Origin of the sequence: Pseudomonas sp. MPC6, from assembly GCF_006094435.1 — a bacterium.
GTDB lineage: Bacteria > Pseudomonadota > Gammaproteobacteria > Pseudomonadales > Pseudomonadaceae > Aquipseudomonas.
In genome coordinates, this window is sequence record NZ_CP034783.1 from 4,282,457 (window position 1) to 4,395,923 (window position 113,467).

Genomic DNA, 113,467 nt, shown 5'->3' on the forward strand with positions numbered 1-113,467 from the left:
GACTTCTGGTTGATGAACAGGCTTGCGCATGCCCATCAACCAGGCTTGAACAGCTCCGGTTTACAGGCTATGCGCCGATGCGAACCCGCTGTTCTTCGATCTTCGCCCGAATGCAGTCCTGCCACTCCTCTCGCGTCTGGAAACCGGGACGGCGCCTGCACATGGCTTCGGTTTGCGCCAGGATGACCTCGCTCGGCAGCTCGAGATCCAGGGGTTCCTTGCAGGGTTGTGCGGTGTAGAACGGTGCATCGACATACATCTCGATGGGGTTGCCTTCAGGGTCCTTGAAGTACATCGACCAGGCGTTGCCGTGGTCCACCTGGGCGATCCCTTCGATGCCGCTGTTTTTGGCGAATTGGTAGTAAGTCTTCAGGTCATCCAGCGAGTTCAGCAGAAACGACAACTGATTGATCGGGTTGAATGGCAGGTCCACGGGTTTGCCGTCGAAGAGTACGACCTGATGATGCAACTCGGGGTTCTGCGTCATGAAAAACAGCCGATGCCCCGTTGAAGCGACGCCTTTGTCACTGACGATGAAGCCCAGGGTACGGCAGTAGAAATCGACCATGCGATCGAGGTCGGCGCAGAACACGCCGGAGTGGGTGAAATTGATAGTCGGTAATGCGGGCATCTGGAACCTCCAGTTCTTGTGATTGTGCAGAGGACAACGCTCAGGCTTCGTCGATCACGCCATTCGATAGCGTGCCGATCTCGGTAATGACCACTTCGAAAACGTCACCGGGCTTGAGGAAGATCGGTGGATTGCGCTTGAAGCCGATCCCGCTCGGTGTACCGGTGGCCAGAATGTCGCCCGGGTTCCATGCCAGTGCTTTCGATACATAGGAAATCAGATGCGGAATGTCGAAGGCCAGCTCTGAAAGACTGCCCTCCTGCAACTGCTCGCCATTGAGTACCCCTCGTACCACAAGCTTACGGTAATCGGGAATTTCCTCAGCGGGAATGAGCCAAGGGCCCAGCGCCCCGGTTTTCCTGAACGTCTTGCCCATGCCGTACTGGTGCGTATGGAATTGCCAGTCGCGAACGCTGGCGTCGTTGAAGCAGGTATAGCCGGCGACGTGATCCATCGCATCGGCCGGATCGATATGCGCGCCACCCTTGCCGATCACCACCGCCAGTTCGGCTTCGAAATCGAACTGCTCTGATACCTGCGGCCGCACCAGTGGTTCTCCATGGGGCAGCAGGGTTTCGGCGAAGCGCTGGAAAATCACCGGAAATTCCCCGACCTTTCTGCCGGCCTCTTCGGCGTGAGCCACATAGTTGATGCCGACGCAAATCACCTTCCCTGGATTGGGTATGACTGCTTCCAGTTGAACGCTTGAAAAGGGGTAATCGGGTGGCGCGGCTTCTACTATCTGGCGTGCCTGCTGCATCAGGGCCGGTTCGCCAAGAAAGGATGCGAGATCCGCAGCCTGTGCAAAACGACCGGTGAGTTCGACCACCCCGTCGCCGATCACGGCGCCGTAATGCGCCTTCCCCTCTTTGCGGTACGAAATCAGCTTCATGTTCTTCTCCTGTTTTTTGTGCACAAAAACTAATTACTTGCACCATACATCATTAAATGCATAATTCGGAAGACCGGTTCAAAAAAATAACGAGCTGCATGAAGCTCTCGGCTCTGGAGATGAAGGTATGTCGCTGGTGATGGTTCGCAAGATCAAACTGGACGTCGAAGAGGTATTCCACGAAGGCGGGCCGCGCTCGTCGGTCCCCCTCAGGATAGCGGTCGCCACCGCCGTGGTCGTCAACCCTTATGCAGGTCAATATGTCGAGGATCTGCTGCCGTTCATGCAGCAATTAAGAGGGTTGGGCGCGCAATTGTCCGAGCAACTGATCCATGCCCTGGGCGGCGCCCGTCATGTACAGGCCTATGGCAAGGGCGCCATCGTTGGTGAAGACGGCGAACTGGAACACGGTGCGGTCTGGCACGAAGCCGGTGGCTGGGCTATGCGCGAAGCCCTGGGCAACCCGAAGGCGATCGTGCCGGCGGCAAAGACCATCGGCGGCCCCGGTTGCCGGGTGATGATCCCGCTCGGGCACATCCAGGCGGCCTATGTGCGCAGCCACTTCGGCGTGGCTGAAATGACCGTATGGGACGGCCCTCGTCGCGGCGAAATCGCTTTTGGCCTGGCCATGGCCACCGGCGGGCGGATTCATGCGCGACTCGGCGGCCTGGCCGCCACCGAGGTGAAGGGCGAAGACGGCTTGCGTTAATCCCGAAGATTTGAAGCGTGCACCCCCATAAAAATAATATGTATGTTGGAGAACATCATGACTGCAAAAACTATGCGCGCCGCACGTCTGTATGAAGGCGGTAAACCCATGGTCATCGAGCAAGTGGCCGTGCCCGCAATTCGTCCGACCGAAGTATTGGTCAAGGTCAAGGCCTGCGGGATCGTGCCGAACCTGCACAACATCCTCACCAACTGGGTCAAATGGTTCCCGCAGAACCCGTTGCCAAAACTCCCGGCGATTTTCGGGCTGGACCCTGCAGGTATCGTCGAAGCCGTCGGCGCCCAGGTTTACGACTTCAAGGTCGGTGACCGGGTCTACGTCAACCCGGGCCGCCACTGCGGTTCATGCCGGCCCTGCCGCGCGGGCAACACCATTGCCTGCACGGCCTATACCTTCAACGGGTATTTCGGCTTCACCCCGAAAAGCCCGCGCATGTTCGAAGACTATCCCTACGGCGGCCTGTGCGAATACATCCCTGCCCCGCAATACAGCCTGGTCAAACTGCCGGACAACATCAGTTTCGAGACCGCCGCGCGCCTGGGTTACCTGGGCACCGCCTACAAGGCCTTGCTCAAGGCCAAAGCTGGCCCAGGCAGCACGGTGCTAATCAACGGCATCAGTGGCACGCTTGGTTTGGGCGCGGTCGCCCTGGCGCTGGCCATGGGTGTGCGAAAAATCCTCGGCACCGCGAGAAACCAGGAACTGTTCCAGAAAGTAAAAGACCTGGCCGCCCCCGGCCGGATCGAGATTCATACCCTCGGTACGATGCCCACCCACGAATGGGCTTATGAAGTCACCCACGGCGAAGGGGTCGATGTAGTGATTGATGCCCTGGGCCCGGGTGCGCCACACGAAAGCCTGACCCAGGCACTCAAGTCCCTGCACCGCGGCGGGCATCTGGTGAACGTCGGCGCCATCGCCGGCGAAGTCCCGATCGACCTGCACTGGATCATGGACAACGACATCCAGATCAGCGGCTCGGCCTGGTTCACCACCGGACAAGGCCAGGACATGGCGGACATGGTTGAATCCGGGGCGCTTGATCTCTCGTTCTTTGAAAACACCGCCTTCAGCCTGGAGGACGTCAACAGCGCGATCAGCGGTATCGAAAACCGGCATGGCGGTTTCAGCAACTACGTCATCTGCCCTTGATTGAACCCGGCCAGGGGAGTGCTACCCCCTCCCCTGGCTGACTCCTTGACTGCTCGTTGAGTACTCCATATGAAGATAAGAAGAATCGTCACCGGCCACGACGAACAGGGCCACTCCGTGTTCGTTTCCGATGACTTTGCCCCAAGAGCCCAATCCTTTGCCTCGATACCAGGGCACGCCATGGCGCAACTGTGGACCACTACCGCCCTCCCGGCACTGCTCGGACAATCAAGCGACCCAACGCTCGATCGCGCCTCGCTGATCCCTTCTCAAGGAGGCACCAGCATCGCCATGTTCGATTTTCCACCCGACACCGTGATGCACAAACCCTTGGATGGCGTGCAGGCCTTTAACGAGCTGAGTGCCGCCCTGCCCGGCCTGATCGAAAGTTTCGAGCCGTTAAATCCGGGCATGCACACCACTGCCACCATCGACTACGGAATCATTCTGGAAGGTGAGATGTGGCTGGAACTGGATAACGGTCAGTGCCGCCTGGTCAGGGCGGGTGACGTGGTTATTCAAAATGGTACACGGCACGCATGGCGCAACAAAAGCGAGCGGATTGCCCGGGCCATGTTCGTGATGATCGGTGTGTCACCTTCAGAGAAATCGGCTCTGTAGTTTTTGCTTGTCCATGCTCTGACTCAAGGATTCTTATGGCCAGCGTCGCTTATCGGCTGCTCGGTATTTCCGGCAGCCTGCGTTCACAGTCAACCAATACAGCGGTACTCAAGGCTCTCGCCACTCGATTGGGTGATCAAGCGACCATGAGCCTGTTTTCCCTGAACGATATCCCCCTTTACAACGCAGACCTGGAAACAGCGGCATTGCCTGCATCGGTGACGGCCTTGAAAGAGGCGTTATCCCAGGTCGACGGCTTGATCCTCTGCTCGCCGGAATACAACTACGGCACCAGCGGCGTGCTGAAAAACGCGCTGGATTGGGCCTCCCGCCCGGGCTTCAATTCACCGCTGAAAAACAAACCGGTGCTGATCATGACCTCCTCGCCCGGGGTGCTCGGTGGGGTGCGTGCCCAGGCTCAGCTGCGGGAAACACTGTCGGCCACCTTGTCCCGGGTCATTAGCGGTCCGCAGATAGTCATTCCCGGGGTCACTCAGAAGATTCAGGGCGGCAGCTTTGTCGATGAAACGACGATCGAGTTCATGCTGGCAGCTGTCGATCAGTTGGTGGCCGAGATCAGGCTATTGGCTAGCGGTCCAGTCTCATAAAAGTGGCAAGACGACACCCGATGGCTTCCCTCTACAAACCAACGATAAGGTGACATTGCAATGAGCCAATCCATGAGCATCAATCAATTCAAGGCCATTTTCGGCGAGTCGATTGTGGCCTGCCTCGCGGCTACCGTCTGTGCGCTGCTGATTGACGCCCCGGTCTGGGCCATGTTCATTGGATGGATCGCTTTTTTTACCCGCGGCGTCACGGCGCGTGACGGGGCGATCAATCTGGCCTGTGTGCTCATCGGCCTGGCCATTGGCATCGTGGCCGGCGTGGCCGGTGCCGCACTGGCGCCTCACCTCGGCGCCTGGAGCATCACCCTGCTGGTGCTGGTGGTGACGCTGGTCGTGCTGTCCCTGCAAGTGCTGCCCTTGATCAATAATGTGCTGGCTTCCTTCCTGGGCCTGGTCGGCTACTTCGCCTCGCAGCTGCCGCCGACGCTCGAAACCTTTGTCGAGCTGTCAACGGCCTCTACGCTGGGCGTCATTGCCGGGCTATTGGCCAGCCTGGTGAAGAAACGCTGGAGCGGGCAGGAGGTCAATCGGGGCCATATCCATGAGCAGGCATCGACCCCGCCCGCGGCAGTTGAAGGCTGCGATCATGGCTCACCAGATCGAGGCGCCCGCCCTACAGATCGGTGATTTCCTTATGGCGCGGCACCAGCACCTTCATCACGCTCCACGCCACCAGGTAGGCCAGCGCACAGATGGCAAACATGATCATGTAGCCGGTATGGATATCGTTGATCGTTTTGTAATAGTCGAACACCCAACCGCCTAACTTGGTCATCGCAACGCCGCCCAAGCCGCCCGCCATGCCACCGATGCCGACCACCGAAGCAATGGATTTTTGCGGGAACATATCGGACACGGTCGTGAAGATATTGCACGACCACGCCTGGTGCGCCGAGGCGCCCACGCCGATCAGCAGGACCGGCACCCAGAAACTGATGTAGCCCAATGGCTGAGCCAGCAACACCAGCAGCGGGAAGAGTGCGATCACCAGCATGGCTTTCATGCGACCGTCATACGGCGCGTCGCCGCGTGCCATGAAGTAGCTGGGGAACCAGCCACCGCCGATGCTGCCCACCATGGTCATGGTGTACAACACTGCCAGCGGCAACACGATGGCCTGGCCCTTCATGCCGTATTGCGCCGACAGGTAGGTCGGCAGCCAGAACAGGAAGAACCACCACACGCCGTCGGTCATGAATTTGCCGAAGGCAAAGGCCCAGGTCTGGCGGTAGGTCAGCAGCTTGAACCACGATACTTTTTTAGCGGCGGCAGCCGAGTCGGTGCCGGCGAGCGCTTGCGCACCCTGATCGCTGCGGATGTAGGCCAGCTCCGGCGCCGACAGGCGTTTTTGCTGCTCCGGTTTTTCGTACAGCGCGATCCATACCGCCACCCAGACAAAGCCCAACGCACCGATCACGATGAACGCCGCTTCCCAGCCCCACAGGGCGGCAATCAGCGGCACGCAGATCGGCGCCAGGATCGCGCCGACATTGGCCCCGGAATTGAAGATACCGGTGGCGAAGGAGCGCTCCTTCTTCGGGAAGTATTCGGCGGTGGCCTTGATCGCGATCGGGAAGTTGCCCGCCTCACCGATCGCCAGCACGGCGCGCGCCAGCATGAAGCCGGCAATCGAGACCGGGATGACGGCAAGGCCCAACGCGCTGCTCAGGGCGCCGATCCCCTCGCCCATCGGTACCGCAAAGGCGTGCATGATCGCGCCGGTCGACCAGATGCCGATCGCCAGTACATAGGCGGTCTTGGTGCCGATCTTGTCGACCACGCGACCGGCAAACAGCATGGAAATCGCATACACAAACTGAAAGACGGAGGCGATGTTGGCGTAATCGGTATTGCTCCAGCCAAATTGCGTCGACAGATCCGGCGCCAACAGACTCAGGACCTGGCGATCCAGGTAATTGACGGTGGTGGCAAAAAACAACAGCGCGCAAATGGTCCAGCGATAGTTGCCGACAGCCTGGCCGACTCGTTGCGGGATGTGGGGCTCGTTCAGATTCATAGCATCACTTTATTGTTGGATTATGCTGATGATTGCTCGGTTTCAAGCGAGATCAATTGACTCGAGGAGCATCGGCAAAACGCTGCAACAGGCCGGCTGTATGGCGCGGCAAGCAGCCAGGATTCGAACCATTGGAGGGGGCATTGCGGGACGTGGACAAGCGGGCTGAATTCATGAGAGGTCGACACTTTTTATTTTTAGAGATGAACAGCCGAATGATTCGTCTGTCGTCGTACAACTAGGCTTTTTTATATCGAATTTAGTACCTGGCTGTCAATCTGAAACAACCGCCGCTCGTCTCAAAGGGTCCGGTACATATGGCAATTTTGCGCTCACTGAGCGCTGACAATCCTTTGATTTCCAAGTGTAAGGACAAGGGATATGAAGCAACGTTGTACGACAACGCGCCTCGTGTGGATGAAGGCTAGGCTGTAAAAGCGATCCAGGCATGTGCCCCTTGGGCAGCTGCGAATCTCATGGCTGCAACTGAATCCCCTAATCCTGCGTCAACCGCCGCTGCCACACGCTGAAGGGTGAACTGAAATGAAAAAACCGGTATTCATTCTTGCCTCCCCCAACAGCGCCGATGGCGAGCTTTCACCCATGTCCATCGGACGAATTGAGCGAGCGGTCCAATTGCAGCAAATGCAGCCCGATGTCGTGCTCCTGGCGACGGGCGGGTTCGGCGATCATTTCAACATGTCCAACACGCCACACCGCGAGCTGGTGCACCAGTGCTTGTTCATTCGAGGCGCAGCGATTGACAGAGCGACACCCGCCGACCTGCTTAGCGCCAATACGGTGGAAGACGTTTGGATGATCATCGCCTTTGCGCGCAAACGCGGTTGTGCGGACTACGGGGTAGTCACCTCGAGCTCTCATCTGAAGCGTTGCCGCTACATATTTGAATGTCTTGATCCAACTGCCCGAGTTGATTTTTTTGCCGCAGACGACTCGACGAATCCGGACGACGCCATCGGCAAACACGAGGTGGTTGCGATGGAGCGCCTCGTCGCGCAAGGAGGCGTCATGATCGGTGAGGTCCTGCACCCCCATCCCGATGCCCCGGTCCGGCAAGGGCGCTGAGCCTGGTCACTCAAGACCGGGAGGCTGTTGAGCGAGATCGGCCTCTCTCTGCCAGGCCCGCTGCAACAGCGTGACGACCTCTGCATCCGAAGTCTGGGAAAGATCCATGTACCAATGGCCTATCGACATGAACCAATCCGGTACGACGGGACAGATCAGCTCATCCACCTCACGGCGCAACGCCTCCACCGTCTCGATCGGCCCCACCGGCACGGCGACGACGATGCGCGACGGGCTCGGAAGCTTTTACGATGGCGGCCAGGGTTTAAATAGGACGCTTCTGATGGGTGTGTAAGACGTTTCCGTATTTTTTGAAGCCGGTAAGTCAATTAGCCCTGTTTGCGATGCCTCCTACACCAACCGCTCAATTTTCTGATGCTGCCAGACCATCTTGTAATACGCCGTCTGCAACACCAGCATCCCCAGGTACGCCACCGGAAATGCCATCCACACGCCCTGCAATCCGAAGTGCCCGTCCATCACATACGCCACCGGCAACTGCACCCCGACCACGCAGAAAATCGAAATCGCCATCGGCACCAACACCGATCCGCTGGCACGCATGATGCCGCCGATGATCGCCTGGAAGCCGAACACCAACAGGCTCCAGAGCATGATGTGCAACAGATGCTCGGCCTTCGCACGAGTGATGTCATCCGTGAGGAACAACCCCAGCAACCAGTGCGACAACAGATAACCCAACACCACCAACCCGCCAGTCAGGCACACGTTGATCAACAACCCCGTGCGCAGAATCGGCCCGATGCGCTCGATGCGCCCTGCCCCGATCGCCTGGGCACCCAGGATCGACGCCGTGATCGCAATCGACAACGCCGGGAACTGCACATAATTGACGATCTGCGTCACCGCCCCATACGCCGCCGTCGCCTGGGAACCGTGCTGATTCACCAGCGCCAGAATCACCAGCTCCGACATCGACAACACCACCATCTGCAACCCGGTCGGCAACCCGATGCGCAACACCTTGCCGAGAATCACCAGGTCCAGGCGCATCGCCGCAAACATCTGCCGATCCGGCGCCAACGGATGCCCCTTGCTGATCAAGCGCCATGCCAGCCACGCCATCGCCGACAGGTTACCCACCAACCCCGCATACGCCGCACTCTGAATCCCCATCATCGGCAACCCCAGCCAACCGCGAATCAACGCCGGCGTCAGCGCCAGGCCGATGCAGGTCGACACCAGCAACGCGATCAGCGGCGACACCGTATCGCTCACCCCGCGCAACAGTTGGGTGAACAACACGTAGACCAGCAGAGACGGCATGATCCACATCATCACCTGGGCATAGGCCACGGCGTCGTCCAGCACGTCGGCCGGCGTGCCGAGGCCTTGCAGGGCGGGTCTTGCGAAAACGCTGCCCAATATTGCCGCTACCAGACCGATCATTGCGCCCAGGAGCAGCGTGGTGCCGGCGATGGTTTTCACCAGATGTTGTTCACGCGCCCCCCAGGCTTGACCGATGAGTACCCCCGCACCCGCGCCGAGGCCGATGACCTGGGCGATGAAGAAGAACACGATCGGAAACATCCCGGAGACGGCAGCCAGGGCCTGGGTACCGAGCATCTGGCCGATGTAGATGCTGTTGATGGTGCCCGACATGGATTGGAGGAAATTGGAGAGGACCATGGGGGCGAGGAAAAGCAGGTAGGTTTTCCAGAGGGGATGTTGGGTGGTCGGGGTTTGCATTGGGTGGAGGTCCGTCTCGACTGCGGGGTTGGGATTCTAGAGGATAGCGTTAGCGGCGACGAACAAAGTTAAATGGACGCCTCGGGAGGTGACTTCGATCCCGAGCATCGTGGCGTAACGGTCCTAGGACGACCCTAATAGTTCCTACGCAAACCTCGGAATCCCTAACCTTGCCCGCCGATCCGATGAAGCTTATAGTCCGCCCCGTCGCCCACAATGGCGATTCAGGTTTGGCGACCTGACCACAGAGAATGCGAGGGCTCCAGGCTTTATTGCAGGGGTCGTCGCACCCGCAAAGCCGCTGTTATGGCGGCTGTGCGCGGGAGACCTTCGGGTCTGCCGGTGTTCTCTGTGCCGGTTCGCCAACCTGCGCACAGCTGCCACCCAATCGTTTGGCGACGACTGAGTGACGGCCTTGAGCCAATCAAACAGAGATCTTCAAATGAATCGATACATCCCCCTCACCGGAATCGACCTGATCCCGGCCTCCCTGCTCATCGACACCCAAGCCCCCCTCGACGTTCTACAAGCCGCCGCTGATTACCGCATACGGACGGTTACGCAGGTGCTGGAAAACATCGCCTTTCGCGCCGAGCTAGGTTGCGACACGGTGGTGTTGAAGGACTTTTCTAAGCTGTTGGCCATTCCGTTACGCGACGGCTGTGACTTGATGGACGTGATCGGACGACGCTTGCGAGCACAGGCGAAGGAGTAAGTAAAAACGGGCGCCTCAATGGGCGCCTGTTTCTGCAATTGCGATTTGTGTGCAAACGCGTTTGAAGGATCCTTTCGTGAACCCATTGACCGAAGTCATCGCACAAAAAAAATGTGAAATAAAATGTGCAGAAAATTTCGTTTAAATAGCCTTAAAAACCTCTGCAGGCCAGTAAATTAGCGCTTGTTCATCAAGCCAGAATGTGAAATAAAATGTGCAGAATTTTTGCACGGTACAGACCGGTATGCCCCTGATCACATCAAAATCCTGGCTCGACCCGATTCTCCCTGACGCATTGCCGCCGTCAATCATTGCGCTCGCGGACGCGTTGCCCAGAAAGACACAGTTTCTAGCCGGGCGCCTGCCGCCTGAAACCGCTGCACGCCTCGGCCGTCTCCTGCAAATCACCAATACGTACTATTCGAACCTGATCGAAGGGCAATACACCGAGCCCGCCGATATGCAAAGAGCGCAAGCGGCGCCGGTCAAAGACCGCAAACAGCTTAAAAACCTGGCGGTTGAACAGATGGCAGTGCAAGCATTGTTCGAACGGTCATTGCGTCTGCGTGCGCCGTTCGCCTGGGGTGACATGTTTGCACCTGAGCTCGTGAGCACTGCACACAACCGGCTTTTTCGGGGAGCCAGTGACACGGAACGGACGCTGTCAGATGGCTCAATCATGCAGCCCGGCACCCTGCGATCCGGTACAGGCCAGAACGTCGTCGTGGGTAATCATGACGCACCGGACGCTTCAGCTGTAGACGGTATGCTTCAGCACCTTCAGGCAGGCTTCGGCCGGCAGACAGACCCGCGCCGCCAGCTCATTTCTGCGCTTGCCTACCATCATCGCCTCGCCTGGGTTCACCCCTTTGCCGACGGGAATGGTCGGGTTGCTCGGTTGGTCACTCACCTGCAATTAGTGAGTCTGGGGCTTAAGCCAACGCTCTGGTCACTGTCACGTGGCCTTGCAAGGCAGCATCAGAGTTACTACAGCGCTCTGACAATGGCGGACCGCCGAAGAGAGGGTGATCTGGATGGACGAGGCCAGCTGTCTCAGCGACGCTATTTCGAATTCATCGAGTTCATGCTGCAGGTTTGTCACGATCAGGTCGATTACATGACCGCAGCCGTGAACCCATCCCAGCTTCGAGAGCGCGTGATACGCGCGTTTCGCTACAACGAGAAACTTCAACAACAAGGCATTCGCCCGGAAAGTGCGCCAGCAATCGTTGCGCTAATCACCCAAGGAAGCCTGCCGCGCAACGAAATAAAGACCTTTACCGGCCTCTCCTCACGCTTGGCAATCGATGAGCTTTCGCGATTGGTCAAAGTCGGTTTGGTGGAAAGTCGAACGCCTAAATCCCGGATCGTCACACCCGGCCTGCCCGCCTGGTTTGCCCAAGATATTTTTCCGGATTTACATCGACGGTTTCAATAGTCCACACCAGTACACTCGCCCTCGAAGCCGGCCGCTGTGACCTTGGAGAGTAATGTGCGCCTGTTTCGATATTTGGATAAGCGTGAGCGATGCCTGCTTTCGAAACCGACTCACCAAGCGGCATTTTCTGCGGCACATCCCAACGTCCTGCCTACATTCCATATCGGTCCTACAACAACCTCGGAAATCGCTCATATCGCCCATGAAGCGATAACTCTTATAGTCCACACATCGCCCATCCGGCGATCAGGTTTGTAGACCTGCAGTCCCGATCAACCCCCATCATTTGATTCGGCGCTTCACCTATCGAACAACGGGGACGAACAACGGATTATTACTTTGAAACTGGCGGAGCGCTCTCAATTTCCAGCCGTCTCACCGAGCATCATCCGTATTTCAAAAGGTTGTTTATTACACCTGCTGCATCCGCCAGTCTGCCTCAGACTCAACTCGGAAGCCGTCGGTACCACAACAAAACCAAGGACTGCGCATGCCTCTGATATCGCAACGTGTAGCGCTAGCACGCAAAGGAGCTAACGATAAAGTAATTTGCCGAATGAAGTCGGGTTGGGCGGTCATGGGTGACGTGCAATTTCTGCCTGGTTACTGCCTATTATTGCCCGACCCTGTCGTCCCAAGCCTGAACGATCTGGATGCAGAGGCCAGAGCGACATACCTACTGGACATGGCCCGAATCGGCGACGCGGTATTACAAGCAACCGGGGCACTTCGTATGAACTACGAGATTTTAGGGAATTCAGAACCGGAGCTGCATTGCCACATTTTCCCTCGCTACTCTTCAGAGCCGGAAGAAAATCGCAAGATGCCCGTATGGTTCTATGACTGGAAGACAGCTACCCCCTACGCTGAGCAAGCACATGGCGATTTGCGTAACAGGATTGCTCAGTTATTGGCTGCATCGAGCTAAGACGACGATATAAGAGCAACTCGACATGACTTTCTCAATTTCAATCAGAAAAATTTCAATTCGTGCATTGGGCATTTTCGTTATCTTTCCCTGCACGGTTGCACACACCTTTTTCAGTCTGATAGCGCTTGTGAAGTTGCATTCGTTTATTTTCATAGAACATGACACGTCCACGTACAGCGTCATGATTCACTTGAGAATGGCTGTCTACTTGGCATTAGGATGGGTCGGGGTCATAACGGGATTGAAGCTGTACTATCACTTTCTGCTGTCAAACGCGTCTCCAGTCTGGTCAGGCTTTGCGTGGTCAGGGCTGCTCTGCGGGACTGTGGCCTGTGTAGGCTTGATATGTGCATCAGGGGGATCACTTACATCACGCATCTTTACCATGGGATGGCCGCTGGTGGGTGCTGCGGTGCTTGGTTGGCTTTTGCTCAATGCCGACAACGCAAACAAGGCAGACAGGCACTAGAGGATTCACGTAACTCGGTGAGAAGGGGCAGAGCACGATTATCGACTCGTCCTTTTGGTTTAGATGAGTTAATGATTAGCCAATACGAATCGTCCAGACTCTGCGCCTTGGCGGAACCGTCTACTTTGAGTCGATACCCGTCCAACGCGGAAGGCTGCAGCGCGTTATGCCGCCCTGACCATCGTCAAATGGGCAGCAATCTGAAGCCAAAGCGAAGCAAGATCAAAAGATCGCAGCCTCGCTTCGCTCGACAGCTCCTACAGGGGTACGCGTGCGCTGAATGATTGGCGGTTGCGGTACACGCACCGTCGAGAGACTCCGTTCCGGTTCTGCGCAGCGGGCCATAGCGACGGCACATGGCCGCCTTACATCCCCAAATACTTGAATAACCACAACCCCCCCATCCCAACCGCCAGCGTCAGCATCGTATTGCGAGTCTGCCAGGCAACCCACGCCGCAATAATGGCCGCCGGTATCTGCGGGTTACTCAACACGAACTCACCCTGCCCGTTGGGGTACACCACGGCGGGCAGCACCAGGGCCGCCAGCACACTGGCCGGTACGTACAGCAAGGCCCGTCTCAGCACCGACGGGATGCGCAACCGGCCATATAGTTCGACAAAGGACAGACGCATGGCGAAGGTTCCCAGGCCGACCGCCAGGAACAGTCCCCACAAGGCTAGTTCACTCATGGCGTCTCCCTCTCGACGTCAGGGGTCGACGCCCCGCTCAATGGGCGTTTGCGAACACTCTCGATCAGCAGACCCGCGATGACACCGCCGATGGAAGCGGTGACCAGGCCAAGGTTGTACGGCATATCGACCGCAATCGCGGCGAGCAGCCCGCCGACCGTGGCGGCGCCCAGGGTTGCCGCGCTACGCAGGCCGGGCACCAGAAGCGCGAGGAAGGAAAGCGGTATGGCAAAGCCCAATGACCAGGTCTCGGGGATGCTCGCGCCCAGATAAATGCCCGCCAATACCGATAATTGCCAGGACAGCCACATGGCAACGGCGGTGCCGGCATAGTAGTAGTGAGCAAATGGCCCCAGTTCGCCTGAGGCCAGCTTGAGACTGCACAGCGCGTAGGACTGGTCCGAAAGTACGTAGGACAACGGCCACGTCCAGCGTCGGGGCAAGTGGTGCAGAGAGGGGGCCAGTGACGCGCTGTACATGATGAAGCGCAAATTGATGACCAGCGCGGTGACCACAATCGCCAGCGGCATGATGCCCGTATGGAGCAGTTGCAGGGCGACCATCTGCGCGGATCCGGAGTAGAACAGCAGCGTCATGCCCATGGTCGTGCCCGGCGACAGGCCCATGTCGATCGCCATGACCCCTGTCAGCAAGCCGAAAGGCACGACGCCGGGACTCAATGGCATCAGCGCCCGGACACCTTGCATGAACGCTTCCCTTCCTGATCGGTACGGCATTTCGCCTCCTTGTATTTTTGTTCGAGCCGCCGATTCGGTTGACCGTACGCCGACCGCTCTGAAACTGGATACAGGATAAGCTGGAGTTATTGCAAGCCATCTACGCAGACCATTGCCTGGCCCAGGGTCCGCCGCCCATCGTGCGGTAGGGTGTGGGCCCGGAGCCGGATGGGTTCCTGACCACCAAAAAACCTGTGTAGGAGCTGGCTTGCCAGCGAAGGCGTCCTTTCAGCCAACAATTATGTCGGCTGGAAGGGCCTCTTCGCTGGCAAGCCAGCTCCTACAGGGGATCGGGTTGGCGATGCGTGTGTGGCCAACCCTTAAACCGCTTTCGGCGCCTGCTGTGCGCGACGTGCGTCCGCTCCCCCAGGGATGGGGTCGTTTGCCTGAACAAGGCAACCTTATTGTTATTGGGATACGCTGATGGGTAATAACTTAGTTCGTTCGCAACCACTCGAAAAACAGTGCAAACAACTCCGCCTGAGAATTAACTTTCAGCTTCAAATAAAGACCTTTGCGGTGCATGCGCACCGTTTCTGGCGAAATACCGAACTGGCTGGCGGTGGACTTCACGGAGTGCCCGCGGAGCACCATGTGCGCGACCTCGCGCTCGCGCTCGGTCAACAGCTCGCGACCAAAGTTCTCAAAGGCGCCCTGCAAACGTTGTTTGAAATCATCATGCACCGTCGCTTCGACATCGGCCTGTATTGCGCCACTCTTGTGCAGGCCACGCGGGCCAAACTCACTGAGGAATTCCCGCACCAGCGGTTCGACGGCCCGCAGTAAATTGAGTTGCTCCGCCTTGAGCGCCTCGCCACCGAAGCCTTGAAACAGGCTCACTGAAATCTGCGAGTCATTCACCGTATCGACAATATAAAAACTGTCTTCGGAGCTACCCGCTTTCAAGTAGTAAGTTTTGTAGTACTCACTCTCGAAGAAGTTGTCCGGGGCTATTTCCTCCAAGTGATAAAATCCTTCAGCCAATCCCTGCTCTACCGCCAGGCAAAACGGATCAAGCAAGTAGCCACCCGAAAAATAGCGGTCGATGATCGACTCACGATATTTTTCCGGAATGCCACGCTGATACAGCAACTGTGGTGCACGGTCCTTGTGTTCCAGGCTGATCAAAACCGATTCGATGGACACCAGATGCCCAAACGCCGACGCCAGATATTGCAGGGCATCGAGCGTGTCGATATGCGCGAATGCCTCGCGCATGTCGCGATGCCATTTATGTAATGCCCCGAAGGACAAAGCGATCAGTGCAGCGTCGTCTGGTTTGCTCATGCCGCGCAGTCTAGCGGGTGAACCGGCATTTGGTAACCGCAGCCTTGAAGCACTCATTGGCCGAAATACTGGCCGCTTTGCTCTAGCTCAGCCGCCACCTCAAGGATACAAGTGCGCAAAGTCTCGACGATTTCATCAACCTGGGCGCAGGACAGAATCAGCGGCGGCGACATTACGTTGAGGTGCATGATCGGCCGCACCAGCAGGCCTCGGGCCTGCGCTCGAGAGTGAATCATTTCGCCAATGTTGATCTCGTCGGCAAACAACGCCTTGGTGCGTTTGTCGGCCACGAACTCCACGCAAGCCATGAGTTTCTGACAACGCACGTCGCCCACCAATGGCAAGTCCCTGAGCGTCGACAGCCGCTCCTCAAGGTACGCGCCCACCACGTCGACATGTTCCAGCAGTTTTTCCCGCTCGATGATCTCGATATTTTTCAGCGCCGCGGTGCAGCACACCGGATGACCGCTGTAGGTGAAACCGTGGGTGAAGCAGCGGCCCTTGCCCGGCTCGGCAATGACTTTCCAGATGCGGTCGGAAAAAATGCAGGCGCCCAGCGGCAGATAAGCAGACGTCAGCCCCTTGGCCGTGGTGATGATGTCAGGCTGTACATCGAACACGTCATAGGAGGCGAAGAACTTGCCCAACCGACCGAACGACGTCACCACTTCATCGGCGACAAACAGAATGTCGTAGCGCTGGCAGACGTCCCACATGCGTTTCAGATAACCCTGGGGCGGAATGATCACGCCGCCGGAGCCCATGATCGGCTCGGCAAAGAAGCCTGCGACCTTGTCCGCGCCGATGCTCAGAATCTTGTCCTCGAACTCCTTGATCAGAAACTCGAGGAATTGCGCTTCATCCATGCCGTCCGGGGCGCGGTACGGATTGGGGTTGGAGACGTGATGAATGCAGTCGTTGGCGTAATCGAATTCCGGCACGCGGTCGGCGGCCTTGTTGCCGATCGACATCGTCAGCGTAGTCGAGCCGTGATAGGCGTTGAAGCGAGCGATGATGTGCTTCTTGTCCGTTTTGCCACGGCAGTTCTGATAGTACTGAATCAGCCGGTACGCGGTGTCCACGGCCGTGGAGCCGCCGGTGGTCAGGAACACATGATCGAGGTCGCCTGGGGCCAGGCTGGCGAGTTTTTCGCACAGTTCGATGGCGACGTTATTGGACATGTCGGAAAACGGATTCGAATAGGCCAGCTGGCGCACCTGGTCAGCAATCGCCAGCGCCATTTCCTCACGGCCCAGTCCGATGTTCGTGCACCACATGCCACCGACCGCATCCAGGAAGCGGTTGCCCTGAGTGTCGTAAATATAGGCGCCCTCACCCGCCACGATGTTCAGGGAACCTTGTTCGCTGTGCTCATCGAACACGTGATAGCCGTGCATGTAATGGGCTTTGTCGGCTTTGACCAGACGGGATTCATCGGCCGCGGACAATACGTTCTTAGCAGGAGTAGCCATACCAAAACCTCAAACCAAAGGGTTGAATGATCAGATGCCGCTTTTTACCGTGCTCCAGACGCGCGTCATGGCGCGCATGTCTTTCGCGTCCTGGGTTTTTTGCGGAAACAGGCGCTGACGGGTTTCGTCATCGGGATAAATCGCCGGGTTATTGCGCACGTCGGCACTGAGCAATGGCGTCGCCGCCGCGTTGCTGTTGGCGTAGTGGATGTAGTCCGTCACGTCCGCCATGACCTGGGGCTGCATCAAGTAATCGAGAAACTTGTGGGCATTGACGACGTGAGGCGCATCGGCCGGGATGTACATGTTGTCGAACCAGATCAACGAGCCTTCCGCAGGGATGAAATAGGCCAGTTTGATTTTCAGTTTGGCTTCTTCGGCACGGGCCATGGCGGTCGCGTAATCGCCAGACCAGGTCATTGCCATGCACACATCACCATTGGGCAGGCTGGTCAGGTAATTGACCGAGTCGAATTTGCGGATGTACGGCCGCACCGACAACAGCAACTCTTGCGCGGCTTTCAGGTCTTCTGGCGCGGCACTTCGCGGGTCGCGTCCCAGATACTTCAGGGCCAGTGGAATGACTTCGGTGGGCGCATCGACCAGGGTGACGCCGCAATCGGCGAAGCGCGAAACGATTTTCGGATCAAAGATCATCGCCAGCGAACCGATCGGCGCGTCCGGCATGCGTTCCTTTATCTTGTCGACGTTATAAGTGATGCCGTTACTGCCCCAGGTATAGGGTGCGGAGTACACGGTGCCGGCGTCAAATCCCTGCAAGTCCTGCAAGACTTTCGGGTCAAGGTTGGTCCAGCCTGGCAGTAACTTTTTATCCAGGGGCTGGAACACCTTGGCTTTGATCAGTGGCGGAACGAGGGAGGCGTTCAGTACCACCAGGTCGTAACCGGAGTGGCCGGTGAGCAACTTCGCCTGCACCGTTTCATAGGCATCAAACGTGTCGTAAATCACTTTGATGCCGGAAGCCTTCTCAAAATCGGCAATGGTTTTTTCGCCGATGTAATCGGCCCAGTTATAAAGCCGCAGCGTTTTGCTGCCGTCCACGTCGGCGGCGTGAGCGTTCAGTGTCAGCGGTGCAAGCAATAGACTGGTAATCACCATGAGGGCCTTGCGCATAGCAAATTCACCTTAGCAAGCGAAGCCGGTTCTGGATGACCGGTTGAACCTACTATTGAGCGATTGGCCGAACGGCGCCATACCCCGAATGGGTGTGTGCGCCGTTTTACCGTTTCGCCCCTTCCCGCACCCACCGCCGGACCTCGACCTGTACGGCATAGGCCGGGGCCTCCACCGCATTGAAATCCTGGGTATAGCGCTGGGCAAATCCTGCTACCCCCCATTCCTGATACTGCTGCACATGCTTGAGTTCGTGAGCCCAGAGCGCGAGGTCCTGTTCTGCGGCTTGAACGTCCCGGAACAGGATGATGTCGATCAGCGTCACGGCACCGACATCGGGGTTTTGCAGCATGGCCGTGGCGGTGCTGAATTGACCGTTGTCGCTGATTTTGTAGCGCGCGGTATCGAGGACGCCGGGGGCGTACCAGCGCAGCAGTTGCTCGCGGATGTGCGGTGGAACGGGTTGGGTGCCGGCGCTGGCGGCTTCGGCGCGGGCTTGGGTCAGCCACAGCGCCAGGGCCGGAGCCGCGACCTGGAAGATGCCATCAGGCAGGGGGTCGTGCAGCGGCCCCAGGTCTGGCAGGCAGATGCAGCTGTCCAGGCACACTGGTTTCTCGCCAGCCGGACAGACGTTGGGCTGGGCTGGCACTTCAAGGGTCAGGCAAAGAACCGACAGCGCCACCAGGCGCGTGGTGATGGGCGACATTGGGCGCTCCGGGTACAGCGCGATTAGACAGCTAGCTATCTGTTGACGAAAGCCTGAAGTATTCATTTGAGCTTACAGATTCTAGAACGGCAATATCCAACTGGACACCGCACCTGACACCATACGCTGCGATGCCGAAGGACAGCGAGTGCGGCGCTTCATGGGCATCAATACGCTTTCGCCAAACCTGTCTGCCACCGCGGACCCTGCGTAGGCGGGGCGCGTAGCGACGAGGAACGTCGCACCGGGTTCCGCTCACGGCAGTAGACGCTCAGGCCAACCCTGGCAGCTTGATCTGCAGGCGCCGTGCCAGCAAGCCGGCAAAGGCCAACACCGGCAGGATCGCCGTGGCAAAGGCCAGCCATAACAATGGCGAGAACCCGTCGCCGACGAGGGAGCCGGCCAGTGCCGGGCCGGTCATGGAACTCAGGGCGAATGCGGCGGGAATCAGCATGATCGAGCGTCCGCTGGGGTCCAGGCGGGCAATCGCCGCAGTTTGAAAAATGCAGCCCCAGGTGAAACCGACTTCCCAGATCCAGGCACCCAGCGCGTACATCAAAAATCCCTTGGCGCAGCCCAGCAGGATCAGCCCGAGACTGATCACCGCCAACACCAGCAGATGCGGCAGGCGCGCGCCCAGGCGATCACCCATGGCCGCCAGGGTCAGCGCGGCGGCCCCCCCCAGCAGTTTCAACACGGCGAAGACGATGCCCAGCTCGGTGGGTTGCAGCGCCAGGCCATGGCCCAAACGCTCCAGGAACGCCCACAGACCGATCTGTCCGGCGCCGAACAGGAAGAAAGCCGCGAGCGCGAAATACGCCGGCAACGGAAAACTGAAGCGGGCGCAAAGGGAGCGCTCGCCAACGACGTCGACCGCCTTGGCGAAATCGCTGCGCCGCGGTAGTGCCAGGGCGCTCAGGCTCAACAACAGAATGATCGCCGCCAGCACGAGTGCCGCGCCGGCATAGTGAAACCGTGCCACGACCAACGAAGGCAAGGCGAACAGCAAGGCGGCAACCAGGCCCAGTTCAATGCCCTGACGCACCCCCAATGCGCGTTCCTTGTCCGCCATTTCGCTCATGATGCGCAGCCCGAGGCAGGTCATCAGCGAGGCAAAGAAACCAATCAGCGCCCACAGCGGCGCTTGCGCCTGCGCCGGCAAGCGAGCGGACGCCAGCAACGCCAGCGCGGCGCCCACCGCGCAGCCAACGGTCAGATAACGCCAGTTCATCCGGTCGATGAACGCCACCGCCACCAGCGTCCCGACCAGGTAACCGGCAAAACAGATGGAGCCCAGTTGGCCGATTTGTGCGGCATCGAAGCTGAAACTGTCGGCGAGCGCGCCCAGCAGGATGGGTAATGTGTTGAAAGGCAGGCCGCCAATGGTCGAAGCCAGACTGGCGGCCAGCATGAAGGTCAACGTGGTGCGGCGACTGATGCTCATTACCCTCTCCTGTCCCTGGTGCTGTCAGCGCTGGTCGACCGTGATGATCTGACTAGACGCAGGCAGCGGCTTATCGCCAGTCCGCCACAATCCCATGCTCCAGCGCGAAAGGCTGGCAGGCGATGGTGCGACGTTGATGGTCGACGGCCTGTTCAGCGGTGGCCAGCCAGAGCATGACAGCGGCGGGCACCTCGGGGGGCGCCGAGCCGGCACGCAGCGCGATCACACCGCGATCGCCGATGGTGGCCTTGAGCGCATCGGTGGTGACCACCCCCGGATTGACCGTAAAGCCACGAATGCCCGACTCGCCCAGTTCGACCGCGAGAATGCCCGACAGGCGCGACACCGCCGCTTTGCCAGCCCCGTAGGCGTAGCCCCAGCCGCCCTTGCCTGCGGCGACCGGAGGGTCGGTTTCACCCGCGCCGGAGGTCACATTGATGATCACCCCGCCACCCTGTTCGACCATCCCGGCCACCACCGCACGGGTCAGCAGAAAGGGTGACATGACATACCCCTGAAATACCCGCTCCAGGGTGTCGGGCTGCAGTTGCATGAACGGCAGGTTGAGGTCGCTGCCCTGGTAGATGGCGTTGTTGACCAATACATCGACACGACCGAACTCGCTGAACACCGCTGCACTGGCGTCCAGTACCGAAGCGCTGTCGAGCAAGTCCATGCGCACCACCAGGGCCTTGCGGCCCATGGCCCGGATTTGCGCAGCGGTCGCATTGAGGCTGCCGGACAATAGCGAGCCATCGGCATAACGCAAGGCATGGTCGTGGCTTTCGCCCTCGTCCAGGGTGCGCGCACTGATCGCCACATCGAACCCGGCACGGGCGAATGCCAGCGCCGTTTCGCGGCCGATACCGCGACTGGCGCCGGTGACGAATGCCACTTTGTTCGTGGTCGCCAAAGTGGAACCGCTGACGGCTGTAACTGGCATGGGGTTTCTCCTTGAGGATTCAGGCTCAGTATCGACAGGCGGCAGTGTCAACGACTACGTCCGCTTGGACTACTAGCGAATCACGCCACGCAGCGGCCACCGCGTACGGCCACACGGGCGAGGTGCTCTGAGGAGCACCTTGCCCGCACAAAAATCGGTCACGCGGGTACAAAACCGGGCACAAAAGTAACAATTAACACTTCCCAACGCACCGCCTGCGCATCGCAGGTCTGCGTACACCCCTTATAAACCGCAGCTCTCAACCAATTCCAAGAAATGGCATGAATGCCGAACCCCGCCCCCGCGCAGAGGTCAAAGCCAGTGATGACCTCGCCAATGATCATGGGCCGCTTCTGAGCGGCTTCAATCAAGGGCGAAGCCAGGAGCTCACACACTTTAGGGTGCGCCGGATAATTTCAGTAGGCTCGGACTCTGCCGAGGGCAGGCGCTGACTGCTGCTCACATCCAATGCTCCCGTATCGGAGTACGAAAATGACTCAGTCAATGCGCTTCTTCCTATCGATCGTCCTCGCGACAGCCTCACTGGCCTCGGCGAGTTTGCTGAACACTGCAGGTGCGGCAACCGCCGAGGATCTGAATGCCGACTCCCGGCAAGCGTTGCAAACGCTTTACAAGGCCACGCCCTTTGCCGAAACCATTTCGCACAACGCCAAGGCGATACTGGTCTTTCCGAAAATCATCAAGGCCGGCCTGGTGTTTGGCGGCAGCTATGGTGAGGGCACATTGATGAAGGGCAAGCAAGTAGAGGCCTATTACAACTCCGTCACCGGATCATGGGGGCTGCAGGCAGGCGCCCAGTCCTATGGCTATGCGGTGTTCCTGATGACCGATAAAGCCGTGAAGTATGTCCGCGAAACCAAGGGCTGGGAAATCGGCGTAGGGCCGACTGTGGTCGTGGTCGATGAAGGGGTGGCGAAGAATCTGTCCAGCTCCACCTTGAAGGACGACGCCTATGCGTTCATTTTCGACCAGCAGGGGTTAATGGCCGGGGTGAGCATCGAAGGCACCAAGATTTCCCTGATCAAGCGCTAACGCCGGCTGTCTGGCGCAGGGATGCGCCAGATGAAAAAAAGTGCCCGGGCAGTGCGGCCTGAAAGCCGTGTTGATCTCAATAGCGTCCGCCTGAAATCATTTCCCCGCCGCCGTCTTGAACTTGGTCCAGGTTCGCATGCGCGCCCGCATGTCGGACTGGGGGATGTCCTTGCCGGGAATCAGCCGGGCATATGTGGCTTCATCGATGTAAATGTCCGGGTTGTCGCGCATGGTCGAATCGACACTTGGGCGAGCCTTGGCGTTGGAGGTCGGGTAGCCGGTGAAGTTGCTGATGGCGGCCATGTTCTCCGCACGCATGACGAAATTGATGAACGCGTAGGCGTATTCCGGATGCCGGGCGTCGACCGGAATCGCCATGGTGTCCATCCACACCGTGGTGCCTTCACGGGGAATGCGGTACTGGAACGCGGTGTTCTTGCCGGCGGAGTCCGCCGCCCGTTGTGCCTGGGTCATGTCGCCGCTGTAGCCGAGCGACAGGCACAGGTTGCCGTTCACCAGGTCGGTCACCGGCTGCGACTGGAACTTGCGGATGTAAGGTCTCAGCTTCAGCAACAGTTCACTCGCCGCCGCCAGGTCTTGCGGCTTTGCGCTACGAGGTTCGCGACCCAGGTAGTTGAGCACCACCGCCAGCACTTCGTCGGGCGAGTCGATCATGGAGATGCCGCAATCGGCAAATTTTGCGGCCAGTTCCGGTTTGAACAGCATGTCCAGGCTGTTGACCGGGGCATCCGCCAAACGCTGTTTGATTTGCCCGGCATTGTAGGTGAGGCCGATGGTCCCCCAGGTGTAGGGGACGGTGGCCTGGCTCGAATGTTCATACTGCGAACGCAGCTTCTGCAGGCCGGGCTCGATGTCACCCAGGGCGGTGAGTCGCGAGCGGTCCAGCGGTTGCAGGCTGCCGGCGCGCATCAAGCGTTCGGCGACGGTGTCGCCCGGGAAGATCAGGTCATACCCGCTGCCACCGGCGAGCATTTTGGCTTCCAGCGTCTCACTGCCATCCATGACGTCGTAGATTACCTTGATCCCGGTTTCGGCAGTGAACCGGCTGAGGGTGTCCTCGGCGAAATAGTCGGCCCAGTTGTACAGCCTGAGGGTCTTCTCATCCGCGTGCAGCACCGGCAGGGTACAGCCGAGCGCCAGGCCCAGGGCGCCGCTCAACAGCGTGTTGATCCTGTGCATATCAAACCCCTTGAGTAGTCCAACGTGGATTGAGTTGACGACCGTCCTGAGTCAATAACGCGCCGTACATCTCCGGGCGACGGTCGCGGTAGATTCCCCAGCTGCGGCGTTCTTCGCCCATGGCCGCCAGGTCCAGGCTGTGCACCAGCACGCCAGTACTGTCGCGGTCGGTCTCGGCGAGCAACTGGCCCTTGTGATTGCAGATGAAGGACGAGCCATAGAAGCTCATGTGCAGGGCAGGATCAGTGGTGGCCACCTCGCGGCCGACGCGGTTGGCTGCCACTACCGGCAGTAGATTGGCGGCAGCGTGACCGCGCATGGTTATCTGCCAGTGGTCACGGGAATCCAGCGTTGCGCAGCCGGGCTCAGAGCCGATGGCGGTGGGAAACAGCAAGACTTCAGCGCCCATCAACGCCAGGCAGCGAGCGGTCTCGGGGAACCACTGGTCCCAGCAGATCCCCACGCCGAGGCGCCCGAACGCCGTGTCCCAGACACGAAAACCGCTATCGCCAGGGCTGAAGTATTCCTTCTCCTGGTAGCCTATGGCGTTAGGAATGTGGGTCTTGCGATACACACCCAGCAGGCGCCCGTCGGCATCAGCCACGCTCAATGAATTGAAACAGGCATTGCCGGCCTTTTCGAACCAGCTCAGCGGCAGCACCACCCCCAACTCCCTGGCCAGTGCGGCAAAGCGTTTGAGCACCGGGCTGTGCCGATACTCCTCGGCCAAGGCCAGGTGTTTATGGTTTTGCTCAATGCAGAAGTACGGTGTGGCAAACAGTTCCTGCAACAAAATGACCTGGGCGCCCTTCCCGGCCGCCTCTCGCACCAGTTGCTCGGCCTGATCGAGATTGTGTTGCAAGTCCCAGGTGCAGGGCATCTGCGTCGTGGCAATCGTCAGCAAGTTCATGGCTTCAAACCCCCACTGACCAGGCGGGCTGTTGCTGGGTGATGCAATGCACACCGCCACCGCCATGGGCCAGGTGATTGATCCGCACCGGCACCACTTCGCGCCCAGGGAACGCCTGGCTCAATACGCCGGCTGCCACGTTGTCGGCATCAATACCGTAGGCCGGCATGATGATGGCGTCGTTGGCGATGTAGAAATTGGTGTAGGAGGCGCAGAACACTTCAGCCTCGGTGTCCACGGCATCGCTGGCTTCATACAATTCGATCAGTTCGAACGGTCGGCCTCGGGCATCGGTGGCCAGCTCCAGCGCGCGACGATTTTCGCGGGCCACTTCGGCATACACCGACTGCCGGTCATGGGTGGCGTCCACCAGCAAAACCCCTGGACGGGCGAAAGAGCACACGCCATCGACGTGGCCGTCGGTCATGTCGCCAGTCACATAGTCCGGATCCCCGGGCAGCCAGATCGTTTTCTTCACCCCCAGCAGACGCGAGAAGATTTCCTCTATCTGCGCCTTGCTCACGCCCGGATTGCGATTGGGGTTGAGCAATACCGATTCGGTGGTGATCAGCGTGCCTTCGCCGTCGACATGGATGGCCCCGCCTTCATTGCTCAGCGCCGTACCAAAGCACTCCATGCCCAAGTGATTGAGAGCGCGGCGAGCCAGGCTTTCATCCAGATCGTGAGCTGACTTGCCACCCCAGGCGTTGAAGCGCCAGCTCACCCCGGCCACGCCCTGTTGCGGGTGACAGATGAAACTCGGGCCGGAGTCCCGGCACCAGCTGTCGTTCACCGCCAGCTCGATCAATTCGATGTTCGGCCCACACAGCGTTTTGGCGCTGGCGACAGCAGAAGGATCGATCACCAATTTCACCGGTTCGAAACGGGCGATGGCATTGGCCACTCGAGCGAAGTCCTGTTGCACCTGCGTCAATGTCACACCCCAACCGGACTCCCAGAGCGCCGTGTTGTGTGGCCAGACCATCCAGGTGGCAGCGTGCCTGACCCACTCGGCCGGCATCATCCAACCACTGTTTCGAACTTTATCCTGCTGCATGACAAGTACCTTTAAGTTAAGTCATTGTGTTCAATGAAAACTGCTTGGGTGGTCCTGGCATGCATGCTACGGCCGTAAAAACAGGCAAACAAACGATGGATTTTGCCGACAACTGATTAGAGGAACTTATCTATATGCTCAAACACTGGCCGCCTCTGAGCACCCTTCGCGGCTTTGAAGCTGCCGCCCGGCTCGGCAGCTTCCACAAGGCGGCTGACGAGCTGCACCTGACCCAATCGGCGATCAGCCAGCAGATTCGCAGCCTCGAGGCATACCTTGAACAACCCTTGTTCCATCGAAGCGGACGCAGCGTCAGCCTGACCGATGCCGGGCACGATCTGCTCAGCACCACCCAGGCGTTGCTGCAACAACTGGCCGTCGGCATTCGCCGGCTGGGGCAGTACCAGAAACCCAACCAGTTGGTCCTCAACACCACCCCGGCGTTCGCCCGTCATTGGCTGTTGCCGCGCCTGGGGGACTTTCGCCGTGAACATCCGGAAGTAGACCTGTGGATTTTCAGTACCGATGAAGTCCCGGACCTGACCCGCCAGACCATCGACCTCGCGGTGCGCGACGACATCAGTTCCCAGGCCGAGTGCAGCTTCAAGGTGCTGCACGCCGACCGGCTCTACCCGGCTTGTCACCCGGACCTTTTGACGCTGGCGCGGGAACAGCGCACGACCCTTCACGGCGAGCGGGAAATGGACTGGAGTCACTGGGCGGTGGAGGCAGGCATCGATGTCGGCCAGAAAGATCAGGGGCTGAACTTCTCCGATCCCGGCCTGCTGCAGGACGCCGCGTGTGCGGGGCTCGGTATCGCCTTGGTCAGCCGATTGCTGAGCCAGCAGGCGCTCGCCAATGGCCTGTTGCAACCTTTGGTGGAGCAATCCATCCGCGGTCCGAACTGGGCGCTGCTGACCCACCGTGACAGTGAGAACAATGCACTGGCGCGAAGCTTCAGCGAATGGCTGCAGAGTCACCTGGAGGATCGCCCGACGGGTTGAGCCACTGATGTCAGGCAGCCTCGACCCTGACATCGCCCTCCTCGTTCAAGACCGGCGGTAGGTCAAGACGATCTGCACGGCCCGAAAATGCACGGCATAGGCCGCGCGAGACATGTTCGATTCGCTCGCCAGCCCCGCCACCGACCAGGCACGCTGGGGTGCGTTGTGTATTTGCACCAGGGAGCGCGCCAGCCGCACATCCGCCAGTCCAGCCATCATGCCGGTACGCAATTGCCGATGGTCGAGCAGATGCCTGAACAACAAGATGATCAGTAGTTCGAACAAGCGATCCAGCGCTGCCTCCCGGCCACAATGCCCGCCTGCCGCCTCATCCAACATCATTTAAGTGTATCGGCCAGCAGCGGCAGCTCATCCAGGGACAACACCCGGATGTCGGGTAACGACGCCGACAACGGGTTATCGACGCCGCCCGAGGGGGCTCAACTCCTGTGTGCAGCCATGCAGTTCGAGCATATCACTGGCAGCTTTCGATCCCGTTTTGGTGGCAGGCGCTGGATTCCGTTCGTCCACTGGTCGAGATGCCTTGCTCTATAGATTCAATATAACTATATTTGAATCTATAGATTCAACGTGAGGTATTAAACATGGCCGTCGCCTTCCAGGAACAGACATTCACCAAGCACCAGTGCGTAACAGGTCTGCGTGCGGCGGTTGGCATTCTCGAAAAATGGGCCGCGTCCAGCGATCAGGCCTGCCGCATCCTGCGCATTTCCCGCAGCACCTACACCCGCGCCAGGCAGCGCGATCCCGACTGGGCCGTGACGCTGGACTCGGACCAGATGCAGCGCATCAGTTTTGTGCTCAACATCCACGCCGCGCTGCGCCTGGTCTTCGACAACCCGGAAAATGTCTACGGGTTTCCATCGATGGCCAACGATAACGAGTTTTTCAATGGGCGCAGCCCGCTCGAGATCATGTCCCAGGGCGATATGATTTCCCTGTATGAAACCTTTCGGCGCATTGACGTGCTGCGGGGCGCGCAATGGTGAGGCTCGGCGAACTGGCCACGCTTGCCGGCGAGCAGTTACAGGCCTACCGACTGGTCAATTCGAAGTTTCCGCCGATCGCATTGTTTGATGATGTCGCCGATGCGGACGAGTTTGAGGTGCTGTATCAGATCCAGGCGTTGACCAATCCCAGGCTGAAAAACGAAATGGGTCACCTCGAGTTGATTCCACGAGCGCAGATCCCGTTCGGCATTCCTGGCTGTTCTTACGCCACCGCCCCTTTTACCCACGTCAACCCGGCGGGTTCGCGGTTCAGCGATGGCAGTTTTGGCGTGCTGTATCTGGCGGACTCCATGGAAACGGCGCTGGCCGAAGTCCGGCATCATCAGACGCTGTATTGGTCGAATGTGCCAAGCCTCAACTACGAGCGGTTTGTTTTCCGCGGACTGTCCTGTTCCTTTGTCGACGAAGCGATGAAGGATGCCGCGGCTATCCCGATGACCGACCCTGTCTATGCTCCTGACGATTACACCGATTCCCGTCGTCTGGGGCGGTCCGTCAAGGAAGCCGGATGTCCCGGCATTCGCTACAACTCGGTGCGCATGCAGGGCAGTCATTGCTGGGCGCTGATGACGCCACGACCGGTGTTATCAGTGATTCAAACGGCGCATTACGAGATGGTCTGGAATGGACAGGTCACCAGTGTCAGCAAGATCGTAGGAGCTGTCGAGTGAAGCGAGGCTGCGATCTTTTGATCTTGCCGTTGCCTTTGCCTTTGCCTTTGCCTTTGCCTTTGCCTTTGCCTTTGCCTTTGCCGAAGGTCTCAGGGGGCGACGCGTTTATTCAGAAATAAACGCGTTATCGTTGACGTCCATCGCGAGCAAGCTTGCTCCTACAGCGAAGGCGTCCTCATGGGCGATGCAAGTCTTGAGGCAGCCTTCGCCGGCAAGCCGGGCTCCCACAGGATTTGTGTAGGCCTGTCGGTTCCGGGCATCAGTTGCAACAACGCTCCCCCACCCGACAGAAACACGATGCCGTGATCTGCACATCAGCCCGGGCCATCGCCAGGTCGAGTCGCGTCTGTGCAGCGGCCGCTTCCGCATCCCGGCCCAGCCGTTTCAGGCATTCCACATAACCGTGCAGGCTCCACACATTGTCCAGATGCCAGGCCGCGCGGCTGAGGGTGTTGTCCAGCCCCAGATCGGCGCGGTAGGCCTGCAAGGCGTCTTCCACCCTGCCCTGCTCCAGCAACAGTGCGCCCAGCGCATGCCGCACCGGTTGCATCCAGCCCCATGGCTCGTCGTAGGGCAGGTTGTCGTCCAGCGCCAGCGCCTGGCGCAAGTGGGCAAAGGCGCTGTCGTAGTTGCCTTTGCGGTACTCGATTTCCCCGCTGAGCATCGCGCCGGCCACCGCCAGGATGTCGATGCAGGTGTTGTTGAAGACGTAGCGGGTTGCCGGCACCCGGGTCAGGGCATTGCGGAAAAATTGCTGTTCGGTTTCTGCCGCGGCGACATGCCCGCAGGCGGCGTGCGCCACGCCCCTGGCGTAATGCAGCATGGCCGTGGTCACGCAGTACAGCGCCTGGTCGTTCGGCAACGGGATGGCGAGGATGTCCTGCCATTTGCCGAAGCGTATCTGCACATGGACCTTCATCGAAACGAAGCCTTCCAGCCAGTCGGCCATGGGCGGCTGTTCCACGCGCAGCAGTTCTTCGCGGATCGTCGCCTGCAGTTGCTCGGCGGCTTCCAGGGCCGGTCGGTACTGGCCGAGGAACATCGCCGAATAGAGTTTGAAGTGGTAATTGTGGCAACGGTACAGGGTGTAGAAGTTGAGCGGGCCTTCCTGTTCCAGGTATCGGCTGTCGGCCTGGATCGCCCGGCTGTTGGTGATCATCGCGCCACGGTAATCACCGCAGAGCACGTCGATGTGCGACGGCATATGGCGCAGATGCCCGGCGGTGCTGGCTGAGCGGTGGAGCCGACGACAGGCCAGGTACGGTCGAGGACGATGAAACCTGCTCATATCACAGGGGCAACGGACGGTCTTGGATGACGCGTTTCATCACCAGGGTGAAGGTCAGTCGCTGGACGTCGGGTTAGCTGGAACGCACCTTTGCGAGTACAGGGAGTCATAGAAAACATGCCTCGTTCGTAACGACTTCACCACGCTGGCATTGCCAGGTTCTGGAGGTTTCCCAATGGCCAATTCGCAAGCTGTAGCGACTCCCGCACAACCGCTGTTGCTCGAGCGCAACGGCTGGGTCCCCAACAACCCGCGCCTGCCGGTGCTCATTTACCCCAAGGCCATTGCCGTCCAGGGCAGCGACCCGGCCGCACTGTTCGAGAAGATTTTCAACGCCAATGGCTGGCCACCGCAATGGCGCTACGGCGTGTACAACTACCACCACTACCATACCGAAGGCCATGAAGTGCTTGGCATCGGCAGCGGCCACGCCCGCCTGATGTTGGGCGGGCCGCTGGGTCATGTGTTGGAGGTCGGCCCGGGCGATGTGTTGTTGCTGCCAGCGGGCACCGGCCATTGCAACCTGGAATCCAGCGACGACTTTCTGGTGGTCGGCGCGTACCCGCCGGGGCAGCACGCCGATATCTGTCGCGAGGCGCCGACCGCCGCGCAACTGGCGAGCATCGACGCGCTGCCAATTCCCCACCGGGACCCGGTGCAAGGTGTGGACGGTGCGGTAGGCCAGTATTGGGTCAGTCAGCGTCAGCAATGAAAATCCCGGGGGCCGAACGCTCATTGACCGCGCTACTGGCGTCCAGCCTCAATCGGGCCCAAGGCAGTCAATCCGGTTTGACCTAGCCCAGCGAGGCAGCCTTTTCGGGCTGCGGCTGTTCCCGCGAAGTCACCAGCCCGATAAAGGAAATCGCCAACGCCAGGCCGATGGTCGTGCTCACCTCGGTACGGTGCTCCGGGGCGATCATCATGACCGCCAACGCTGCGCAAATGAACACGATCACCAGCCAGGTGAGCCACGGGAATAGCCACATGCGAAAGGTCAGTTCGACATTCTGCCGATGTAGCATCCGGCGCATACGCAGCTGCGACACCGCAATGGCCAGGTACACCAGCAAGGCAATCGCGCCGGAGCTGGCCAGCAGGAACTCAAACAGCCCGGCGGGCATGAAGTAGCTCCATACGGTGATCGCCCCGCCCAGCACGGTGCTGGCGATGACTGCTGCCCGGGGCACGCCTTCGGAGGAGGTCGCCTTCATCGCCTTCGGCGCATCGCCACGACGGCCAAGCGAGTACAGCATGCGCGAGGCAATGTAGATCGAGGAGTTCATGCAGCTGGCCACGGCGATCAACACCACCACGTCCACCATGAACTTGGCGTGGGGAATGTTCATGATTTCCAGTGCCCGCTGGTAGGAACCCACCGACGCCAGCAGCGGATCGTTCCAGGGCACCACGGAGATGACCACGAAAATCGACAACAGGTAGAACACGCCGATGCGCCAAATCACCGAACGCGTGGCTTTGGCAATGTTCTGCGACGGGTTGTCGGATTCGGCGGCGGCGATCGTGACCGCTTCCGTGCCGATGAAGCTGAACATGATGGTGATGAAAGCGCCGACGACCGCCGACAGGCCGTTGGGGGCAAAGCCGCCATGGTCGGCCATCAGTCCGCTCAAGCCGCTGACTTCCCGATCGGGAATCCAGCCCATCAGCACGGCAAAACCCACGCCGATGAAACCGATGATCGCTACCACTTTGGCCATGGCGAACCAGAATTCGAATTCGCCGTACTTGGAGACACTGAACAGATTGGTGATCACCAACGCAATGATCGACACCAGGGCGAACAGCCAGGCATCGATCTGGGGAAACCATTGGTTCAACACATGGCCGGCCGCCAGTGCTTCGATCGGTATGACCAGCACCCAGAACCACCAGTAGAGCCAGCCAATGGTGAAGCCGGCCCAGCGTCCGATGGCCTGGTCGGCATAGGTGGAAAAAGACCCGGTGTCCGGGTTGGCAACCGCCATTTCACCCAGCATGCGCATGACCAGCACGACCAGCAGGCCGGAGAACAGGTACGCCAGCATGACGGCCGGGCCGGCCGCGGCGATGGCATGCCCGGAACCGACGAACAATCCTGCGCCGATGATTCCCGCGATAGACAGCATTGTGACGTGGCGTGGCTTGAAGCCCTGCGCCAATTGGCCATTCGAATCCTTGGAAGTCGGGCTGATCATTGGTTTTGTATTCTCTGGTGATCGACATTTAAGCGTACTGACTGAGGGTCAGGCGATCATCATTCCTTCCTGTAGCCCCTCCTGGAAGCGGCACTCCTCAAACGCTACTGCTCTTTTCAGTCGGTCATCGCGATGTGCCCACCGCGCCTGAAAAGATGCGCCACCTTACCCGCCTTGTCCGCCAAATCGGTTACCTGATCGCGCCACCGCCGTATCTGATCTCGCCACGCGCCCCCCCCTGTAGGAGCTGGCTTGCCAGCGAAAGGGCCGTCACATTCAACATCATTGTTGCCTGACAGTCCGCCTTCGCTGGCAAGCCAGCTCCTACAGGGCAGGGCCGTTTGAATAGAGGGAGACACCGAGCCAGACGGCTCAGCCGTGCAACGCCATCAGCCCGACCGCTCCTGACGCTGATACTGCCGCGGGCACACGCCAAACCGGGCGCGAAATTCGCGGGAGAAATGCGCGCCGTCGGAGAAGCCACAGTCCATGGCAATCTGGGTGATGCTGCTGTGGCTGTTCACCAGCAGCCAGCCGCCGTACTCGACCCGCAGCGAGCGTTGGAACTCCATGGGTGACAGCCCCAGCGACTGCTGGAATGCCCGTGTCAGCTGGCGCCGGCCGAGCCCTACGTAGCGTGCGATGGCATCCAGGGTCGGCAGGCTGTCCATGCGCTGCTCGATATAGTGCGCGGCCTGGCGCACGCGCTCATCCTTGATGTCCGCCAGGTTGGCATAGAAGTGTGCCTGGGGTTGCCGCCCCGGGCGCATGCCCTGCAGCATCATGTGCCGCACCGCCTGCTGGGCTTTTTCCCGGCCGCAATGCCGGGCCACCAGGTACAACCCGAGGTCGATGGCCGCGGTCGAGCCGGCACAAGTGATCAGGTCGCCCTCGTCGATGAACAGGTGATCCACCGCCGCCGGGGTCTTGGGGAAACGTGCGCGGAACGCGTCCAGCACGTTCCAGTGCACACACACCGACCGGCTGCCGACCACCCCCGCCTGTGCCAGGGCAAAGGTGCCGGTGCAGATGCCCAGCAACCGCGTACGACTCTTCGCCGCGCGCTGCAGCCAGTCACGCAAGGGGGTGGGCAGATGGGTATTGAGGTAATCGTTGCCGCCGCAGATGGCCACGTAATCGAAGGCATCAAGATCCTGCGCCAGGCCCCCGGACACCTCCAGCGTGATCCCGGCGCTGGAAGTTCGCGGCAAGCCGTCCACACTCATCACCCGCCAGGCCGTATGGATCTGCCGGCTACCGCCGCCGAGGTCGGCGGACAAGCGCAGCACATCGACAAAGCCGGAAAATGCCGCCAGGGTGAATTGATCCAGCAGGACCAGGCCCACCGACAGCTGCGGACGACTGCCTGCCCCGGGAACGGGGGAGTCAGGTTGCAGGCTTTCTCGATTGAGCTGAGTCATTTTTGTCATGACCTAACTATTCAACTTTAAGACCCCGAAGTGCAAGCGCTCGCAGCACGGATACGAGCAAGATTCAGCCAAGGGGAACAGTCCAACAACGCCCCAAGAGGCCTCACGATGAAACTGAAGACAGGTAAGCAAATCACCGCTGCTCTTTTAGTTACCGGCTGCATCTCCTCATCGGCCGTCATGGCCGAACAGCAAAAGCTGACCGTTGCGTTGTATGGCGGCAACTGGGGCGAGGCGTTCCTCAAATGTGTTGCAGAACCTTTCACGCAAGCGACCGGGATTGCCGTCGCCCAGGAGGTCGGCACCTCGACCACCACCCTGGCCAAACTCCAGCAACAGAAATCCAGCCCAATGATCGATGTGGCCTGGATGGACGGTGGCATCAGTGAATTGGCGTATGCCGCCGGGGTCGTCGCCGATCTCGATCCGGCGGCCATTCCCAACCTGAAGAACGTGCAGGAAAAAGCGGTCTACACCGATGCCGGCCATACCTTCGCCGTCAGCAGCGGTTTCTATTCCCTGGGCCTGACCTACAACACCAAGGAAATCAAGGAAGCGCCCACCAGCTGGAAAGACCTGTGGAAACCCGAGTATGCCGGTGCCATTGCCCTGCCCTCGCCCGCCAACTCTTCCGGGGTGCCCTTCGTGTTTTTCATGGCCGATGTCTGGGGCATCGACCGGGCCGACCTGGCGCCGGTCTACACCAAGCTGGGCGCGCTGGACACCGCACTGTTCTTCGACAGCTCGGGTGCCGCCACCAATGCCTTCCAGAGTGGCGAAGCGATCATCGGCGCGCATTTCAACGTCGGTGCCTGGGACTTGATCGACAAGGGCGCGCCCATCGGTTTCACCATTCCCAAGGAAGGCGCCTGGGCCACCGACGCCCGCCTGCACCTGATCAAGGGGGCGAAGAACAGCAAGGCCGGCGAGCAGTTCATCAATACCGCGCTGACCAAGGAAGCGGCGGCCTGTCTGGCCGGCAAGCTGTACCTGGGGCCGGCGGTGAAAGATGTCGTGGTCACCGATGACGTGGCCCGCAAGCTGCCCTGGGGCGTGGGCGGTTCGATCGACAACCTGCGTTTGTTCGACTGGAGCCAGATCAACGCGCAGCGCGCCGCTGTCACCAACGACTGGAACCGCAAGGTCACCGCCAAAAACTAGCTCAAGAGGTCTGCAATGTCAGTTTTGTTGAGCATCGACAGTGTCTGTAAAAGCTTCGGGCCGTTCCAGGCGCTGGACAACATCCACCTGGACATCGAGCAGGGCGAATTCATCGTGCTGCTCGGCCCCAGCGGTTGTGGCAAGACCACCCTGCTGCGCTCGATCGCCGGCTTCATGCAGCCCGATTCCGGCCGCATCGCCATCGATGGCCAGGATGTGAGTCGCTTGCCGCCCTACCGTCGGCCTCTGAATACCGTGTTCCAGAACTACGCGCTGTTCCCGCACATGACCGTCCTGGAAAACGTCGCCTACGGACCGCGGCGCCAGGGGGTCAATCGCGCCGAGGCCCGGCTCAAGGCGCGAGAAGCCCTGGCGATGGTCGGCCTGGAAGCCCTGGAGGAGCGTTTTCCCCGCGGCTTGTCCGGTGGGCAGCAGCAGCGCGTGGCCCTGGCTCGCGCCATCGTCAATCAACCGAAACTGCTGCTGCTCGACGAGCCGCTCTCGGCCCTGGACATGAAACTGCGCAAGCGCATGCAGCTGGAGCTCAAGCACCTGCAGGCCAAGCTCGGCATCGCCTTCATTTTCGTCACCCACGACCAGGAAGAAGCGATGACCATCGCCGACCGTATCGTGGTGATGAATGCCGGACGCATCGAACAGGTCGGCGCCAGCAGCGAGATTTACAGCGCCCCGGCTTCGCGTTTCGTCGCCGACTTCATCGGCGAGGCCAACCTGATCGGCTATCAGGCCAGCGATAGCGGCGAGATTCGCCTGGGCATCGCGCATACCCCGATTTCGAGCGGCGCCAAGGATCTCCTGCCCCACGGCGTGGCGGTGCTGCGTCCCGAGCATCTGCAGGTCCTGGATGCCTCGAGCCCGGCGAGCGCCAGTTGCTGTGAACTCAAGGGCACAGTGACCGATATTGTCACTGTGGGCAGCCATACCCTGGTGCACTCGCTGATCGACGGGCAATCGATCGTGGCGCGCACCATGGGTTTCCCCCGCGCCGACCTGAGCACCGGAAGCGCGGTGCGCCTGGGCTTCAATCCCGCGCACCTGCACCTGATCGGGGAGCCGGTATGAAACGCCCGGTGCTCGCCCCGTCGTTGATGCTGTTCGGTGCCCTGGCCTTTTTCACCGCGTTCTTTCTCGCGCCGTTCGCCGTGGTGATCTTCGCCAGCCTGACCAAGGGCGCCGATCAGGCGTTCACCCTGGAGCACTACATCAGGGTGCTGGGCGACCAGTACCACTGGGACGTGATTCTGGTGACCTTCCGCATCGCCGCGCTGACCACCCTGATCTCGTTGCTGCTGGGTTATCCGCTGGCCTGGTATCTGGTGCGGATCGTGAAGTGGCGGGCCTGGCGCCGCGCCTGCGTGATTCTGCTGGTGGTGCCGATGTTCACCAGCAACATCGTGCGTTCGTTCGGCTGGATGGTGCTGCTGGGGCGTAAGGGCCTGGTCAACCAGAGCCTGCTGGAAACCGGCCTGATCGATACGCCGGTGCGTTTCCTGGGTACCGAACTCGGGATCCTGATCGGCATGGTGTACATCCTGCTGCCGTTCATTGTGCTCGCGGCCGGCAATGCCCTGGCACAGGTCGACCCGGCCTTCGAACAGGCTTCCGAGGACCTTGGCGCCAGCCCCCGCGCGACCTTTTTCCATGTGGTGCTGCCGCTGACCATGCCCGGCATCATCTCCGGTTCGATCATGGTCTTCACCCTGGCGGCGAGCGCCTACGTCACGCCGGCCCTGCTGTCCGGGGGACGGATCTCGGTGCTGTCGATGCTGATTTTCCAGCAATACAGTTCGGTCTTCGACTTCAACTACGGCGGCGCGCTGAGCGTGGTGCTGCTGATCTTTACCCTGGTCATGGTCGGGCTGGCCGGGCGCGTCGGCAGTATTCGGGGGAGCAACCCATGATCACTAAAATACTGGTCAGGCTGGTGGCCTGGGCCGTGCTGGGCTACATGCTGCTGCCACTGGTGGTCATCCTCGGCGTCTCGGTGACCGCCACGTCATTCCTGGCTTTCCCGCCGCAGGGCTGGACCCTGGACTGGTACGCCAAGATGCTCAGCGATCCAAGCTATGTGGCGTCCTTTGCCACCAGCACCGTCCTGGCCCTGGTCGCCACCTTTGTCGCTGTGCTGCTCAGCGTGCCGGCCGCCCTGGCGATGGCACGCTACGACTTTCCCGGCAAAGCCACGATCCTCGCCGCCCTGACTTCACCGCTGGTGTTTCCGCACATCGTGCTGGGGGCGGCGCTCTTGCAGTTTGGCAGTTACTTCGGCTTGACCCGCAGCTTCCTGGCGTTGTTGATCGGTCACACCATCATCATCTCGCCCTTCGTCCTGCGTTCGGTGCTGTCGATGCTGACGCCCGAGCAGCGCGCCCTGGAAGAAGCCTCGAGCGATCTGGGCGGTACGCCCTGGGCCACCTTTTTCCTGGTGGTGCTGCCGCAGATCCGGCCGGGGATCGTCACCGGGTCGATCTTTGCCTTCATCTCGTCATGGATCAACGTCGAGCTGTCGATCTTCAACACCACGCCGGACCTGAACACCATCCCGGTGAAGCTCTTCAACTACGTGCAGTACACCGTCGACCCGACCATCGCCGCCGCTTCCGGCGCCACCATCATCGTCGTCGTAGTCGCGGTGATCGTGCTGGATCTGTGCATTGGTCTGGACCTGTTGTCAGAACGCAAATAACCCCCCACATACCCCCGTAAGCCAGGAGTTCCGTCATGCGCATGCAAGACACGTTCGATGTCATCTATACCCATACCGAAGGCGAACCATTGTGCATCGTCCACAGCGGCATTCCCTACCCCGCCGGCTCCAGCATCCTGGCCAAGCGCGCCTTTCTCGAGCAGAACTATGACTGGCTGCGCAAGGCACTGATGCAGGAACCGCGCGGCCACAAGGACATGTTCGGGGTGTTTCTCACCCCGCCTTCCAGCAGCGAGTTCGACGCCGGGCTGATCTACATGGACGGCAGCGTGTATTCGCACATGTGCGGCCACGGCACCATTGCCGTGAGCATGGCGATGGTCGCCCTGGGCCTGGTGCCGCGCGGTGCCGATGGCATCACCAAAATCCGTTTTGAAACCACCGCCGGCCTGGTAGTGGCCGAGGTGGCGTCGGAAGGTGACAACGTGCTCTGGACCCGTTTCGAAAACGTGCCGGCCTACGTGGCCGCCCAGGACATCCCGATCAGTCTTCCCGGTTATGGCGACCTCAAGGCCGACCTGGTCTGGGGCGGCAACTACTTCGGCATCGTCGACCTGACCGATTGCGCCCTGCGCATCAGCCCGGACAACGGCAGCGAACTGTCGCGCCTGGGTCTGCTGGCACGCGAGCAGATCAACCGGCAGATGAAGATCCAGCACCCCACCGAGGCGCATATCAACGACCTCAACTTCATCACCTTCTGGCACCCGGCAACCATCGAAGGCGCCTTCTACAAGAACGTGCACGTGTTCAGCGCCGGCCAGCTCGACCGCTCGCCCGGCGGCACCGGCACCAGCGCGATGATGGCCATGTTCGAGGCCCGGGGCAAACTGGGCCTGAACCAACCCATCCTGTCCGAAGGCCTGCTGGGCAGCGGCACCTTCGAAGGCTGCCTGCTGGGCGAAGTCGACCTCAACGGCACCCGCGCGGTGCGCCCCACCGTCAAGGGTACGGCCAGCATCCTGGGGACTTCGCGCTGGGTTATCGAGCGCAATGATCCGGTGGGGGCGGGTTTCGTCGTCAACTGACGGGCTGAACCGGTACTTCCCAAGACCGTTCGCATAGTCGGCATTTACCGGGTACAATTCGGTAAACGCCGACTAAATCGGTAAACGCCGTCCCAGGAGAAGGCCATGCTGGCTGAAATCATGCGTGAACCCGCCTACGGTGCCTACCGCGCTCGGCTGCACGCCTTGCTGCAAATTCCCACCGATGCGTCTGACCTGGAAATCCACGACATCATCCAGATCGGCTTTGCGGCTGGCCGTCTTGTGTCACTCTGCGAACAGGGTGAACTGACGCCGCTGGAGCGCGACCAGATCATCCCCTTGAAAACGCTGAAGACCCGGGTGGCTAAAGACCAGCACCTCACGGTCGACGAGAGTGATCGCCTGTTCCGCGCCGCCCACATCACCGCCATGGCAGACGCTGTATTTGGCAACGATGAAAAAGCCAAACGCTGGCTGTCGAAACCCAAGGACCGGTTTTCGGGCCGTAGCCCAATGGCAATGCTGTCGACGGTACAGGGAACACGCCAGGTTGAGGAAACACTGATCCAGTTGGCCGAAGGCTACGCCTTTTGATCTTTTGGCGAATCAGCGCTTTTGCGGATCTGACCGGACGTGGCGGCATCCTCGCGGGGGGGCGCTGGCACACGGCGGGGAGACCGGTGGTCTATCTGGCGGGGACACCTGCCGGTGCAATGCTCGAGATACTGGTACACCTTGAGATCGATCAGGAAGACCTCCCGGAGACGCTCCAGTTGCTCAAAGTCGAGGTGCCCGACGATATCAGCCTCGCCCCTGCCCCGGCACTCAAGCCGGATTGGGAATTCGAGCCGAACCACACCAAGGGCATTGGCGATGCATTCCTGAAAGGATGCCCTGCCCTGCTGTTGCCGGTACCGAGCGCTATCATGCCGCATTCGCTGAACTACCTGTTCAACCCCATGCACCTCGACTCGGTCAAGGCCATCATTACCGCTGAGCCGTTCAGGCTCGACAACCGACTGATCAGGAAAACGTAAGCCGCACGCCAGCGTGTTCGGACGCCTCCATTGCAGTGCGAAGCGCGGAACATAGGTTCAGTTAACTTCAGTGTTCCGGATCGTGATTCTCATACGCTCAAGGTTGCGGAAAATAATGCTTTGACGCCAAGCCAGGCCGCCAGGTACCAGCCTGATGTCACGACGGGCGAGAGCCGGCATCACATGCTCGAGTTCAAGCCTGGCCAATTCAGCGCCCAGGCAGTAATGCGCACCATGGGAGAAAGCGAGGTGTTGCTTGGCGCCCCGGCCCAGATCCAGGCGGTCAGGGTCAGGAAACATCGCGGGATCACGATTGGCCGCCGCGATCGACATAATGACCGCGTCACCCCGCCTGATGTGTTGCCCACCGATTTCAACATCCTCCAGTGCATAGCGAATTGTACTGCGGGCCGCGCTGTCAAAGCGCAAAAACTCATCGACAGCGACCTTCGCAAGTTCCGGATGTTGATGCAATCTGTCGCGTTGGTCAGGGTTGCGCAGCAACGCCAACGCGCTGTTACCGAGCATGCTCATTGACGTTTCGAAGCCGGCGGTGAAAATGAGCGCGTAGTGGGAGATGAGCTCATCCATGGTGATGCCATTGTCCAGCGCCGCATTCAAGTCCAGTGCACAGCCGTGCTTGGCGGCCCCATCGATCTGCTTGCCCAAATGTTCGCGCAGGTAGGTTGCGAAACTGGTGGCACTGCGATTGGCACGTTGCACAACTTCATGGGAAACCAGTGGATCAAACACCAAGGCGAGATCTCGTGCCCAAGGCACCAGTAAATTGGCATCCCCACGAGGAAATCCGAGAACCTCGGCCATTATTTTTACCGGAAGGGGAAGCGCAAGATCGCGGATCAGATCGGGCGTGGAGCGCAGACACATATCGGCGATGTGCTCGTCGACACAATCGCTGATATAGCGCTCCCAGCCCTGCATCGCTTCGCGAGTGAACAATGGGCCGAAGACCTGCCGCAACAATTGTTGCCGTGGTGGGTCGATGAAGAGCATGAACTCGTTGAACAGAAGCGTCAGGGGCATGCTTTCCCGGCGTTGATACCAGGCACCGAGCAGTGATGGCTGTGTTTGTGCGAGTTCTACCCCAATGGCATTGCGCGAATCCGCGGAGAAGCGCTTGTCGCGCAAGGCGGCGGAGACGTCCTCGAACCGGGTCAGCCACCACTGCCCCCGTGCATCACGGTGAATGGGGTCATGCTTGCGGATCTGATGAAGAATGGGATAGGGATCTTCGATGAAGGTCGGGTGGTAGGGATCAAAGCTCAGGCCAGCAGATGAATAATCAATCGCGCGTCCTGTGGTCCGGCTACCTTTGGCCGCTATCAATCGATCCAGACCGATATCAAAGTGCACATCGGTCTGCGTTTGCTGGGTTATTGCAGCAGCAAGGGTTTGAACATGCGGGCGGGTGATCATGCTGAAGTGGTCTCCGGGAACATCAATCACACGCAATGCCGGACACCACTGATTCCAGCCCAGCGCGTCCGTCCCGAAGCGAAAGCGCACGCGACGAGCGGGATGCATGACACTGGCCGGAAAACCGCCGGTCGCCCTGAACAAAACGACTGGACCAGGATAGGGGCGTGGCCGGTACTGTTCCATTGCCGCGTAGCCGGCGCGATATGTGCGCAGTACGTGGGCAATGGCCGAGCCGTTCAATAGTCCGGCCTGCGCTCCCAGCTCCTGGGTCAACAATTGGCGTTGCTGATTCGGGTCGAGCGAGATGATGGACGCAAGAACGTCGGGCTCATCGCTGGCACCGGAGATACGCCGATACGAGTTGCGCAACTCGAATAACGCCATGAGCTCGTCATCATCGCTCGGACTGCCTTCGTACTGTGCAGCGGAAGAGTCAAGTAATAACAGGGGATCCACACGCTCCCCCCGTTCTGCAAGCTGTTGTGCGATCTCAAAGGCCACCAGGCCACCGAAGGAGTGGCCAGCAATCGTGTAGGGCCCCGAGGGCTGAATGGCGCGAATCTCGTTGATATAGCGCCGAGACATTTCCTCAACCGAACCCAGGGGCGGTTCGGCACCGTTGGTGCCTGGCGCCTGGAGCGCAATGAAAGGTCGTGTGCTGTCGAGCGCGGTGCAAAGATCAACAAGGTAGGAAACGGTGCCACCCAGCCCACCGATGCAAAACAGTGGCGGGGATGACGACAAGTCACGCAAGGCAAATGCGCAGCTCGTGCGAGTGTTACTGAGAGGCACGGCCTCTGCGGCGACGTGAGGCGTTGGCGTGCCGGGCTGGGAACCAGCGGTCTCGTGGCCTGATGCCTCATATTGTTTGATCAGCCGAACAGCCAGTTCATCGAGTGTGGTAGTCCCTACCAGTGTCGTTACCGGGATGGTGATACCGAGACTTCGCTCCAGATAGCTGGTCAAGTCCATCGCGACGAGCGAGTCGAGTCCCAGGTCGTCCAGCCTGGTATCCTCCGAAGGCCGACCACCGCCTGTCAAACGCACTATTTCCTTGGCGATGTGGTCGATCAGGGCGAATCGACTGTCAGCGTCATTGCCCATTAAGGTCAACGTTTCGTCGAAAGCCACAGGACTGAGCTCCCAGGCCTGTTCGACCTCAAGTTGCTGCTTCAGGTAACGTTTCTGGCAGGCTTGGCGTGCCAGCTTACCGCTCGAGGTCTTATCGATGCTGCCCGTTTTGATCAAGACGATGTCCTGCGCTTGCAACTGGTAATGGGCACTCAGAGCACAGCGTATGGCATCCAGCACAGAGGCAAGGGTTTGCTGGCGCTCCGTCTCATCGGGCAGATGACGCGCGTCTACCTCAGCGATGATCGTCAGCCGCTGCTGGGTGTCTCGTTCACAGGAAAAGACGATCACAGCTCCAGGTCGTATCCTGGCATGGCTCTGCTCAATCGCTAATTCAAGGTCTTGGGGGTAGTAGTTACGTCCGCGAAGGATGATCAGATCTTTGATCCGCCCGGTGACATAAAGATGACCATCCTCCAGGCAGCCCAAGTCCCCCGTCCTCAGCCAGGTGCGATTGGGGTCCTGGTCGAGGGTGGCCGCGAATGTGGCTTCGGTATCGGCCGGCTTGTTCCAGTAACCGGTGGCCACATGAGGGCCTCGTACCCATATTTCGCCAATCTCACCCACCTGCACGAGTTGGCGCGAGTCCGGATGCACGATGCTGACCTGAACGTCTTGCAACGGCCTGCCACAGGAGGTGAACGGTATGGCTTGCGGATGGGACGGTTGGACTGGCGTGAAGCGATTATGCTTGAGGGCTTCGCCATCAATGAAAAGGGTTCGCGGTGTCTCAGAGGCAGGACCTGCGGCCACGGCAACCACTGCTTCGGCCAAGCCATACGCTGGCACCATGCAGTTTCTGCTCAAACCTTGTTTGCCAAAGGCCTGAAGAAAGCGTTCAACACTGGCGTGACGCACAGGTTCGGCGCCCACGATGCAGCTTCTGAGACTGCTGAGGTCGAGCGCATCTCGGTCGACCCCGACAATTTTACGTACAGCGATGTCGAGTGCGAAATTCGGAACGAATGTATCGGTGGCGCGGTATCGGCTGATCGTCGACAACCAGACCGCCGGGCGACGCATAAAGTCCAGAGGCGACATAAGTACGGAGCGACCGCCACTGATGACCGGGAGCAGGACCCCACCCATCAGGCCGAGGTCATGATAAAACGGGGTCCAGGAGACCACCGTACGATCAGGTCCTTGTTCGACTTGCGCTTCCATTTCTGCCTGGATCATCCGCATGTTGGCAATGATGTTGCCATGACTCAGGATGACCCCCTTGGGCCTTGATGTAGAGCCTGAAGTATATTGGATAATCGCCGGGTGCCGGGGCGTTAGCCCGAGCGCTTTGAACATAGGGGAAGTCTCGCCCTGGCACAGGGTGTCGACGGCCAGCCATGGCAGTTTCGCTAATTGAGGGGCGAAGGCCAGCATGGGCTTTGCCAGCTCAAGAATCGTGCTGCTGGTGAGTACCACCGCAGGGGCTGCATCGGCGACGATGGTCATGAGGCGTGCCAAGGTACGCTCGATCCGGGAAGGCTCTGGCGGATAGGCGGGAATAGCGGTGGCCCCGGCGTACAGGGCGCCGTGCAGGGCGGCAATAAAATCGAGCCCGGGCCAGAATAGCAATAACACCCTGGTATCTTGCCCAAACTGCTCGTCCAGGGATTGCGCGATGACTCGGGCCCGACGGTCGAGCTCGGCGTAGCTGAAGCCAATCTCGGATTGATTGGCGTTGTCGAGGAAAATATGGACCTGTTTGTCGGGTGATTGTCCAGCACGTTCACGCAGGTAAACGTCCAGCGAGGGATAGGCGTTATCCATGTAGCCTCCGTATTCCATCGTCAGGAGCCCAAGCATTCATCCAGCGTAAAATCAATGACTTGAATGCTTCGCACGCCAAACTTGGTGACTACATGTTGCCGCCGGGCCGGCTCTGGATCTACTGTCATAGTTGACAGTTTTTTATAACCAATTGAAATTCCATCAATAATCAAAGTGTCCAAAGGCCAGTGGCCAAACTGCGAGCACAGTGACTCGCAGCGCCCTTCAGACAGGCGAGTCAAGTCACGCTTCAACTCAAGGGGGCAGCGAACCTGGAATGGACCGGTGCTCCCGGTCCACTCCATTGATCACTGGTGATCAGCCCGCCGCAACCACGGTGATTTCCACCAGCAGGTCCGGCGCGGCCAGGCGCGATTCGACGGTGGCACGGGCAGGCGCGTGGCCTTCGGGTGCCCAGGCGTCCCACACCTCGTTCATGCCGGCGAAGTCGGCCTGGATGTCCGACAGCCAGACCTGGGCGGTGAGGATACGGGTTTTGTCCAGGCCGGCCTGGGCCAGGAAATTGTCGATCTTGGCCAGCACCTGGGCGGTCTGGCCCTTGATGTCCTGGGTGCGGTCGGTGGCGGTCTGGCCGCCGAGAAAGGTGAAGCCGTTGCATTGAACGACGCGGCTCATGCGTTGATTGGTTTCGATGCGTTTGATTTCCAGCATGTGAACTCCTTATGGGTGTGCGATGGTTGAAGCGGATTGAAAAGATCCCGGCGGCGCGCTGGCCGCCGGGTTGAAACGGTCGATGGCGAAGGGTTCCAGTGAAATGTCCGAGTGTTCGCCGAGAATCAGTTGGGCCAGGCGTTTACCAGTGCCGGGGCCCATCTGAAAGCCGCTGCCGCAAAACCCGAATGAATAACTCAGGTTACTGGCCTTGCGACTGGCGCCGATCACCGGCAGGTCATCGGCGGTGAAGGCTTCGACCCCGGCCCAGACGCGGTTGACGCCCAAGTGTCGCAAATGCGGAAACAAGTCGGTGACCGTGCGCGCGCTGCTACCCAGGCGTTCCATCTCGACCTCGCCATGGCGCGCGAGAAAATCCAGGGAGCCGACCAGCTTGCCGCCGATCACTACCGTACCATTGGCGAACTGTTTGAACGACAGTGCGCGTGATGTGGCACCCAGCACCGGGACACAGAACGGCGCAACGCGATGGGTGACCATCAGCATCAGGCCTTCCGGGTGCACGGGCACCGGCTCGCCGATCTGCGCCGCCAGCCCTCCGGCCCAGGCGCCCGCCGTGACCACCAGGTGCTCGGCGCTGAAATGGCCAGCGGCTGTGCTCACCCGCCACTGGGTTCCGGTCTGCTCGATCCGTTGCGCCGGGGTGTTTTCGTGAATCCGCACCCCGCGCTGTTGCGCAGCCAGGCGAAACGCGGTGACGGTCTTGAACGGCACCGCATAACCATCGTCCTTGACCCAGATACCGCCCGTCACATGCCGTGCCACGGTCGGCACTGTGTCGAATACCTGTTGTTGATCGACCAACACTTCATGGCTGAAACCCAGCGCCTGCAGTTGTTCGACCCGCAGCCGGCACTCCTGCAGATCGGCCTGGCTCTCCGCCAGCTTGAGCTGGCCGCTGGGGACAAAACCGCCGTCGTCGCCCAGGGTATTTTTCAGCTCATGCCACAGATCGCGCGAGGCCAGGGCCAAGGGAATTTCCGCAACGTGTCGGCCCAGGGTGCGTACGCCACCGGCATTGACGCCGGAGGCATGGCGCCCGCAATACTCCGCTTCCAGCACGGTCACCTTGACTCCCGCTTGCGCCAGGTACAACGCGGTGCTCAGGCCATGGATGCCACCGCCGATCACCAGCACGTCGGCCTGGCGCTTGCTCGACTCACTCACCGGCCAGTTCCCCCAGGGTGATGGGCTTGATCGGCGGACGAATGCGGTAATAACCCACCTCCGCCGCCGATACGCCGCGGGCCTTGGCAATGACTTCGGTCACGGTCAGCCCGCACAGGCGCCCCTGACACGGCCCCATGCCACAACGACCGAATGACTTGGCCTGATTCGGACCGGCGCAACCCAGGGCGACAAAGCTGCGCAGTTCACCCGCCGTCACTTCTTCGCAGCGGCAGACCATCACTTCATCGGCCGGAATGCGATTGGGTTCCTTTGGTTGATACAGCGCGTCGAGAAACGGCCGAATCCGCAGGTTGGCCTCCAGTTGTACGCGCAACGGTCGGTCCTGGTTATCACGCTCGGCGTTGCTGATGCGCTTGAGCTGCCCGGCAATCCCCAGTGCCGCCAGCTGCCCCTGCACTGCCGCTGCCTGGGCGCCACCGATGCCGGCACCGTCGCCGGCAACGTAGACCCCCGGCACATCGAGTTCGCCCCAGGCATCGGTGACCGGGCGGAAACACAGCTGATCCAGGTCCCACTCATGCCGGGCGCGCAAGGCCTGGCTGAACTGGATATTCGGCACCACGCCCTGGTGCAACAGCACACAACGGGTGTCGATGCGCTGCGCCTTGCCGGAGGCGCTGAAGGTCAGTGCCCGGGCCGCGTCCTCGCCCTCCACCGCCAGGTGTTCGGCACCGGTGTAATGAGCGATCCCGGCACTGCGCAAGCTGCGCATCAGTTCCAGTCCCTTGCGCAAATACGGCCAGGCGCGCAGCGCGGCAAACAGGTGGCGGCGGGCACGCCAGTAATCTTCGGGCCGCGTGGTGTCGACCAGGGCCTTGATTGTCACGCCGGCCCGCAGGTACTGCCAGCCCAGCAAATACAGGAGCGGGCCGCAACCGGCCAGGACCACCGGTTCGCTCGGGGCCAGGCCGGCGCTTTTCAGCAGGATCTGCGCCGCGCCGGCGCTCATCACCCCGGGCAGGGTCCAGCCGGCAATCGGAAACGGCCGTTCCATGGCGCCGGTCGCCAGCAGCACGGCCTTGGCGTCCAGGGTATACAGCCGACCTTCGCGCAGGTAGCTGACCTGATGCTCCCGGGTCACTTGCCACACCGACGCGCCTTTTTCATAACGCACGCTCGAGGAGGCCAGGGCCTGGGCCAGCTGATTGCCGTGGGCGTAATCCGGCCCCAGCAGGTCCCGGCGGGACAGCGGCGCCAGGGTGATACCCCGGTAAATCTGGCCACCCGGGCTGCCCTGCTCATCCAGCAACACCACCTGCAAGCCCAGCCCGGCCATCCGCGTCGCGGCCGCCATGCCGGCCGCGCCGGCGCCAATCACCACCACCTCCACGCTTTCACGGTTCATGACTGCACCTCCACGGCCTGGACATTCAGCGGTTGATAGATCAAATCCCGAGCCCCTTCCTGGGAACGGATACGCATGCCGTCAACCGCTTCGATCAGGCAGCTCTGGCGGTTGGGAACACCGTCGATCTCCACCAGGCATTCGAAGCACACGCCCATCATGCAGTACGGCGCCCGGGGCGACTCGCTGACCGGCGTGGCGCGAAAGCGGCTGATGCCGGACATCAGCAAGGCCGCCGCGACGCTGATGCCGGCGGGCACGCTTAGCGGTTGATCGTTGAAGGTCAGGCTCACCGTCCGCGTCGCCCTGACCTCACTCATGACCGGTTGAAACAGCGGATCAGTGCGCATGTGAAAACACCTTGTCAGTTAGAAAACGATCACCGCAAAACACCTCAAGCTCCTCAGGTCGAGCGCCGCCCATGATCCACGGCGCGATGCGCAGGGCATGGGCGGCGGCCAGGGTCACGCCGCTGTGGCAGGTGACCACGAAGGCGCCCGGGTGCGCGCTGGATTGCTGGTAGATGGGCAAGCCGTCCGGGCTCAACACCCGCAATGCGCCCCAGGCCCGCACCAGCCGCACATCGCGCAGCAAGGGAAAGGTCGCCACACCACGTCTGGCGATCGCGGCCAGAACCTCGGTGGAGGTGCCGTCATCGAAGCCCACCTCCTCCATCGAATCCCCCAGCTGCACGGTGCCTTCGTCGGTCTGGCGGACGTTGAGGGTCGGGTATTCAAGAAAGGGCCGCAGCCGTTCGCTGATCAACACCTGTCCGCGATTGGGCGCCACCGGTGCATACAGCCCCACCTGCCGCGCCAGCGCCGCATTGCCCAGCCCGGCGGCCAGGACTATGCGTGGCGCGACGAAACTGCGCTGCCCGGCCTTGACCCGAAACTCGCCGGGGGCGCAGTCGATGCGATCGACCTGCACGCCGCCATGCATCTGCGCGCCTTTGGCTTGCGCGGAGGTATGCAGCGCCCGCAGCAGTTTTAATGGATTGACGTGGCCGTCCTGCGGGGTGTAACTGGCGCCGATCACTTTGGGTCCGATCAATGGCAGACGCGCTTTCACTTCAGCGGCGTCCAGCATCTCGTACGGGTAATCGCCCAGCGCATCCTGCAAAATCTGCAATCGCGACTGGCGCTCCAGCAGTTCTTCGTCGCTGAAGCACATGTGGAAACCACCGGGCTGCTTGAGCTGCACGTCGACCCCGCTGTCGGCCAGCAGCGCTTGCGCGAACGCCGGCCAGCGGCTCGCCGAAGAGCGGGTCCAGCGCGCGTAATCCGGCAGGTCATGGCCTTTGCCCTGGACCCAGACCAGGCCGAAATTGCCTCGGGACGCACGAAACGCATCGTCGCCCTGATCGAGCACCACGGTGTCGACACCGCTGCGGGCCAAGCCATAGGCCACCGCCGTGCCCACCAGCCCGCCGCCGACCACAATCACATCCGACTGCACGACCTTGAGTCTGTCCTGGCTCATTTGCCTTCTCCGATCAATACCCGATCCAGCCCGACCATGCGATCCAGCACCAGCATCAACACCAGGGTGCCGACGATCAGCACCGTGGAGACGGCGGTGATCAACGGATCGATGGTCTGGGAAATCTGGTTGTACATGGCCACCGGCAAGGTGGTGGTGCCGGGCGTGGCGACGAACACGGTCATGGTCAGTTCGTCGAAGCTCTGGATGAAGGCCAGCATCCAGCCGCCGATCACGCCGGTGCGAATCCGTGGCAGGACCACCCGGTGAAAGGCGGTCCAGCGCCGCGCCCCCAGGGACAAGGCGGCCTGTTCGATGTCGCGCTCCAGGCCGATGGTCGAGGCCAGCGTCAGCCGCAAGGCATAGGGCAGCACCACGATCACATGGGTAATGCTCAGGGCCCAGAAGGACCCGCCGATCTGCGCCATGGAGAAAAACCGCAGGAACGCAATGCCCAGCACCACCGAGGGAATCATCAGCGGCGACAGCAGGAAACCGGTCAGTGCGCCGCGCCCCGGAAACTCGTAACGGCTGATCGCCAGTGCCGCCGGGACTGCCAGCAACGTGGCGACGGTGGCCGAGACCAGGCCCAGCTTGAGCGACAGGAAAAACGCATCGAGCATCTCCTGGTTCTCCAGCAACGCCCGGAACCAGCGCAACGACAGGCCGTCGGTGGGCAGCGACAGGTAACCCTTGTCGGTAAACGCCATCGCCATCACCACCAGCAGCGGCGCGACGATGAAGGTGATGAAGAGCAAATGGAACAGCAGCGAGAAAAATCCGTTCTTGTGCATGGCGGCTTACTCGAAGACTTGCTTGAAGCGGCGCTCGGCCAGCTTGCTGCAACCCAGGATGATGATCAGGTTGGCGACCAGCAGGAGCATCGCGATGGCGGCACCGAGGGGCCAGTTGAGGGTGCCGAGGAACTCGTCGTAGGCCGCCGTCGCCACCACTTTCAAGCGTCGCCCGCCGATGATCGCAGGGGTTGCGAAGGCCGACGCCGCCAGGGCGAAGACAATGATCGAGCCGGAGAGAATGCCGGGCATGATCTGCGGCAGGATGATTCGGCGGAACACCGTCAGGCGCGACGCGCCGAGGGACAACCCGGCCCATTCCACCTGCAGATCCAGGCGCTGCAGGGTGGCCCACACGGCAATCACCATGAACGGCACCAGCACATGGGTCAGGGCGATGATCACGCCGACCTGGGTGAACAGCATCTTCACCGGCTGTTCGGTCATCCCCAACGCCTGCAAGGCATCGTTGATCAGGCCGTTGTTGCCCAGCAGGATCGCCCAGCCGAGCGTGCGCACCACCACCGAGATCAGCAGCGGCCCCAGCACCACCAGCAGAAACATCGAACGCCAGCGCGGCGCCATGCGCGCAATGATGATGGTTTCCGGCACCCCGAGCAGCACGCAGAGGACGGTGACCGCCAGCGCCATGCCGCCGGTGCGCAGGAATATTTCGTGGAAGTAGCCGTCCTTGAACACTTCCAGGTAATTGCCCAGGCTGTAGACCGGCAACACGCCTTCGGTGTCGCTGAACAGGTTGAGCGACAGCAGCGCGGTCAACAGCAGCGGCACCAGCAACAGCGCGACGAACACCAGCACCGCCGGACCGCTGAGCAACCACGGCGCGGCACCGACGCGTTCGGCATCATACCTGGCCATGGGCGACCTCCCGATCCAGCAGGCGCAGGTCGTCGTCGGACCAGTCCAACCCGACTTCACTGTTTTCATCCGGCGGTGGCGTGCCCAGGTTGGGCTGGGTCATATGCACCACGCCGAAGCTGGTTTCCACCGCGATCAGCCACAGGTTGCCGAGGAACACCCGCAAGCGCACGCGCCCGATCAAACGGCCCGTGCCCACCTGGGTCAGGCGGATTTTTTCCGGACGGATATAGACGTTGACGTCGTTGCCCAGGGAGCGATCTTCGTGGGGCACGTGCAACAGCGTGTCCTTGACCTGCACATGGCAGCACCGATCGTTGCGGGTTTGCACCGCGCCGGCGAAGGCGTTGGTCTTGCCCAGGAACGCCGAGGCGAATGGCGAGTGCGGCCGTTCGTAGGCTTCGTAGGGCGTATCGATCTGCACGATCCGGCCTTTTTGCATCACGGCGATGCGGTCGCTCATGGTCATGGCCTCGACCTGGTCGTGGGTCACCAGAATCGTGGTGATGCCCAGGTCGCGCTGGATCGCCCGCAATTCGATGTGCATCTCTTCGCGCAGCTTGGCGTCGAGGTTGGACATGGGCTCGTCGAGCAGCAACAGGTTCGGTCGAATCGCCAGGGCCCGGGCGATGGCGACCCGTTGCCGCTGCCCGCCGGACAGCGCCTTGGGATAACGCTCGCCGAGACCGCCAAGGCGCACCAGGTCCAGCGCTTCATCGATGCGCTTGCTGCGCTCGGCCTTGGGCACGCCGCGCATCTCCAGGCCGAAACTGATGTTCTGCGCCACCGTCATGTGCGGGAACAACGCGTAGCTTTGAAAGACGATGCCCAGGCCGCGCTGCTCGGGACGCACATGGGTGATGTCGCGCCCATCGAGGACGATGCGCCCTTCGGTGGGCTGGACGAAGCCGGCGATGGATTGCAGGGTGGTGGTCTTGCCGCAGCCGGAAGGGCCGAGCAAGGCGATGAATTCGCCGTGGCGGACTTCCAGGTTCAAGCCGTCGATGGCCCTGAAACTGCCATAGGTCTTGACGATGCCTTCAAGGGTGAGAAATGCCATGGGCTTGCCACGCAGGCGCGGGCCTGCGTCTCCAGAAAGAGGTCGGGAAGGATCGGAGCCAGTGCGCGGCTAGCGTTCGACCGTGCGGTTCCAGCGCGTCGTCCATTCGCTGCGCTGCTGGTTGATCGTGTCCCAATCGACCTTGATCAGCGCGTTGACCTTCTCCGGGCCATAGGGCATGCGCGCGGCGATGTCCGGTGCGAGGGTGACGGTCTGATTGACCGGGGCGAAGCCGTTTTCCCGGGCCTGGATGGTCTGCACTTCAGGCGACAGCACGTACTGGATGAATTGCTGCGACAGTTCCGGCTGCGCGTTGGGCGTGATGCCGCAGGCGGCGATCTGCAAGGCGATGCCGCCCTCTTTCGGGTAGATGAATTTCAGCGGAAAACCGGTGCCCTGCAACGCCACCGCACGACCGCTGCCGTACACCGCCATGACCACGTCGCCGTTCTGCATCATGCCGTCCATCTCACCCGGCGCCGAGACCCAGGCCAGGACGTTGGGGCCGATTTCGTCTTTCAGCGCCTTGAAGCCCGGGTCGATATTCTTTTCGCCACCGCCGCGCAGACGGGCCATTTCCACCAGGGTGTGCAGGCCATAGGTGTTGGTCACCGGCGGCATGCCCAGCAGTTGCTTGTAGCGCGGGTCGGTGAGGTTCTCCCAGGAGTCCGGCGCGGCCCAGCCGCGCTTCTTGAACGCCTCTTCGTTGTAGCCGATGCCCGTGGCGACCACGCCGACCCCGGTCGCTTCAGGGCTGAGCCGCGCCAGCGGATAGAGGTCCTTGTAGACCGGTGCGTCGCTGAGTTTTTCGCACAGGCCCAGTTGCAGCGCCTGGTACATCGGCCCGTCGTCCATCATCGCGACGTTGATCTGCTGGCGCCCCTTCTGCGCTTGCAGTTTGGCCAGGGTTTCGGTGGAGTTGCCGGCGACGTACACCACTTTGACGTTGTGCTGCTTCTCGAACGCGGGGATGACTTTGGTCTTGTACATCTGCTCGGTGGAACCGCCGACTCCGGCGACATACAGCGTCGGCTCGGCGAACGCGGCGCCACTGCCCAGCCCGACAAGGGCGACAGCGACAGCAGTGGCAATGCGGGTCAGGGGGCGAAACGACGGCGTGATCAAGGTCGATTTATAGTTATTCACAGACTATCTCCGAAGTGCGTGGGGCAGATCGAACAATGCGTCAGTTGCTTCGGCGTCAATCGAAGCCATGCAGCGCGCTGCATGTTCCCGGTGAATACATCACGGGATGGCGCATCTTCATGTGCGCTATGGGTTGCTGGTCTGGAGTATTGCGAGGCACTATCCATGTGGTCAAATCACAATATCCGGGTTAGTTATTCATATTTGATATGGAAGGTCGGGATGAACCTCAGGCAGATCGAAGCATTCCGCAGCGTCATGCGCTTGGGCTCCATGACCGCCGCGGCAGAAGTGCTGTACACCTCGCAGCCCAACGTCAGCCGGCTGATAGCCCAGCTGGAACTGAGCACCGGGCTGACCCTGTTCAAGCGCGCAGGCGTGCGGCTGATCCCGACGCAGGAGGGGCAGGCGTTTTTTCATGAGGTGGAACGCGCCTATGTCGGCCTCGACAGCCTCAAGCACTCGGCGAAGAACATCCGCAACCTGGGCACCGGACGCTTGCGCGTCGCGGCAGTGCCTTCGACCGGCATGAGCGTGCTGCCCGGGGTGATCAAGCACTTCACCGATACTCGCCCGGAGCTCACGGTGTCATTGCACGTGAACTCCTCGCCCACCGTGGAGCAATGGGTCAAATCGCAGTTCTGCGACATCGGCATCGTGGTGCACCCCGGCGACGTCAACAGCCAACAGGTCGAGTTGCTCGCCGAGATAGCGGGCGTGTGCGTGTTGCCTCGCTCACACCCGCTGGCTGAACGCGCGCAGATCACCTTCGCCGACCTCGAAGGGCAACCGTTCATTTCGCTCTGTCATGGCGATGGCACCCGCTCGTTGGTCGATGGTTTGTTCGAGCAGGCAGGCGTCGAGCGGGTGATGGCCGTCGAAGCGCAGTACAGCGCAATCAATTGCGAAATGGTCGCGCTGGGCATGGGCATCACCCTCGCCCACCCATTGGTGGCCAAGGATTATCGGCATCGGGACATCGTGATCAGACCGTTCAGGCCGGACATCCTGCTGCCGACCTACGTGATCTGGCCGAGCGCGCCCACGCGCACGCGACTGGCCGAGGAATTTGTCGATACGCTGAAGGGGTATTACAGGGACGCTGTCGACGCCGTTTAAAAGCACGCCGAACCTGCGCCCCTCCGGTCATTTCACATTGTTGCGACCATGGCCATCAGTCGACTCGCACCTGCCATTCGCCGGGTGTCGGTAAAAGGTGTCCACTTATGACCACCTTCTATCGCCAACGGCTGGCCGACCAGACGGAGCTTGCCGTCCCCGACCTTTTGCACGGAGCCATCGACTCGATACTGACCGGGCGTCATGCCGAACCAGCGGATGCACGCTTTGTGGAAACTGCTGTGGTCGTGGAACCCGAGCGCGTGGGTCACGTGCTTCATATTGAAATGGGAATACCGCAGGTAGAAGTCGGCCAACTGCCGACGTACATCGTTGAGCACGTCCTTGAACTGCGCGCCATCCTTCTCCAGTGCCCGTTGCAACGTGCGCTTGCTGATGTTCAGCGCAGTGGCTATCGATTCCATATCACACTGCCCCTGCCCCTGACTCAGGCGTTCGGTGATCAATGCCCGAATCCTGCAGACAATGGTGAAGCCGTACAGCTGGTCCAGCTGAGCTTCGGCAAAACTGTCATGCAGTACAGCCAGCGACTCGTTGGCCATGCTCAACGGACGCAGAAGCTCCTGGCCATCGAACAGGATGCTGTCGTAGGCCGCCCCGAAACGCAGTTCATTGCCAAACAGCCGCTGATGCTCCGAGATGTCTTCAGGCTCCGGATAGGTAAACTCCACGCGTAACGGTTTCGGCAACCTGCCGCCCGTCAGCCAATTACAGAATCCCAGCAGCGACGCGAGTCCGGCATCGCTGTACTGCCGCGGCTTGACCGAGTCGCATTGGTGATCCAGCCCGGCCAGTCGGAAATTCTGCCCTTCCTGCCCCAAAAACAGGCTGAGGCCAGAGCTGATCAATGGGCTGAAACGCACCAGGCGTTCGAGCGCCCGCTTCAGGTTCATGCTGGACATCATCGAGTACCCCACGACCTGGAAGTTACCCGGATGTACATGGTCGTAGGCTTTCAGTCCAATATTCGCATCACCAGACGCCTGCGCTGCCAACGCCCAAAGACGGTAGATGACACTTCGTTCATAGAAGGCATGCTGCTGGCTCAGAACTGCCAGATTCAGCCCCGCTTCCCGGGATAATTCGATCACATCCAAGCCTTCAGCCGAGAGCGTATTCACCAACACATTGGTATAGCCTGTACCCACTCTATACATGACGACCTCAAAAACCTGTTGAACCACGCTTTCTTTCGTGAACCATTGAATTTGCTGTGAAATTCATCTTAATGGCCATTCATTACAAGGCCGTTATGCTTGATGTCAAAGACGACCCACGGCCAGCGTAGACCCGAAATCCCGATGTCGCCAAAATAAGCCACAATCAGCGATCCAGACGGCTTTTTTGAAGCGAGCCTGCTCGAAAAAAAGTTCGATAATCGGCGAATTTGATTGATTGACTGTGTACAAATCCGAACTGGCTCCACCTGAACACATCCCTGGCTCCACGTGAACGCATCCCCCCGTAGGAGCTGTCTCGCGAAGCGAGGCTGCGATCTTTTGATCTTGCCTCCCAGCGATCCCGAGAAGACCCAAAGATCAGGGCTGGCGCGCAGCGCTGCGAGTCCCGGCAAACGCGCTAGTACCCAGCCAGCCCCACAGGTTTTGCGCATCCTGCGCGGCGCCGTCGACCCGCAGCTCTTTCGACTGAAGCACCTCCTGCGGTGTACGGTCGCCGGTCCACACCTCGGTCAGCGCGCGCACGCTGGAGTCCACGACGAGCGTCAGTTCGCGACCGGGGTCGTCGCGGCACAGGTCTGCCACTCCCGCTTCGACCACGAGCCACCACACTCGCTCGCCGGGCCGCGCGTCGCGGAAATTGAAATGGATCACCACCGGTCGGGACGGGAAGGTTTCGATGCGCACGAACCGGCGCACGTCCCACATCAGCAGGCCCGCGTCGAGTTCGTCTTCACGAAGGCGACTGCCGATCCAGCGCGCGCCCCAATGGCCCAGCGCCATGATGATCGGGCGCAATTCCTCGCCCGCCTCGGTCAGGCTGTACTCCCAGACTTTGCCGGCGGCCGTGCGATGCACCACGCCGATTTCTTCCAGATGGCGCAGCCGCTGGGCCAGCAGGCCGGTGGAGATCCGGGGCACGCCGCGGTGCAGTTCGTTGAAGCGCTTGCTGCCGCACAGCAGTTCGCGCACGACCAAAGGTGTCCAGCGCTCGCACAGGGCCTGCGCACCGCGCGCGACCGTGCAGAACTGACCATAGTTCTCTTCCATCAGCGGACTCCGCAACCGCAACGCTTCAGATTCTGAACTGGCCCCTGGACTTTCCCACGCGCACGCTGAAGCCTTCGCAAGCCAATCGCTAAAGGAGAACGCCATGACCAAGGTAGCCATCATTCAGCGCCCGCCCGTGCTGCTCGATCGCAGCGCGACGATCGCCCGGGCCGTGCAATCGGTCGCCGAAGCTGCGGCGGCGAGCGCCTCGCTGATCGTTTTGCCCGAATCCTTCATACCAGGTTACCCGTCATGGATCTGGCGGCTGGCGGCGGGAACGGACGGGGCTGTCATGGGCCAGTTGCACACGCGGCTGCTGGCCAACGCCGTCGATATCGCGAACGGTGACCTCAGCCCGTTGTGCGAGGCCGCCAGCGCTCACGCCGTGACGATCGTGTGCGGTATCGATGAATGCGACCGGCGCAATGGCGGCGGTACGCTCTACAACAGCGTAGTCGTAATCGGCCCCGACGGCGAAGTGCTCAACCGCCACCGCAAGCTGATGCCAACCAATCCCGAGCGCATGGTGCATGGCTTCGGTGATGCATCCGGGTTGCGCACGGTCGATACACCGGTCGGCCGCGTGGGTACGCTCATCTGCTGGGAAAACTACATGCCGCTGGCCCGCTATTCCCTATATGCCCAAGGGGTGGAGATCTACGTCGCCCCCACCTACGACACGGGCGACGGCTGGATCAGCACCCTGCGCCACATCGCACTCGAAGGCCGCTGTTGGGTGCTCGGCAGCGGCACCGTACTGCGCGGCAGTGACATCCCCGACGACTTTCCGGCCCGTGCGCAGCTGTTTGCCGATCCGGACGAATGGATCAACGACGGCGACTCGGTGGTGGTCAGTCCTCAAGGCCGGGTCGTGGCCGGTCCGCTGCACCGCGAGGCTGGCATTCTGTATGCGGACATCGACGTCGCACTCGTGGCACCCGCGCGACGGGCGCTCGACGTCACCGGGCACTACGCGCGCCCGGATATTTTCGACCTCCAGGTACGACGCACGCCGGCGACAGCGGTGCGCTACATCGACGAGTGAAGTCAGGCAAGGTTCCGGCGATCCATGCCCTCTGCGGCGGTATCGCTTGACCAATGATCGAGGAGTCATGCAATGAACAATGAACGGTCGTACCAGGGCAGTTGTTTTTGCGGCGCAGTCGAATTCACCGTCCGCGGCGAGCCCGCCGCGATGGGCTATTGCCACTGCGAATCCTGTCGGCACTGGTCGGCAGGGCCAGTGAATGCCTTCACCCTGTGGAAACCCGAGGCGCTGCAAGTGACTCGGGGGGCAGACAACATCGGCACCTACAACAAGACAGCGCAGAGTTACCGCAGGTGGTGCAAGACGTGCGGCGGGCACCTCTTCACCGAACACCCGGGGATGGGGCTGATCGACGTGTATGCCGCGCTGATCCCGGAGCTCGCCTACTCGCCAGGCGTTCACGTGCACTATCAGGAGACCGTGCTGCGCATCAAGGATGGGTTGCCCAAGCTGAAGGATGTCCCCAAGGAACTGGGGGGATCGGGCATCAGCCTGGACGAATAACGCAAGGCTGGCGGGCGGGCGGTCAGTGATCCATCCGATATTCACTACGCCCGCCCTGCGCCCGGCTATGATCTACAGGATCCAGCCTCGCCGACGGTCGTTGCTGCGACCCGTCCCGCTTTTTCTTCCCCCGGGAGAAGCGCCATGCGTGTTAGCTATTGCTTCAGCGCAATCCTGCTCGCCGTGCTGTCTTTGCCCGGTGGTTCGGACGAGGGCGGGTTCTTCATCACCCAGGCATTGGCCGCCACCCCCGAGGCCGGTGCCGCAGGCGCTGCGCCCGCACCCGAACCGACTGCACCGGCCGAGGCGGTCTTCAAGCCGGAAGAACTCGACCAGATGCTGGCGCCGCTGGCCTTGTTTCCGGACTCGTTACTGGCCCAAGTCCTGATGGCGGCGACTTATCCGGGCGATGTCGCCGACGCGGTGGCCTGGTCCAAGGCGCATCCGGACAGCAGCGGTGACGCCGCGGTGCGGCAAGTGGCGAATGAACCCTGGGATCCGAGCGTGCAATCGCTGGTCGCCTTCCCGGCAGCGCTGGTGATGCTGGGTCAGGATCCGGCCTGGGTGCAGCGCGTGGGCGACGCCTTCCTCGCGCAGCCCAACGCCGTGATGGATTCGGTGCAACGCCTGCGTCGCCAGGCGCAAGCCGCCGGCCACCTCGAATCCAACGCGCAACAGCGCGTCACCGTGCAGCCCGCCGTGCCAGCACCGGCACCGGCACCGGCACCGACCAATTCGACCGTGGTGGTGCAGCAACCTGCGGCCACCCAGACCATCATCATCGAGCCGGCCCAGCCGCAGACCGTCTACGTGCCGAGCTACAACCCGAGCGTGGTCTACGGCACCTGGGCCTATCCGTCCTACCCGCCGGCGTACTATCCGCCACCGCCGGGTTACTACCTCGGCACCGCGCTCGCCGCCGGCCTCGCCTTCGGCGCTGGCGTGGCTATCGTCGACTCGCTCTGGGGCGACTGCGACTGGGGCCGCGGCGACATCGACATCGACGTCAACCGCTACAACAACATCAACACCAACCGCCAGATCAACGCCAACCAGAACAATTGGAAACACAACTCGATCAACCGTGACGGCGTGCCCTACCGCGATAGTGTGAACCGCGAGCAGAATAGCCGGCGTCTGGCCGGCAGCGAACAGCGCGACGCTTTCCGCGGCCGCGATCCGGTGCGGGCCTCCGAGCGCGAGCGCGCCAACCAGGCGCTGGCGCAACGCGGCATCGAACCCGCGGCTACCAGCAATCGCCAGGCGCGCGAGCGGGCCCAGGCCGCGAGCCGCGACCTGGACCAACAACCGCAGGTGCGCGAACGCGCGCAAGCCAGTGCGCAGGCGCGCCAAGATACCCAGGCCAACGCGCAGAAGCGCGAGCAGGCGCAGGCCAATGTACAGGCGCGTCAAAATACTCAAGCCGGTGCGCAAAAGCGCGAGCAGGCGCAAGCCGGTGCGCAGGCGCGCCAGAAGACTCAGGCCGGTGCGCAGCAGCGCCAGGGCACGCCAGACAATCCAAAGGTCCGCCAGCAAGCGCGTCAGCAACAGGCCAGCACCCAAGGGCCGCGCAACAATGCCTTCGCCGGCGCCAGCAACCCCTCGCAATCGCGATTGCAAGCCAGCCGCGGCCAGGCCAGTCACGTTTCCGCCAGTCGGCCGCGCGCGGAGCGCGCCAGTGGTCATACCGTACAACGCCCGGCCCGGGCACCGTCCCGGGGCGGTGGCAATCGGCGCTGACAGGAGACTCGCCATGAAGGCTGCTTTGCGTATTTTCCCGATTACGCTGCTGGCGATCCTGGCCCTGGACGCGCGCGCGCAGCAGGCCTTTCCCAGTCCGGATGCCGCCGCCGAGGCCCTGGTCGCCGCGCTCGGCACCCGACAGGCCGATCAAGCACGCCTCGCGGCCCTGCTCGGGGCTGACTGGCGCGCCTATATACCGCTCGAAGGCATCGACCGCGACGATGTCGATGCCTTCATCGCCCACTACCGGGAACAACACAGCATCCGGCCCGACGGGCAAGGCCAGGCGCACCTGGTGGTCGGCACCGACCCCTGGACCTTGCCGCTGCCGATCATGCAGGGCAAACATGGCTGGGCCTTCAACGCCAAGGCCGGTGGCGAGGAGATCCGCGAGCGTCGCATCGGTCGCAACGAACTGGCCACCGTGCAATCGGCGTTGGCCTACTACGATGCCCAGATGGACTACGCCGCGGTCGACCGCGACGGCGACGGCGTGCTCGAGTACGCGCAAAAATTCATCAGCAGCAACGGCAAGCATGATGGCCTGTACTGGGCCGAGGAGCCCGGGATGGAACAGAGTCCGCTCGGCCCTTTGTTCGGCGACGCCAAACCCGGCGACGACTGGCATGGCTATCAGTACCGTATCCTCGACGCGCAGGGACCCTCGGCGCCGGGCGGCGCCTACAGCTACAAGCTCGGCGACAACATGAGCCGCGGCTTTGCCCTGGTCGCCTGGCCGGCGAAGTACGGCGACAGCGGCGTAATGAGCTTCATGATCAGCCACGAGGGCGAGCTGTTCCAGAAAGACCAGGGCCCGGACAGCGCGAAACTGTCGACGTCCATGCACCGCTTCGATCCCGACAGCAGCTGGAGCGATGTCGATGAGCAACCCGGGCTTTGAGCGCGGTGGCGGGAATGCCCCCTGACGTCGTTCTCAGCCATCGCCTGGTAGCCTGCCAGGCCCACCGGGCTCAAGTACCGCGTCCGTTTGGCCCTGCTCACGCCCACGTTTTCCCGAGCCGTTCCAGACCGGACTTTTGCAGATCCTGCGGACTCATCACAATACGGAACTTGCAGCTGGCGTTGAAGTTGAGAAAAAAGGGTTCCGCTAAAGCCGGGATATCGGAAGGGTCTTGCACGTCGACCAGAAAGATCCCGCCGCGCATGCCATCCTGCTCGGTAAAGTACGCCGCCTCCGGCTTGATGCTTTGCAGAATACGCTCGATAACCTTGCCCACCTCCCCGGCTTTGACAAGGGTGTTGAAGGGTTCATTAGGGCACTCGACCATAAGTAACATCTTCATCATTCGATCCTCTGTTCAACGTGCAACCCTATCGCCAGATCGCGGCTTCTGGCGCTCATGCCGCCAGCGTCGCGGTACCTGTCGTCAAGAATAGCCAAGCACGAGCCAACCCTCGTGCAGGGTTACGGGCGGTCATCAGGCAGGGTCGGGGAAGACGGCGCGAGGGAAAACGGGATCAGCGCCGGGGGATTGCCAAATGGAGTTGCCCTGTAGGAGCGAGCTTGCTCGCGATGGACGTCAACGATACCGCGTTAATTCTGGATAAACGCGTCGTCCTCGAGACCATCGCGAGCAAGCTCGCTCCTACAGAAAAGCGCGAGGCTGATTACGCAAACTTGATGGTGCCGCCCGGGATATCGTCTCGAGCCAAGCGCAAGTCGCAGGCGTCCTGATTGAGCTGGTGAATCAGGTTGAGCAACCGCTGGCGCAACAGTTCGTCTTTGAGTTGCTCGGCTGCGCGCATGATATCCAGCGCGGCGTTCTCATTGTTGCTGGCGACGGAGTCGAGCAGTTTGCGCATGCTCCTTGATGGCCGATTCATCTGTTGCCTCCCTGGTTTTGATAGACGCGAATCATAGGGGGCGAATGTTTCGGCAATGTTACTCCTCGGAACGCCCCGTGGCGTCACGATCGCGCTCGTAGTGCCTGGTGAGCGCAAACGGCGGCAACCAGGACTCGCGACGCACGGTCCAGCTTTCGTAAGTGGGCCTCAGTTGGTCAGGGGCATCCAGGGATCCCAGGTTCACTTCGATTTCGTCGCCGGTGCGGGCGAACACCGATGAGCCGCAGCGGGGGCAAAAATACCGCCCGGCATAGTCACGTGTTTCGCCCTCGATCGTCACCGCGTCCTGCGGGAAGATCGCCGAAGCGTGAAAAAGCGCCCCATGGTGCTTGCGGCAATCGAGACAGTGACAAAGGCCGACCCGGTAGGGGCGCCCTGTCGCCTCGATCCGGACGTTGCCGCACAGGCAACCGCCGGTGAATCGGTCCATGCTGCGTCTCCTCTGGAATCAGGCGATCAACCCACCCCGCCGGCCCATGAACAAGGCTGCCCGCGGCCCAGGCAAACGCTGATCAGCCTTTTACAGCCGCTTCGATCGCAGCGATGTCGATCTTGCGCATCTGCATCATGGCGTCGAATGCGCGCTTGGCCACTGCTTGATCGGGGTTGGTCACCGCGCTCGTCAGCACCCGTGGCGAGATCTGCCATGACAGTCCCCACTTGTCCTTGCACCAGCCGCAGGCACTTTCCTGGCCGCCGTTACCGACGATCGCGTTCCACAAGCGGTCCGTTTCGGCCTGGTCATCGGTCGCCACCTGGAACGAAAACGCCTCGTTGTGCTTGAACGCCGAGCCCCCGTTGAGTCCGACACAAGGGATGCCCATCACCGTGAAATCGACCGTCAACACATCGCCCTGCTTGCCCGCCGGATAGTCGCCAGGCGCGCGATGGACGGCGCCCACGGCGCTGTCGGGAAACGTCTTCGCATAGAACGTCGCAGCGTCCAGTGCGGTGCCGTCGTACCAGAGACAAATCGTATTCTTGCTGAGCATCCTGGTTCTCCAGAATCGGGAGTGAGATAGGCAGTCTAGCAGCCCAGGCAACGAGCACAGCTTTGCAGGCACCCGTGGACGGTCCTGGAGATCTGGCCTCAATCGCATACGTTATGCCGACGGTCTGGTGGCACGCCGGATACCTGTCGAGTGGTGTTGGCGGGGTGTCGAAATTAATCGCCAGCGCGATCAACCCGTGCTCAGGACCAACGACCTCGCACGACCAGCCCCAGCAATTCTCGATGCCCGCTGACGCCGGTTTTTCGATAAAGCCGCTTGATGTAGGTAGCGGCGCTTGAGTGCTGGATGCCCATCAGGGGCGCGATGTCTTCCGCCCCCAGGCCACTGAGCAAATGCCTGAGCAGTTCACGGTCCCGACGAGTCAGTTCAGGATAAAGTTGCTCAACCCGTTGACTCAGCAAAGACGGCATCTGATTGGCTTCGATATAGGCACGATAGTGCAAGCGCGTAACTTGAATCAGTAACGGCGCAACCGACTCGATAAATTCGATTTCGCGCTGATTGAAGTTGCCGTGCTCGCGCCCTCGATAGAAATTGATCGACAGCCAGCCCCCGCCCTCCTCCTGATGATTGAGCAAGGCCATGCGTTGGGAGATTTGCGGCTGCTCATAGCAGACTCGACGATAGTCACGATGGGTGATGTCTTCGACCGACTGCAGCTGCGCCAGGATTCGTGCACCTCCGTATTTCGCCTTGTGACCGAGCATCGCCTGGCGGTTGCCATCCAGGCTGTGAAAACGCTCGACATAATCCCGGGAAATACGCGATATCTGCACCAGTCTGGCCTGGTCGGAGCACGACAACACCTGCGGCTCCTGGCCCTCGGGATAAGCGAACACAGTGCATTGCGCCAGCGGCATTACCCCGCGCACCAACGTCAGTAACTCAGCCGCCAGCCAGGTCCGGCAGTCCTCGCCCACCCGAGCCAACAGATGGGCGATTTGTCCCGTCGTCAACGGGACCTGGTGGTAAACGGTGGTGAGCGGCCAGTGGTTCATTCAGGGATCAATTCGCGCGTTGAAGATTGGCGTTCGTGGGGCAGTGCCCGCACCAGTATGGCAGCTACCAGTAACAGCAGCGCCGCGTACAGACAACCGGCCGTATAGGTATGGGTCAGGTCTTTGAGCCAGCCGACCACCAGGGGGTTGAGGGCCGACCCCAGATTACCCACGGCGTTGATCACCGCGATACCCACTGCCCGGGCTTGAAAACTCAATGAGCGATCCGGCAGGGTCCAGAAAATCGACATGGCCGTGTAGGAACCCGTCGCCGCCATGCAGACCCCGGCCAGTTGCACGATCGGCTCGCTCGACAGGGCCGTGCAGCACCAGCCCGCAGCGGCCATCAGCATCGGCAGCGCGAGGTGCCAGCGCCGTTCCTGGGTCAGGTCCGAATGTCGACCCCAGAGGAGCATGCCCACAATGGTGCATACCTGAGGAATGGCCGACAACAATCCGATCAGCGTATTGCTCTGTCCAGCGCTGAAACTCTTGACGATCAACGGCGTCCAGACCGCGATCATCGCCAGGGTGTTGACCAGGCAAAAGTACACCAGACAGAACAGCAGCACCGCTGGCGACAGCAACTCGCGTCCCCAGTGAGCGTGGGGGGAAGGTGCCTGGCGGTCCTGCTCCAGCAACTCGGCCAGCTGCAGTTTCTCATCGGCGCTCAGCCAGCGTGCCTGGCGCGGCTTATCGTCCAGATAACCGTACACCGCCAGGCCGAGTACGACGCTGGGCAATCCTTCGAGAAGAAACAGCCATTGCCAGCCTGCGAGTCCCCAATGGCCATCCAGGCCCAAAATGGCGCCGGACAAGACCGAACCAAAGCCCGCGGTAAACGGCATGGCGATCATGAACAGCGCATTGGCCCGGGCCCGGTACGCCGCCGGAAACCAGAACGTCATGTACAGCAGTACACCAGGCAGAAACCCTGCCTCGGTGATGCCTACCAACGCACGCAACCAATACAGGCTGGCTGCGTCATGGGCAAACAGGGTGGCGGTCGACGCCACGCCCCAGGCAATCATCAGGCTGCCGATCCAGCGCCGGGCGCCAAGTTTCGCCAGGACCATGTTGCTGGGGATGCCGCACGCAATGTAGGCCAGGTAGAAAATCGTGGTTGCCATGCCGAACTGGGTACTGCTCAACCCCAGGTCGTCCATCATCGTCAGCCCGGCAAACCCGATATTGATACGGTCCAGAAATGAAAAAACGAAACAGATGAACAGAAACCACAGCAGGCGTTTCGAGACTTTGGCGATGACCGGCGGATGAGCGCCGGCCTCCTCGCCAGGGGTCACAGCAGGACGGGATGGCATAGGGTGATCCTGTTTTTGTAATTATTGGCTGAAACCAGGTGTTACAGGTCCTGCACGGAGCACTCGACCAGCGCGTCGAAACGCTCGGCATCGTTCAGTGCCTCGGCCGCCAGCAGCGCCAATTTGACCAGGAACAACTCGCTGTCGTTACCCGTACGGTCGATCGCCTCGGCGAGCCGATCGTAGACGCGCTCCAGGTCTGCCACATTCATCGACTGGCTCATGCTTGGTGACTCCCGTTGTGGCCAAGGGCCTGGTTTAATCCATGGCGCAAACGCTCGCCATCCAGATGCAGCCAGCGGGCGCAGACATGCTGGTCCGGGCGTGCCAGGTACGCGGCGCCTGCGTGCTGCACGCCATAACGCGTGCTGAACAGACCGTCGGTATCTGGCAGCGTCAGGTCGGCGCGTTGCACCTGACTGACGCCGTTCATGGCGATCGCGATCACTTGTATCGGCAGCCCCTGACGGCGCAGCGCCTGGACCTGGGCATCGACGTCGGCATCAAGTACCGCCGAGTCAGTGAAGCAAATCAGATGGAAGGCAGGCGCCAGCTCGTCGAACAAATAGCGCTGCTCGGCCAGGCGAACATTGAGCAACGGCGCACCGTTGCGCGGCCCCCCGGTGAACAGCAGGTTATCGTCGGCCACCGCGTTAAGTTGCGAATCGGCGTAGTCGTGAGCCCTTGAGGTCCGCCAGTGATACAACGGGCGCACGAACTCCCGAGTCAATGACAGCGACAGCACCGCATCACGTAACAGTCGATAGCCGCGAGTGGGAGGCGCCATGAACCGCGTGCTCTTGCCTGCCTCCTCAATGATTTCCCGAGCAGCCTTGACTCGCTCGTCACTGTAGGAAGCCAGCAGCCCGGCACCGGCCAGGCCTTTGATGTGCAGGGCCAGTTTCCAGCCCAGGTCGTGGCAATCCTGGAACCCGGTATTGGCACCGCGCACGCCGAAAATCGGTAACAGGTGCGCCGCGTCTCCGGCAAAAATCACGCGGTCATTGATGTACTGCGCCAGGGTCAGCGCCCGGGCTGAATACACCGAACTCCAATCCAGCTCCCAAACCGGGTTCTCGACGCCGAGCATCGCCAATTGCGCATCGATACGCTCACGCAACGAGTCGGGGTGCAGCGCCTGCTCGGGCGTTTCGTCCACGGGCAACTGGTAATCGATGCGCCAGATATCGCCGGGCTCGCGGTGCATCAACACGGTGTTGCCGGGATTCCAGGAGGGATCGAAAAATGCCAGGCGTTCAGTCGGCAGATCGAGCTTGATGCGGATGTCGGCAATCACGAACCGCCCTTCATAGGACGCCCCTTCAAGCTTGAGCCCCAGCAACGAGCGCAGTCCGGATCGGGCGCCATCAGCGGCCACCACCCAATCGGTCTCCAGGCTATAGGTATCGCCCGGGGTATCGACTTGCAACACCGCATGGTCGACGCCTTGCTCGATATCGATGACTTTATTGCCCCAACGCACTTCGATCAGCGGCTGTGCCTGGGCGGCCTCCACCAGATGTTGCTCGAGGTACTGCTGTTGCAAGTTGGTCATCGGCGCAAAACGATCGTGCGGATCGACCGGTGCCTCCATACGGAAAACCCGCTGGCCGCGGTAGTAGGAGTTGCCGAAACGCCAGGGCAGCCCCTGCCCGGTCACCGCTTCCGACACCCCCACTTGCTGGAAAATCTCCATGGAACGGCGAGTGAAGACAATCGCGCGACTGCCTTCACAGACTTGCTGCTCAGCCGCCAGTACGGTCGTTCGGACACCGTAGCGTGCCAGTTCGAGCGCCAGCGTCAGGCCAATGGGGCCGGCGCCCACAATCACCACGGGCGAGCGATTGAGGATGCCTTGAGACGGCACGAAAGCAGGATAAACCTGATAGGGAAAATACAGGGATTGATGGGGTACGACTTGAGGCTGATGCATGGTCCGGTGGCTCCCGGTTTATTGTTTTTTCGGGGACAGGTTTTGTCTCGGGCCACTCTAAATCCAGGCGCGCAGGGGGATGTCCCCTGGAAGGGACATGTTGCTGGCGCCCGCCAGCCATACCTCTCAGGTATCGTGCGGCACCCAAACGATATTAGACCCTGGCGAGCCCCACACTTAGCCTGTAACTCGGCAGGCTCTGCCTGCGCGAAAAAAACAACAATAATGCCCTTTGAGAGGAGTCGCCATGAGCACTCGCTATTCCATTCCCGAGTTGATCGACAGCACTCGACTCAGCGCTTTTCAGTGGCGAGTCTTTGTCCTGTGTTTTCTGGTGGCCATCCTGGATGGATTCGATACCCAGGCGATTGCCTTCACCGGCCCCTCGATCATCCAGGCCTTCGGACTGGGAGCCGGAGCGTTGGCGCCGATCCTGACAGCAGGCATTGTCGGCATGGTGCTCGGGGCAATGGCATTGGGCTTGCTGGGCGATAAATTTGGTCGACGACCGACGATTATCGGCTCGGTAGCCTTGTTTGGCGTGGCGTCCCTGGCGACCGCATTCGCCCAGACGACCGAGCAGATCCTGGTGCTGCGATTTATCGCCGGGCTGGGCATGGGCGGCGCAACACCCGTTGTCCTGTCGCTGGCGGCCGAGTACGGCAGCGCCAGGCATCGTGGCACGATCATGACCACGGTGTTACTGGGCTTGCCCGCTGGGGCCATTCTTGGAGGATTGTTGGCCGCCAGGATGTTGCCCTCGATCGGTTGGCAAGGCATCTTTGCCGTCGGTGGTATCGTGCCGCTGGCGCTGGTGGTGATATTGATGTTCGCACTGCCGGAGTCGTTGCATTTCCTGGCCAGGCACCGAGCAGTGATCGGTCGTCAAAAGATTGAGCGAATCGTCGCCAGAATCACCAAACGCCCAGTGTCTCCCGACAATACTTACAGTGTCCCGGAGATGGACGTAAAAACCAGAGTGACCTCCTTGTTCAGTGGTGGCCTGGCGCGTAATACCTTTGGCATATGGACGGTCTATCTCTTTAACTGGGTTGCCTGGTTCATGTTTCTCTCCTGGCTGCCCACCGTTCTCAAAGCCACCGGATTACCAACGGAACAGGCACCCATGGGGACGGTTGCGGTCAACGCGGTGTTTGTCGTGTGTGCCATTCCACTCTCGATCATCCTGCCCAAGATCAACACCCGGCTGTTGTTGCTGGTCCTGTTTCTCTTCGGCATTGTCCTGTGCATTGGACTGGCCAACAGTGGCAACAACTGGACGCTGGTATTCATCCTCGCCGGCTGCGCGGGCTTGGGCATTGGCGGTCAGCAAATCGTGTTGAACTACATGGTTGCCCAGGCCTATCCGACTGCCTTGCGTGCCACGGCAACCGGCTGGGCGATTGCGCTGGGTCGGGTGGGCGCCATTATCGGATCGGCCAGCGGTGGCTGGTTTCTCGAACATGGTGGTCCTGCGGGCTATTACTCGGCGCTGATCGTGCCATTGGTGATTGCGGCGGCAGGGCTCATGATCATTCGCACCCAACCCGATGCCATGGAAAGTCAGCCACTCGCCGCGCATTGAGCATCAGTGCCAGCCCGCATGGCTGGCAAAAACTACCCCAACTGTGCCTGAATCTTTCGCACGACTCCCTGCATCGCCGGTAAATACCGGCGAGCGGCTTCCTCGATGGGTATCGCCTTGGCGATGTAGAAAGGTAATCAGGAACAGTACTCAGACTTTTGATCGTCGATCAGACGCAGCGCGGCTTCCCAGGCCAGGAGATGAAGATTATCGCGAATTTCATCGGCTGACTGCCTGGCAGTGAGTTCACATACCTCTTTGGCGGGGACGCGCAAACGTTGCCCGCCAGTCAAGGCAGCCACCTGAGCTTGACAAGCTCGCTCGAGAAAATAGATCTGATTGAAGGCCTCGGCAATAGAGCCTCCTACAGCCAACAACCCATGGTTTCTGAGAATCATTGCCATGTTTGAACCCAGATCAGTGACAAGTCTCGGGCATTCAGCAGGGTTGAGCGCGATGCCTTCATAATCATGATAACTGAGGCAGCCATAGAACTTTAATGCATGCTGTGTAATCGGCAGCAGACCTTCCTCTTGAGCGGCTACTGCCATGCCCGCCGAGGTATGGGTATGCACGATGCAAACAGCATCATGGCGAGCGCCGTGAATGGCTGAGTGGATGTTAAAACCAGCCTTGTTGACCGCTCCTGCAGCATGCAGCTGATCTACGATATCGCCGCCGATATCAATCCTGACCAGGTCAGATGCTTTCATCTCGTGGAACAGGACACCATAGCGATTGATGAGAAACAGTCCTTCATTGCCTGGCGCGCGCACCGAAATATGGGTGTCGATCAGGTCCGTCATTCGAAAATGAGCGAGCAATCGATAAAGGGCTGCCAGTTCGCATCGGACACTCCATTCAGCGTTGGATATGAAAGCATGGGGACTTGCAACATTAAACATAAGTTCCACCTAAGCAAACAAACAGAATGCGCAACAAAAATAAAAGAAACCAAACTCAAGACAAAAAAATCCCTGCACTATCACTAGAGATTGCCAAGGTGTTGCTGCCGACAAATTAGAAGTTGTAAGCTTCCTTGATTCTTTTCCAGGAATCGCCTATATGAAACCGTAGCGATTCAATGATGGCTTGCTCATCCTTGGTGCGAAACGCCTCGACAATAGGCCAATGATCCGCTGCCGCATCTTCCAGACTTGCAAATCGATGTTCAACCAGGCTGATCGAAATCTGGATTTCTGCATAGATATTTGAAAAAGCCCGAATGGTCTGTGTGTTTCTCGACAACTCGCAAATTCGCTGGTGGAACGCGATGTCGCGTTCGACAAGGTCCATTTCACGCCCTGTTTTTGCCGCTGATTCCATCTGGCCGACGATTGCAGCCAAACCCTCGATATCCTCGTCGGTGAGGTAGGGAAATGCCTGACGAACCGCAAACTCCTCCAAAGCCAGCCGGAATGAGAAAATATCCTGGATGTCCGACTCCGAAAACGAACGGACAAAAGTGCCTCGCCGTGGGCTGGAGATAAGCAAGCCGCGCTCTTCCAGCTTGCGGATCGCCTCCCGGATCGGGTTACGGCTGATCTTCAACGTCCGCGCCAACTCAGCCTCATTAACACGCTGCCCCCCTTTCAGCTGGCCGCTGACCAGCAGCTTGTACAGATACTCGGTCACCTGCTCCGACAAGCTTTTACTGTCGACAACCGGTGCCGGGAACGATCCTGGCTCGCTCGTAGGGACGTTTGAAACTGAGGATGGAAACTGATTCATCTGAAGTTGATCCGCTATGTCTTCGATGTAGATAACGATCGTGGTCGAACTGAATCGCGTTACAGATTGCGCACTGTCGACTGTGGACAGTTAGCTTGCCTTTTTATCCCCCCCCTGTCAATTCAAGTAGTCGGTGTCACGTAGGCCCCTTAAATAGTAAGAAGCCTACGCAACAACAATCAATTTACTTTGCTGATACTTGGGCTAGTTACCCCTTGGCGCTTTGATAGTAGACGCATTACCGCGTAGGCAACAATGGCTGTCGCGGGCGCTGAAAATGTTGCCAACAGGCCTGTACAGTTCATAAGGATTATGCCCACGACGGAGGCAACCAACCACGCAGTCAACCCGCAATAGTTTACCGTTTTGCACGGAACATCCGAGATACCGCCATCCGCCAACCTGCGAACCTCAATGATTCTCGACAGGGCGACACCCACCCAGGCGACAACGATAATCCCTTGGTACGCGAGCGCTTCCAACAGATACTTGAAGACATCGGCGAGCATGAGGACAAACACCAATACACCTACAACGACAGCCCACCAGCCCCATTTCCAGCCAATGCCAAAGAACTGCCCTATTGTTTTCAGATTGCTGGTAGCGACAAAGTAGTTAGCTGAGTTGATTCGGGTCTGTGTTGCCCATACAAAGACCAGTCCCCAGAACCCAAGCAAACTCAGGATGGCCAGCACTACAGAAATTTCACTGATCTTCTCGATGCTTGGCACAGAGCTGACCAGATAGATACCACACGCCCCATTGATGACTATCGTCACAAAGTAAAATAAAAAGCCGAAATTCCATTTACTGTGAAACGCCTCGTCGGAAGGCTTGCCAAACTTCGCATACTCATAGGCGAAGAGCATGAGGACCCAGATGCCCATGTAGTACACAAAGCAGTTCCACCAGCCGTAAGGGGATGGTTCGGCGGGTCCAAAGGTCATCCAATTGGTTGAGTAGCCATATTCGGATATGGAGATACACACGGCTGCGACAAGGCCTATGACGTAGACCGGTAGCAACACACCATTGAGCTTGTCGAGCCAGACCTGGATTTTCCCCAATACCAACGGGACGCTATAGGCCACGACGATCAGAGCGGCGACTGTGTGATTGATCGAGGGGAAGAGATGGTTGATCGCAAGCGCGATGACAGACCCTTCGAATACAGCGTAATAAATGGCGGTAGCCCCGAGGATGATCGCAGCGAGCACGGCCCCTTTTGAGCCGAAAAGCTCTACTGAGAAGGAGGTCACCGAATGACCTGTTTTAATGGCGTGACGGGCCATCAGGGAGGTGATGACGCCATAGGAAATGACCGAAAGGAGCATTCCCGTAATCGCATTGAACGTTCCGTATTCCAAAGCAAGTGCGCCGCCTACAATAATGTAGAACATTGCACTGCACACTGCCCACCACGCCATGGACAGCGATACTTTATTAATACGCTCGTCAAGTCGCACCACGGCCACAGGTTGCCCTGCGCCGCCGTTACTTTTAATTGGGCCCGCCATTTTTTATTACTCCAGTGATAGAAGGAGGTGTTTAAAACACGTTTTTTGGGCAGAACGACTACTTAAATGTTTCTTCAGGAATGCTCAAGCGTATATTTATTATTATTTGTGCGAGTACGGTTTTCGAGAGAATATCGTTTCGATCAAGGGGGTAAAGCTTTCAAGACTCAAGGTATCGTACTCCGGGTCGAACGAAGGACAATCCCATTCACGACAGAATTTGTCGCACTCATCAAACCAAGGATGCCCACGAAATTTCTCGCGAGTATTTTTGTCCCACCCCAGGTTCTCCCAGTAATAAAACCCTTGGAAGACGTCGTGATTAAGTACAATCCAATGGGTTTTTTCTGACACATAAGGCTTAATCAGCGCACCCGCCAATTCGGCATGGTTGTACAGTGCGAGTGTGTCACCAATATCATGGACTAGCGCAGCCAGAACCATTTCATCATCGGCGCCGTCACGCTTCGCCCGAGTGGCCGTCTGCAGCGAATGCTGCAGTCGGTCAATCTGGTAGGGCTGCTCACCCTGCCCCAGGAGTTGCAGGTGTTTGATCACCAGCTCAGGCATATGTTTATGTTCGTCGGTTTCGAAAGAGGAAATCAGCTTCCAATCTTCGGGTTTCATCTGGTCAATACTTTTGAAGTTAGCCTTTTCCATCTTTTTTCCTATCCATCGGACGGGGCTGTAACAGCCCCGCCGAATATTTTTACTTCGAAGCGCGCCGCTGCTGACGCTCAGCGCTCCATTTAACACACCAGTCGGAACAGAATTCCTTGCCGTCGACTTTAACCTTCGTCGGCGCATCCTGTTCGTAGATCAGGACGCCGCAGTTAGCGCATTTCACGTAACGTTCGATGTAGAGACCGTTTTCTGAGAATTTCATCTTCAGTTCCCCGTGTATCCGTAATTCGACCTTGCAGATTCGAGTGAGATATAGCCATCGCGCAGATCGCGTTCGACGGACTCCGGCGCTCGTTTTTTCGGACTGCCGAAGCCGCCACCACCCGGGGTGATCAACTTGACCCGATCCCCTTCATGGATGTCGACGTTCGAATAACGGCTCGTGGAAATCTTCCCGTACGCTTCGCACATCGTTTCCCACTTGTGTGAACCATTTTTCTGGACAAGGGTGGCACCACAGCCACCTTCCAGACCGCCGTCCAAGCCCCAGGGCTTGGTGAAATGACGGTCGGTCATTTGCGAAACAGTGATGGTTTCATTCAGGCAAAGCATTTGTTTGGTGTAACCCAACCCCCCTCGGAATTCGCCTGCACCGCCGGAGTCCGCATCCAGAGCGAGACACTCGACACGCCATGGGAACCGGGTCTCGAAGACTTCGACAGGCGTGGTACGACAGTTGCCGTTGATCGAGTCGACAGCGTCGTTCCCATCTGCGAAAGCGCGCCCGCCCCAGCCCACGGTTTCCAGGTCATAACAGGCGAAGTATTCGCCGCTGGCTGCATCCACACCGCCGAATACGAAGTTGCAATGGGTTGCGCCTTCGGCAGCCATGACTCGATTGGGAACCGCGGTTGCCATGGCGCCCAGAATTGCGCCGGTGATGCGTGGATGTGTCTCCGTGTTACCCCCGACCGAAGGCGCCGGGAAATCCACGTTCACGATAGTGCCGGGAGGCGAAAGCACTTTGATCGGACGGAAACATCCACTATTGCGCGGTATCGATGGGTCCGTCATATGCAGGACTGCGTTATAGGCAGCTGACGTCGATACCCCTAGTGTTGCATTGATCGGACCACGCGCCTGTGGCGAAGAACCTGTGTAGTCGATGATGATTTGATCGCCACGAACGTGAACTTCCACAGCGATGCGGTAGGTCTTGTTCGGGGTTACACCATCACTCTCCACAGAATCTTCGAAGGAGTAAATACCGTCGGGAATGGCGTCGATTTCGGCTTTCATGCGACGTTCTGCGTAATCGAGCAGGTCGCCAATGATCTGCTGGACATCACTGACGCCGTATTTCTCAAGCACATCGCGCATCTGGCGTTCGCCCAGATCTACAGCTGCAATCAAGGCGCGTAGATCGCCATAGTTGGTCCGGGGTGTACGAACGTTGGCCAGCAACAGCTTCCAGATATCGTTGTTATCGACGCCGGCGGATTTGATCTTCACCGGAGGAACACGCACACCTTCATGGAAGATTTCCGTGGCCTCGCCAGGGAAACCGCCCGGCGCCATGCCACCGACTTCAGCGATATGACCAATAGCGATTGCCCAGCCTTGCAGCTCGCCATGGAAGAAGATTGGCTTGAAGAAGGTGTGTTCAGGCGTGTGGAGGCCGCCACGGTAGGGGTCGTTGTGGAGGATGATGTCGCCTTCTTTGAGGGACACCACGTCGATTTCCTTCAAGCACGACTTCACCAAAAGCGGTATCCCACCAATCATGGCGGGGCAAAAATCGGCGACCGCAATCAGATTGCCCTGCTTGTCGGCCAGACCGCAGGTGAAGTCCAGCGCTTCGTTGAAGATCGTGGAGTAGGAGGTCTTCTGCAGGGTAATTCCCATTTCTCGACAGATCGATACCATCGTCGAGTCGAGAATACTCATCGCTACCATATCCATTACTTGCCCTCCGCGGATTTTGCAGTTACGAGCATGTAGCCGTATTCGTTTACGCGAATTTGCTGATCGGGTCGCAGGATCGTGACCGAGGCACTTTCTTCGATGATCGCCGGTCCTGTGATCACATGGTTCTGGAGCAACGTTTCGCGCTCATACACCGGCGTATCGATCCAACCGCCCTCATAGCGAACCTTGCGACTGGAATTGGCTTTGGCGGGCTTTTCGGCAAGCGCCAGTGTCGCAATGTGCGGTTTCTCGCAAGATGCGATTGCCACCGCTTTGATGGTCACCAGCTCAATGGTTTCGCCAGGCGTGGAGAAGCCAAACCGGGCCTGGTGAATCTCATGGAATTTCTGCCACAACCGGGCTGCAGACTCGGTATCGATCGATGCCTCGTCCACCGGCAGTTCCAGTCCATGATTCTGACCGAGGTAACGCGCTTCGATGGAGCGTTGCACATGGATGTTGTCAACGTAACCCTGTTCGGTGAGCTCACTGACCGCACTGCTCACCAGATGGGTCATCGCTTCATCGACAGCGATCGCGTCGAACCGCGTGGAGACCTGTTGGATAGTTCGCTGCTTGTCGACACGAGCATTGGTCATGATGAACCCGAATGCCGAGAACTGGCCGGGATAGTTAGGCACCAGGCCTTGAGGGATGCCGCTGATTTCCAGCAGGTCGCAGATGTGAACCGGCCCTGCGCCACCGGATGACAACAGGGTGAAGTCGCGAGGGTCCAGACCGCGTTGCAACAGCACCGTGCGCAGCGCACCCAGCATGTTGTTATTGGCGATCTGGAGCATCGCCATGGCCGCTTCATCAACGGCCATATTGAGCTTGTCGGCAATCCGCGCAACCGCACGATGGGCGGCGCTGGCATCGAGCTTCATGCGTCCGCCGAGGAAAAAATCAGGGTTGATGCGACCCAACACCACGTTCGCATCGGTCACGGTTGCTTCAAGGCCGCCACGACCATAGCAGGCAGGACCAGGAACGGAGGTCGCAGACTGCGGGCCCATTCGCAACAGGCCACCTTTATCAATCCATGCCAGGGAGCCGCCACCAGCACCAATGGTATGAACGTCGATCATCGGCACCTGAATCGGAATCCCCCACTCGATTTCAAAGTCGGTGGTGATGTTTTCCTGGCCGTTGACCACGGTTGCACAGTCGGTCGACGTGCCACCCATGTCGAACACGACCAGGTTTTTGATCCCGGTGAGTTCAGCGACAGTACGGGTGGCGACTACGGCACCCGTTGGTCCGGACAACGCCATCTGTACGGGAGTAGCCGCTGCGCCCCAGATGCTGGATTCGCCGCCATTGGACTTGATGACGCCGACTTTATCGCCGATACCCAGATCATCGAGGCAAGTCTTTATACGTGCGAAGCTTTCCTGAACGATCGGCTTGAGAAAAGCATCAGCGATAGTCGTGGATGCGCGGTCGTATTCCTTCCACTTCGGAAGTACGTGAAACGAAGACGAAATAGGGATATCAGGCAGCTCTTCAGCCAGAATCTGCGCAATGCGGTCCTCATGCTTTGGATTGACGTAAGAGAACAGGGTGCAGACGGCGATAGCTTCGATGGTGCCATCGTTGCGAATGGCCTGCGCGACCTTGCGCACCGAGAGCTCATCCAGAGGAAGTACTACCTCACCCAGGGCGCTGATACGTTCGGCAACTTCATAGCAATCGGCTCGACTAACGAATGCCTTGGTCTTGATCCAAGTGATGTCGTAGTGGCTGCGGCGGTCACCACGCTGGATAAACGGCACATCTTTAAAGCCGTTAGTGGTGACGTAGGCAACCTTCGCGCCTTTTCGCGTTAACAGTGCGTTCGTCGCAATCGTGGTGCCCAGACGAATCTTGTTAACGGTTGCCATCGACTCGATGTTGGATAGCCCTTCCAAAACACCATCGATAGGATTGGCTGGAGTCGTTAGATTTTTCCAGTTTTCAATCTTGCCAGTTGTGGCGTCGTATGACACGAAGTCGGTAAAAGTACCGCCAATGTCGACACCTACAATATTGTCCTCACGCATAAGGCGCTCCGCTTTATTATAAATCTAAAGTTTTTCGGGGGCAGTTCTTAAATACTTTTTATGCGGTGGTTACCGTGTGCATCGCGATGGACGCGAATAAATGAATTATCACGGTAAGTGCATTTCTCTTATTCTTTTTTTTCTACATTCGTACCTCGCACAGCGGGTGCTTGTGCCGCTTTCGGTCGGCTGTCCTTGCAGGAGAAGCATGATTCAATCTGTGGACTGAAGACTGTGGACAGTTTGCCCTTGAGGAAAATGGCTGTCAACCGGTTCTAGCCCTGTCATCGCAAGCGCCAGGAACAATGCGCAGTAACCCGTGCACTGGGGATCAACAACCAGTGCACTCGGCGCCAAGCCAGACACGGGTTCGAGCGCGTAATTTTGTGCCGTGGGTTAGACGTTCGTCCTGACCTCCACCTGATAACAACAAGATTTCTGGTGACCCATGAGCACAGTAGATCCGATCACCCTGGCCGTCGTGCGAGGCGCACTCGAAACCGCGCAGCGCGAAATGACCATCACCCTGGAGAAAACCGGTCGTTCGAGCGTTTTCAACCTGGCTCACGACTACTCCAATGCCCTCTTCGACCACCTTCCGGAAATGATCCTGCAAGGTCAGGACATCCCGATTCATCTCGGCTCGCTGATTCCGGCGATGAAATGCGTCGCCGGTTTCTTCGGCGATGACGTCCAGGAAGGCGATGTGATTTACCACAACGACCCCGCCTACATGGGCAGCCATATTCTCGACTGCTGCATGTACAAACCCGTGTTCTACAAAGGCGAGCTGGTGTTCTGGGCGGTGTGCAAAGGCCACCTGACCGACATCGGCGGCCCGGTGCCCGCCGGCTACAACCCGGATGCCAGGGAAATCTACGCCGAGGGTTTGCGCATCCCGCCAGTGAAGCTCTGGTCACAAGGCAAGCGCCGTGAAGACGTGATCAACCTGCTGCTGACCAACATGCGCGCCCGCGCCTATCAGGAAGGCGATCTCAACGCCCAATACGGCGCGTGCAATGTCGGTGAACGGCACTTGCTCGAACTGCTCGATCGCTATGGCGTGGAACAGGTGCGCGCGTGCATCGCCGAATTGAAAGACATGGCCGACCGTCACATGCGTGCCTTGCTGCGCGACGTCCCGGATGGGTGCTACACGGGCACCGCAGTGCTTGAGGACTCGGGCCACGGGCTGGGCGAATTGTCGATCACGGCGCAGGTGGAAATCCGTGGCGACGAGGCTCACATCCTGATCCAGAGCCCACCGCAAGTTCCTTACTTCATCAACTCTTACGCCGGCAACTCGGTGTCCGGGGTCTACCTGGGGCTGATGATGTTTGCCCAGGTGCCGCCGCCGTACAACGAAGGCTTGTACCGCTGCGTATCCGTCGACCTCGGCCCACCGGGCACCTTGTGCAATGCGCAGGAACCCGCGCCGCACGTCAACAGCACCACCACACCGATGGAAACCCTGGCCGACGCGGTGCGTCAGGCACTGGAGCAAGCCGCGCCGGAACGCGTCACCGCCTCCTGGGGCCACGCCAGCGGAATCAACATTGCAGGCCATGATCCGCGCAATGGCAACGACGAGTACGTGACCATGGTCCTTGCCTCGATCATCTCCGGCGCCGGCGCCAACAAGGCCATGGACGGCTGGCCGGCATGCGGTCCGTTGTGTTGTTTCGGCGCACTGATGTCCGGCGATATCGAGTTGCTGGAGCACGCCTACCCCATCCTGATTCACCGCTACAGCCTGATGACCGATAGCGGCGGCGCGGGTGAGTTTCGTGGCGGTTCGGGGACCCGCATCGAGATCGAACCACTGAATCACCCGATGACCGTGGTCGGCTTCGGTGAGGGTCGGCAACTGCCGACATCGGGTGCCGCGGGTGCCCACAACATCATGCTCGAACCCAAGTTGGGCCGGCTGATTCACCGCAAGGTCGACGGCGAAGAACAGCAGTTTATCTACAACGCGCAACTCACTGCTCAGCCTGGCGAACGGGTGATCAACATCAACCCCGGGGGCGGTGGCTACGGTAATCCCCTGCGGCGTCCGATCGCCAGTGTATTGAACGACGTGCGTAACGGCCTGGTGTCCCGTGAAGGCGCGCGCCTGGAGTATGGCGTGGTGATCGAAAGCAATGGCCTGGTCGACGAAGCCGCGACCCACGCCTGCCGTGCCACCCATTAATCGAACCCGGCCCCTCTGAGCAATCTGGAAACCCTCATCATGACCAAACAACAATATCGTCTGGGCATCGACGCCGGCGGCACCTTCACCGATTTCATCCTGGCTGATCGCAGTGGCAACGTGCAGCTGTTCAAGGCACCGTCAACCCCCCAGGATGGCACCCTCGCCATCCGTAACGGCCTGGCCCAGATCGCCGACGCCATCGGTCGCACGCCCGCTGAAATCATTGGCGACTGCGACCTGTGCATCAACGGCACCACCGTGGCCCTCAACGCCCTGATTGAAAAAACCGGGGTGAAGGTGGGTCTGCTGTGTACCGACGGGCACGAAGACAGCCTGGAAATTCGCCTGGGACACAAGGAAGACGGACACCGCTACGATGCCAGTTATCCGCCGGCCTATATGTTGGTGCCGCGGCATCTGCGTCGGCCCATTCGCGGCCGGATCATCAGCGACGGCAGCGAATACGCTGCGCTCGATGAACAGGCGATTGTTCAAGCGATCGACTATTTTCGCGAGCAGGACGTCAAAGCCGTGGCCATTTCGTTCGTCTGGTCTGTGCGCAACCCGAGCCACGAACAACGCGCGGCCGAGATGGTGCGAGCAGCCTTGCCGGGCGTATTCGTCTGCACCGGCAATGAAGTGTTCCCGCAAATCCGTGAATACACCCGCACGTCGACTACCGTGGTCAACGCCTACCTGAGCCCGGTCATGGGCCGCTACATCGAACGGATCGACGCCTTGTTCGAAGAGCTCGGCGCGCAGCAACCGACTCGCTACTTCCAATCCAACGGTGGCCTGGCGCCCGGCATGGTGATGCGTGAACGTGCGGTCAACGCGATCAACTCGGGCCCGGCGTCCGCGCCGCAAGCCGGCTTATGCGTTGCACAGCCGTTCGGCATCGACAACGTGATCACCGTGGACATGGGCGGCACCTCGTTCGACATCACCTTGAGCAAGTCAGGGCGCACCAACTTCAGCAAGGACACTGATTTCCTGCGATACCGCATCGGTGTGCCGATGATTCAAGTGGAAACCTTGGGTGCCGGCGGCGGCTCGATTGCCTTTCTCGACGACTTCGGCATGCTCCAGGTCGGCCCGCGCAGTGCCGGTGCCAACCCTGGACCGGTGTGCTACGGCAAGGGTGGCACCGAGCCAACCGTCACCGACGCCAATCTGGTGCTCGGCTACCTGGCCGACGGCGCGCTGCTGGGCGGTAGCATCCGGCTCGATCGCAAGGCCGCGATCGAGGCCATCCAGCGCAAGATTGCCGAGCCTTTAGGCATCAGCGTTGAACGCGCGGCCATTGGCATCATCACCTTGGTGAACCTGAACATGGTCAGTGGCATTCGAAGGGTGTCGGTCGAGCGTGGTTACGATCCGCGGGACTTCGCCCTGATCGGCGCGGGCGGGGCTGCGGGCATGCATGTCATGCGTCTGGCCGAGGAGATCGGTAGCCGGGTGGTGCTCATCCCGAAAGTCGCTTCCGGACTGTGCGCGTATGGGCAGATTCTTTCAGACATCCGCTATGACCAGCTGACCACGCTTGCGATGCGCCTTGACGACGACCTGGTCAACTTGCCCCTGCTCAACCAGACCTTGCGTGACCTGCGCGAACGCGGCATGAACAATCTGCGCGACGATGGATTCGACGCCGGGGACAACGTTGAGTGCCTGTACAACCTGGAGATCCGCTACCTCGGCCAGATCCACGAATGCAGCGTTGAGTTGGCCTGCGATCAACTGGATCATGCCGGCCTGCTCACCCTGCGCGAGGCATTCCATACGCGCCACAAAGCCCTGTTTTCCTACAGCGAGCCTGAGAGTCCGGCAGAACTGGTGAACCTCGAGTGCTCCGTGATCTCACGCCTGCAACGCCCGCCCATGCCGGAACTGCCACCACCTGCCGAAGAGGTCACACCTGCCGCGAGCGGTTACCGGTCGATGCTGTTCAGCGCGCAATCGTCCTGGCAGGAAACGCCAGTGTACAACGGAGATCGGCTGCAATCCGGGCAAACGGTACACGGCCCTTGCGTGATCGAAGAGGCCACGACCAACATCGTCGTGCCACCTGGCTGGCTGGCAACGCTTGCCCCCTCGGCCACCTACCGACTGACACCTGGTGATTGACCGTCCGTAAGCATTGGCAAATGATGGCAACCCACGGTGCCGACGGTTTGTTCCTCGGCACCGTCCTCAGAACAAAATCATACGAGGGCAGCCATGGCGACCAAACTTTCCACCCGCTCCTGGTCCGACAGTCAACGCCAGCCACTGTGGGCGGACGCGATCGCCTGTGCTTATTTCCCACTTTCGCTGGAGTTCGCGCCCAACGCCACCTTCAGCGGCAGCCTGCAAATCTGGGAAACCGCCACAACCCCGCTGACGCTGTCACGCTTGCGCTCCAGTCAGCTTGGCTATTCGCGCAGCAAGGCCCAGGTCAGTGAAGATCACGACGCCTGCTACCTCGTCACCGTGCCGCGTCGCAGCGAAGTGCATTTCGAGCAGGACGGCCGGGAACTGCATTGCCAGCCCGGAGGATTCATCTTCGAACGTGGCGATGCCCCCTACCGCTTCCACTATGCCAGCGACAACGATTTGTGGGTGTTCAAGCTCCCGGAGCGCGCGCTCCATGGCCAACTGCGCGGTGCCGAGCGCTACACACGCTTGTGCTTCGATGCCAAGCGCGCGCTCGGTCGGATCTTTGTCGACCAATTGGCCATGTGCGCCGCTCGTTTCGATGAATGTAACGAGGCGGCCCGCCACATGCTGCTGGAGCAAGCGCTTTCAACGTTATTGATGGCGCTGCGCGATGATGAGCGGGTGCTCAGCAGCGAAAGCTCCAACCTGACCGCCTTGCACTTGCAACGCATCGAGCAATACGTCGAAAGACATCTGGGCAATCCCGACCTGGCGCCGCCGATGATCGCCGACGCCTGCGGTCTGTCAGTGCGCTATCTGCACAAACTGTTCAACAGTACGCCCTACAGCGTCGGGGAATGGATTCGCCTGAGGCGTCTGGAGGCGGTCAATCGAGGCCTGCACGACCCCAACTGCCATCTCTCGATCGGCGAGTTGGCCATGCGCTGGGGCTTCAGTGATCAGGCTCAATTTACTCGAAGTTTCCGTCAACACTTCGGCTGCACCGCCAGAGAGGTGCGTACCGGCACGACTCGCTCACCGGGCGCGTCGCAGCTTTGTGTATGAGGCGGGGCTTTTCCTGCTCGACGGCAGCGCCGAAGATTCCATCGGCATAACGGTATCTGGCCCCCGCAGCCGCTATCGTTTCAAACAGCGCTTTACCAGGTGAATAACTCCATGCCGGACAGCAAAATGCCCGCCCCCGAATCCACCCTCCTCCAAAGCTGGCACCACAACGCCCGGCTCTGGATCGAAGCCGTCCGTACCGGCACCATCGAAAGCCGCCTGAAGGTCACCGACCAGGCCATTCTGTTGGCGGTGCTGGGTCGCCAGCCGGAGCGCGTGCTCGACCTGGGCTGCGGCGAGGGCTGGCTGTTGCGGACGCTGGCTGAACGAGGCATCACCGCAGTCGGTGTCGATGGCGATGCGACGCTGGTCGAGGCGGCGCGAGCGGCGGGCTCTTCGCCGGTGCACCTGGCGAGTTATGAAGCGTTGGCGGAGGGCAAAGCGGACATCGGCAGCGGCTACGACCTGATCTGCGCCAACTTCGCGCTGCTGCACCAGGACATCATCCCGCTGCTCGCCGCCATGAACGCCCTGCTCGCCCCTGGCGGCGCGCTGGTGATCCAGACGCTGCACCCATGGACCGCGGCGGCGGGCGACTATCAGGACGGTTGGCGGGAAGAAGCCTTTGCCGGGTTCGAGGGTCAGTGGCAACCCATGCCGTGGTACCTGCGCACCTTGTCCAGCTGGTTCAATGCGCTGGACATGGCCGGTTTTCGCCTGGTCGGCCTGCAAGAGCCACAGCACCCGCAAAGTCCGATGCCGCAGTCGTTGCTGTTGGTGGCCGAGCCACGGGAGTGAACGCTATCGATGGCTCTAGCAAAAGCGAGCAAAAAATCGATGCTGCAATGTCCGTAATGGATCGGTAGAACCACACCTGCGTGTGAACCATGGGGATTAAATGTCAAAATAGAGTGCTGAACATCACTTGCCAGGTGCAAGCCATCACGATCGAAAGAGTGGCACATGACTGAACCGAAACCATCTCGGGCCAGAAGGAAAATGTACCTTGCCTGGGCTTTACTGTTGGGCTTTGTAGCGGTGGTGTCCTACGCCCTCCTGAATGCTCCGGAGCATCCGAAGGAAATAGTCATGAAGCAGAACTTCATACCCGGGCAGTGGATTTACGTCGTTCAGAACCCCAGACACACCTCAGAACCCAAGACGCTGAACTTTTATGTCGATGATTACGATTCAAGTAACGAGGTGATGAAAGTACGCCTGGGCAAGAAGCGTCCGTTTCTGATTTCCGACACAGACTTGAAGGATGTTGTCATTCGCCGTATGGCCAACGGCTTGAAAGTGCAGATCAAAGGCGCGGTAGAGGCCTACCACAGTGACCTCTATCTGGCCGACGGCGATACTTACACGACTTTTCGGGTAAGCCTTGTACAGATCGAAACCCGAGCGCCCCTGCCCAGTGGGCGCTGAGGTTGTTTTCCCCGTGTAGGAGCGAGCTTGCTCGCGATGGTCTGAAGGGCGACGCGTATATTCAGAAAAAACGCGTTATCGTTAACGTCCATCGCGAGCAAGCTTGTTCCTACGACAGCCAGGACTCAACCGTGTCGGAACCGTATTTCGCTTTCCACTCTTTCAATATCTTGTGGTTGCCGCCCTTCGTTTCCACGACTTCGCCAGACTCCGGGTTTTTATAGATTTTCACCTGGCGAGGCTTGCGATTGCCTGTTTTAGGCTCGGCAGCGGGTGCACGGCGACCGGCGTTTGGATCAAGCAGATTGACGATGTCTTTCAAGCTGTAGCCATACTTGGCGAGCAGTGCGCGCAGCTTGGTTTCGAATTCGATTTCCTGCTTCAGGCCAGCGTCACCTTTCAAGGCTTCAAGCGCTTGAAGCTGCTCGGCAAGGTGTTTTTCAAGTTGGCGAAATTCTGCGAGTTTGGACATGGGAACTCTCTCCGTGACTGTTATCCTAACGTTACACTAAAAACGCCGACTTGCATGAAGTCAGCGTGTTTACTTTTACTCATCAAGTCGCATCCATTGCAGATTCGCACTTGAGTAGAGGTCTATCAATCGACAGTCTGCGACGCGAGAAGGTTCGTAAAATCGCCAATGGAACATTGCTTTGATGGGGCCGCGATTTGATAGGGCCGCGATTTCAGGTGCCCGCCGCCGAATCGGTTTGCGGAACGGAACCGGCAGGCACGGTGTCATTTGTATTAGACACGCTGGTGTCGTACATCCACTCGAGATAGAGAGGTCGTCATGAACAATATCATCTACATCGTTGGGGCCGTTGTGATCGTCCTGGTTATTCTGTCGTTTGTCGGTCTTGTATAGCCCGCCAGTCGAGACCTTTTTCCGGTGGCTGTAGCGGGTAGCGCTCGGGGGCGAGAACGCCTGCGCCAGCCATTTTCCAACTGATTCAACTACTTGTCTTAAAACTGAAACCTAACAGTCATATATTGCACTCATCCGCTTACATAACCTGGATTCAGGCCTCATTCAAGGATGAACTGCCCTCATGCGTCGTGTTGTCTTCAATCAAAAAGGTGGTGTTGGAAAATCCAGCATCGCCTGCAATCTTGCCGCTGTGAGTGCAGCGCAAGGCTACCGGACACTGCTGGTTGATCTCGATCCCCAGGCGAATTCGACTCACTACCTCACAGGCCTGCTCAACGACGACATTCCCACGGGTATTGCCGACTTCTTCAGACAGACACTGTCGGGGGGCTTTGCCAACAAAAAATGTCGAGTAGCCATAACCGAGACGTCCTACAAGAACCTCCATCTGGTGACCGCCAGTCCGGATCTTGCAGATCTCCAGTCAAAACTTGAGCGCAAGTTCAAGATCAACAAGCTGCGTAGATTGCTGGTCGAGCTTTCCGAGGACTACGAGCGTATCTATATCGACACCCCGCCTTCGCTGAATTTTTTCACCTTCAGCGCCCTGGTCGCTGCCGATCGGTTGTTGATTCCCTATGATTGCGACAGCTTTTCCCGGCAGGCTGTGAACAGTGTCATCGCTCAAGTAGAAGAGCTGCGCATGGATCACAACGAATCGCTGCAAATAGAGGGGGTGGTGGTTAATCAGTTTGTCGCACACACGGGCCTGCACCAGACGCTTGTCAACGAAATGCTGGTAGAGGGTCTTCCCGTGCTACCGGTTTATTTGAGCAGCTCGGTTAAAATGCGCGAGTCCCACGAAGCCTCTGTACCCCTTATCCATTTGGCACCGCGTCATAAACTCTCGATGGAATTCGTTGATTTGCTGGATGCACTGGAGCGAGCCGCTTAGTTGGTGATCGGTGGCGTTGTTGCCGCGAGCAAAAAATAACGGCGAGAGGTGAATTTTTGCCTATCTTCCAGTATCTGATCTTGAACAAGCCGTGCCATTAAAACGTGGCATCGGCCAAGGGAGGTCCGTCCAGCCTGCGCCGCACCGGGCTCAGCGGTTTGCGGCAAGACAGATCATTGACAGAGTGGCTCGCATGAAATCGCCTGCGAAAGACGTCAAGCCGATCGGATTGCGCTCAGCACCTTCGCCATCGGGCTGATACCGTCCTATGCCACGATCGGCATCTGGGCGCCCATCCTCCTGCTGCTGGCCAAGATGGCTCAAGGGTTTTCGGTGGGCGGCGAATACACCGGCGCCTCGATCTTCGTCGCCGAATATGCCCCGGATCGCAAGCGCGGCATCCTCGGCAGCTGGCTGGACTTCGGCTCGATCGCCGGCTTCGTCTTCGGCGCAGGCGTGGTCGTGCTGATCAACAGCGGCAAGCTCGGCCTGATCTTCTCCGGGATTGCTGATGCTGGCGGTGCTGCTCAACTTCTTCATCGGCGTGATGGCGTCCACCCTGCCGGCGATGTTCCCCACCCACATCCGCTACAGCGCACTGGCCAGCGCCTTCAACATCTCGGTATTGATTGCGGGCCTGACGCCTACCATCGTCGCCTGGCTGGTGGAAAGCACCCACAACCTGTACATGCCGGCCTACTACCTGATGGTGATTGCGGTGGTGGGGCTGATTACCGGCGTGACGATGAAAGAAACGGCGAACAAACCCTTGCGTGGAGCAGCTCCGGCGGCTTCCGACATTGAGGAAGCGCACGAACTGCTGCAGGAACACCACGACAACATCGAACAGAAGATCGAGGACATCGACGCACAGATCGCCGAGCTGGAAGCTAAACGCGAGCATCTCGTGCAGCAGCATCCGCGAATCGAATAAGGTGGCGGCACGCGGACAACGAACCGGTCGTTGTCCGCGACTGACGCCTGGTTGAACACTCCTTGTAGAACACTGGATACACCGCAGGACTCAGTGCCCCAGTATTTTCGACAGAAACAGCTTTGCCCGCTCTGAAGACGTCCCGTTGAAGAACGCTTCAGAGGTTGTATCGTCAATGATCATCCCCTCCTCCATGAACACCACCCGGTCGGCCACACGTCGTGCAAAGCCCATTTCATGGGTGACCACCATCATCGTCATGCCGTCCCTGGCCAGCGCCACCATCACGTCCAGCACTTCGTTGATCATCTCCGGGTCCAGCGCCGAAGTGGGCTCGTCGAAGAGCATGATCACCGGATCCATCGACAGCGCCCGAGCGATGGCCACCCGCTGTTGCTGACCACCTGAGAGCTGTGCCGGATACTTGTCGGCATGGGCGCTGAGGCCGACTCGCTCGAGCAACGCCAGGCCTTTGGCAGTGGCGTCCTGTGCCGGACGATCGAGCACCTTGGTTTGTGGCAACGTCAGGTTCTCGATGATTGACATGTGGGGGAACAGCTCGAAATGCTGAAACACCATGCCCACTTGCTGGCGCAACCTTGGCAGGTCGGTTTTCGCACTGCCGATCGACTGCCCGTTCACCAGGATCTCGCCTTTCTGGAAAGACTCCAGGCCGTTGACCGTCTTGATCAATGTCGATTTGCCTGAACCCGACGGCCCGCACACCACGACAATTTCGCCTTTGCTGACGTGGGTCGAGCAGTCTTTGAGGACTTGCAGGTTGCCGTACCATTTGCTGACTCCGCGCATTCTGATACAGGCAGACTGAACCTCGGCGGCAACAGGCGCGAACGATTGCACAGCGGCTATGGACTGACTCATTTGTCGTAATACCCCGCGCGGATAGAGGCGCCGATCAGATTGACAATCAAGCGGCCCGCAGTCACGCAGGTGAGGTTGCTTGCGTTGTCTTTGCCCGGTTGGATTTCGACGATATCCATGCCGACTACCCGGCCCTTTTTCACCAACCCGTGGATGAGCTTGCGTGCCTGCAAAAAGGTCACGCCACCGGGGGCCGGGCCATCTACCGCGGGCATGATGCTTGGATCCAGGCCGTCGGCATCAATGGTCAAGTAGTAGTTGCCACCATCGGGTATACGCGCAAGCACCGCGTCCATGCCGATATCATGCAATTCGTAGGCGCTGATCAGCTGCGCACCATACTCGCGCGCAACCTCGAGGTCTTCAGGGCGTGCGCTGCCCTGAGCGCGCAAGCCGATCTGGAAGATACGGCCGACATGGGCCATTTCGGAAGCACGACGGATCGGGCTGGACAACCCTTCCCGGACCCCGTTCACGTCGTCGCGCCAGTCAAGGTGCGCATCGATATGGATGATGGTGATCGGCTCCTCGAGGCTGTCGTAGGCGCGTAGAACCGGGGTGGTAATGCCGTGGTCACCGCCAAGAACAATGGGCAGCGCACCTGCTTTGAGAATCTGGCGCACGGCCTGCTCGGCGCGCACATAGTGCTCACCCGGGTTGGCGACGTCGGGCAACACGTCGCCGCAGTCGATGAAGCGGATGTCGCTACGCCCTTGCAGCAGCGGGCCATCGATATCGAAATCGTAATGCCGTGGATCACGCACCATGCGGTCGGTGAGTTGACGAATGGCCAGGGGCGCATTGGTCTGGTCATTGGTATAGGAACGTGGGCCGTAGGGCGCACCAAAAGGCATGCCAAGCACTGCAATATCCGCCTGTTGCAGATTTTCCAGGTCGGTCATCAGCTCCGAATAAAGCAGGGTCTGATGGGTGGTGCGTGGAGCGACGGTCAGGTTCTTCATAAAAACTCCAAGATGATGGGATTTTCTAGCGATGGCGCCACTGTCTTTCACGGGACTCCAGGGCCTGGCCAAGTGCATCGAGCACGATGCTCGACAGCCAATAGAGCAATGCGGCGGTGCCCAGCACTTCGAGGTAAGCGAAGGTGTCGGCGGTCATCAGGTTGCTCTGATAAGTCAGCTCGGGAAGACTGGTGACCGAGAAGATCGCGGTGTCCTTGAACATCATGATGATCAGGCTGGTCGTCGGCGGAATCAGGTAGCCGAAGCTCTGCGGCACCACCACGTAGCGCTGCACCTGCCAGACGGAAAACCCCAGTGACCGCGCGGCACGCGCCTGGCCGGCGGGCACGCTCTTCAAGGCGGCACGCAGGATTTCGCTGAAATACCCGGCGGTATAAAACGCAGTGGCGCCAATGGCGATCACAAAGGACGAGGCGTTCACGCCCAACTGCGGCAAGCCGAAAAACAGCAGGTACACCACGATCAGGAAGGGAACATTGCGCACAAGTTCGACGTAGCAACGGGCAATCAGCCGTGGCAACCAGTACTGCGCATCGGCCATGTAGGCGAACAGGGCACCGATCAACATACCCAGCGGAATACCGATGGCACTGACCGTCGCGGTGATTTTCAGCCCCTGCAGCAACGCGGGAGCTGCGTGACTGATCACTTCAATATCAATGGGCATTTGGCATCACCTTGGCAATGCGGCGCTCGATCGATCGCGAGATCGAGGATGCGCACAGCAGAATGGAGAAGTAGACGACGGCTGTTGCGCTGAACACTTGCAGAGGCAGGTCGCTTTGCAGCGTCGCGTTACGCGCCACGGTCGCGAGCTCGCTGACGGCAATCACCGACAACAGTGAAGAGGCTTTCAGCAGGACGGTGTACTCGTTGGTCAGCGGCGGAATCGACCGATTGAACATCTGCGGCAACAGTACGTAACGCCACTTTTGCCAAGCGCGCATGCCCAGCGCCTGGGCGGCTGCAACCTGTCCTCGAGGAACCGACGTCAAGGCGCCACGCAGGATTTCACTGATGTAGGCCGCCGTGTTCAACGACAGGGCCAGGATCCCCGCCTCCAACGGCGTCAGCGAAATACCCAGCAGGCCGGGCAACACGAAATACGCGATCAGCAACTGAATCAGCAGCGGCGTGCCACGGATGGCACTGACGTAGACCATCACCGCATAGCGGGCAATCGGCCCTGCCGCGACTCTCAGCAGCAGCAACAGCACACCCAACCCCAGCCCTATGAGAAACGCCAGGCTGCTGGCGAAAAACGTCGTCGCTGCGCCTTGCAACAGCCCATCGAAAAACGGTCCCAGGGCGGTGTGGGCATTCAACCAACTGGTCATCACCTGACCCTCCGCTCAAAGGGCCGCTTCAGGGAGATACCCTGAAGTCGGTAATGCCAGGGTTTCGCCGAACCATTTCTGCTGCAACTCGGCCAACTTGCCGCTGGCCCGCATCTCATCCAGCGTCTCGTTGATGAAGGTGCGAACTTCCGGATTCCTGGCATTGACCACCCAGGCCAACAGCTTGGAATCGCCTACCCCGCCCACCGTTTTGTAGATGTCCGGCTGCCGGCGCATTTGCACGGCCAACACGTTGCTGGGCAGAACACCTACGTCGATCGAGCCGTTGGCAATCGCCAGGCCGACATCGGGATAGCCCTGGAAGAGCTTGAGTTCCGCGTAGCCCTGCCCTTTGCTGGCTTTGAGATTTCTCTCGTATTCCTGCAGCGCATGTTGGGACGAAGACCCCATCTGGGTGCCGACGACTTTGCCGGCGGCATCCTCGACCTGGGTGATGGTGGTGTTGTCCGCCTTGACCACAAACAGCGAGCGGACAATGCCGATCGGCTGGCTGAAGGCGAACCGCTTGGCTCGCTCGGGCGTGATCCCGACGGAAGTCGCCACAAAGTCGAATTTGTTGCTCATCAACCCGGGCAGCAAACCGTTGAACGGCAAGTTCAACTGCTCCAGTTCAACCCCGAGTTTGGCGGCCATATGTTCCAGGATATCGTGGCCGTAGCCCACAACCTTCCCGCTTTCGACGAACTCATAAGGTTCGTACGCGGCTTCGGTGCCCACTGTCAGCTTGCCACGCTGCTTGATGTCGGCAAGCGTGCCGGCCTGGGCCAATGCGAAGCTGGAGGTACAGACCACCAGCGAGGTTAAGAGCACGGCTTTGACGATACTTCGGCGACTGGGTCCAGTCATGATTGCGGTCCCCCCATTTCTTGGAGTGTTGTATTTGTGAAGGTTGCGGGGCCCAAATTAGCCAGTGCCAAAGCGTAAGTAAAATCACTTTATTGGAGATATGGTCTTGGAATCTGATACCTTTTGCCCATGAACCGATTCGACCTTACCGAGCGTGACTTGCGTTCCCTGCGCATCTTCTGTGCCGCCGCTGAAGCGGGCGGGTTTGCCGCGGCTGAGCGCCGGCTGAATATGACCAAGGCCTCGATCAGCAGGCATATCAAGGAGGTGGAGGAACGCCTGGGTGTGCGACTGTGCGAGCGCGGACCGGCAGGTTTCAAACTGAGTGCGGCCGGGAGGGTGGCGCTGGAGTTGACGACCAACGCGCTCAATTCCCTCGAACGGATCAAGCCTGAAATCGATGCGGTACGTGCGGTGATATCCGGCACCGTCTCGATTGGCACGGTCGAGCATATGCTCGCGGACCCGAATTGCCGTCTGGCCGAAGCGTTGAAAGAACTGCGACGAAGAGCCCCCAACGTCCAGGCCGAAGTGGCCGTGATGACCTTTGGCAATTTGAACCAGGCCTTGCGCGAGCGCCGGGTGCAGGTGGCCATTCGCGGGATGTACAAGAAAGAGCGCGCGTTTCACTACCAGAAGCTGTTCGTCGAAGACCATCGCGTCTATGTAGCCGCTCACGCGTCGGGCAAGGATCAGCGCCCGCCCCTGGTGTACCGGCCGCATCCCTTCGTCGAAGAAATGTTGGCTACCCAGGGTTTTGAACGCGGGCCCGAAGCCGCAGGATTGGAAGCGATCGCGATGCTCGTCGAGAGTGGCGGTTATGCCGGGCTACTGCCGGAGCATTATGTCGAACTCATCGCCCCGCGCTTCGACTTGCGAGCGTTACCCGACAGCCCCGTATTTCATAACACGATATGCGCGATAACCGAGGCCTCTCGCCCGCTGTCACGCAGCGCGGAGCTGTTTCTCGAGATCCTTGAAGAATTGCATGCAAGCGACTCATCCCTCTCGAATCGACACAGCGCCAGATAGCCAATGCAGGGTGCCGGCACCTGCCCCTACCTTTCGGTTATGCGCAGGCTCAACTAGGGTAATGACAAGAGCATCTGTCCAAACCGGGGACGCAGAGCATGTCCAGACTCCTGTTTCTAACGTTCGCCGGCCTGGTCCTGTGCAGCAGCCAGGCGCTGGCGGACACCCTGAAGATCAGCGTGATCGGCGCCGGTAACGTCGGCGGTACGCTGGGCACGTTATGGGTAAAGGCAGGGCACTCGGTGATGTTTTCGTCGCGTCACCCCGAAGAGCTGGCGGACCTGGTCAAGGCCGCCGGCCCCAACGCGCGTGCGGGCACGGTCAGCGACGCCGCGTCCTGGGGCGACGTGATTGTGCTGAGTGTTCCCTACGGCGCAATGCCGACGCTGTCCAAACAACTGAAGGGCAGGCTGGAGGGCAAGGTGGTATTCAGCACCAGCAACCCGTTCAGCGGCCGTGACGGCGACATCGGGCGCCAGGCGCTGGAACAGGGCGTCGCCCTGGCGGACCAGCAGTACCTTCCCGGTGTGCACCTGGTACGGGCGTTCAACGCCATCGGCTATGCCTCAATGAAAAGCCAGTCCGGCAAAGGCAAGGCAATTGCAACTTTCGCCGACGACGCCCAGGCCCGCGACTTGGGCGCCCGACTGGTGCGCGACGCCGGATTCATCCCGGTCCTTCTACCGCTGGCGCGGGCCGATGAAGGATTGCCGGGCGGCCCGGCCAGCGGCGTGTTGAGCGAGGCCGAGCTCAAGCAGAAACTAGGCTTGTAGCTGCGTTCAGTGCACCCTTCGCGTAGAGGCCTGTGCGCCGGCGATGCGCCCCAGTACGGAACCTGATGTCAGCCCCGCCCCACCGGCGTACTTGACGTAGTAGAGGTTGCCCACCAACTCGCCCGCGGCGTAGAGACCGTCAATCGGTTGATCCTCTTCGTCGAGCACCCGGGCCTGGCTGTCGACCTTCAGGCCACCGAACGTGAAGGTGATGCCGCACGTCACCGCGTAGGCCACGAAGGGCGGACGATCCAGGGGGTTGGCCCAGTTTGACTTGGGCAACTCCAGCCCTAGAGTCGAGCGTCCGTCGCGGATGGCGGGGTTGAATGGCACGTTGAGTTGCACGGCGCTGTTGTAGGCCTCGAGGGTGTGCAGCAGAGCGGAACCGTTGACCCCTTCCATCTGCTCCATCAACCCTTGCAGGGTCGCCGCCTGGATCCGCGTCACCTGGCGTCCCCGGTACTCATCGGGGAGCAAGTGGTGGCTGTGCTGATCGAAGATCTGCCATGCGACACCCTCCGGTTGTGCCATGACTTTGGCGCCCATGCTGGAGTAGGTGTAGTTGCGAAAATCCTGGCCTTCATCGATAAAACGCTTGCCATCGGCATTGACCACTACGCCGAGATGGAAGTAGTTCTTTTGCTGGTTAAGCTGGTTCAGGTCGCCCATTTGCGGGGCGTTGACGTCATAAAACACCGCATGGCAACCGGACCAGTTGCCGTGCGCCACGGCGCCCACATCCAGGGCCATGCGGATGCCGTCGCCGGTGTTGTAGCGTGACCCGCGGACTTTGGCCAAGTCCCAGCCCGGTCCCAGGTATTGGGTGCGCCATTGCAGATTGGCATGGAAGCCACCCGTTGCGAGGACCAGCGCCCGAGCGGAAAACTGACGACCATCCGCGCAGGACAGCTGCCACAAGCCGGCAGGATCACGGCTGATGCGTTGGGTCCGACAGCCGTAGAAAACCTCCACGGCGTCTTTTTCCACTCGGCGAAACAAGGCATCGACCAACCCCAGGCCGCCACCGGAAACCTCGATGGTCAGGCCGCCCCAGAAGCGGAACTTGCCATCCACCTTGAAGGCCTGGCGACCGTAGATGGGCATGAAGCGCACGCCCTTGCCGGTCATCCACTGCAAGGTATCCAGGCTCTGCGACACGACCGTGTCCAACACGTGCGGGTCGGTGCGGTATTGGCTCATGGCCGCCAATTCACCGAAAAAATCGTCCTGGGTATAGGCGCCGAAATCGCTGCTTTCAACTTCACTCTCCAGCAGGTCCGGCATCAGGCTGCGCAAGTCCTCAACGCCCCGGTAAGCCACGCGAAAAGCGCCTCCGGTGTGCGCCGAGTTACCGCCGCGCTGCTCTTTCGGCGCGCGTTCAAGCAAGGCCACCCGCGCCCCTTGTTCGCGGGCGGAAAGGGCTGCGCAAAGCCCGGCATTGCCGCTGCCCAGCACGATGACGTCGTAAGGTTGCATACCCGCTCCTGATCTGTGGACTTCATTGTCCGATTATCAACAGGACCGCGCGGGGGACTTAGCCTGCGCGGTCGAATAGGCTTTTCAACTAATGCGCAAGGTGATGCGCTGGCTCGAGCTTGCGGGGTGCGGTCCAATTGATTGTAAAAGCACATCCGAACGCCGCCCGAGCCTTCGGCAGCGTCTACAGAGGGGGGATTGCGTTGGGTATGAGCAACATGCGATCTCCGGCGAACGCACCGACGTACACGTCGTGACCGACCTGCAAGGCCGTTGAGGCGCCATACAACGCCCCTTCTTGGGCGCGCATCAGTTCACGACTTGTGCCCTTGAGCGGATCGATCAATGCCACCACCGAGGGGCTGGGGCAGAATTCGTTGTGGCTGAGGAAACACCTGCGAAAGGTCTGTGCATCAGGCACACCGGCCGTGAGCAGTTGCCCATCAGCCGTCCAGCTGAGGTTGTCCGGCAAGAAGTCGAGGGCGATCTTGCTGACGACTTTTTGTTGTTTGAAGTCGTACTGCCAGACGCCGCTGCCCGGCCATGCGGCGAACCAGACCGACTGACCGTCCTGGCTCACCTGAATGCCATTCGGTGCAGGGGCCTGGCTGTCGGGCAGACGCTGCAGTCCCGCGCTGGCGTGCCAGGCAAGCAAATGCCCGGTGGCGCGGCCATCGAGCAACTGCTCCAGGCGAGGATCGTCTTTCATTGCATCGAAGCTGAACATGGCCGTAACCACGAAGCCGCCGTCAGGCGTCGCGGCAACATCGTTGAGCATCGTGCCGTCCTGGCTTTCCACGCAACCACGCCAGATGGCCTTCCAGCTGTTGCCATCGCTGATCGGCTCGAAGAATTCCACAGCCTCTCGACCGTTGTGGTTGACCACCAACAACTGCGACTTACCATCGGCACGCTTGGACAGATGGATGCCGTGGGCACCGATGGCGCCTTGCGGCTGCGCGCATGAAGGTTCGCCCCAACCCGGTGTCGCCTGCCGCTCGATGACCATATCGGTCACTTCGCGGGAGGCCAACGCCATGACTCGCAATCGGCTTTGATGGCTGGCGGCCAGTCCCGGCGTGGTGCTCAGGAACAGGAAACCGCCATCCGGCGAAAGCTCCAGATCCTCGGGGGGCGCCATGCCGCAGATCGGCGTGTAAGCGCTTTGCGCCACGCATGCCGGCACCTGTGGTTGAGCGGCAGAAACAGCGGTGCTGATAGCCAGCGCCAAGGCAGCGCTGGCCAAACGTAAATGGTTCATGATCCAACCCCGGTTTTATTGTAGTTATGCGTCCGTGTGCGGGGGCACAAGCCAGGCGCAAGCCCCTCGCGAGATGGCAACGAGAGGGATGCGCCGGGGCTTAGTGGCTCAGGAAGTCGATGACCAGGCGGTTGAACGCGTCCGCGTGTTCCCACTGAGCCCAGTGGCCACACTGGCTGAACACGTGCAAGCGCGAGTTCGGCAGGCCATTGAGCAGTTTCAGGCTCCAGTCGATCGGTACGAAACGGTCATCGCGGCCCCAGGTGATCAGGGTCGGATGCTTGATGTCCGGGAGGTTGGCAGAGAAATCGCCCATCTGGAATTTGCTCAGATCAACGCTCTTGATGAAGTTTTCCAAGTGCTGAGGGTTTGCCAGAATGCTCTTGTGACGCAGGCTGATCAGTTCTTCGGTCAGTGCGCTGGAGTCGTAGACAAACACATCCAGCATTTTCTTCAGGTTTTCCAGGGTCGGGTCACGGTACACGCCAAAGAGCAACTTGATGCCTTCCATCGGCAACGGCGTGAACAGGCTGGTACGCCCTACCCCACCTGAACCCATCAGGATCATTTTATCCAGGCGCTCCGGATAGGCCACGGCAAAGCCCAGCGCGCTGCCGCCACCCATCGAGTTCCCCACCAGGTGTGCCTTGTCGATGTCCAGTGCATCCATCAATGCCTTGATCGCACGAGCGTTGATCACGAAACGCGGCTCGGCGGTAACCAGAGGGTCCGACTTGCCGAAGCCTGGGCAGTCCATGAGGATGACGCGGTAGCCGGCGTCGACGAAACTGTCGACGTTGCGGTGAAAGTTGGCCCAACCCGTTGCGCCTGCACCCGAGCCGTGGACCATGATCACCACCGGGCCTTCTCCGGCATCGTTGTAATGCATTTTCCACTCAGGGGTCTGCACGAATTTGCTGGTGTTTTCTTGGGTGAATCGACTCATGGCGTTAGTCCTTGTTATGGATGTGAGGTAAAAACCAAAGAGAGCAACGACTGTGCCAGTCAGTTGACCTGGCTCTTAAACTAAAAATAAATCGTTATATATCAGCTAGTTACAACTAAAAACCGGCACCTTGAACGCTCCTCGCTGCTGGCATTCACGGTCTCGCGGATTCAGAAGTTTTTGCAGGTTCATAAAAATCGCCATGAAAAACATGAATCCGTTGAACGCGCCGCCACCGATGACCTGGGTTCACGTAACGACGCCTGCCATCTGGCAAAAATTATCGGTGCGCGTTTTGGGTGATGGCGTCGTAGCCCGCTGTCGCACATTCGCAATCCTGCTCTTCACTGGCACCGGACACGCCGATCGCGCCGACCAGGCGATCGCCCAGGTGCAACGGCAAGGCGCCTCCCATGGGCACCAATCTCGGCCGCAGGATCAAACACTGGCGGACATGGTCGGGGGCATCCCGCAAGCGCTTGCCGACATCGGCGGTGGGCAGGCCGAAAGACACGGCGGTCAATGCCTTGTCCTGGGCCAGATCGATGGTGTGCAGCGGTGCGCCTGCACTTCGACCGAAGGCCAGCAGATGCCCGCCGCCGTCCAGCACCGCGACACTGACCCGCCAGCCATGGTGGCTGGCGTACTGCAAGGCCGTATCCAGCGCCAACCGGGCGGCCGCCATGCTCAACGGGTCGGCCAACTGGGTGTCGGCCAAGGGAATGTCCAGATTCATACACAAATTTCCTTAAGAGAGGTTGCCGACTGCACAACCGGTCTGGCTGGGGGTAACAGATAGCAGGCCAACGTGTGCCACGCTCCGACGTCGCGAAGCCGTCAGTGGCGCCGCAGACCCCGGCAATGGAGAACTGATCAGGGTTGTGCAGGTGGCTCGACCACGCCGGCCCACTCGACATATCGCTGCCAGGTGGCCTTCAGCGTGGCCACCCGATCGAGCTGTTCGGCGGCCAGATCATGGGTTTCGCCCCGGTCCCTTGAGAGGTTGAACAAACGCCAGCGATAAGGCTGGTCGGGTTTGGGGGGAGCACCATCCGGGGCATAGGCAGAAACCAGTTTCCAGTCGCCATCGCGCACATAGGGCTGACCGAACAGCTCGCTGGCGACCTGCGGTGTACGCCCCGGGTCTTGGCCGGTGAGCATCGGCAGCAGCGACTGGCCGGTAAACGGCAGTTTGCCGGCGGGCGTGTCGTCGGTCGGCAGACCTGCCAAGGCCAGGAACGTCGGCGCCAGGTCGTCAACCCGCCCGTAGCCGTGCAGGATGCGCCCTTGCGCAGCACCCAGTCTGGCCGGCAGATGTATGATCGCCGGCACCGCAATGCCGCCTTCGGCACTGGTGCCCTTGACCAGGCTCATCGGCGTCGAGCTGACTTCAGCCCAGCGGGGCCCGTAGCTCACGTTGGAACCCTTGCGCCCGAGATTGGCCAAGGTGTTATCCGTGTGCGCATCGCTCGGTGAATAACCCTTGGCGTGGTCCTCGCCTGCGGCGCCGTTGTCTGACATGAACACGATCAGGGTGTTGTCATACTCACCGATCTGCTTGAGGTGAGCGATCAGGCGACCGACGTTCATGTCCAGGTGCTCAACCATCGCCGCGTAGATTTCCATCTTGCGGGCCTCGACCTCGCGCTCGGCATCGCTCAGCTGCGCCCAGCGCTTGCCCGGGACATCGGCAGGAGGCGCCGGCGGGAAGTCTTGGGCAAACAGACCGAGCTTCTTGAGCCGCGCCAGGCGCTCGGTGCGGATCACGTCGTAACCACCGGCATAGCGACCGCGATATTTGTCGAGGTAGGCGTCTGGCGCCTGCAACGGCCAGTGCGGCGCGGTGTAGGCCGCATAGGCGAAAAACGGTTTGCCGCTGCTGCGACCGGCGTCGATATAGCCGATCAGCTTGTCGGTGTAGGCGTTGCTGGAGAAGAAGGTGTCCGGTAATTCGACCGGCTTGCCGTCCTCTCGGTAGCTGACATTCTCGATGCGCACCTGCGAGCCGGCCAGCGGTTTGAAGTGGCTGGCACCGCCGTCGAGCAGGCTGAACGAGTGGTCGAAGCCCCAGGCCTCCGGGCCCTGCCCCGGCGCCTTGCCCAGGTGCCATTTGCCGGCCATGTAGGTGGCGTAGCCGCCGTCCTTGAGCCGCTGCGCGATGGATTGGGCACGCTGGTTGAGATAGCCCTCGTAGCCCGGCCGTCCTTGCAGGCGCGGGGAAAACGGCAGCACTTCGGCCATGCTGCCCAGCCCGACCAAATGGCTGTCGGTGCCAGACATCAGCATCGAACGCGTTGGCGAACAGGCCGCCGCCGCGTAAAAGCTGCTCAGGCGTACGCCCTGCCGGGCCAGTTGGTCGATATTGGGGGTAGCAATTTCGCCGCCGAAGCTGGCGATATCGGAGAAGCCGAGGTCATCGGCGAGAATCATCAGGATGTTGGGTTGGCCGGCAGCGAATGTACTCGTCGGCAGCAGCCAGGCCAGCAAGGCCAAACGGTTCAATAGTGTCATGGCGATCTCTCTTGTTGTTGTGACGCCAACCCGGTAACGCTCCCGTCGTTGCCGGGCTGACAAAACCAGGCCAACGGCTTACGTTGACCTCGCGTCACCGCCCTTGAGTAAATCCAGCGCGACGTCGACGATCATGTCTTCCTGGCCGCCGACCATGCGCCGTTTACCCAGTTCGACCAGGATGTCGAGGGTCTTCAGGCCGTATTTCACGGCAGCGATTTCGGCGTGGCGCAGGAAGCTCGAGTAGACCCCGGCATAACCCAACGCCAGAGTTTCGCGATCGACCCGCACCGGGCGGTCCTGCAACGGACGCACGATGTCATCGGCGGCATCCATCAGCGTGTACAGGTCAGTGCCGTGGTTCCAGCCCAGTCGCTCGGCGGCAGCGATGAACACTTCCAACGGCGCGTTACCGGCGCCGGCGCCCATGCCGGCGAGGCTGGCGTCGATGCGGTCGCAACCTTCCTCGACCGCAGTGATCGAGTTGGCCACGCCGAGGCTCAGGTTGTGGTGCGCGTGCATCCCGGTCTCGGTTTCCGGCTTGAGCACCGCCTTGAACGCACGGAATCGCTCGCGAATGTCCTGCATGTTCATCGCCCCGCCCGAGTCGGCCATGTACACGCAGGTCGCGCCGTAGCTTTCCATCAGCTTGGCCTGCGCCGCCAACTGCTCGGCCGGGATCATGTGGCTCATCATCAGGAAACCGACGGTGTCCATGCCCAGTTCGCGGGCGTATTCGATGTGCTGTTTCGACACGTCGGCCTCGGTGCAATGGGTGGCGATGCGCACCACCCGCGCCCCGGCGTTGTAGGCCGCTTTCAGGTCATGCACGGTACCGATGCCAGGTAACAACAGAGTGGTGATTTTGGCGTGGCTGATCACATCGGCGGCGGCCTCGATCCACTCCAGATCGGTGTGCGCGGCGAAGCCATAGTTGAAGCTCGAGCCTTGCAGCCCGTCGCCATGAGCGACTTCGATCGAGTCGACCTTGGCCTTGTCCAGGGCGCGGGCGATGTCCTGCACGTTCTGCAGCGAATACTGATGGCGCACCGCGTGGCTGCCGTCGCGCAGGGTCACGTCGGAAATGTAGAGTTTCTTGCCGGGATTAAAGGTCATGTCGGTCTCCTCAGGCGTTGAGCATCGACTGCGCCATGCGCTCGGCGGTGGCCAAGGCAGCGGAGGTCATGATGTCGAGATTGCCGGCGTAGGCTGGCAAGTAATGGGCGGCGCCTTCGACTTCGAGGAACACCGAAGTCTTCAGCCCGGAGAAGGTGCCGAGGCCGGGGATGTGCAGCGGCGCGTCTTCGGGAATGACGTCGAACTGCACTTTCTGCTTGAGGCGATAGCCCGGCACATAGGCCTGTACGGCGGCGGCCATTTCGACAATCGAGGCCTCGACCAGCGCCTGGTCCGCCGCCTCGGACAGCACAAACACCGTGTCGCGCATCATCAACGGCGGCTCGGCCGGGTTCATCACGATGATCGCCTTACCCTTGGCCGCGCCGCCGATCACTTCGATGGCCTTGGAAGTGGTTTCGGTGAACTCATCGATGTTGGCGCGGGTGCCGGGACCAGCGGATTTACTGGCGATCGAGGCGACGATTTCGGCGTAGTGCACCTTGGCCACCCGCGATACGGCCGCGACCATCGGAATGGTGGCCTGGCCGCCGCAGGTGACCATGTTGACGTTGAGCTGGGTCAGGTTCTGTTCCAGATTGACCACTGGCACGCAGTACGGGCCGATGGCTGCGGGCGTCAGGTCGATCAGGCGGATGCCGGGTTTGATCGAGCGCAGGAAGGCGTCATTCTTCACATGGGCACCGGCCGAGGTGGCATCGAAGACGAAGTCGATGTCCTGGAACACGTCCATACGCGTCAGGCCTTCGACGCCTTCGTGGGTCACCGCCACACCCAGGCGCGACGCGCGCGCAAGGCCGTCGGAGGCCGGGTCGATGCCCACCATCACCGCCATTTCCAGGTGCCTGGCGTTACGCAGGATCTTGATCATCAGGTCGGTGCCGATGTTGCCGGAACCGATGATGGCGACTTTGAGTTTCTTGCTCATGAATATTCTCCGCAATGTCAGTCAAATCGCACGGAACAACTGCCGATACCGGCAATGCTCACCCGCAAGTTGTCCCCGGCCACCACTGGCACCATCGCTGACAGTGCACCCGACAGAATCACCTCGCCGGCCTTGAGGCTCATCCCCAGTCGGCCCAGGGTATTGGCCAGCCACGCCACGGCGATAGCCGGCGAGCCCATGGTCGCGGCCCCGGCGCCGGTGCCGACGATGCGGCCGTTTTTCTCCAGCACCATGCCGGTGGTAAAGAGATCGAGCCGGCGCGGATCAACCAGGCGGTCGCCCAGCACAATCACGCCGCATGAAGCGTTGTCCGCAACGGTGTCCTGAATCTTGATTTTCCAGTCGCGGATGCGTGAGTCGACGATCTCGAAGCACGCCATGACCCCCTCGGTGGCGCGCAATACATCCGCGACCGTCACACCGGGACCCACCAGGTCATGCTTGAGTACGAAGGCGATCTCGCCCTCGGCCTTGGGTTGGATCAGCCGACCGATCGGCACCGAAGCGCCCTGCTCGACCACCATGGCATCGGTGAGTTGGCCGAAATCCGGCTGGTTGACCCCAAGCATGTCCATCACGGCCTGGCTGGTAACACCGATCTTCTTGCCAATAAGCCGCTCGCCACTGTCCAGGCGTCGGGCAATCAGGCGTTGCTGGATGCCGTAGGCCTGCTCCAGCGTCAGTTGCGGGTGACTGTCGGTCAGCGGCGCAATGGCCTGGACCTCGCACAGCGCGGTGAAAAGCCGGTCGCCCAGTCGGTCGATATCCACGGAAAAATCATTCACGTTCATTACTCCTGCCAACCTGTGGCGAAAATTCGTTCATAGCCCCTGGCTCATGGTTCATGCGCAGGATTCCCGGACAACGGTGGTCGACTCGGCGGCCGCTTGGGAGGGGGACAACAGGAAACAGGCCAGCGCCGGCACCAGGATCAGCGCCACCAACATGTTGCACAGGAACATGAAGGTCAGCAGCACACCCATGTCGGCCTGGAACTTGATCGGCGAGAACACCCAGGTGACCACCCCCAGGGACAGGGTCAGGCCGGTGAACACCACCACCCTGCCGGTGAACTGCAGTGCCTGGCGATATGCCACGGCGAGGGTGGCGCCACGGCGCAACCAAAACAGCATGACGCTGAGGATGTACAGCCCGTAGTCGACGCCAATGCCGACGCCCAGCGCCACGACCGGCAAGGTCGAGACCTTCAGGCCCATGTCCAGCTTGACCATCAAGGCTTCGGCCAGCAGTGACGTCAGGATCAGCGGCAACACCGCACAGACCACCGCACGCCAGGAATGGAAAGCGAGAAAGCACAGCAGCGTCACGGCCAGGTAAACCCCGAGAAGCATCTGCGTGTTGGCCTTCTTCACCACGATATTGGTAGCGCTTTCAATGCCGGCGTTGCCGGCCGCCAGGATAAATTGCGCCTGCTCGTCGTTGAACATCCGGGCGAAGTGTTCGCTGGTCTGCACCACGGCGCCCAGGGTGTCGGCCTTGTGGTCCTTGAGGTAGGCGTAGATCGACAACAAGTCGCAGGTGCCATTGAACAGCTCGCGCGGCGCTCGTATGGCGGCGGCGTTGATCATGGCCTGGTTGGGCAGCAGCTCGTCCCACTTGAAGTTGCCTTCGTTCATGCCGACGTTGATCTTGCGGGCCAGCCCCGTAATAGCGTTGGTGGTTTCCACGCCCGGCAGTTGCCGCAGCCGCCATTCGAGCTCCTCCACCTTGCGCAAGGTGTCGTAATTGATGCACTGCCCGGGAGGCGTCTTGACCATGACCACGAAAACATCGCTGCTGGCCTGGTAGTGCTCGATCATGAACTGGTTGTCACGGTTGTAGCGCGAGTCGGCGCGCAGCTCGGGTGCACCGGGGTCGAGGTCGCCGACCTTCAGTTCCTTGCCCACCAGCACCGCAGCTGCCGCGATCAGCAGCGCCAGGCCAATGGCGACCGCCGCCGCACGCGGCTGGGTGAAGCGCTCGAAGGTGCGGACCAGCAGTGGTGGCCGGGCCTCCTCGTCTTCACGGCGCAGGCTGCGGGCCGCGGCCTGCGGCGAGACGCCGGTGAACGAGAGCATGATCGGCAGCAGCGCCAGGTTGGTGAACACCAGAATCGCCACGCCCAGGCTGGCTATAATTGCCAACTCCCTGATCACCGGCACATCAACGATGGTCAGCACGGCGAAGCCGACCACATCGGCCAGCAGTGCGGTCATGCCGGCGGCGAACAGGCGGCGAAAGGTATAGCGCGCAGCGATCAGTTTGTGCGTGCCACGGCCGACGTCCTGCATGATGCCGTTCATCTTCTGCGCACCATGGCTGACGCCAATGGCATAGACCAGAAACGGCACCAGGATCGAATAGGGATTGAGCTCGTAACCGAATAAGGGCAACAGGCCGAGCAGCCAGGTCACGCCGATCAGTGTGCAGCCTTGAACCACCAGGGTGCTGCGCACGCAGCGGGTGAAAAAATAGAGGATCGCCGACGTGATCAGCACCGCGACGGCAAAGAACGCCAGCACGGCATAGAGCCCTTCGATCAGGTCGCCCATGACTTTGGCGAAACCGATGATGTGGATGTCCACGTTCTCGCCCTGATACTTCTGGCGCAACTGCTCCAGGCCATCGGTAAGGGTTTTGTAGTCCAGGGCCAGACCGGTCTTGGGGTCTATGTCCAGCAAGGGCAGGTAGATGATGGTCGAGCGCAGGTCGGGCGCGACCAACTGGCCGATTTCGCCGGAACGGTCGACGTTGGCGTGCAGGGCCTCCAGGCTTTCGCGGCTGCCATCAAAGCCGTCGGGCACCACAGGACCGCCATCGAAGCCCTCCTCCGTCACCCCCTGCCAGCGGGTCGAGGGGGTCCACAGCGAGCGCATGAAGGCACGGTCCACGCCCGGTACCAGGTACAGGTCGTCGTTGATCCGGCGCAGGGTCTCCATGTATTGCGCACTGAAGATATCGCCCTCGCCGCGCATGGCCACGGCGATGCGCAGGGCGTTGCCGGCCCCCTTGAGATCACCGGCGTGCTCGAGGTAGTTGAGGGTGAAGGGATGATGCGCGGGTATCGTCTTCAGGTAGCTGGCATTGAGCCGAACCTGGCTGGCGCTGAAACTCAGCAGCAGCGTCAGCAACAGGCACAGGCCAATGACCAGAATGCGATGATTGAACAACAATCGTTCCAGGCGATTGCCTGAAAACCTGTCGAAATCCGCCAGCGAAGCGATGGCGGTGAAGCCGTCGGATGAACTGATAGCCATGGTCAGTAACCTTCTCTACAGGCCGGCCTGGCGCAACGCGCTCGGCGGGAAGCGGGTGATGCCGTTGGTACCGACAGCGAGGCTGCCGCCATCGCGTGTCGCCAGCAATGCGACCAGGGGAAAGCGCTGTTGCGCATTGACTGCCGTGAACGTGCGCCCATCGTCATGACTCAACCAGCCGGTACCGGACTCATCGGCCAGCAGCAGGCTGCCATCGGACAGGCGGGTGCCGGCGGTCAGGCTCTTGCTCGTCGCCAATGCCACGGCCTGCCAACGGGTGCCCTGGTCAACGGAGCGAAACACGTGCCCGCGCAGGCCAAAGGCCAACAGGTTGTTATTGGCCGTTGCGAGCAGGCCGAAAAAGCTGCCGTCGTAGGGTTCGTCGAGCCGATTGAAATGCCGAAGTTGCGTGTCGATACGCATCAGGCCGCCGAGTTCGCCGGCCAGATACAGGTGGCCGCCAAGCAGTTGCACGGCATTAAGGTGATGTGAATCACTGCCTTCGAACAACGCGGTCACCGGCGCCCAGTGCTTGCCACCGTCAAGGGTAGAAAAGGCCAGACCGTAGGCGCCTACCACCACAACCTGCCGTGCGCTCAGGCATTGCGCGGCGAGGAACGGCTTGTCAGCCCCCTCTTCGACCAGCCGCCGGGATTCGTCGACACGCTCGGGATCGTTGCGATTCAATTGCACAATGGCCTGGGCAACCTGGAAGCCGTCCAACTGCAGGGTCCAGTTCTGGCCACCGTCTTCGGTCTTGAGGATGACCCCGCGATGACCGACCGCCCAACCGGTATTGGCATCGGCGAAGCACAGCCCCGTGAGGCTGACCGACACCGGCACGTTGGCCTGTTTCCAGCGCTGGCCCTGGTCGTCGGAGTAGAGGATGTGGCCGCGCACACCGGCGACGACCAGGCGCTCGCCAGCCTGGGCGATGGCGTTGAGCGCCGAGCGTGGCGCCAGGGCACTGAGCGCGGCCTTCTGATTCAGCGTATCGGGCGCTCCCTTATCGGGCGCGGCGGCAATCGCGAAGCTGGCCTGCGCTAACCAGCCGAGCACGCTGAGTACGAGCACACAGGTCAGACCATATTGTTTGTTATTCACCGTAAACCTCCGGTCAGTCTGGCGACCGCTCTCTTCTGGAGACCGGTCGCCGGGAAGATCAGCGTGCGCTCATTTTGGTCAGCGACTCGGGTGCGAAGAAGCTCTCGCGACGACGCTCGACGATCTGGTACTGCTCGTTGCCGGCATCGCCCAGGGCGCAGTTATAGATCCACGCCTTGGTGCGGTGGTCATGGAAGAAGCCGGTGCAGTAGTTGACAGTGGCCGGGATATCCGGGGCGGCAAACGGGGTGGTCAATGCAGTGCGCCACAGCGTGCCCTCTGCATCCCAGCCGTCGATGCTGGCGTTGCCCCAGTTGTCCTCGTCGTAATAGAACATGCGCTTGGGCACAGCATGGCGCTTGCCGGGCTTGAGGGTCGCCTCGACCACCCAGACACGGTGCAACTCCCAACGCATGAAGGCAGGTTTTACGTGGCGCTTGTCCATGACTTCCTCGTCACCATGGCTGAGCAGCGCGTTATTGTTGTAGGGGATCAACAGTTCCTTCTTGCCGATCAGCTTCCAATCGTAACGCTCCGGTGAACCGGCACCGCCGAAGGTTTCGTCAACAAAATTGACCCCCGAGGCGACAGCGTTCGGCGTGTCGAAGTTGATGCTCGGCGCGCGGCGCACGCGGCGCTGGCCGGCCAGGTATTGCCAGAGGGTGCGGCCTTTTACGTAGTCGGTGACGTTGTGCACCATCAGCGCCTCACCCGCACGGAATGCCGGGGCATAGGTCAACTGGATGGCTAGCATGTAGTTCGGATTGGGCGCCGTCTCGGCGGTCAGTTCCTTGTAATAGAAAGGGTACTGGCCTTCGTCGATGGCCGCAGTCGCCAGCACGCGCTGGCCATCGGTGGTGGTGGTCCATACCTTGTACTTGCTGTGAGTCGCCTCGCCGCGCCATAAAGTCTGGTGATTCCACATCACCTCGTTGCCGTTCTTCGGAATCGGGAACGGCACACCACCATAGGCGCCCTTGACCACCAACCCATCTGCTTCCAGGGTGGCCTGGGTGGCATTCTTGAAGGTGTTGTCGTAGACCCACTGCGGCGCCGCCGCGGTACGGCGGGTTGGGTAGACGTCGAGCTTGAAAGTCTGTGGGTTGTCCTTGAGCAGCTGCTTGACGCCGTCGGTGAGTTTGTCGGCGTATTGGCTCATGTTGGCCGCCGTCACACTGTACAGCGGCTTGTCGTCCTTGAACGGATCGAAGGCGCGGTGCCCTTCCTGGAAACCGGCCGGTACCTGAGTGTAGCCCCCGGTCCAGGCGGGAATACTGCCGTCAGCGTTACCGGCGCGCTCGGCACCCAGCGGGGTCAGGGCGCTTTTCAGCACTTGCGCCTCGGCACCACTGACAGCCGCATGGGTGACGGAAGCCGACAGTGAAAGGGTAAGGCAGGCGAGCAATTGAGTGATCTTATTCTTGTGCATGACAAATACTCAAAAGGTATGGGAGACACTGAAGGCGATGAAGTCGCGGTCGGCGTTCGTCTGCTTGAAGGTCTTGATGCCGTTGATGTTGATCGGCGCCGACGGCCCGTAGTAGCCGGTGTAAGCGAGGGTGAACGTGACTTGCTTGAGGTAGTCCGCGGAGAGGCCGATGTTGTAGTCGCCGCCCTTGGCCTGGCTGAAGCCGCCGACCGCCGATGAACGACCGTCGATGCCGTAGCTCAGGCCCATTGGCACCGACAAGTCGACGCCGTCGAACACCTGGAAGTACTGCGGGGTGAACGCGGCACGAATCGCAGTGGCGTCGCGGGTCCCGTTGGGGTCCAGATTCTGCGGGTTCTTATCGACGCTGAGGGTGCGGTTCCAGGCCAGCTCGGCGAGCAGGCTGGCGCCATCCCACAGGCTGGAAGTCGGCATGACGTAGATCGTATTGATCTGCGCATGGGCGGTCCTGCCGACGGCGTACAGCCGGTTGTGATCATTGCTGGCGTTGCCGGCAAGGTCGGTCAGGGTGAGACTGACCAACGGTGCGTTGTCGCGAATCGACGCCTCGAAGGCAACGTTGGCATCACCGATGCCACGCGTGGCGCTAAAGCCATAAGCCTTGATGTCTTCGGGGAACACCAGCATGTACTCGCCGATCTGGTCCGCGCGACTGCCTGCGCCAACCCCGGGACGCAGCTGAACCTGGAAGTTCTTGTCGTGGTAGTTGATGGCGTACAGTCCGAAGTCGGTATCCAGTGCCTCGGAGCGGTAGCGCAGTTGCACGCCCCACTGACCGGAGTCACGCGCCTCGATGTCTTTGCCGCGATAGAACGACGCCGCAGGCGCACCGTTCGGAAGACGCCCCACGACGATCCTTTCACCGCCTTCGTCGAGCAGGTCGGCCGGGCTGAAATAGCTGCCCGCCCCAGGAATACGGGTACGTTCCCACTCGAACTGGTAGTAGCCGCCGACCGAAACGGTCGGGGTGATCTGCAGTTGGGTGGAGAACTGTTTGACCGGTAACCCAAGCTCCTTGAACTGCGAGTTGGGGACGGTCAGCGCACGTACCGCATCGATCGGTTGCTGGCCCGCGGCAATGCCGTTGCCGCCGTAGAACAGGCTTTCACCGTATAGCAACGAGTGCTGGCCCAGACGCGCCACCCCCCACATTTCATCGCCAAGATCGTAGTTGGCGTAGACAAACGCATCGCGGAATTCCGCGTCGCGGCCGTGCAGGTCGCGCGTATCTTTGGTGAACTGGTCGTGACGTACGCTGTAGGAGTTGACGGTGCCCGGTGAGTCGTTGTCGTTGCCTTTGTTGTACACATCGTCGTACCAGGCCGCGCCGCTGACGCGCGCACCGACCTTCTGGTAAGCGACGTCAAACTCCGAGAACAAGTCCAGGCGGTTGGAGATCATGCCCTTGTCGAAGTTGCGATCGCCATCGTCCAGGTTCGAGTCCGCGACCAGCTTGTCGTGCTGGTCCTTGACCCGCCAGGCGTTGGAATACTTGACGTTGGTATCGAAGCGAACCTTCAGGTCGGGGTTGCCGGTATCGAAATCAGCCGCATACGCGCTTGATAACACCGAGCAGCCGAGCAAGGCCGCTGTTAGCCGAGTCAGCCGTAGACGCTGCTCTGCCGCCCGCACGGAGCCGGGCACTCGATTCTGATGTTTAGACATTAAAAGACCTCTGCGACACTAAGCCGTTTTTTTGTTTTTATGAGTGACCGTCAAGTAAGCGGTAGTCGGGTCTCGTCGGGAGGAATGCGTTCCTCCCGATCCAGCGATTCAGTCGTTGAGCGACACCGGGTCCAGGCCGAACATCATCGGTGGCAGTTGCTGCCCCAACAGATAGGCGCCAAGCATGCCCGCGGTGTCATCGGCATTCTGGGTAATGTGGTTGGACGCGGCGATGACATCGCGCAGGATGCGCTGCAGTGGATTGTTCAGGTAAATGCCACGGGCCGACGTGGCCTTGAACAGCAGCATCACCGCCTCTTCGCAGTCGCGACCGACTCGGGCGATGTCGAGCATGTAGTGCACGCGATCGAAGGCCGGTACCAGCTCGCGGCGCTCGACGTACTCACTGCTCTCGGCCAGCATTTGCAAGAGGCGCGCACGGGCCGAACGCACCCGGACCACCGCATTGCCCAACCGGTCCTTGACGTAAGGGCTCAGTGCCGCCCCTGCGCCGTCCGTGGTGTTGGTGCGCACACTCATCTGCCGGATGTACTCATCGATCCCACCCTGGGCCATCCCCACGATCAAGGCCGAAACGGCACCGAAGAAGATCTGGTTGAACGGGTACAGATAGTTCGCCGGGCGTTCGCTGTAGGTGTACTGGATCAGGCTGTGGGCACGGTGATACGGCACGAACGCATGCTTGATCACCAGGCTCTTGCTGCCGGTACCGGCCAGGCCGAAGGTGTGCCAATCGTCTTCAATGACCCATGCGGAGCTGGGCACCAGCATCGACATGCGATCGATCACCTGACCGCTGGCATCACGCCGCAGGCCGCCGAGAAACGCCCATTTGCCGTGATCGCAACCGCTGGAGGTTTTCCACGTGCCGCTGATGTTGAAGCCACCCTCGACCTCTTCGACCTTGCCGAATGGCGGGTAGGACGAGGCGGTGATCACGGCATTGTCCTCACCCCAGGCATCCAGGCATGCCTGCTCTGGCAACGAACCGTATTCCCACTGGTGGATACCCAGAATCATCATGTTCCAGGCGCTGCTGCAGCAGCCACGCCCCAACTCCATCAGGACTTTGTAGAACACCGCGGGCGCCATCTCCCAGCCGCCGTATTCCTTGGGCTGGAGGATCTTGAAGAAACCGGCGTCGACGAACGCCTGTATGGTCTGGCTGGACACCATCCGGTTCTTTTCCACTGAGTCGGCTTTATCCATCAGCATCGGAAGCAAGCCACGGGCGCGTTCGAGCAATTGCGCTTCGGTTGGAATCGCCTGGGCATCCACAGTCTCGGTAGGCTTGACGAAATTGTTCATAGGTCTGTGATCTCTGGTTTATTGTTTTTGTCGGGTTGAAAGCCGTCAGGGCTTCACTTGAGCGCAGCGAACCTGCTGTTGAAATACACCAAGGCGCCGTCCTGCTCCTGCAGGCCGCGGACACCGACGACTTCGCCGATAAACATGTCGTGGGTGCTGGCCGGGATGACTTGTTCCAACCGGCACTCGAAACTCACCAGCGCGTCTTCGAGCAAAGGCACGCCAGTGACCCCCGACTCCCAGCAACCTTCTGCAAAGCGCTCCTCGCCGCTGACCCCTTCGACCATTCCGGCAAAGCGCTTGGCAATGAACTCCTGGTCATGGGCCAGCACATTGATGCTGAAAGCGCCGGCGCGCTGAATCACTTCATGCGCCCGAACATTACGGTTCACGCAGATCAGCAACCGCGGCGGGTCGGCGGTGATCGAACACACCGCCGTTGCCGTCAGCCCGGCTCTCTCGCTGTCACTGCCGCTGGCGATCACCACACAGGCGCCGGCCAGATGGCGCATGCCCTTACAGAAATCAGCGGTGGCCACCGTCGGCGGAATCACTGCTGGCGTACTACTTGATTGAATGGCGTTTAACATCTGGAAAACCTCACTGTGTCGCAGGCACGGGTAGCCCGCAGGCGTGATTGCTGCATGACCAGGCCGGCAGCCCGTCGTGGCTCAGAGAACGATGTTGCGTTTGTGACCCCAGTCGCTCATTTTGTTGAACGCCTTCACTTCCCAATGCCGGTCGTCAATGACCACCCCGCCCCAACCCATTTCGAAGTTGAACCCCGAAGGGGTCTGGGCATAGAAAGAAAAGGTCCTGTCGTTCGGGTGATGACCGAGTTCGAGAATGATCGGGATGCCCGCCTTGATGCAGCGGTCGTAGGCCAGGCCGACGTCGTCCATGTTCTGCACCTGGACCATGAAGTGGTTGAGCACCTTGGGGCTGGGCGCCTGCGCCGTGGCGATGGAATGATGACGGCCCGTTGCGGTGTGGAAGAACGTGGCGTCCACCACGATGCCCGGTTGCACTTCCTCACGGATGTAATCGCTGACTCGCAGCTTCAACACATCCTTGTAGAAGCTCACGGTTTGCGGCCCGTTCTTGGCAAACGGCAGGAGGTGGCCGATGCCCAGATCGCCGGTGACAAAACTGCCCTTGAGCACTTTCGACCGAAACACGTCGTTCAGGCCGGCTTCGCTGTGGCCGAAGAAAAACTCGTGAGTGAAACCGTTCGGGTCCTGGACGCTGTACGCCTTTTCCACCCTGCGACGTTGCAACAACTCACGGGAAAGTACTTCGACCGCAACCTCTTTTTCCCGCAGCTCGCCGACATAACTTTCAAGCTCCTGCTCGCTGCGAAACTGCCAGCCGGCCACCAGGATGTCGTCGATCGGATTCTTTTCCAGGAAGAATCGCTGGGCGTATTCATCCATGCGCAAGGTCAGCCCCTGCTCGTCGCGATGGGCCACCTGCATGCCGATGATGTCAGTGGCCAGCCACTGCCACTGATCAAGGTCGCTTACACCGAATCCTGCGTAGGCCAACGAGTGAATTTCTGCCACTTGCCTGCACCTCATCTTGTTTTTGTTGTTCTGCTCTTTCTGATGACGCTTTGAAGAACAGCTGTTGAAGGGACAAGAGCAAGCGCTGTGCCAGCATTGGAACGTCAGCAAAAATAAATAATTTATCCTTATTAATCATTGCCTTATGAACAACAGGCAGCAGGTTTATGGCCACGATGCAGGGGTCGCTCGACGGCAGGAAAATTTAAGAAAATTCGAAAACTGCGAATTTCATTCAAGGATTTTCGTGAACCCGAGGCTGGTGAAAAAATTTTGGGATTGCAGAGAATGGATAGCGCGCCCAAGACACCCTGTGCTTCAGTGCGTGCAGCATGTAGGAGCGAGGCTTGCCGGCGAAGGCGCCCGCTCAATCACCACCGAAAGGCGCTCATGACATTTCTGGCACGCGTCTGGCATTGGGTAGTGGCTTCTGCTATTGGCTATTTTGCTGTTTGCCTTCAACAAGTAATAAAAACATAGGCGCACTTGATGACTTCTTTCCCCATCGATGACGAAGCGCGTTCGCGGCAGTCGCGTAATCGCAACGGCATTAACATCATCACCGACCTGCGTTTCCCGGACATGCAGGACCTAGTCGACCGGCTGTATTTCAACCCCAAGGAGGGGCTGATCTGGCTGGGTGATAAACGCATGATGCTGATGCATGTAGAGGCGTTCGGCGCGTTGCGTCAGGAGCTGCTGGAAAGCAACGGCGTGGAGTTCACCCGAGGCCTGTTGACCCGCGTCGGCTACCTGACGGGCCAGCGTGATGCCGACCTGGCCATCCAGGCCCGCGGCACGGGTAATGAACTGGACATCGCGGCGGCCGGGGGGCAGTTGCACGCCTTGTCCGGCATCGTCGAAGTCGCACCGGTGTGCATCGAGTTCGATCACGCCAAGGGCTTCAAATACGGCGAGTTCACCTGGAAACGCTCGGTCGAAAGTGACGTCCATATCGCCGCCAACGGCGTCAGCACCGACCCTATCTGCTGGATGGAAGTGGGCTACAGCTCAGGGTTCATGAGCCGCCTGATGGGCCGTCGTCTGCTGGCCCGGGAAACCCAATGCCAGGGCTGCGGACATGATCTGTGCCGGGTGATCGTCAAGCCGGTCGAGGACTGGGACAACACCGAAGAGGACCTCAAATACTTCCAGCCACAGGTCACCGACCATCGCCGGACACAACCGGTCAAGCCGGTTACAAGCACCCCCGTCAATACGGCGCCGTCGCCCTTCGGCCTGGTAGAGAGCCAACCCTCGGTGAGCGAATTCGGCCGCCCGGTGGGCAGTTCCGCCGCGTACCACATCGCCATGCATAAAATCCTGCGAGTGGCAGGCACCAATGCCACGGTCCTGCTGCTGGGCGAGAGCGGCGTCGGCAAAACCATGTTCGCCCACGAGTTGCATGGCAACAGCCTGCGGGCCAACACGCCTTTTGTGGAGATCAACTGTGCCGCCATCCCCGAGCAACTGATCGAGTCGGAACTGTTCGGCGTACAGCGCGGCGCCTATTCGGGCGCGACGGACCCACGGCCGGGGCGTTTTGAAATTGCCCATGGCGGCACGATTTTCCTCGACGAGGTGGCCACCTTGAGCATGACCGCCCAGGGCAAACTGCTGCGAGTGCTGCAAAGCGGTGACCTCGAACGATTGGGCAGCAATAAAACGATCAAGGTCGACGTGCGGGTCATCGCCGCCACCAACGAAGACCTCGCCAAGGCAGTCAAGGCCGGCCGGTTTCGCAGCGACCTGTTCTATCGGCTGAACGTGTTTCCGATCACCATCGCCCCCTTGCGCGAACGCAAGGACGACTTGCCCCTGTTGCTCGACACGGTGATGCGCAAATTGTGCGCCCTGCACGGCCGTCACTTGACCGGTGTGGCGCCCAGAGCCTTGCAAGTCATTCTGGATTACCACTGGCCGGGCAATATTCGCGAGTTCGAGAACGTCATCGAGCGGGCCATCATCCTCTCCGACGACGGTGACATGCTGGATATCCGTCATCTCTCGGGCCTCGATGCCTTGGGCGGGCAGCTCGAGCGCATCGGTACCGTCAGCTGGGACAGCGGCCCGGCCATCGGCATTCGCATGCCCCAGGTCGACGTTCCAAGCGTAGGCTTGGCGCAGCAGGACAATGCCAGCCATGACCAACTGCTCGCGGTCGCGCAACGCACGCTGCAACGGGGGCCGGTACGCCTGAGTCAGATCGAGGAGGTGTATATCGAAGTGGCCATGCAGCTCAGCGAAAATAACATCTCGCGCGCCGCCACCTTATTGGGGCTGAGCCGTGCGCAACTGGATTATCGACTGAAAAAAATGTCGTCGGACGAATCCGGCGCCCAGCGATAGTCGTAGAGACAACACCGGGCGATAGCGGACTTCAAGAGAGGGCCGGGATCGCCTTGGTGGCGGCTCCCGGTGAGCGTTGGCGATCAGTCGAAAGCGACGGCCGAGTCAATGCTGGTGCAAAAGCGCGCGATACTGGCCATCGAATTTTCATGCTCTTGCGCCGACGGCGATGCGCAACAGTCTTCCAGTACCCACACATCGAAATCCCGATCGTGGGCATCTCGTACCGTGGCCTGGACCACCGCTTGAGTACTGACACCGCTGCAGTAGATGCGCTCGATGCCTTCGCGACGCAACAGCACTTCCAGGGAGGTGCCATAGAAAGGTGAAACCCGGTGCTTGACGATGTTCCACTCGTTCGCCAAGGGTGCCAGCTCATCATGCACCGCCCCGCCCCAGGCGTCCTTTTTCAAAATGCCGTTTTTTGCGATGGCGCCGAACACCTGGGAGGCGGGATTGGCTTCGCGATGGTCGTCGGAAAACGCTACCCGCACAAACGCCACCGCAATGCCTTTGCCGCGCGCCTTGGCAATGGCCGCTGCCGTACGGGCGATCAATTCGCGGCTGCGTACCTGCTCGCCCAGCGGCCCCTTGCCACTGGCCCCGTCGGGGTGAACCAGATCGTTTTGCATGTCCAGAACCAGATAAATACTTTTCATCATGCTTTTCCCTTGGTTGGAATCAGTCGCACCACAGTGCACCGTTGATATCGAGGATTTCCCCGCTGATAAATCCTGCCTTGTCCGACAGCATGAAGCTGACGGCCGACGCCACTTCTTCGGCTCGGCCCATGCGTCCCAACGGGATCAGCGCGCGCAGATTGTCCGGGAAGGACGTGGTCATTTCAGTGGCGATAGGGCCTGGCGCCACGGCGTTGACCCGAACCCCGGCGCTGGCCAATTCCTTGGCCAGGAACAGGGTCATGGTGTGCACCGCCGACTTGGACATGCCGTAAGCGACGCCACCGGCTCGTGTCTGTTCATTGGCATCCAGCCAAGGGCGGGCGTTGCCACCGTTCTTGCCGACCACTGAACCGATGTTGACGATGCTCCCCTGCTTGCGCTCGGCCATCAGTTGGCCGATCAGCTGACAAGGAATCAGCGTGCCCTGTACGTTGACCCGCATCACCCGTTCAAACTCCGAGACCTTGAGTTCCAACGCGCTACCCGTGGACAAGACTCCCGCGACATTGACCAACGCAGTGATGGGCCCCATGTCATCTTCGATCTGCTCGACCACATCGCGCACGGCGATGCGCGAAGCCACATCGCAGGAATAGAAACGCATGTTCGGGCCCAACACTCGCGGCTCGGCCAGGTCCAGCGCCGCGACCTGATAACCTTCACTGCTCAGCAGCTTGCACACTGCGCTGCCAATGGCACCGCCGGCACCGGTCACTACCGCGACGCTCATTGCGCACCCCGCTGCTGCATCGCGGCCTGGCCCGCCAGGCGGCCGAACACCAGGCCCTTGAGGACTGAAGTGCCGCCGGCGTAGTTGCCGAAATACAAGCCCACGGTTTCACCGGCGGCATAAAGGTTGCCAATCGGTTGACCATCGGCGTTTATCACCTGCGCACGCTCATCCACCTTGAGGCCACCGAAGGTGAACACGTTGGCGGAAATGAT

The 113,467-nt window shown here is 60.2% G+C and carries 106 protein-coding genes and 4 pseudogenes (1 of these 110 only partly in view); 37 read left to right on the forward strand and 73 right to left on the reverse strand.

Features of this window, described 5'->3' with window-relative positions; translation table 11 throughout:
- Positions 1–67: 67 nt before the first annotated feature.
- On the reverse strand, positions 68–631 hold the full coding sequence (locus tag ELQ88_RS21790) for a VOC family protein (protein ID WP_138967662.1): 564 nt from the start codon (positions 629–631) through the stop codon (positions 68–70).
- Positions 632–671: 40 nt separating this feature from the next.
- Positions 672–1,523 (reverse strand): fumarylacetoacetate hydrolase family protein, encoded by an 852-nt coding sequence (locus tag ELQ88_RS21795; protein ID WP_138967663.1) that lies wholly within the window; start codon positions 1,521–1,523, stop codon positions 672–674.
- Positions 1,524–1,650: 127 nt separating this feature from the next.
- Between ELQ88_RS21795 and ELQ88_RS21800 the strand changes: the two genes are divergently transcribed.
- The 5 genes from ELQ88_RS21800 to ELQ88_RS21820 all read left to right on the forward strand — a co-directional run bounded on the left by ELQ88_RS21800 (position 1,651) and on the right by ELQ88_RS21820 (position 5,282).
- Positions 1,651–2,232, forward strand: a complete 582-nt coding sequence (locus ELQ88_RS21800; RefSeq protein ID WP_138967664.1) for an amino acid synthesis family protein — start codon at positions 1,651–1,653, stop codon at positions 2,230–2,232.
- Positions 2,233–2,289: 57 nt separating this feature from the next.
- A complete protein-coding gene (locus tag ELQ88_RS21805; protein WP_138967665.1) occupies positions 2,290–3,405 on the forward strand; it encodes an alcohol dehydrogenase catalytic domain-containing protein in 1,116 nt (371 codons plus the stop codon).
- A gap of 69 nt (positions 3,406–3,474) precedes the next feature.
- Complete coding sequence (locus ELQ88_RS21810; RefSeq protein WP_138967666.1) at positions 3,475–4,026, forward strand: cupin domain-containing protein; 552 nt, start codon at positions 3,475–3,477, stop codon at positions 4,024–4,026.
- Positions 4,027–4,061: 35 nt separating this feature from the next.
- Positions 4,062–4,634 carry an NADPH-dependent FMN reductase gene (locus tag ELQ88_RS21815; RefSeq protein WP_138967667.1) on the forward strand — a complete coding sequence of 191 codons (573 nt, stop codon included), beginning with the start codon at positions 4,062–4,064 and terminating at the stop codon, positions 4,632–4,634.
- Positions 4,635–4,706: 72 nt separating this feature from the next.
- On the forward strand, positions 4,707–5,282 hold the full coding sequence (locus tag ELQ88_RS21820) for a DUF1097 domain-containing protein (protein ID WP_228761546.1): 576 nt from the start codon (positions 4,707–4,709) through the stop codon (positions 5,280–5,282).
- Here the strand turns inward: ELQ88_RS21820 and ELQ88_RS21825 are convergent.
- Positions 5,269–6,672 (reverse strand): MFS transporter, encoded by a 1,404-nt coding sequence (locus ELQ88_RS21825; protein ID WP_128870886.1) that lies wholly within the window; start codon positions 6,670–6,672, stop codon positions 5,269–5,271. The genes ELQ88_RS21820 and ELQ88_RS21825 overlap by 14 nt on opposite strands.
- A gap of 543 nt (positions 6,673–7,215) precedes the next feature.
- Between ELQ88_RS21825 and ELQ88_RS21830 the strand changes: the two genes are divergently transcribed.
- Positions 7,216–7,758 (forward strand): YdcF family protein, encoded by a 543-nt coding sequence (locus ELQ88_RS21830; RefSeq protein ID WP_138967668.1) that lies wholly within the window; start codon positions 7,216–7,218, stop codon positions 7,756–7,758.
- A 6-nt stretch (positions 7,759–7,764) separates the two neighbouring features.
- On the opposite strand, the pseudogene ELQ88_RS34775 reads toward ELQ88_RS21830, so the two are convergent.
- Positions 7,765–7,995 (reverse strand): annotated as a pseudogene (locus ELQ88_RS34775) (phosphoribosyltransferase); the annotation flags it as partial.
- A gap of 114 nt (positions 7,996–8,109) precedes the next feature.
- Entirely contained in the window at positions 8,110–9,468 is a 1,359-nt protein-coding gene (locus tag ELQ88_RS21840; RefSeq protein ID WP_138967670.1) for an MATE family efflux transporter, read from the reverse strand.
- Between the two features lie 442 nt (positions 9,469–9,910).
- Here ELQ88_RS21840 and ELQ88_RS21850 point away from each other — a divergent pair, with 442 nt between their 5' ends.
- From ELQ88_RS21850 to ELQ88_RS21860, 3 genes are all read left to right on the forward strand, one after another.
- On the forward strand, positions 9,911–10,183 hold the full coding sequence (locus ELQ88_RS21850) for a hypothetical protein (RefSeq protein ID WP_138967674.1): 273 nt from the start codon (positions 9,911–9,913) through the stop codon (positions 10,181–10,183).
- 244 nt (positions 10,184–10,427) lie between these two features.
- Positions 10,428–11,621 (forward strand): Fic family protein, encoded by a 1,194-nt coding sequence (locus ELQ88_RS21855; RefSeq protein ID WP_138967676.1) that lies wholly within the window; start codon positions 10,428–10,430, stop codon positions 11,619–11,621.
- A 490-nt stretch (positions 11,622–12,111) separates the two neighbouring features.
- Positions 12,112–12,549: an HIT domain-containing protein gene (locus tag ELQ88_RS21860; protein ID WP_128871666.1), complete on the forward strand. Its 438-nt coding sequence runs from the start codon at positions 12,112–12,114 to the stop codon at positions 12,547–12,549.
- A gap of 837 nt (positions 12,550–13,386) precedes the next feature.
- Here the strand turns inward: ELQ88_RS21860 and ELQ88_RS21865 are convergent.
- The 9 genes from ELQ88_RS21865 to ELQ88_RS21905 all read right to left on the reverse strand — a co-directional run bounded on the left by ELQ88_RS21865 (position 13,387) and on the right by ELQ88_RS21905 (position 21,780).
- Entirely contained in the window at positions 13,387–13,713 is a 327-nt protein-coding gene (locus ELQ88_RS21865; RefSeq protein WP_138967682.1) for an AzlD domain-containing protein, read from the reverse strand.
- Positions 13,710–14,450: an AzlC family ABC transporter permease gene (locus tag ELQ88_RS21870; protein ID WP_138967684.1), complete on the reverse strand. Its 741-nt coding sequence runs from the start codon at positions 14,448–14,450 to the stop codon at positions 13,710–13,712. The genes ELQ88_RS21865 and ELQ88_RS21870 overlap by 4 nt, the downstream gene beginning before the upstream one ends.
- Positions 14,451–14,885: 435 nt before the next feature.
- On the reverse strand, positions 14,886–15,794 hold the full coding sequence (locus ELQ88_RS21875; RefSeq protein ID WP_128871663.1) for a helix-turn-helix transcriptional regulator: 909 nt from the start codon (positions 15,792–15,794) through the stop codon (positions 14,886–14,888).
- Positions 15,791–17,209: an aminotransferase gene (locus ELQ88_RS21880; RefSeq protein ID WP_138967686.1), complete on the reverse strand. Its 1,419-nt coding sequence runs from the start codon at positions 17,207–17,209 to the stop codon at positions 15,791–15,793. The genes ELQ88_RS21875 and ELQ88_RS21880 overlap by 4 nt, the downstream gene beginning before the upstream one ends.
- Before the next feature lie 30 nt (positions 17,210–17,239).
- Positions 17,240–18,343 carry a polyamine ABC transporter substrate-binding protein gene (locus ELQ88_RS21885; protein WP_128871661.1) on the reverse strand — a complete coding sequence of 368 codons (1,104 nt, stop codon included), beginning with the start codon at positions 18,341–18,343 and terminating at the stop codon, positions 17,240–17,242.
- 106 nt (positions 18,344–18,449) lie between these two features.
- Positions 18,450–19,049, reverse strand: coding sequence for a DUF4157 domain-containing protein (locus ELQ88_RS21890; RefSeq protein WP_138967688.1), 600 nt, complete (start codon positions 19,047–19,049; stop codon positions 18,450–18,452).
- Between the two features lie 271 nt (positions 19,050–19,320).
- Positions 19,321–20,493: an MFS transporter gene (locus ELQ88_RS21895; RefSeq protein WP_138967690.1), complete on the reverse strand. Its 1,173-nt coding sequence runs from the start codon at positions 20,491–20,493 to the stop codon at positions 19,321–19,323.
- A 70-nt stretch (positions 20,494–20,563) separates the two neighbouring features.
- Positions 20,564–21,436, reverse strand: coding sequence for an SDR family oxidoreductase (locus tag ELQ88_RS21900; protein ID WP_138967692.1), 873 nt, complete (start codon positions 21,434–21,436; stop codon positions 20,564–20,566).
- Positions 21,437–21,594: 158 nt separating this feature from the next.
- A complete protein-coding gene (locus tag ELQ88_RS21905; RefSeq protein WP_138967694.1) occupies positions 21,595–21,780 on the reverse strand; it encodes a hypothetical protein in 186 nt (61 codons plus the stop codon).
- Positions 21,781–21,928: 148 nt separating this feature from the next.
- Between ELQ88_RS21905 and ELQ88_RS21910 the strand changes: the two genes are divergently transcribed.
- Positions 21,929–22,489 (forward strand): lipid-binding SYLF domain-containing protein, encoded by a 561-nt coding sequence (locus ELQ88_RS21910; protein WP_128871644.1) that lies wholly within the window; start codon positions 21,929–21,931, stop codon positions 22,487–22,489.
- Between the two features lie 96 nt (positions 22,490–22,585).
- On the opposite strand, the gene ELQ88_RS21915 is transcribed toward ELQ88_RS21910, so the two are convergent.
- Genes ELQ88_RS21915 through ELQ88_RS21925 form a run of 3 tightly spaced genes read right to left on the reverse strand, consistent with a single transcriptional unit; the run spans position 22,586 to position 25,656 of the window.
- On the reverse strand, positions 22,586–23,689 hold the full coding sequence (locus tag ELQ88_RS21915) for an extracellular solute-binding protein (protein WP_128871643.1): 1,104 nt from the start codon (positions 23,687–23,689) through the stop codon (positions 22,586–22,588).
- Position 23,690: 1 nt separating this feature from the next.
- Entirely contained in the window at positions 23,691–24,599 is a 909-nt protein-coding gene (aguB, locus tag ELQ88_RS21920) for an N-carbamoylputrescine amidase (protein WP_128871642.1), read from the reverse strand.
- Positions 24,600–24,603: 4 nt separating this feature from the next.
- A complete protein-coding gene (locus ELQ88_RS21925) occupies positions 24,604–25,656 on the reverse strand; it encodes an agmatine deiminase family protein (RefSeq protein ID WP_138967696.1) in 1,053 nt (350 codons plus the stop codon).
- Positions 25,657–25,790: 134 nt separating this feature from the next.
- On the opposite strand from ELQ88_RS21925, the gene ELQ88_RS21930 reads away from it, so the two are divergent.
- Positions 25,791–26,660: a LysR substrate-binding domain-containing protein gene (locus tag ELQ88_RS21930; RefSeq protein WP_138967698.1), complete on the forward strand. Its 870-nt coding sequence runs from the start codon at positions 25,791–25,793 to the stop codon at positions 26,658–26,660.
- On the opposite strand, the pseudogene ELQ88_RS21935 reads toward ELQ88_RS21930, so the two are convergent.
- A pseudogene (locus tag ELQ88_RS21935) lies at positions 26,648–27,091 on the reverse strand (cupin domain-containing protein); the annotation flags it as partial. The gene ELQ88_RS21930 and the pseudogene ELQ88_RS21935 sit on opposite strands and share 13 nt — an antisense overlap.
- Before the next feature lie 174 nt (positions 27,092–27,265).
- Here ELQ88_RS21935 and ELQ88_RS21940 point away from each other — a divergent pair.
- Both ELQ88_RS21940 and ELQ88_RS21945 read left to right on the forward strand, forming a co-directional pair.
- Positions 27,266–27,670, forward strand: a complete 405-nt coding sequence (locus ELQ88_RS21940) for an antitoxin Xre-like helix-turn-helix domain-containing protein (RefSeq protein WP_138967700.1) — start codon at positions 27,266–27,268, stop codon at positions 27,668–27,670.
- The gene (locus tag ELQ88_RS21945; protein ID WP_138967702.1) at positions 27,664–28,362 is read left to right on the forward strand and encodes an RES family NAD+ phosphorylase; all 699 of its coding nucleotides are present in this window, start codon (positions 27,664–27,666) and stop codon (positions 28,360–28,362) included. The genes ELQ88_RS21940 and ELQ88_RS21945 overlap by 7 nt, the downstream gene beginning before the upstream one ends.
- Positions 28,363–28,621: 259 nt before the next feature.
- On the opposite strand, the gene ELQ88_RS21950 is transcribed toward ELQ88_RS21945, so the two are convergent.
- Together ELQ88_RS21950 and ELQ88_RS21955 are read right to left on the reverse strand one after the other, a co-directional pair.
- Positions 28,622–29,566: a tetratricopeptide repeat protein gene (locus ELQ88_RS21950; protein ID WP_228761547.1), complete on the reverse strand. Its 945-nt coding sequence runs from the start codon at positions 29,564–29,566 to the stop codon at positions 28,622–28,624.
- Positions 29,567–29,651: 85 nt separating this feature from the next.
- Positions 29,652–29,732: pseudogene (locus ELQ88_RS21955) on the reverse strand (AsnC family transcriptional regulator); the annotation flags it as partial.
- A gap of 93 nt (positions 29,733–29,825) precedes the next feature.
- Here ELQ88_RS21955 and ELQ88_RS21960 point away from each other — a divergent pair.
- Complete coding sequence (locus tag ELQ88_RS21960) at positions 29,826–30,362, forward strand: cupin (RefSeq protein WP_138967704.1); 537 nt, start codon at positions 29,826–29,828, stop codon at positions 30,360–30,362.
- Between the two features lie 82 nt (positions 30,363–30,444).
- Here ELQ88_RS21960 and gabP read toward each other — a convergent pair whose 3' ends face one another.
- Together gabP and ELQ88_RS21970 are read right to left on the reverse strand one after the other, a co-directional pair.
- Positions 30,445–31,845, reverse strand: coding sequence for a GABA permease (gabP, locus tag ELQ88_RS21965; protein ID WP_138967706.1), 1,401 nt, complete (start codon positions 31,843–31,845; stop codon positions 30,445–30,447).
- 389 nt (positions 31,846–32,234) lie between these two features.
- Positions 32,235–33,266 carry a GlxA family transcriptional regulator gene (locus ELQ88_RS21970; protein ID WP_224790955.1) on the reverse strand — a complete coding sequence of 344 codons (1,032 nt, stop codon included), beginning with the start codon at positions 33,264–33,266 and terminating at the stop codon, positions 32,235–32,237.
- A 117-nt stretch (positions 33,267–33,383) separates the two neighbouring features.
- On the opposite strand from ELQ88_RS21970, the gene ELQ88_RS21975 reads away from it, so the two are divergent.
- From ELQ88_RS21975 to ELQ88_RS22005, 7 genes are all read left to right on the forward strand, one after another.
- Positions 33,384–34,436, forward strand: coding sequence for an ABC transporter substrate-binding protein (locus ELQ88_RS21975; protein WP_138967710.1), 1,053 nt, complete (start codon positions 33,384–33,386; stop codon positions 34,434–34,436).
- 15 nt (positions 34,437–34,451) lie between these two features.
- Positions 34,452–35,519: an ABC transporter ATP-binding protein gene (locus ELQ88_RS21980; protein ID WP_138967712.1), complete on the forward strand. Its 1,068-nt coding sequence runs from the start codon at positions 34,452–34,454 to the stop codon at positions 35,517–35,519.
- A complete protein-coding gene (locus ELQ88_RS21985) occupies positions 35,516–36,358 on the forward strand; it encodes an ABC transporter permease (protein ID WP_138967714.1) in 843 nt (280 codons plus the stop codon). The genes ELQ88_RS21980 and ELQ88_RS21985 overlap by 4 nt, the downstream gene beginning before the upstream one ends.
- Positions 36,355–37,143, forward strand: a complete 789-nt coding sequence (locus tag ELQ88_RS21990) for an ABC transporter permease (protein ID WP_128871631.1) — start codon at positions 36,355–36,357, stop codon at positions 37,141–37,143. Before ELQ88_RS21985 ends, ELQ88_RS21990 begins: the two co-directional genes overlap by 4 nt.
- Before the next feature lie 35 nt (positions 37,144–37,178).
- Positions 37,179–38,192, forward strand: coding sequence for a proline racemase family protein (locus ELQ88_RS21995; protein ID WP_138967716.1), 1,014 nt, complete (start codon positions 37,179–37,181; stop codon positions 38,190–38,192).
- Between the two features lie 105 nt (positions 38,193–38,297).
- Positions 38,298–38,747, forward strand: coding sequence for an antitoxin Xre/MbcA/ParS toxin-binding domain-containing protein (locus tag ELQ88_RS22000; protein ID WP_128871629.1), 450 nt, complete (start codon positions 38,298–38,300; stop codon positions 38,745–38,747).
- Positions 38,744–39,190 carry an RES family NAD+ phosphorylase gene (locus ELQ88_RS22005; protein WP_138967718.1) on the forward strand — a complete coding sequence of 149 codons (447 nt, stop codon included), beginning with the start codon at positions 38,744–38,746 and terminating at the stop codon, positions 39,188–39,190. The genes ELQ88_RS22000 and ELQ88_RS22005 overlap by 4 nt, the downstream gene beginning before the upstream one ends.
- A gap of 57 nt (positions 39,191–39,247) precedes the next feature.
- Here the strand turns inward: ELQ88_RS22005 and ELQ88_RS22010 are convergent, their stop codons facing one another.
- The 10 genes from ELQ88_RS22010 to ELQ88_RS22055 form a co-directional block, all read right to left on the reverse strand.
- Entirely contained in the window at positions 39,248–43,528 is a 4,281-nt protein-coding gene (locus ELQ88_RS22010; RefSeq protein ID WP_161599978.1) for a cytochrome P450, read from the reverse strand.
- A 318-nt stretch (positions 43,529–43,846) separates the two neighbouring features.
- Complete coding sequence (locus tag ELQ88_RS22015) at positions 43,847–44,197, reverse strand: RidA family protein (protein WP_224790959.1); 351 nt, start codon at positions 44,195–44,197, stop codon at positions 43,847–43,849.
- Positions 44,198–44,209: 12 nt separating this feature from the next.
- Entirely contained in the window at positions 44,210–45,388 is a 1,179-nt protein-coding gene (locus ELQ88_RS22020; RefSeq protein WP_128871626.1) for an FAD-binding oxidoreductase, read from the reverse strand.
- The gene (locus tag ELQ88_RS22025; RefSeq protein ID WP_138967722.1) at positions 45,381–46,757 is read right to left on the reverse strand and encodes an NAD(P)/FAD-dependent oxidoreductase; all 1,377 of its coding nucleotides are present in this window, start codon (positions 46,755–46,757) and stop codon (positions 45,381–45,383) included. Before ELQ88_RS22025 ends, ELQ88_RS22020 begins: the two co-directional genes overlap by 8 nt.
- Positions 46,754–47,107, reverse strand: coding sequence for a (2Fe-2S)-binding protein (locus ELQ88_RS22030; protein ID WP_138967724.1), 354 nt, complete (start codon positions 47,105–47,107; stop codon positions 46,754–46,756). Before ELQ88_RS22030 ends, ELQ88_RS22025 begins: the two co-directional genes overlap by 4 nt.
- Positions 47,097–48,239 (reverse strand): FAD-dependent oxidoreductase, encoded by a 1,143-nt coding sequence (locus tag ELQ88_RS22035; RefSeq protein WP_128871624.1) that lies wholly within the window; start codon positions 48,237–48,239, stop codon positions 47,097–47,099. The genes ELQ88_RS22030 and ELQ88_RS22035 overlap by 11 nt, the downstream gene beginning before the upstream one ends.
- Complete coding sequence (locus ELQ88_RS22040) at positions 48,236–49,033, reverse strand: ABC transporter permease (RefSeq protein WP_128871623.1); 798 nt, start codon at positions 49,031–49,033, stop codon at positions 48,236–48,238. The genes ELQ88_RS22035 and ELQ88_RS22040 overlap by 4 nt, the downstream gene beginning before the upstream one ends.
- A 6-nt stretch (positions 49,034–49,039) precedes the next feature.
- Positions 49,040–49,912: an ABC transporter permease gene (locus ELQ88_RS22045; RefSeq protein WP_138967726.1), complete on the reverse strand. Its 873-nt coding sequence runs from the start codon at positions 49,910–49,912 to the stop codon at positions 49,040–49,042.
- A complete protein-coding gene (locus tag ELQ88_RS22050; RefSeq protein ID WP_138967728.1) occupies positions 49,899–50,972 on the reverse strand; it encodes an ABC transporter ATP-binding protein in 1,074 nt (357 codons plus the stop codon). The genes ELQ88_RS22045 and ELQ88_RS22050 overlap by 14 nt, the downstream gene beginning before the upstream one ends.
- Positions 50,973–51,041: 69 nt before the next feature.
- Positions 51,042–52,118: an ABC transporter substrate-binding protein gene (locus ELQ88_RS22055; RefSeq protein WP_224790954.1), complete on the reverse strand. Its 1,077-nt coding sequence runs from the start codon at positions 52,116–52,118 to the stop codon at positions 51,042–51,044.
- A 222-nt stretch (positions 52,119–52,340) separates the two neighbouring features.
- On the opposite strand from ELQ88_RS22055, the gene ELQ88_RS22060 reads away from it, so the two are divergent.
- Positions 52,341–53,237, forward strand: coding sequence for a LysR substrate-binding domain-containing protein (locus ELQ88_RS22060; protein ID WP_138967730.1), 897 nt, complete (start codon positions 52,341–52,343; stop codon positions 53,235–53,237).
- A gap of 32 nt (positions 53,238–53,269) precedes the next feature.
- On the opposite strand, the gene ELQ88_RS22065 is transcribed toward ELQ88_RS22060, so the two are convergent.
- Together ELQ88_RS22065 and ELQ88_RS22070 are read right to left on the reverse strand one after the other, a co-directional pair.
- The gene (locus ELQ88_RS22065; protein WP_138967732.1) at positions 53,270–54,415 is read right to left on the reverse strand and encodes an AraC family transcriptional regulator; all 1,146 of its coding nucleotides are present in this window, start codon (positions 54,413–54,415) and stop codon (positions 53,270–53,272) included.
- 381 nt (positions 54,416–54,796) lie between these two features.
- Positions 54,797–55,486, reverse strand: a complete 690-nt coding sequence (locus ELQ88_RS22070) for a helix-turn-helix domain-containing protein (RefSeq protein WP_138967734.1) — start codon at positions 55,484–55,486, stop codon at positions 54,797–54,799.
- Positions 55,487–55,589: 103 nt separating this feature from the next.
- Between ELQ88_RS22070 and ELQ88_RS22075 the strand changes: the two genes are divergently transcribed.
- The 4 genes from ELQ88_RS22075 (at position 55,590) to ELQ88_RS22090 (ending at position 59,682) form a co-directional block, all read left to right on the forward strand.
- Positions 55,590–56,531 carry a carbon-nitrogen hydrolase family protein gene (locus tag ELQ88_RS22075; RefSeq protein ID WP_138967736.1) on the forward strand — a complete coding sequence of 314 codons (942 nt, stop codon included), beginning with the start codon at positions 55,590–55,592 and terminating at the stop codon, positions 56,529–56,531.
- Between the two features lie 72 nt (positions 56,532–56,603).
- Entirely contained in the window at positions 56,604–57,038 is a 435-nt protein-coding gene (locus tag ELQ88_RS22080; RefSeq protein ID WP_138967738.1) for a GFA family protein, read from the forward strand.
- A gap of 144 nt (positions 57,039–57,182) precedes the next feature.
- Positions 57,183–58,778, forward strand: a complete 1,596-nt coding sequence (locus ELQ88_RS22085; protein WP_138967740.1) for a DUF3300 domain-containing protein — start codon at positions 57,183–57,185, stop codon at positions 58,776–58,778.
- Positions 58,779–58,791: 13 nt separating this feature from the next.
- Positions 58,792–59,682 (forward strand): DUF2950 domain-containing protein, encoded by an 891-nt coding sequence (locus tag ELQ88_RS22090; protein WP_138967742.1) that lies wholly within the window; start codon positions 58,792–58,794, stop codon positions 59,680–59,682.
- Between the two features lie 97 nt (positions 59,683–59,779).
- On the opposite strand, the gene ELQ88_RS22095 is transcribed toward ELQ88_RS22090, so the two are convergent.
- From ELQ88_RS22095 to ELQ88_RS22130, 8 genes are all read right to left on the reverse strand, one after another.
- Positions 59,780–60,085 carry a panthothenate synthetase gene (locus ELQ88_RS22095; RefSeq protein ID WP_138967744.1) on the reverse strand — a complete coding sequence of 102 codons (306 nt, stop codon included), beginning with the start codon at positions 60,083–60,085 and terminating at the stop codon, positions 59,780–59,782.
- A 325-nt stretch (positions 60,086–60,410) separates the two neighbouring features.
- The gene (locus ELQ88_RS22100) at positions 60,411–60,626 is read right to left on the reverse strand and encodes a hypothetical protein (protein WP_128873182.1); all 216 of its coding nucleotides are present in this window, start codon (positions 60,624–60,626) and stop codon (positions 60,411–60,413) included.
- Between the two features lie 58 nt (positions 60,627–60,684).
- On the reverse strand, positions 60,685–61,077 hold the full coding sequence (locus tag ELQ88_RS22105) for a GFA family protein (protein WP_138967746.1): 393 nt from the start codon (positions 61,075–61,077) through the stop codon (positions 60,685–60,687).
- A gap of 82 nt (positions 61,078–61,159) precedes the next feature.
- Entirely contained in the window at positions 61,160–61,639 is a 480-nt protein-coding gene (locus ELQ88_RS22110; protein WP_128873179.1) for a VOC family protein, read from the reverse strand.
- Between the two features lie 200 nt (positions 61,640–61,839).
- Complete coding sequence (locus ELQ88_RS22115; protein WP_138967748.1) at positions 61,840–62,658, reverse strand: LuxR C-terminal-related transcriptional regulator; 819 nt, start codon at positions 62,656–62,658, stop codon at positions 61,840–61,842.
- Entirely contained in the window at positions 62,655–63,980 is a 1,326-nt protein-coding gene (locus tag ELQ88_RS22120; RefSeq protein ID WP_138967750.1) for an MFS transporter, read from the reverse strand. The genes ELQ88_RS22115 and ELQ88_RS22120 overlap by 4 nt, the downstream gene beginning before the upstream one ends.
- A gap of 41 nt (positions 63,981–64,021) precedes the next feature.
- Positions 64,022–64,204 carry a DUF2783 domain-containing protein gene (locus ELQ88_RS22125; protein WP_138967752.1) on the reverse strand — a complete coding sequence of 61 codons (183 nt, stop codon included), beginning with the start codon at positions 64,202–64,204 and terminating at the stop codon, positions 64,022–64,024.
- Positions 64,201–65,913 carry an FAD-dependent monooxygenase gene (locus tag ELQ88_RS22130; protein ID WP_138967754.1) on the reverse strand — a complete coding sequence of 571 codons (1,713 nt, stop codon included), beginning with the start codon at positions 65,911–65,913 and terminating at the stop codon, positions 64,201–64,203. The genes ELQ88_RS22125 and ELQ88_RS22130 overlap by 4 nt, the downstream gene beginning before the upstream one ends.
- 247 nt (positions 65,914–66,160) lie before the next feature.
- Here ELQ88_RS22130 and ELQ88_RS22135 point away from each other — a divergent pair, with 247 nt between their 5' ends.
- Positions 66,161–67,498: an MFS transporter gene (locus ELQ88_RS22135; protein ID WP_138967756.1), complete on the forward strand. Its 1,338-nt coding sequence runs from the start codon at positions 66,161–66,163 to the stop codon at positions 67,496–67,498.
- Between the two features lie 137 nt (positions 67,499–67,635).
- Here the strand turns inward: ELQ88_RS22135 and ELQ88_RS22145 are convergent, their stop codons facing one another.
- From ELQ88_RS22145 to ELQ88_RS22170, 7 genes are all read right to left on the reverse strand, one after another.
- Positions 67,636–68,403, reverse strand: coding sequence for a class II aldolase/adducin family protein (locus tag ELQ88_RS22145; RefSeq protein WP_128873169.1), 768 nt, complete (start codon positions 68,401–68,403; stop codon positions 67,636–67,638).
- Between the two features lie 115 nt (positions 68,404–68,518).
- Positions 68,519–69,229, reverse strand: a complete 711-nt coding sequence (locus ELQ88_RS22150; protein ID WP_128873168.1) for a GntR family transcriptional regulator — start codon at positions 69,227–69,229, stop codon at positions 68,519–68,521.
- A gap of 179 nt (positions 69,230–69,408) precedes the next feature.
- A complete protein-coding gene (locus tag ELQ88_RS22155; RefSeq protein WP_228761548.1) occupies positions 69,409–70,746 on the reverse strand; it encodes an allantoin permease in 1,338 nt (445 codons plus the stop codon).
- Between the two features lie 102 nt (positions 70,747–70,848).
- Positions 70,849–71,406, reverse strand: a complete 558-nt coding sequence (locus tag ELQ88_RS22160; RefSeq protein ID WP_128873166.1) for an inositol oxygenase family protein — start codon at positions 71,404–71,406, stop codon at positions 70,849–70,851.
- A gap of 49 nt (positions 71,407–71,455) precedes the next feature.
- Positions 71,456–71,632 carry a hypothetical protein gene (locus ELQ88_RS34170; RefSeq protein WP_161599979.1) on the reverse strand — a complete coding sequence of 59 codons (177 nt, stop codon included), beginning with the start codon at positions 71,630–71,632 and terminating at the stop codon, positions 71,456–71,458.
- A 2-nt stretch (positions 71,633–71,634) separates the two neighbouring features.
- A complete protein-coding gene (locus ELQ88_RS22165; protein WP_228761549.1) occupies positions 71,635–73,317 on the reverse strand; it encodes a hydantoinase B/oxoprolinase family protein in 1,683 nt (560 codons plus the stop codon).
- Between the two features lie 14 nt (positions 73,318–73,331).
- Positions 73,332–75,380 carry a hydantoinase/oxoprolinase family protein gene (locus ELQ88_RS22170; protein WP_128873164.1) on the reverse strand — a complete coding sequence of 683 codons (2,049 nt, stop codon included), beginning with the start codon at positions 75,378–75,380 and terminating at the stop codon, positions 73,332–73,334.
- 448 nt (positions 75,381–75,828) lie between these two features.
- Here ELQ88_RS22170 and ELQ88_RS22175 point away from each other — a divergent pair, with 448 nt between their 5' ends.
- The 5 genes from ELQ88_RS22175 (at position 75,829) to ELQ88_RS22195 (ending at position 82,209) form a co-directional block, all read left to right on the forward strand.
- On the forward strand, positions 75,829–77,574 hold the full coding sequence (locus ELQ88_RS22175) for a hydantoinase B/oxoprolinase family protein (RefSeq protein WP_138967758.1): 1,746 nt from the start codon (positions 75,829–75,831) through the stop codon (positions 77,572–77,574).
- A 39-nt stretch (positions 77,575–77,613) separates the two neighbouring features.
- A complete protein-coding gene (locus ELQ88_RS22180) occupies positions 77,614–79,704 on the forward strand; it encodes a hydantoinase/oxoprolinase family protein (RefSeq protein ID WP_138967760.1) in 2,091 nt (696 codons plus the stop codon).
- 93 nt (positions 79,705–79,797) lie between these two features.
- A complete protein-coding gene (locus ELQ88_RS22185; protein WP_128873158.1) occupies positions 79,798–80,781 on the forward strand; it encodes a helix-turn-helix domain-containing protein in 984 nt (327 codons plus the stop codon).
- Between the two features lie 126 nt (positions 80,782–80,907).
- The gene (locus tag ELQ88_RS22190) at positions 80,908–81,579 is read left to right on the forward strand and encodes a class I SAM-dependent methyltransferase (RefSeq protein ID WP_138969560.1); all 672 of its coding nucleotides are present in this window, start codon (positions 80,908–80,910) and stop codon (positions 81,577–81,579) included.
- Between the two features lie 165 nt (positions 81,580–81,744).
- A complete protein-coding gene (locus tag ELQ88_RS22195) occupies positions 81,745–82,209 on the forward strand; it encodes a hypothetical protein (RefSeq protein WP_128873156.1) in 465 nt (154 codons plus the stop codon).
- A gap of 109 nt (positions 82,210–82,318) precedes the next feature.
- On the opposite strand, the gene ELQ88_RS22200 is transcribed toward ELQ88_RS22195, so the two are convergent.
- Positions 82,319–82,681: a histone-like nucleoid-structuring protein, MvaT/MvaU family gene (locus ELQ88_RS22200; protein WP_128873154.1), complete on the reverse strand. Its 363-nt coding sequence runs from the start codon at positions 82,679–82,681 to the stop codon at positions 82,319–82,321.
- Between the two features lie 580 nt (positions 82,682–83,261).
- On the opposite strand from ELQ88_RS22200, the gene ELQ88_RS22205 reads away from it, so the two are divergent.
- Together ELQ88_RS22205 and ELQ88_RS22210 are read left to right on the forward strand one after the other, a co-directional pair.
- Complete coding sequence (locus ELQ88_RS22205; protein ID WP_128873152.1) at positions 83,262–84,035, forward strand: ParA family protein; 774 nt, start codon at positions 83,262–83,264, stop codon at positions 84,033–84,035.
- Between the two features lie 228 nt (positions 84,036–84,263).
- Positions 84,264–84,969, forward strand: a pseudogene (locus ELQ88_RS22210) (MFS transporter); the annotation flags it as partial.
- Between the two features lie 90 nt (positions 84,970–85,059).
- Here the strand turns inward: ELQ88_RS22210 and ELQ88_RS22215 are convergent.
- The 5 genes from ELQ88_RS22215 to ELQ88_RS22235 all read right to left on the reverse strand — a co-directional run bounded on the left by ELQ88_RS22215 (position 85,060) and on the right by ELQ88_RS22235 (position 89,038).
- The gene (locus ELQ88_RS22215) at positions 85,060–85,779 is read right to left on the reverse strand and encodes an amino acid ABC transporter ATP-binding protein (protein WP_224790958.1); all 720 of its coding nucleotides are present in this window, start codon (positions 85,777–85,779) and stop codon (positions 85,060–85,062) included.
- Between the two features lie 68 nt (positions 85,780–85,847).
- Entirely contained in the window at positions 85,848–86,813 is a 966-nt protein-coding gene (locus ELQ88_RS22220; protein ID WP_128873149.1) for an agmatinase, read from the reverse strand.
- A 25-nt stretch (positions 86,814–86,838) separates the two neighbouring features.
- Positions 86,839–87,501, reverse strand: coding sequence for an amino acid ABC transporter permease (locus ELQ88_RS22225; protein WP_128873147.1), 663 nt, complete (start codon positions 87,499–87,501; stop codon positions 86,839–86,841).
- The gene (locus ELQ88_RS22230) at positions 87,491–88,171 is read right to left on the reverse strand and encodes an amino acid ABC transporter permease (RefSeq protein ID WP_128873146.1); all 681 of its coding nucleotides are present in this window, start codon (positions 88,169–88,171) and stop codon (positions 87,491–87,493) included. Before ELQ88_RS22230 ends, ELQ88_RS22225 begins: the two co-directional genes overlap by 11 nt.
- 15 nt (positions 88,172–88,186) lie before the next feature.
- Positions 88,187–89,038, reverse strand: a complete 852-nt coding sequence (locus ELQ88_RS22235; protein ID WP_138967762.1) for a transporter substrate-binding domain-containing protein — start codon at positions 89,036–89,038, stop codon at positions 88,187–88,189.
- Between the two features lie 129 nt (positions 89,039–89,167).
- Between ELQ88_RS22235 and ELQ88_RS22240 the strand changes: the two genes are divergently transcribed.
- Positions 89,168–90,070 (forward strand): LysR family transcriptional regulator, encoded by a 903-nt coding sequence (locus ELQ88_RS22240; RefSeq protein ID WP_128873142.1) that lies wholly within the window; start codon positions 89,168–89,170, stop codon positions 90,068–90,070.
- Between the two features lie 98 nt (positions 90,071–90,168).
- Positions 90,169–90,843 (forward strand): NAD(P)-binding domain-containing protein, encoded by a 675-nt coding sequence (locus ELQ88_RS22245; protein WP_138967764.1) that lies wholly within the window; start codon positions 90,169–90,171, stop codon positions 90,841–90,843.
- A gap of 6 nt (positions 90,844–90,849) precedes the next feature.
- Here ELQ88_RS22245 and tcuA read toward each other — a convergent pair whose 3' ends face one another.
- The 15 genes from tcuA to ELQ88_RS22320 all read right to left on the reverse strand — a co-directional run bounded on the left by tcuA (position 90,850) and on the right by ELQ88_RS22320 (position 109,490).
- Complete coding sequence (gene tcuA / locus ELQ88_RS22250; RefSeq protein ID WP_138967766.1) at positions 90,850–92,319, reverse strand: FAD-dependent tricarballylate dehydrogenase TcuA; 1,470 nt, start codon at positions 92,317–92,319, stop codon at positions 90,850–90,852.
- A 184-nt stretch (positions 92,320–92,503) separates the two neighbouring features.
- On the reverse strand, positions 92,504–93,580 hold the full coding sequence (locus tag ELQ88_RS22255) for an SMP-30/gluconolactonase/LRE family protein (protein ID WP_128873139.1): 1,077 nt from the start codon (positions 93,578–93,580) through the stop codon (positions 92,504–92,506).
- A 100-nt stretch (positions 93,581–93,680) separates the two neighbouring features.
- The gene (locus ELQ88_RS22260) at positions 93,681–94,526 is read right to left on the reverse strand and encodes an alpha/beta fold hydrolase (protein WP_128873138.1); all 846 of its coding nucleotides are present in this window, start codon (positions 94,524–94,526) and stop codon (positions 93,681–93,683) included.
- Between the two features lie 280 nt (positions 94,527–94,806).
- The gene (locus tag ELQ88_RS22265; RefSeq protein WP_138967768.1) at positions 94,807–95,262 is read right to left on the reverse strand and encodes a heme-binding protein; all 456 of its coding nucleotides are present in this window, start codon (positions 95,260–95,262) and stop codon (positions 94,807–94,809) included.
- A gap of 137 nt (positions 95,263–95,399) precedes the next feature.
- On the reverse strand, positions 95,400–97,037 hold the full coding sequence (locus ELQ88_RS22270) for an arylsulfatase (protein WP_138967770.1): 1,638 nt from the start codon (positions 97,035–97,037) through the stop codon (positions 95,400–95,402).
- Between the two features lie 78 nt (positions 97,038–97,115).
- On the reverse strand, positions 97,116–98,153 hold the full coding sequence (dmpG, locus tag ELQ88_RS22275; protein ID WP_138967772.1) for a 4-hydroxy-2-oxovalerate aldolase: 1,038 nt from the start codon (positions 98,151–98,153) through the stop codon (positions 97,116–97,118).
- Positions 98,154–98,163: 10 nt separating this feature from the next.
- Positions 98,164–99,102 carry an acetaldehyde dehydrogenase (acetylating) gene (locus ELQ88_RS22280; protein ID WP_138967774.1) on the reverse strand — a complete coding sequence of 313 codons (939 nt, stop codon included), beginning with the start codon at positions 99,100–99,102 and terminating at the stop codon, positions 98,164–98,166.
- A gap of 17 nt (positions 99,103–99,119) precedes the next feature.
- The gene (dmpE, locus tag ELQ88_RS22285; RefSeq protein ID WP_228761550.1) at positions 99,120–99,908 is read right to left on the reverse strand and encodes a 2-oxopent-4-enoate hydratase; all 789 of its coding nucleotides are present in this window, start codon (positions 99,906–99,908) and stop codon (positions 99,120–99,122) included.
- A 57-nt stretch (positions 99,909–99,965) separates the two neighbouring features.
- Positions 99,966–102,380 (reverse strand): MMPL family transporter, encoded by a 2,415-nt coding sequence (locus ELQ88_RS22290; protein ID WP_138967778.1) that lies wholly within the window; start codon positions 102,378–102,380, stop codon positions 99,966–99,968.
- Positions 102,381–102,395: 15 nt separating this feature from the next.
- A complete protein-coding gene (locus ELQ88_RS22295; RefSeq protein ID WP_138967780.1) occupies positions 102,396–103,484 on the reverse strand; it encodes a YCF48-related protein in 1,089 nt (362 codons plus the stop codon).
- Between the two features lie 58 nt (positions 103,485–103,542).
- A complete protein-coding gene (locus ELQ88_RS22300) occupies positions 103,543–104,913 on the reverse strand; it encodes a DUF1329 domain-containing protein (RefSeq protein ID WP_138967782.1) in 1,371 nt (456 codons plus the stop codon).
- A 9-nt stretch (positions 104,914–104,922) separates the two neighbouring features.
- On the reverse strand, positions 104,923–106,599 hold the full coding sequence (locus ELQ88_RS22305) for a DUF1302 domain-containing protein (protein ID WP_138967784.1): 1,677 nt from the start codon (positions 106,597–106,599) through the stop codon (positions 104,923–104,925).
- Between the two features lie 108 nt (positions 106,600–106,707).
- A complete protein-coding gene (locus tag ELQ88_RS22310) occupies positions 106,708–107,928 on the reverse strand; it encodes an acyl-CoA dehydrogenase family protein (RefSeq protein WP_138967786.1) in 1,221 nt (406 codons plus the stop codon).
- A gap of 53 nt (positions 107,929–107,981) precedes the next feature.
- A complete protein-coding gene (locus ELQ88_RS22315; protein WP_128873125.1) occupies positions 107,982–108,518 on the reverse strand; it encodes a flavin reductase family protein in 537 nt (178 codons plus the stop codon).
- A gap of 81 nt (positions 108,519–108,599) precedes the next feature.
- Positions 108,600–109,490 (reverse strand): VOC family protein, encoded by an 891-nt coding sequence (locus ELQ88_RS22320; RefSeq protein ID WP_128873123.1) that lies wholly within the window; start codon positions 109,488–109,490, stop codon positions 108,600–108,602.
- A 489-nt stretch (positions 109,491–109,979) separates the two neighbouring features.
- Here ELQ88_RS22320 and ELQ88_RS22325 point away from each other — a divergent pair, with 489 nt between their 5' ends.
- Positions 109,980–111,839 carry a sigma-54-dependent Fis family transcriptional regulator gene (locus ELQ88_RS22325; protein WP_138967788.1) on the forward strand — a complete coding sequence of 620 codons (1,860 nt, stop codon included), beginning with the start codon at positions 109,980–109,982 and terminating at the stop codon, positions 111,837–111,839.
- Between the two features lie 83 nt (positions 111,840–111,922).
- Here the strand turns inward: ELQ88_RS22325 and ELQ88_RS22330 are convergent, their stop codons facing one another.
- The 3 genes in view from ELQ88_RS22330 to ELQ88_RS22340 are tightly spaced (at most 22 nt apart) and all read right to left on the reverse strand, a layout consistent with a single transcriptional unit that may run on beyond the window.
- Positions 111,923–112,498, reverse strand: a complete 576-nt coding sequence (locus ELQ88_RS22330; protein ID WP_138967790.1) for an isochorismatase family cysteine hydrolase — start codon at positions 112,496–112,498, stop codon at positions 111,923–111,925.
- A gap of 22 nt (positions 112,499–112,520) precedes the next feature.
- Entirely contained in the window at positions 112,521–113,252 is a 732-nt protein-coding gene (locus ELQ88_RS22335; RefSeq protein ID WP_128873118.1) for an SDR family oxidoreductase, read from the reverse strand.
- Positions 113,249–113,467, reverse strand: the 3' end of a protein-coding gene (locus ELQ88_RS22340) for an FAD-dependent oxidoreductase (protein ID WP_138967796.1). The gene runs 1,236 nt beyond the window's last position; 219 of the gene's 1,455 nt are visible here — the last part of the coding sequence; its start codon lies off the right edge, out of view; it ends in the stop codon at positions 113,249–113,251. The genes ELQ88_RS22335 and ELQ88_RS22340 overlap by 4 nt, the downstream gene beginning before the upstream one ends.

Bases quoted from the DNA above. Each gene is read 5' to 3' on its own strand.
- ELQ88_RS21790 (WP_138967662.1), bottom strand. From the start codon at position 631: ATGCCCGCATTACCGACTATCAATTTCACCCACTCCGGCGTGTTCTGC.
- ELQ88_RS21795 (WP_138967663.1), bottom strand. From the start codon at position 1,523: ATGAAGCTGATTTCGTACCGCAAAGAGGGGAAGGCGCATTACGGCGCC.
- ELQ88_RS21800 (WP_138967664.1), top strand. From the start codon at position 1,651: ATGTCGCTGGTGATGGTTCGCAAGATCAAACTGGACGTCGAAGAGGTA.
- ELQ88_RS21805 (WP_138967665.1), top strand. From the start codon at position 2,290: ATGACTGCAAAAACTATGCGCGCCGCACGTCTGTATGAAGGCGGTAAA.
- ELQ88_RS21810 (WP_138967666.1), top strand. From the start codon at position 3,475: ATGAAGATAAGAAGAATCGTCACCGGCCACGACGAACAGGGCCACTCC.
- ELQ88_RS21815 (WP_138967667.1), top strand. From the start codon at position 4,062: ATGGCCAGCGTCGCTTATCGGCTGCTCGGTATTTCCGGCAGCCTGCGT.
- ELQ88_RS21820 (WP_228761546.1), top strand. From the start codon at position 4,707: ATGAGCATCAATCAATTCAAGGCCATTTTCGGCGAGTCGATTGTGGCC.
- ELQ88_RS21825 (WP_128870886.1), bottom strand. From the start codon at position 6,672: ATGAATCTGAACGAGCCCCACATCCCGCAACGAGTCGGCCAGGCTGTC.
- ELQ88_RS21830 (WP_138967668.1), top strand. From the start codon at position 7,216: ATGAAAAAACCGGTATTCATTCTTGCCTCCCCCAACAGCGCCGATGGC.
- ELQ88_RS21840 (WP_138967670.1), bottom strand. From the start codon at position 9,468: ATGCAAACCCCGACCACCCAACATCCCCTCTGGAAAACCTACCTGCTT.
- ELQ88_RS21850 (WP_138967674.1), top strand. From the start codon at position 9,911: ATGAATCGATACATCCCCCTCACCGGAATCGACCTGATCCCGGCCTCC.
- ELQ88_RS21855 (WP_138967676.1), top strand. From the start codon at position 10,428: ATGCCCCTGATCACATCAAAATCCTGGCTCGACCCGATTCTCCCTGAC.
- ELQ88_RS21860 (WP_128871666.1), top strand. From the start codon at position 12,112: ATGCCTCTGATATCGCAACGTGTAGCGCTAGCACGCAAAGGAGCTAAC.
- ELQ88_RS21865 (WP_138967682.1), bottom strand. From the start codon at position 13,713: ATGAGTGAACTAGCCTTGTGGGGACTGTTCCTGGCGGTCGGCCTGGGA.
- ELQ88_RS21870 (WP_138967684.1), bottom strand. From the start codon at position 14,450: ATGCCGTACCGATCAGGAAGGGAAGCGTTCATGCAAGGTGTCCGGGCG.
- ELQ88_RS21875 (WP_128871663.1), bottom strand. From the start codon at position 15,794: ATGAGTGCTTCAAGGCTGCGGTTACCAAATGCCGGTTCACCCGCTAGA.
- ELQ88_RS21880 (WP_138967686.1), bottom strand. From the start codon at position 17,209: ATGGCTACTCCTGCTAAGAACGTATTGTCCGCGGCCGATGAATCCCGT.
- ELQ88_RS21885 (WP_128871661.1), bottom strand. From the start codon at position 18,343: ATGCGCAAGGCCCTCATGGTGATTACCAGTCTATTGCTTGCACCGCTG.
- ELQ88_RS21890 (WP_138967688.1), bottom strand. From the start codon at position 19,049: ATGTCGCCCATCACCACGCGCCTGGTGGCGCTGTCGGTTCTTTGCCTG.
- ELQ88_RS21895 (WP_138967690.1), bottom strand. From the start codon at position 20,493: ATGAGCATCAGTCGCCGCACCACGTTGACCTTCATGCTGGCCGCCAGT.
- ELQ88_RS21900 (WP_138967692.1), bottom strand. From the start codon at position 21,436: ATGCCAGTTACAGCCGTCAGCGGTTCCACTTTGGCGACCACGAACAAA.
- ELQ88_RS21905 (WP_138967694.1), bottom strand. From the start codon at position 21,780: ATGATCATTGGCGAGGTCATCACTGGCTTTGACCTCTGCGCGGGGGCG.
- ELQ88_RS21910 (WP_128871644.1), top strand. From the start codon at position 21,929: ATGACTCAGTCAATGCGCTTCTTCCTATCGATCGTCCTCGCGACAGCC.
- ELQ88_RS21915 (WP_128871643.1), bottom strand. From the start codon at position 23,689: ATGCACAGGATCAACACGCTGTTGAGCGGCGCCCTGGGCCTGGCGCTC.
- aguB (WP_128871642.1), bottom strand. From the start codon at position 24,599: ATGAACTTGCTGACGATTGCCACGACGCAGATGCCCTGCACCTGGGAC.
- ELQ88_RS21925 (WP_138967696.1), bottom strand. From the start codon at position 25,656: ATGCAGCAGGATAAAGTTCGAAACAGTGGTTGGATGATGCCGGCCGAG.
- ELQ88_RS21930 (WP_138967698.1), top strand. From the start codon at position 25,791: ATGCTCAAACACTGGCCGCCTCTGAGCACCCTTCGCGGCTTTGAAGCT.
- ELQ88_RS21940 (WP_138967700.1), top strand. From the start codon at position 27,266: ATGGCCGTCGCCTTCCAGGAACAGACATTCACCAAGCACCAGTGCGTA.
- ELQ88_RS21945 (WP_138967702.1), top strand. From the start codon at position 27,664: ATGGTGAGGCTCGGCGAACTGGCCACGCTTGCCGGCGAGCAGTTACAG.
- ELQ88_RS21950 (WP_228761547.1), bottom strand. From the start codon at position 29,566: ATGCCGTCGCACATCGACGTGCTCTGCGGTGATTACCGTGGCGCGATG.
- ELQ88_RS21960 (WP_138967704.1), top strand. From the start codon at position 29,826: ATGGCCAATTCGCAAGCTGTAGCGACTCCCGCACAACCGCTGTTGCTC.
- gabP (WP_138967706.1), bottom strand. From the start codon at position 31,845: ATGATCAGCCCGACTTCCAAGGATTCGAATGGCCAATTGGCGCAGGGC.
- ELQ88_RS21970 (WP_224790955.1), bottom strand. From the start codon at position 33,266: ATGACTCAGCTCAATCGAGAAAGCCTGCAACCTGACTCCCCCGTTCCC.
- ELQ88_RS21975 (WP_138967710.1), top strand. From the start codon at position 33,384: ATGAAACTGAAGACAGGTAAGCAAATCACCGCTGCTCTTTTAGTTACC.
- ELQ88_RS21980 (WP_138967712.1), top strand. From the start codon at position 34,452: ATGTCAGTTTTGTTGAGCATCGACAGTGTCTGTAAAAGCTTCGGGCCG.
- ELQ88_RS21985 (WP_138967714.1), top strand. From the start codon at position 35,516: ATGAAACGCCCGGTGCTCGCCCCGTCGTTGATGCTGTTCGGTGCCCTG.
- ELQ88_RS21990 (WP_128871631.1), top strand. From the start codon at position 36,355: ATGATCACTAAAATACTGGTCAGGCTGGTGGCCTGGGCCGTGCTGGGC.
- ELQ88_RS21995 (WP_138967716.1), top strand. From the start codon at position 37,179: ATGCGCATGCAAGACACGTTCGATGTCATCTATACCCATACCGAAGGC.
- ELQ88_RS22000 (WP_128871629.1), top strand. From the start codon at position 38,298: ATGCTGGCTGAAATCATGCGTGAACCCGCCTACGGTGCCTACCGCGCT.
- ELQ88_RS22010 (WP_161599978.1), bottom strand. From the start codon at position 43,528: ATGGATAACGCCTATCCCTCGCTGGACGTTTACCTGCGTGAACGTGCT.
- ELQ88_RS22025 (WP_138967722.1), bottom strand. From the start codon at position 46,757: ATGAACCGTGAAAGCGTGGAGGTGGTGGTGATTGGCGCCGGCGCGGCC.
- ELQ88_RS22030 (WP_138967724.1), bottom strand. From the start codon at position 47,107: ATGCGCACTGATCCGCTGTTTCAACCGGTCATGAGTGAGGTCAGGGCG.
- ELQ88_RS22035 (WP_128871624.1), bottom strand. From the start codon at position 48,239: ATGAGCCAGGACAGACTCAAGGTCGTGCAGTCGGATGTGATTGTGGTC.
- ELQ88_RS22040 (WP_128871623.1), bottom strand. From the start codon at position 49,033: ATGCACAAGAACGGATTTTTCTCGCTGCTGTTCCATTTGCTCTTCATC.
- ELQ88_RS22045 (WP_138967726.1), bottom strand. From the start codon at position 49,912: ATGGCCAGGTATGATGCCGAACGCGTCGGTGCCGCGCCGTGGTTGCTC.
- ELQ88_RS22050 (WP_138967728.1), bottom strand. From the start codon at position 50,972: ATGGCATTTCTCACCCTTGAAGGCATCGTCAAGACCTATGGCAGTTTC.
- ELQ88_RS22060 (WP_138967730.1), top strand. From the start codon at position 52,341: ATGAACCTCAGGCAGATCGAAGCATTCCGCAGCGTCATGCGCTTGGGC.
- ELQ88_RS22065 (WP_138967732.1), bottom strand. From the start codon at position 54,415: ATGTATAGAGTGGGTACAGGCTATACCAATGTGTTGGTGAATACGCTC.
- ELQ88_RS22070 (WP_138967734.1), bottom strand. From the start codon at position 55,486: ATGGAAGAGAACTATGGTCAGTTCTGCACGGTCGCGCGCGGTGCGCAG.
- ELQ88_RS22075 (WP_138967736.1), top strand. From the start codon at position 55,590: ATGACCAAGGTAGCCATCATTCAGCGCCCGCCCGTGCTGCTCGATCGC.
- ELQ88_RS22080 (WP_138967738.1), top strand. From the start codon at position 56,604: ATGAACAATGAACGGTCGTACCAGGGCAGTTGTTTTTGCGGCGCAGTC.
- ELQ88_RS22085 (WP_138967740.1), top strand. From the start codon at position 57,183: ATGCGTGTTAGCTATTGCTTCAGCGCAATCCTGCTCGCCGTGCTGTCT.
- ELQ88_RS22090 (WP_138967742.1), top strand. From the start codon at position 58,792: ATGAAGGCTGCTTTGCGTATTTTCCCGATTACGCTGCTGGCGATCCTG.
- ELQ88_RS22095 (WP_138967744.1), bottom strand. From the start codon at position 60,085: ATGAAGATGTTACTTATGGTCGAGTGCCCTAATGAACCCTTCAACACC.
- ELQ88_RS22100 (WP_128873182.1), bottom strand. From the start codon at position 60,626: ATGAATCGGCCATCAAGGAGCATGCGCAAACTGCTCGACTCCGTCGCC.
- ELQ88_RS22105 (WP_138967746.1), bottom strand. From the start codon at position 61,077: ATGGACCGATTCACCGGCGGTTGCCTGTGCGGCAACGTCCGGATCGAG.
- ELQ88_RS22110 (WP_128873179.1), bottom strand. From the start codon at position 61,639: ATGCTCAGCAAGAATACGATTTGTCTCTGGTACGACGGCACCGCACTG.
- ELQ88_RS22115 (WP_138967748.1), bottom strand. From the start codon at position 62,658: ATGAACCACTGGCCGCTCACCACCGTTTACCACCAGGTCCCGTTGACG.
- ELQ88_RS22120 (WP_138967750.1), bottom strand. From the start codon at position 63,980: ATGCCATCCCGTCCTGCTGTGACCCCTGGCGAGGAGGCCGGCGCTCAT.
- ELQ88_RS22125 (WP_138967752.1), bottom strand. From the start codon at position 64,204: ATGAGCCAGTCGATGAATGTGGCAGACCTGGAGCGCGTCTACGATCGG.
- ELQ88_RS22130 (WP_138967754.1), bottom strand. From the start codon at position 65,913: ATGCATCAGCCTCAAGTCGTACCCCATCAATCCCTGTATTTTCCCTAT.
- ELQ88_RS22135 (WP_138967756.1), top strand. From the start codon at position 66,161: ATGAGCACTCGCTATTCCATTCCCGAGTTGATCGACAGCACTCGACTC.
- ELQ88_RS22145 (WP_128873169.1), bottom strand. From the start codon at position 68,403: ATGTTTAATGTTGCAAGTCCCCATGCTTTCATATCCAACGCTGAATGG.
- ELQ88_RS22150 (WP_128873168.1), bottom strand. From the start codon at position 69,229: ATGAATCAGTTTCCATCCTCAGTTTCAAACGTCCCTACGAGCGAGCCA.
- ELQ88_RS22155 (WP_228761548.1), bottom strand. From the start codon at position 70,746: ATGGCGGGCCCAATTAAAAGTAACGGCGGCGCAGGGCAACCTGTGGCC.
- ELQ88_RS22160 (WP_128873166.1), bottom strand. From the start codon at position 71,406: ATGGAAAAGGCTAACTTCAAAAGTATTGACCAGATGAAACCCGAAGAT.
- ELQ88_RS34170 (WP_161599979.1), bottom strand. From the start codon at position 71,632: ATGAAATTCTCAGAAAACGGTCTCTACATCGAACGTTACGTGAAATGC.
- ELQ88_RS22165 (WP_228761549.1), bottom strand. From the start codon at position 73,317: ATGAGTATTCTCGACTCGACGATGGTATCGATCTGTCGAGAAATGGGA.
- ELQ88_RS22170 (WP_128873164.1), bottom strand. From the start codon at position 75,380: ATGCGTGAGGACAATATTGTAGGTGTCGACATTGGCGGTACTTTTACC.
- ELQ88_RS22175 (WP_138967758.1), top strand. From the start codon at position 75,829: ATGAGCACAGTAGATCCGATCACCCTGGCCGTCGTGCGAGGCGCACTC.
- ELQ88_RS22180 (WP_138967760.1), top strand. From the start codon at position 77,614: ATGACCAAACAACAATATCGTCTGGGCATCGACGCCGGCGGCACCTTC.
- ELQ88_RS22185 (WP_128873158.1), top strand. From the start codon at position 79,798: ATGGCGACCAAACTTTCCACCCGCTCCTGGTCCGACAGTCAACGCCAG.
- ELQ88_RS22190 (WP_138969560.1), top strand. From the start codon at position 80,908: ATGCCCGCCCCCGAATCCACCCTCCTCCAAAGCTGGCACCACAACGCC.
- ELQ88_RS22195 (WP_128873156.1), top strand. From the start codon at position 81,745: ATGACTGAACCGAAACCATCTCGGGCCAGAAGGAAAATGTACCTTGCC.
- ELQ88_RS22200 (WP_128873154.1), bottom strand. From the start codon at position 82,681: ATGTCCAAACTCGCAGAATTTCGCCAACTTGAAAAACACCTTGCCGAG.
- ELQ88_RS22205 (WP_128873152.1), top strand. From the start codon at position 83,262: ATGCGTCGTGTTGTCTTCAATCAAAAAGGTGGTGTTGGAAAATCCAGC.
- ELQ88_RS22215 (WP_224790958.1), bottom strand. From the start codon at position 85,779: ATGCGCGGAGTCAGCAAATGGTACGGCAACCTGCAAGTCCTCAAAGAC.
- ELQ88_RS22220 (WP_128873149.1), bottom strand. From the start codon at position 86,813: ATGAAGAACCTGACCGTCGCTCCACGCACCACCCATCAGACCCTGCTT.
- ELQ88_RS22225 (WP_128873147.1), bottom strand. From the start codon at position 87,501: ATGCCCATTGATATTGAAGTGATCAGTCACGCAGCTCCCGCGTTGCTG.
- ELQ88_RS22230 (WP_128873146.1), bottom strand. From the start codon at position 88,171: ATGACCAGTTGGTTGAATGCCCACACCGCCCTGGGACCGTTTTTCGAT.
- ELQ88_RS22235 (WP_138967762.1), bottom strand. From the start codon at position 89,038: ATGACTGGACCCAGTCGCCGAAGTATCGTCAAAGCCGTGCTCTTAACC.
- ELQ88_RS22240 (WP_128873142.1), top strand. From the start codon at position 89,168: ATGAACCGATTCGACCTTACCGAGCGTGACTTGCGTTCCCTGCGCATC.
- ELQ88_RS22245 (WP_138967764.1), top strand. From the start codon at position 90,169: ATGTCCAGACTCCTGTTTCTAACGTTCGCCGGCCTGGTCCTGTGCAGC.
- tcuA (WP_138967766.1), bottom strand. From the start codon at position 92,319: ATGCAACCTTACGACGTCATCGTGCTGGGCAGCGGCAATGCCGGGCTT.
- ELQ88_RS22255 (WP_128873139.1), bottom strand. From the start codon at position 93,580: ATGAACCATTTACGTTTGGCCAGCGCTGCCTTGGCGCTGGCTATCAGC.
- ELQ88_RS22260 (WP_128873138.1), bottom strand. From the start codon at position 94,526: ATGAGTCGATTCACCCAAGAAAACACCAGCAAATTCGTGCAGACCCCT.
- ELQ88_RS22265 (WP_138967768.1), bottom strand. From the start codon at position 95,262: ATGAATCTGGACATTCCCTTGGCCGACACCCAGTTGGCCGACCCGTTG.
- ELQ88_RS22270 (WP_138967770.1), bottom strand. From the start codon at position 97,037: ATGACACTATTGAACCGTTTGGCCTTGCTGGCCTGGCTGCTGCCGACG.
- dmpG (WP_138967772.1), bottom strand. From the start codon at position 98,153: ATGACCTTTAATCCCGGCAAGAAACTCTACATTTCCGACGTGACCCTG.
- ELQ88_RS22280 (WP_138967774.1), bottom strand. From the start codon at position 99,102: ATGAGCAAGAAACTCAAAGTCGCCATCATCGGTTCCGGCAACATCGGC.
- ELQ88_RS22290 (WP_138967778.1), bottom strand. From the start codon at position 102,380: ATGGCTATCAGTTCATCCGACGGCTTCACCGCCATCGCTTCGCTGGCG.
- ELQ88_RS22300 (WP_138967782.1), bottom strand. From the start codon at position 104,913: ATGCACAAGAATAAGATCACTCAATTGCTCGCCTGCCTTACCCTTTCA.
- ELQ88_RS22305 (WP_138967784.1), bottom strand. From the start codon at position 106,599: ATGTCTAAACATCAGAATCGAGTGCCCGGCTCCGTGCGGGCGGCAGAG.
- ELQ88_RS22310 (WP_138967786.1), bottom strand. From the start codon at position 107,928: ATGAACAATTTCGTCAAGCCTACCGAGACTGTGGATGCCCAGGCGATT.
- ELQ88_RS22315 (WP_128873125.1), bottom strand. From the start codon at position 108,518: ATGTTAAACGCCATTCAATCAAGTAGTACGCCAGCAGTGATTCCGCCG.
- ELQ88_RS22325 (WP_138967788.1), top strand. From the start codon at position 109,980: ATGACTTCTTTCCCCATCGATGACGAAGCGCGTTCGCGGCAGTCGCGT.
- ELQ88_RS22330 (WP_138967790.1), bottom strand. From the start codon at position 112,498: ATGAAAAGTATTTATCTGGTTCTGGACATGCAAAACGATCTGGTTCAC.
- ELQ88_RS22335 (WP_128873118.1), bottom strand. From the start codon at position 113,252: ATGAGCGTCGCGGTAGTGACCGGTGCCGGCGGTGCCATTGGCAGCGCA.